The organism is Streptacidiphilus sp. MAP12-20, from assembly GCF_041262525.1.
Lineage (GTDB): Bacteria > Actinomycetota > Actinomycetes > Streptomycetales > Streptomycetaceae > Streptacidiphilus.
The window spans coordinates 57672-173014 of sequence record NZ_JBGCCK010000009.1 but is presented as its reverse complement, the minus strand read 5'-3'; the positions used below and the strand labels follow the sequence as shown (position 1 = coordinate 173014).

Sequence of the window (115343 nt, the reverse complement as noted above, 5' to 3'; positions counted from 1 at the left end):
CGCGACGCCGGCGCCGGCCCAGCGGCGGCGGTCGGCGAGCCAGAACGCGGCGGCGGTGGCGGGCAGCATGAAGACTTCGAAGGTGGCGGCCTGCGTGTCCTCGGGCGCGAGCCCGATGCTGAGCAGCACGTAGCAGACGCCGGCGACCACGCCTGCCCTGCCGCCCCACCGTCTCTGGGCGACGGACGCCAGCAGCAACGCGGTGACGACATGCGCGCCGACGGCGAGGACGCGCAGCGGCCAGAGGGAGTCGGAGCCGAACAGCCAGAAGCTGCCCTCGTAGAGCCAGGGCAGCACCGGCGGCTTCCGGTCCACGACGTCGACGTAGAGCGTGCCGCCGTGCGCGAGCATCCGCGCCTGCGTCGCGAGATACCCCTCGTCGGGGCTCCAGAACGGCCGCAGAAACGACGGAAGGTGCGTAAGGAGCACCAACGCGCCGAGGAGGAGGGGCAACCCCGTAGGGGCGCGGGGAACTGCGCGAGCAACCACCCTGCGCGGATGGCCCTGCTCGCTCGGGGACTCACCACCCCGGGTGGCTTGTCGCGCAGTTCCCCGCGCCCCTAGGTAGTGCAACTTCCCCTCGCCTCAACCCGTCGCGCCCCTGGAGAGTGCAACTTCCCGTCTGCCCAGACCTACAGCACCGGGGCCGGGTCCAGTGAGACCTTGGCGACCAGCGCTGCCGCCTTCTCCGCAACGCCCTCCGCAGTGAGCCCGATCTCCGACAGGATCTGGTCCCGGCTCGCGTGGTCCAGGAACTGCTGCGGGATTCCCAGATCCCTCAGCGGGACGTCCACCCCCGCGTCGCGCAGCGCCTGTGCGATCGTCGCGCCCACGCCGCCCACGCGGCCGTTGTCCTCGACCGTGATCACGGCCCGGTGCCGCGCCGCCAGCGTGGGGAGCTCGGGATCGACCGGCTTGACCCAGCGCGGGTCGACCACCGTCGCGCTGATGCCCTGCGCCGCCAGCCGCTCCGCGGCATCCAGGCAGGTGGGCGCCATCGCGCCGACCGAGACGATCAGCACGTCCGCGTCCGCGCCGCCGTCCCGCAGCACGTCCATGCCGCCGATCCGGCCGACGGCCGGGATCGCCGCGCCGACCGTGCCCTTCGAGTAGCGGACCACCGTCGGCGCGTCCTCGACCGCGACCGCCTCGCGGAGCTGCGCACGCAGCTGGTCCGCGTCGCGCGGCGCGGCGAGCCGCAGGCCGGGGACGATCTGCAGGATCGACATGTCCCACATGCCGTTGTGTGAGGCCCCGTCGGTGCCGGTCACGCCCGCGCGGTCCAGCACGAAGGTCACGCCGCACCTGTGCAGCGCGACGTCCATCAGCACCTGGTCGAAGGCGCGGTTCAGGAAGGTCGCGTAGACCGCCACGACCGGGTGCAGCCCCCCCGTCGCCAGGCCCGCCGCCGAGACGGCCGCGTGCTGCTCGGCGATGCCGACGTCATACGTCCGCTCGGGGAACTCCTTGGCGAAGGGCGCCAGACCGACCGGGTGCAGCATCGCGGCCGTGATCGCCACGACGTCGCGCCGCTCGCGGCCGATGGCGACCATCTCCTCGCCGAAGACCGAGGTCCAGTCCTGGCCGGCCGTCTTCACCGGGAGGCCGGTGTCCGGGTGGATGACGGGGACCGCGTGGAAGCGGTCCTCCTCGTTCTGCTCGGCCGCGCGGTAGCCGCGGCCCTTCTGTGTAATGCAGTGCACGATGACCGGGCCGCCGAAGCCGCGGGCGCGGCGCAGCGCGGACTCGACCGCCTGGACGTCGTGGCCGTCGATCGGGCCGACGTACTTCAGGCCGAGGTCCTCGAACATGCCCTGCGGGGCGATGAAGTCCTTCAGGCCCTTCTTCGCGCCGTGCAGCGTCTCGAAGAGCGACTGGCCCACGACCGGGGTGCGCTGCAGTGCGTCCTTGCCCCAGGAGAGGAAGCGCTCGTAGCCCTGGGTGGTGCGCAGCGTGGCGAGGTGGTTGGCCAGGCCGCCGATCGTCGGGGAGTAGGAGCGCTCGTTGTCGTTGACGACGATGATGACCGGGCGGTCCTGGGCCTCGGCGATGTTGTTCAGCGCCTCCCAGGCCATGCCGCCGGTGAGCGCGCCGTCGCCGATCACGGCGACCACGTGGCGGTCACTGTGGCCCTGCTGCTGGTTGGCCTTGGCCAGGCCGTCGGCGTAGCCCAGCACGGTCGAGGCGTGCGAGTTCTCGATCACGTCGTGCTCGGACTCGGCGCGCGAGGGGTAGCCGGAGAGGCCGCCCTTGATGCGCAGCTGGGAAAAGTCCTGACGGCCGGTGAGGATCTTGTGGACGTAGGACTGGTGGCCGGTGTCGAAGAGGATCCGGTCCTTGGGCGACTCGAAGACCCGGTGCAGGGCGATGGTCAGCTCGACCACGCCGAGGTTCGGCCCCAGGTGGCCGCCCGTCTTGGAGACCTCCTCGACCAGGAATCCCCGGATCTCCTCGGCCAGCACGGCCAGCTGCCCCGGGCTGAGACGGTCAAGATCGCGCGGTCCCCGAATGCGGGTCAGCAGGGCCACCCGTTCCTCCTCTATCTCTGTCGGCACCGGGCGCCATCGCCCGTTGCCCGTTCCGTCCGGGACGGCCGAGGCGCCCGAATCCGCTCAGTCTAGTTGCCCGCCCCGGACGCGCGACTGCCCGGCACCGGAGCGGTAACGGTGCCGGGCAGTCCTTTTGCGATCCGTCAGCCCCGCGAACGGGTCCTCCCCCTCAAGAGGCCCGCCCACGTTGCGGAGGGCCGACGGCGTTCAGCGCCCATTCGGGCTACGCGGTCCGGCCGCTGATCAGCCGCGACCCGAGGACTTCTGAGTGCGGCGCGACAGCGAGTCGACGACCACGGCGGCCAGCAGCACGACACCCATGATCATGTACTGGTAGTCCAGGGTCAGGCCGAGCATGAAGAGCCCGGCGTTGATCGACTCGATCACCAGCACACCCAGCAGCGCCGACCAGACCCGGCCGCGACCGCCGAAGAGGCTGGTGCCGCCGATGACCGCGGCCGCGATGGCCATCATCAGGTTCATCGGGTCGCCACCGGCCTGGCCGGCCGCGTTGGTGGTGCCCGCGATGGCCAGACCGCCGAGCGCGGCGAAGGTGCCGGAGATGGCGTAGACGGAGATCCGGACCATCGGGACGGAGATGCCGGCGCGACGGCTGGCCTCGATGTTGCCGCCGACCGCGAAGATCTTGCGGCCGTAGGAGGTGCGGCGCAGCACGAAGTCACAGATGATCAGCAGCGCCACGAAGAGCACCATCGCGTTCGGCACGCCGCTGGCCAGGTTCAGCACGTAGGCCGCGCCGAAGGTGCCGACCGCCAGCAGCCCCGTGCGCAGCAGGAGCTCGCCGGTCGCCCGGAAGGGCACGCCCGCCTTGCGACGGCGCGCCTGCTCACCGAAAGTGCCCAGCGCCATCGAGGCGACGGCCAGGGCGGCCAGCAGGTAGCCGCCGGAGATGTCCCCGCCCATGAAGTACGAGTTGCCGGCGAGGAAGTGGTTGAGACCCTTGTCCTCGAGGTTGATGGTGCCGGTCGAACCGAGCAGCCACAGCATCGCGCCCTGCCAGGCAAGGAAGCCGGCCAGGGTGACCACGAAGGCCGGGACGCCGATCTTGGCGAAGATCCAGCCGTGCAGTGCGCCGATCGCCGCTCCGGTCAGCAGCGTGAGCAGGACCGAGAGCCAGGGGTTCACGTGGTTGTTCACCGACAGCACCGCGTAGACGGCGGCGGCGAGGCCGCTGACCGATCCCACCGACAGGTCGATCTCGCCGAGCAGCAGCACGAAGACCAGACCGATGGAGAGCAGGCCGATGCCGACCATGTAGTACGCGATGAACTCGGCCGTGGAGGCGGCGAAGTACTTGTTGTCCTTGAAGCTGAAGACGGCCCAGATGACGATCAGGCCGACGACGACCGGCAGCGAGCCGAGGTCGCCGCCGCGGACCTTGCGGACGAACTCGTTCCAGTAACCCGCCAGGCCGGACTCGCGCTGCAGCAGTCGCGGGTCGACGGCCGGGGTCGGGGCGGTCGCGGGGGTCTTGGTGTCGTTGCTCACTTCGCGGCCTCCGTCGTGCGCGCCTGACGCCGGGTCACCGCGTTGTCGGTGGCACCGGTGATCGCGGCGATGATGGTCTCCTGCGTGGTCTCCTGGACCGGGAAGGTTCCGTTGTTCTTCCCCAGCCGCAGCACACCGACGGTGTCCGCGACCGCGCGGACGTCGGCCATGTTGTGGCTGATCAGGATGACGCCGAGGTTCCGCTCGCGCAGCCGCTCGACCAGGTCGAGGACCTGCGCGGTCTGCTCGACGCCGAGGGCGGCGGTCGGCTCGTCCAGGATGACGACCTTCGGGTCGCCGATCAGCGAACGGGCGATCGCGACGACCTGGCGCTGACCGCCGGAGAGACTGGCGATCGGAATGCGCACGGACGGGATGCGGATGGAGAGCGTGTCCAGCAGCTCCCGCGCCTTCTGCTCCATGGCGACCTCGTCGAGGGTGCCGCGACGCTTCAACTCGCGTCCCAGGAACAGGTTGCCGACCACGTCGAGGTTGTCGCAGAGCGCGAGGTCCTGGTAGACGGTGGCGACACCGAGGTGCTGTGCGTCCTGCGGGCGCTGAATGGAGACCGGGCTGCCCTCCCACTCGATGACGCCCTCGTCGATCGGGTGCACGCCCGCGATCGTCTTGACCAGGGTGGACTTGCCGGCGCCGTTGTCACCGACCAGCGCCACCACCTCTCCGGCGTGGACCTCCAGCTCGACGTCGGTCAGCGCCTGGACGGCGCCGAACCGCTTGGAGACTCCGCGCAACGCCAGTACGGGCGCGCTTGTCACGTGAACCAACTCCTTCTCCGCACCCGGTGCCTCGGGTGGGCTGCCGCGCCGTCCCTGGCGCCTGCGGGGTAGTGCAAAAGCTTGGAATGAATGTCCCGCGCCGACTCCCGCACGGGAACCCCGTGCGGGAGTCGGCAACTGACGGACGGAAGAACCTGCGGACCGACTACTTGATTCCGGCCGCGGTGCACGCGGCGGCGAAGTCCGAGGTGCAGATCTGCGAAGCGGTGTAGAGCGCGTCGGCCACGACCGTGCTCTCGACGTTCGCCTTGGTCACCAGGACCGGGACCAGCAGGTCGGAGGGGACCTGGTCGCCGGAGCCGCTGGTCTTGGTCGCGGTGGCGACCGAGGAGACCGGGGTGCCGTTCAGCAGGTCGACGGCGAGCGTCGCGGCGGCCTCGGCCTCCGGCTTGTACGCCTTGTAGACGGTGTACGCCTGGGTGCCGGCGATGATCCGCTGGACGGCGTCGAGCTGGGCGTCCTGGCCACCGATCGGCGCGACGACACCGGCGTTCTTCATCGAGGTGACGATACCGGCGGCCATGCCGTCGTTGGCGGAGTAGACGCCCGCGACGTTCTTGGCACCGACCTGGTTGAACGCGGCGGTGGCCTTCTGGGCGGCGACGTCGGGCTTCCACAGACCGGAGGCGTCGTAGGCGATGTTCACCTTGCCCGCGACGGCGGTGGTGAAGCCCTTCTTGAAGTCCGCGGCGTTCGGGTCGGCCGAGTCGCCGTCGATCTCCACGACCTTGGCGGTCGGGGTGGCCTTGGCGCCCATGGCGGCCAGCAGGCCCTGGCCCTGCAGCTCGCCGACCTTCTCGTTGTCGAAGGAGACGTAGGCGTCGACCGGGCCCTGGGCCAGGCGGTCGTACGCAACGACCTTGATGCCCTTGGCCTTCGCGGCCTGGACCGAGGACTTGATCTGCGCGGAGTCCTGCGCGTCGACGACGAGGACCTTGACGCCCGCGTTGATCATCGTCTGGACCTGCTGCGCCTGCGTCTGGGCGCTGCCACCGGCGTTGGCGTACTGAACCGTGGCGTTCGGAGCGAGGGCCTTGACCTTCGCCTCGAACAGCGGCTTGTCGAACTGCTCGTAACGGGTGGTGGTGTTCTCCGGGAGCAGCAGGCCGATGACCTGCGCGCCGCCACTGGAAGAAGATGCGGAAGAAGAGCTGTTGGCGCTGCTGCCGGCCTTGCCACAAGCGGCGAGACCAAGGGCGATCGAGACGGCGGTGGTGACCACGACCGTGCGGCGCAGAGTGCTGTTCATCGTTGGGGTGCCTCCCTGACGCGGCCGCAACGTTGCGACCGAGGTGTGAGGGAGTCAACCTCCCTCACCAGGCTGGCGTCAATAAGTAAAACCGAAGAAGGTTGAATCCGAACCCATTCGTTATCTTCCTGAAGACATGACCGCGACCCGGTGCCCGGAATCCGGACGTCAGCCCGTCGGCAATGCGTTGGAATCGCTCATTTCGGACATGACCAACGCCAAGGCTCCAAGGACCTCGGCCCGACCGCCGAGCGTACCGGGGACCACAGAAAGCTGCCGGGCCGCGCTCGGAATCGCATAGCGGGCGACCGACTCGCGGATCGGGTCCAGCACCAGATCCCCGGCCTCGGCCAGGTCGCCGCCGAGGATCACCCGGCGCGGGTTGAGCAGGTTGCACATGTTGGCGACGCCGGTGCCGATCTGACGGCCCGCATCCGCGATCACGCGGCGGCAGCCCAGGTCACCGCGCTGCGCGAGCTGGACGACCTTGGGGATGGTCAGGTCCTGACCGTGGCTCTGCTGCAGCAGGCCGAGGATGTGCCGGGCGCCGACGAAGGTCTCGAGGCAGCCGCGGTTGCCGCAGCGGCACACCGGCCCGGCCTCGTCGAGCGTGATGTGCCCGATCTCGCCGGCGGTGCCGCCGGGACCCCGGTAGATCTGCCCGGAGATCACCAGGCCGGCGCCGACGCCGCTCGCGACCTTGATGTAGGCGAGGTCGGAGAGCCCGCGTCCGGCGCCCCAGACCAGCTCGCCGAGCGCGCCGAGGTTGGCGTCGTTGTCGACGAGGACCGGCATGCCGAGCCGGGCGGAGAGCTCCTGGGCGGGCGCGATACCGGTCCAGCCGGGCAGGATCGCGGTCGAACCGAGGGCTCCGGTCTCCACGTCGATCGGTCCTGGCACGCCGAGGCCGACGCCGATGACCTTCTCCACGGGGAAGCCGGTCTGCTCCAGCAGCCGGGCGACCAGCTGCTCGGTGCGGCCGAAGCCCTGGTCGGCGGAGGCGTCGGTGTCGATCGGCTCGCTCTCCTCGGCGAGCACCCGGTGGGCCAGGTTGCCGATGGCCACGCGCAGGTGCGAGTGCCCGAAGTCGACGCCGACGACGATGCCCGCGTCCGCGCTGAGCGAGACGCTGCGGGCCCGGCGGCCACCGGAGGAGGTCGGCGTGACCACCACCGTCCCGGCCTCGGAGAGCTCGCGGACGATGTTGGAGACCGTCGCGGCGGAGAGGCCGGTGCTGCGCGCGATCTCGGCCTGGGTCAGCGATCCGGCCATCCGGACCGCCCGGAGCACACGCTCCAGGTTGGCCCGGTGCAGCGACGACTGGGATCCCGGCGTTTCCACGGACATCTGCGTTCCATCCTGACCGCCGCGCCCTTGCGGCGGAGCCCTCGTTGCGGCCTCAAGGGCGACCGATGGTCGGCCTTGGTTTCGGCCTTGAATACAACTTCTGAACTCCAAGGAGAGCCAAAGGGGTGAAGTCATGTCAAGGCTGAACGAAGAGGAGATTCGCAAACGTTGCCTGATCGCGGCCTGAGGCCGGTCGACGGGCGGGTGGGCAGGCGAAGGCAGCGCCTGGCTTCAGGCGACACCCCGCACGCGGCGGACAAGTACCCCGCCGACGACTGTGACCAGGGCCGTCGCCAGATAGAGGCCGGTGTAGCCGCCGAGGTGCGCGATGATCGGCGCGGCCACGACGGGGGCGAGGACCTGCGGCCCCGAGTTCGCGATATTGATCACACCGAGATCCTTGGCCCGGTCCTGCGCGACCGGCAGCACCTGGGTGACCAGCGCCTGGTCGACCGCGAGGTAGACACCGAACCCCGCGCCGAGCACGGCCGCGGCGGCCATCGCCGCGGTCCAGCTGTGCAGGAAGGCCAGGATCAGCGCGGCCCCGGCCATGATCACGGCGCAGGCGAGGACGAAGGGCTTCCGGCGGCCGATCCGGTCGGAGAGCACGCCGACGGGGATGGCCGTCAGCGCGGCACAGAGCGTGTAGATGACCGTGAGGATGAGCACGCCGGTGCCGGGGTCGGCGTAGTGGACGGAATCGGTCAGGTAGTAGAGCAGGTAGAGCGTGCCGAGGGCGTTGCCGAGGTTGATCAGGAACCGGGTCAGCCAGGCCCAGCCGAAATCCGGGTGCAGCCGCGGGCTCACCCACAGCGTCCGCGCGAAGGCGCGCGCGTCGAAGACGGGCCGCAGGGCGCGCGGCAGTGCGGGCTCCGGGTGCCGCAGCACGAACGGCAGCGCGAGCGCGACGGTGAGCAGCGCGAGCAGTCCGTAGCCGGACCAGACGCCGGTCACCAGCATGGTCGTGATCAGCGCCCCGAGCACGAGACCGAGCGACTGCATGATCCCGGTCCACCCACTGACCTGCGCCCGCTGGCCGACCGGCACCCGGTCGGCCAGCGGCGTGGTCACCCCGGCGAGCATCGCGTTCAGCCCCGCCTGCGCGAGACACCACCCGAGCGCGACCCCGAGCACGGTGTGCTGGGCCGCCGTGACCGCGAGCCCGACGGCCCCGGCGAGCGCGCCGCCGAGAATCCACGGCCGCCGCCGCCCGAACCTGCTGACCGTCCGGTCGGACAGCGCGCCGGCGAGCGGGTTCGCGACGACGGCGACGAGCGCGCCGAGTCCGGTGACGAGGGAGAGGGCGTTGTTCTTGTCGGCCGCGTCGATGTGTTCGAGCTGCAAGGGGAGGAGGATCTGGATCGGGGTCATGAACGCCATGAACACGGCGAGCGTGGCGAACGAGAGACTCACCGTCCAGCCCGGCCGCACGCGCGCCGTCGGCTCGGCGAAGACGTCGACGGCGTCGACACCGGCGGCGGTGCTCTCGTCCACGGCCTGGTTCATGGGGGCCCCTTCGCCCATATGAGCAGTACTCACGTTTGGGCCGGAGTCTAGGGCCGCGATGGGCCTTTGAACAGCCTTGGTGCGGAGTTCACGTCCCGGTCGCCGACGGCCCGGCCACGCGGCCGCCACTGGTTAATCACCCAGACGTGAGCTTTTCACGATGTGTCGGACACCAGTAGTTCGCACGCCTGGGCGCTGCTTCAATCGAGTCCGCCATCGACCATCCGACACGGAGGAGCCGGCATGAATCCGCGATCAACAGTGAAGCAGGCAACGGACATTGAGCCCCGGCGGCGCCTCGCCGCCGGCACCGCGCTGGCCATCGGCGCCCTCCTGGTGCTGGCGGTGCCGGGCGCCGCGTACGCCAACAGCGTGGGCGTGACGGTGCGGACCCCCGGGGCCACCTCCGGCCCCACCACCATCGACTCGTCGATCTCGACGAATGCCCACTGCACCAGCGGTCTCGTCTCAGGCGGCGGGATCGACCAGGCCAACGGGACGGGCACGGGGAGCAACGGCAACCACGTGCTGGGCACCGAGCCCAGCTCCGACGGCAGCACCGAATACACCGGCACGACCGGGGTCGTCGGCACCGACGTGGCGTACTGGATCGCGAAGGGCGGCAGCGGCGGCCAGGTCAACTCCGGGTTCTCCACCACCCCTTACGCGATGTGTCTGACCAGCACGCTGATCAACCACACCCAGGTGGTGATGAACAAGGTCAACGCGCCCACCAGCGCGACGACGGTCGGCCTGGTCACCGCGACCTGTCCGGCCAACACGGTCCTGCTGGGCGGCGGCGCCCTCGTCACACCGGGCAACACCGGCAACTTCAAGGCCATCGCGAGCTTCCCCAGCTTCAACAACTCCGCCCACGACTTCGGCAAGAAGGCGGCGGCCGACGGCGAGACCAACCCCGACTCCTGGACCGCCGTGGGCTGGGACAACAGCTCGAACAGCAGTAACGAGACCTACGCCTACGCGATCTGCAGCGGCACGGGCATCAACGTGAGCGGCGTGACGGTGAAGGTCCGCTTCAGTGAGGCGACCGGTCCGAACACCGGGAGCACCGGCCAGAACACCACCGTGACCTGCGGCAGCGGGGACGGGAACCTGGTCAGCGGGGGCGCCGCCGTCAGCGGCGGCAGTGTGACCACCACCGACTTCACCGGACCGGGCTCGGCCGGGGACCACCTCAACGGGAGCTTCCCCAGCGACTCCAGCGGCAACCCCGTCAGCAACGGGACCACCACCGCGGCGTCCTGGACGGCCTTCACGCACACCGGCGGAATGGGGTCGACGACCACCCACTCCGACGCCTGGGCGCTCTGCGCCAACGACGGCGTTTGAATCGTCACCGTCTGCATCACCGCCCCCACCGCCACCACCGATCCATCAGAAAGGCAGCAGTCGATGACGAAGAGGTTCCTTCGGGCAGCCACGCTGGGAAGGGTGCTCGTCCCTGGCGCCCTGCTCGTCCTGGCAGTGCCGCAGCTCGCGTACGCGAACCCCGCGACCGTCACCGTCACGTCCCCCGGACCCACGATGGGCCCGACCACCCCCTTCACCGGTGTCTCGTCCCACGCGGACTGCGCGAGCGGCTTGGTCTCCGGCGGCGGGGTCACCCAGACCACCGGCGACGTGCGGTCGGGTAACGGCAACCATGTGATGGGCATCGCGCCCAGCGCGGACGGCGTCACCGAGTTCACCGGCGCCCCCGGGGTCGTCGGGGAGGATGTCACGCACTGGCTCGCCTTCGGCGGAAGCGGGAGCAACTCCAGCACCGCGTTCTCCACTACGCCCTACGCCATCTGCCTCTCCAGCCACCGGATCAGGCACACCCAGGTCGTCATGAACGAGACCGCGGGCCCCTCCGTCGGGCAGACGGAGAAGCTCGTCGTGGCGACCTGCCCGGCGGGCACCCTCCTCATCGGCGGCGGCGCCCGCACCACCCCCGCCAGCGTCGGCAGCCTGAAGCCGATCGCCAGCTTCCCCACCTTCAACGACGCCGCGCACGACTTCGGCAAGAAGGCGGCCGCGGACGGCGAGACCAACCCCGACTCCTGGACCGCCGTCGGCGGCATCGGCGGCGGCCGCGACAGCGGCAACACCACCTACGCCTACGCGATCTGCACCGGAGACCACGTCAACGTCGAGGGCATCACCACGGAGGTCCACTTCGCCGAGGTGAGCGGCCCGACCACGGCCAGCACGCACCTGACGGCCACGGCCGGCTGTGACTCCTCCGTCGGGGACAGCTCCTACGGGAACGGGCCCAGCGGGAACGGGCGCAGTGGGAACGCGGGCAGCGGGAACGGGCGCGACCCGTGGCAGCTGGTCAGCGGGGGCGCCGCCGCCAGCGGCGGCAACGTGACGACGACCGACTTCACCAAGGCGGGATCGGGCGGAACCCACCTCATCGGCAGCTTCCCCAGCGACTCCGCCGGCACGCCTGTCGCTGACGGAACCACCGCGCCCGCCTCCTGGTCGGCGACCGTCCACGCCGGCGGATCACCCTCCCCGAACACCTACACCGACGTCTGGGCGCTCTGCCTGAACACCCGCGGCGGCGGCGGGCAGCAGTAGTCACGGCTGCTGCGCGGCTTCCTCGTGCCGCGACGGCGGTCCCACCGCACCGTCGTGCACGGGGAGGCCGCGCATCTTCGCTACCCCCGGTGCCGCGCCCGCTGGGCGGCGATCAGCTCGCGGTACCAGTCGAACGACGCCCGGGGCGTGCGCCGCTGCGTCTCGAAATCGACCTCGACCAGGCCGAAGCGCTGGTGGTAGCCCTCGGCCCACTCGAAGTTGTCCAGCAGGGACCAGGTGAAGTACCCCCGCACGTCCACGCCGCGCTCCATCGCCTCCGCCACCGCTCCCGTGTGGCCGGCCAGGTAGTCGATCCGCGCCCGGTCCGCCAGGCCGGCGGGTGCGGCGCAGCCGTTCTCGGTGATCCAGACCGGCGGCAGCGCCGCGCCGTAGCGGGCCTTCAGGCCCACCAGCAGGTCGGTGAGGCCGTCGGGGACCACCGGCCAGCCGAAGGTCGTCCGCTCGTAGGGCTCCTCCGGCTCGACGATGTCGAACGGCAGGCCCGCCTCCGGCGAGGACGGGGCCGTGATCCAGGTCGGGTTGTAGTAGTTGATGCCCAGACCGTCCAGCGGCGCGGCGATGATCTCCAGATCGCCGTCCCTGACCAGGCCGCCCCAGCTCGGGTCGACCAGCCCGTAGGCGGAGAGGTCAGGGTAGGAGCCGGTCAGCACCGGGTCGTTGAAGAGCCGGTTGTGCAGCGCGTCGTACGCCGCCGCGCCAGCGCGGTCGGCCTCGGCGCGTGCGTCCTGGCGCAGGCGGACCGGGGTGCAGTTGTTGGCGATCAGCACCTCCGCGCCCGGCGCCGTCGCGCGCAGCGCGGCGGTCGCGAGGCCGTGACCGAGCAACTGGTGGTGCGCCGCGGGCACGGCGTCCAGCAGCAGCGCCCGCCCCGGCGCGTGGACGCCGAAGCCGTAGCCGAAGGACATGTGCACGAAGGGCTCGTTCAGCGTGATCCAGCGCCGCACCCGATCGCCCAGCCGCTCGCCGACCACCGCGGCGTACTCGCCGAAGCGGTACGCGGTCTCGCGCGCCATCCAGCCGCCGCCGTCCTCCAGGGCCTGCGGCAGATCCCAGTGGAACAGCGTCGGGGTCGGCGCGACGCCGGCCGCGAGCAGCTCGTCGACCAGGCGGTCGTAGAAGTCCAGGCCGCGCGGTTCGACCTTGCCCTCCCCCGTCGGCAGCACGCGCGGCCAGGAGAGCGAGAAGCGGTAGGCGTCCAGGCCGAGCTCGCGCATCAGCGCGACGTCCTCGGGGAAGCGGTGGTAGTGGTCGCAGGCGACGTCGCCGGTATGCCCGTCGCGGACCGCGCCCGGACGGCGGACGAAGGTGTCCCAGATGGACGGGCCCTTGCCGTCCTCCTCTGCCGCGCCCTCGATCTGGTACGCGGCGGTCGACGCGCCCCAGACGAAAGAGGCAGGGAACTTCGGCTGCGCAGGCGGCGGAGTCATGCGCACCACATCCTTCTTCTTCCTGTGAAAAACATGAGAATAGCTCATGTTAGTGACTCGCCAACCTTACACTCGATCAGGCAGAGTGAGGCCATGCACGTACCCGCTTCCACCGAAGGCATCGTCCGCCGCAGGCCGGTGCAGCGGCGCAGCCAGGAGCGCTTCGACCGGATTCTCGACGCCTGCGCCCGGCTGCTCGACGAGGTCGGGTACACCGCGCTGACGACCAAGGAGGTCGCCCGGCGGGCGGAGGTGCCGATCGGCACGCTCTACCAGTTCTTCCCGGGCATCGACGGGCTGCTCGGCGCGCTCGCGGAGCGCAATCTCGAACACTTCATGGACCGCCTCACCCGCCGGATGGAGGCCGAACGGCCTTCTGACATCACGGGGATGGTCGACCTGGCGGTCGAGGAGTACGTGGCCATGCACCGGGCCGTGCCCGGCTTCGGCGTGGTCGACTTCGGCGCGGTCGGGCGCGAGGACGCGCCGAGCATGCACCTGCTGGACTCGGTACTGGAGAACAACGCCGCCGTCGCCGACCGGCTCTGGGCCCTGCTCGGCGACCTGATCGGCGGCACCGACCGGGCCGCCGCCCGGATCTCCCTGCACGTCGCGCTGGAATGCGCGGACGCGGTGCTGCGGCTGGCCTTCCGCAGCGATCCCGAGGGAGATCCGGTGCTGATCGCCGAGTGCAAGCGGCTGCTGCGCGGCTACCTGTCCGAGGGCTGAGGCCCTTCTCCGGTCACAGCTCCCTGAGGGCAGGCATCACCTTGTCCGCGAACAGGTGCAGGCTCTCCCAGGCCGCGTCGACCGGGATGCCGCCGCACATCGGGTGCAGCAGCAGGTTGCCCAGGGGGCCCTCCGCGCAAGCCAGCTCGACGCACTGCTCCGGGGTCAGGCAGCAGTAGGTGCCCTCGGCGCGCAGCTGGTCGACCGTCAGCGCCTTCGTCGAGACCGCGGAGCGGATGTCCGGCGTCTGCCAGGAGGCGTAGGTGCGGGCCTCGTGCAGGAAGCGTTCGCCGAAATGCGCCCAGGCGTGCTCGGGGTCCTCGGTGCAGAAGACCATCCGGGTGGGGTCCGGCGGCAGCAGCACGAATCCGCCGTCCCAGCCGGCCTCGGCGGCCAGCCGGTCGTAGTACTCGACCAGCTCGGGCAGGTGCGCCGCGGTGAACAGCGGCAGCCGCAGCCGGACCGCGCGGCGGACCGCCGCCTTGGACGAGCCGCCGACGATCAGCGGCGGGTGCGGCCGGGTCAGCGGCGGCGGGGTCAGCGTGACCCGTCGCCCGCGGTACTCGAACTCCTCGCCGGTCCAGGCGGCGAGCAGGGTCTCCAGCACCTCGTCCTGGATCCGGCCGCGCTCCTTCCACTCGACGCCCATCAGCTCGTACTCGGCGGGCCGGTAGCCGATCCCGGCGACGACGGTGACCCGGCCGTCGCTGAGGTGGTCCAGCACACTGATCTCCTCGGCGAGCCGCAGCGGGTCGTAGAGCGGGGTGATCAGCGCGCAGAGCATGACCGGGATGCGGCTGGTGGCGCCGAAGATCGCGGCGGCGGTGGCGATCGGCGCGGGGCTCCAGCCGTCGACCACGCCGTGGTGCTCCTCCAGCGTGATCAGGTCGAATCCCTGGGCGTCGCCGAAGGCGGCCATCTCGACGGTGGCGCGGTAGCGGGCGGAGACGTCCTTGCGGTCCAGGCCGGGGGTGACCTGGTTGAAGCGCAGCGTGGTGACGGTCACGGCACTCGTCCCTTCGTAACTGACTGTCAGTCAGATATCGGCATGGGTATCATCGCTCGCGGGAGAGGACAAGAGCCCCGGCGTCGTCCGACCGCCTGGCTGGTCGGGTATTCACTGCGTGTATACCTGATGTGTATAGTCGCTCCCATGACGATCGGACACACGCTGCTCGGCCTGCTCGAGTCCGGCCCCCGCCACGGCTACGACCTCAAACGCGCCTTCGACGAGCGCTTCGGCCAGGACCGCCCGCTGCACTACGGGCAGGTCTACTCGACGATGGCCCGGCTGCTGAAGAACGGTCTCGTCGAGGTCGACGGGATAGAGGCGGGCGGCGGCCCCGAACGCAAGCGCTACGCGATCACCGACGCCGGGCTGACCGACGTCGAACAGTGGCTGGCCTCTCCGGAGAAGCCGGAGCCCTACCTCCAGAACACGCTCTACACCAAGGTCGTCCTCGCCCTGCTCACCGACCGCAGCGCCCAGAGCATCCTGGACACCCAGCGCGCCGAACACCTCCGCCTGATGCGCGAACTGACCCGTCGCAAGCTCGACGGCGACTTCGCCGACCAGTTGATCTGCGACCACGCCCTGTTCCACCTGGAGGCAGATCTGCGCTGGCTCGAGCTCACCGCCGCCCGCCTGGACCAGCTCCGCGCCGAGGTGGTCGCGTGACACGCGTGACGAGTTCGGCCGAAGCCGTCCTCAGCGCGAGTGGTCTGCGCAAGACCTACGGCGCCACCCCCGCGCTCGACGGCGCCGATTTCGCGATACACGCCGGGGAGACCGTCGCCGTGATGGGACCCTCGGGCTCCGGCAAGTCGACGCTGCTGCACTGCCTCGCCGGGATAGTGAAGCCGGACGCGGGCGTGGTGCGGTACCAGGGGCGTGAGCTGTCCGCGATGGGCGACGCCGAGCGCAGCGCGCTGCGCCGGGAGGAGTTCGGCTTCGTCTTCCAGTTCGGCCAGCTGGTCCCCGAGCTCACCTGCCTGGAGAACGTCGCTCTGCCGCTGCGCCTGGCCGGCGCCCGTCGCCGGGACGCCGAGCAGCGGGCCGCCCGCTGGCTGGAGCGGCTGGAGGTCGGCGAGTTGGGCCGCAAGCGGCCCGGCGAGGTCTCCGGCGGGCAGGGCCAGCGCGTCGCCGTCGCCCGCGCCCTCGTCGGCGAGCCCCGCGTGGTCTTCGCCGACGAGCCGACCGGCGCGCTCGACTCGCTCAACGGCGAGCGGGTGATGCAGTTGCTCTCCGCCGCCGCGCGGGAGACGAAGGCCGCCGTCGTCCTGGTCACCCACGAGCCCCGGGTCGCCGCCTACTCGGACCGCGAGGTCGTCGTCCGCGACGGCCGCACCGGCACGAGCCTGACGGCGGTCCCCCGGTGACCGCCTGGCTCCGGGACCTCCGTCTCGGTGCGCGCTTCGCCGTCGGCGGACGCGAGGGCTGGTTCCGTACCCTGCTGACCGCCCTCGGCGTCGGCTGCGCGGTGGCCCTGCTGATGCTCGCCACCGCGCTGCCGGGCATGATGAACGCCCGCAACGCGCGCGGCGCGGCGCGCGAGCTGGCGAATTTCGGCGGCCCGCTGACCGCCTCCGCCACGACGCTGCTGGTCCGCGACGCGGACACCACCTTCCACGGCGACGCCGTCCACGGCGAGCTGGTCAAGCCCGAGGGCTCCCGTGTGCCGACACCTCCCGGGCTGGCCGCCTGGCCCGGCGGCGCCACGATGTACGTCTCGCCCGCGCTGCGCTCGCTGCTCGCCTCGCCCGAGGGAGCGCTGCTCAAGCAGCGCCTGCCTTACCGTGACGTCGGCACCGTGGGCGACGCCGGGCTGGTCGGCCCCGGCGAGCTCGTCTACTACGCCGGGGACGCCTCCCTCACGGTCGCACCGAGCGGCTCGAGCAGCGTCTACCGCACCGACCGCATCGGCGGCCACCTCGTCTCCGCGGGGCTGTCCCCGATGCTGATGCTGCTCACGGTGATCACCTTCGTGGTGCTGCTGGTGCCTGTCGCGGTCTTCCTCGCCACGGTGGTGCGGATCGGCGGCGAGCGACGTGACCGCAGGCTGGCCGCGCTGCGGCTGGTCGGGGTCGACATCCGGGGCACGCATCGGGTCGCCTCCGGCGAGGCGCTGGTCGGCGCGATGGCGGGGGTGCTGGCCGGTTTCGGCATCTTCCTGCTGGCCCGTCAGCTCGTCTCCGCGGTCGACCTGCTCGGCCTGAGCGTGTTCCCCTCCGACCTCGCGCCGCAGGCGGCCCTGGTCGGCTGGATCGCCCTGGTGGTGCCGCTGCTCGCGGTCGCCGTCACGACGCTCTCGCTGCGCGGGGTCACCATCGAGCCGCTCGGCGTGATGCGCAACAGCGCTCCGCCCAGGCGCCGGCTCTGGTGGCGGCTGCCGGCCCCGGTCGGCGGCACGCTGCTGCTGCTCTCCACCACCCTCGGCAGCAGCTTCTCCGACTCGATGCAGCGTCAGCTGATCGCAGGCGTGGTGCTGCTGCTGATCGGCGTCACGACGCTGCTGCCCTGGCTGATGGAGCGGATCGTCGGCCGACTCGGCGGCGGTCCGGTGCCGATCCAGCTGGGCAGCCGCCGGCTCCAACTCTCCGGCGGTGCGGCCGCCCGCGCGGTGAGCGGGGTGGCCGTGGCGGTGGCGGGCGCGATCGCGGTGCAGAGCCTCTTCGCCGGCGTGAGCGGCCAGTTCACCAGCGGAACCGGCCGGGATCTGTCCCGCGCCCAGGCGGGTATCGCCGCCTCCCTGGCCGACGCGCGGCAGGCGGACGCGGTGGTCGCGAAGCTGCGCGGTACCCAGGGCGTGCTCGGCGCGACGAAGCTGTTGTCCGACTACGACGCGGCCCTGCCGGGCACGGGTCAGCGGCTCACGGTGTACGTCGGCGACTGTTCGACCCTCGCCGAGTACACCGGGCTCACGGACTGCGCCCCCGGCGGCGCATACCTGGTGAAGGCGCCCTTGAACGACCCGATGAGCGATCCGGTCCCGTTGGTCCGCCCCGGCCAGCGGGTGGACCTCCACGGCAGCGCGCCCGACCCGCAGCACCCCGCCTCGTCGGCCTACTGGACGGTCCCGGCCTCCCTCCGTACGGTGCCGTTCCGCAAGGGCCCGGACGGCACGACCAGGGCGGGGCTCTTCGTCACCCCGCAGGCACTCGACCCGCAGCGGCTCAGCACGGCGATCCTCACCAGCGACATCCGCCTCGCCCCCGACGACCCGGACGCCATCGAGCGCGCCCGCACGGTGGTGGCGACGACCGTCCCCGGCCTGCAGATCCAGGTCTACGCGGAGACGACGACCGACCGGAAGTTCGCCAACATCCAGCGCGGACTCATGGTCGGCGCGATCGTCACGCTGCTGCTGATCGCTATCGGCATGGCCGTCTCCATGACGGAACAGCTGCGCGAACGCCGCCGCCTGCTGGCGGTGCTGGTGGCCTTCGGCACCAAGCGCTCGACGCTGGCCCTCTCCGTCCTGTGGCAGAGTGCGGTCCCCGTGGTCATCGGCCTCGTCCTCGCCCTCGCGGGCGGCCTGGGCCTGGGCGCGCTGCTGATGCGGATGACCATGAGGACCATCCGCTTCGACTGGGCCATGGTCGCGACCATGACGGGCGCCGGCGCGGCGGCCGTGGCCGTCGCCACGCTGCTCAGCCTCCCCGCGCTCTGGCGCCTGATGCGCGCCGACGGTCTGCGCACGGAGTAGCGCGGCACCCCTTCACAACCGCGGCACCCACCGCACCCCCGAGAGGGCGTCCTCCACCAACTGCACCTGGCGCGCCAGGACGTTGAGGCGGGCGCCCTCCTCGGCGTAGGCGCGCAGCTTCTCCTCGATCGCATGCGGCTCGAAGTGCTCCCCGAGCTCCACCCGCGCCCGCGAATACGCCGTCCGCGCCCCCTGCAGGGCCGCCTCGGTCAGATAGCGCACGTCCCTGGCGAGCATCTGCGGGTGCTTGTAGAACACGTGGTACCGCCGCCACTCCCCCGGCGCCTGGTCGTAAAAGCCACCTCCTGGCGGACTCCTCCCAGCCGGGACTGCCGGGCGGTGGGACGCGTTCCGGCCAGCCGGGAGGGACGGGAGAGGTGTTCACCTCTCCAGTATAGGAACATATTTTCGAATACCCGAGCCGGACGTTCGCACAAACCTGGGCGGGGCATGGTGAGCGCTTGTGCGTGCCGGCGGGCCCGTCGTCGTGTTGCGGATCGGATGCGGGCGAGCAGGATTGCCCTTGGAACGGGTCGGCGGCTCGTCGAGCCCCCAGCCCCTGGGCTCCGAGGCCAAGCGCTCGACCGACCAAGCCCAGCGCGTCGGCCGGGATCCCAACGAGAGTGGAAGGGAACCACGACATGCCGGAAGCCACATCACCGCTGCAGTACGAGACCTTGTGCCTGCGCCGGCCTGGTCTGACCCGCGACCTGCCGCCCGGCACCCGCGAGGACCTCCAATGGGTGGTCAACACTGCGACCTTGATCTTCGGCGACCGTGACGCCGCGCTCGTCGACACGTTCCTCACCGTCGACCAGAACCAACAGCTCGTCGACTGGGTGAAGGCGCACGACCGCAACCTGGCCTACGTCTACATCACGCACGGCCATGGCGACCACGGCTTCGGCGTGAAGCAGCTTCTGGAGGCATTTCCCGAGGCCAAGGCAATCTCGACCGCCGCGGCCGTGGCCAAGGCGAGGTTCGAGGGCACGCCGCCCTACATCGACACCTTCTGGACCTCACGCTTTCCGGGGCAGGTCCCGCTACCGCAGGTCTTCCCGGAGATCCTGGATGGCGACACATTCGCCCTCGAAGGCCACCCGCTGCGGGCGGTCGAGGCCGGTTTCACCGACTGCGAGGGCAGCACCGCGCTGTGGGTGCCGGACCTGCGGCTCGTCGTGGCCGGCGATGTCGCCTACAACGGCATCCACCAGTACATGGGCGAGACCACCACCGCGTCGCGCGAGGAGTGGATGCGCGCCACCGACACGCTCGCCGCACTCGACCCTGCCTTCGTCGTCGCCGGCCACAAGAACCCCGACCTGCCCGACGACCCGAAGATCCTCGCCGAGACCAAGAAGTACCTGGCGGACTTCAACCGGCTCGACGCCGAGACTGAGACCGCGGCCGAACTGTACGAGGCCATGCTGGCGCTCTATCCCAGCCGAGCCAACCCGGGCTCGCTCTGGGGCGGGGCGAAGCGGGCCAAGACGTCACCACAGTGACGTCACACCGTGTACGACCCAGGCGGCATGGGTGCGATGTGGAACGACAACATCAGGTCCATGGGCGTCTGGCACGGCTGACGCCGATCGGACACCGGCGCCGAGGCCGCGCTCACCATGTGCTGGTCGGTCTAAGACGCGATCAGCAACGCCTCGGCGCCCACCGGCCGGAAGCCCGCCGCCTGGAAGGCGCGGACGCTGCGGGCGTTGCCTGCCGCCTGTTGCGCCCAGACCGGGACGCCCACCGGCGCGAGGTAGCGCGCCGACGTGGCCAGCAGGCGGCCCAGGCCCCGGTGGCGCGCCTGTTCGTCCACCTCGATCGCCACCTCCAGGCGGCCGGCGACCCCGCGTCCAAGGACCACCACGCCGCCCACGCCGCCCTCTGCCTGCCAGACCCGCACCCCGTCGCGGCGCTTGCGCGCCCGCGCGACCCGGGGGTGGTCGGGGTCCTCGATCTCGCGCAGTTCGAGCGGAGGCCGGCCCGGGAGCCAACTGGCCACCGTGAGCAGGTCGATCGTGTCGGTCGACCGCCCCGTGCGGGTGAGCATCGCGGCCAGGAAGCGCGGGTTCATCGTGGCCGCGAGCTCGTCGCAGTCGAGCGCCGCCAGCGTGGCGTGCACCCACGCGGGATCCTCGTCCGTGAACACCACCGAGTGCGCGGTGAAGGCGATCACGCCGGCGTCGCGATGGCTCGGCTGCGGCACCACCGTCACGCCCCCGTCCGGGGGCGGAAACGTCCCCTGCGCCGCCGCGTCAAGGATCTCCGCCAGCGTCCCACCCATGCCTGCCCCCTCCACTCGGATTCCCGCCATTCCAAGATCAGCTTGTCACAGCAGAGCGGCCCCGCTCCCCCGAAAGGGGAACAGGGCCGCTCTCCGCGTGCGTCGCGCGTGATTACTTGATCAGCGAGCGCAGCACGTACTGCAGGATGCCGCCGTTGCGGTAGTAGTCCGCCTCGCCGGGGGTGTCGATACGGACCTTGGCGTCGAAGGAGACGCCGGTGTCCGTGGTGACCTTGACCGTCTTCGGGGTGCGGCCCTCGTTCAGCTCGGTGACGCCCTCGAAGGAGAAGGTCTCCTCGCCGGTCAGGCCCAGCGAGTCCGCCGTGTGACCCTCGGGGTACTGCAGCGGGAGGACGCCCATGCCGATCAGGTTCGAGCGGTGGATGCGCTCGTAGGACTCGGCGATGACGGCCTTGACGCCGAGCAGCGCGGTGCCCTTGGCCGCCCAGTCGCGGGACGAGCCGGAGCCGTACTCCTTGCCGGCCAGGACGACGAGCGGGGTGCCCGCGGCCTGGTAGTTCTGCGAGGCGTCGTAGATGAACGACACCGGCGCGTCGGCCTGGGTGAAGTCGCGGGTGTAGCCGCCCTCGGTGCCCGGCGCGATCTGGTTGCGCAGGCGGATGTTGGCGAAGGTGCCGCGGATCATGACCTCGTGGTTGCCACGGCGCGAGCCGTAGGAATTGAAGTCACGCTTCTCGACGCCGTGGGCCTTGAGGTACTCGGCCGCCGGCGTGCCGTCCTTGATGTTGCCGGCCGGGGAGATGTGGTCGGTGGTGACCGAGTCGCCCAGCTTGGCCAGCACGCGCGCGCCGGAGATGTTCGAGACCGGGCTCGGGTCCTTGGCCATGCCCTCGAAGTACGGGGGCTTGCGCACGTAGGTGGACTGGGCGTCCCACTCGAAGGTGTCGCCCGTCGGGACCTGCAGGGACTGCCAGCGGTGGTCGCCCGCGAAGACGTCCGCGTAGTCCTTGGTGAACATGTCCTGGTCGATCGAGGTGGCGATGGTGTCGGCCACCTCCTGCTCGGTCGGCCAGATGTCGTGCAGGTAAACCGGGTTGCCCTCGGCGTCCACGCCCAGCGCGTCACGGGTGATGTCGATGTTCATGTTGCCCGCGAGCGCGTAGGCGACCACCAGCGGCGGGGAGGCCAGGTAGTTCATCTTGACGTCGGGGTTGATCCGGCCCTCGAAGTTGCGGTTGCCGGAGAGCACCGAGACGACGGCGAGGTCGTGGTCGTTGACGGCCTTGGAGACCTCCTCGGGCAGCGGGCCCGAGTTGCCGATGCAGGTGACGCAGCCGTAGCCGACCAGGTTGAAGCCCAGCTTCTCCATGTAGGGGAGCAGGCCGGCCTTCTCGTAGTAGTCCATGACGACCTTGGAGCCGGGCGCCAGTGTGGTCTTCACCCACGGCTTGACGGTCAGCCCCTTCTCCACCGCCTTCTTGGCCAGCAGGGCGGCGCCCAGCATGACCGAGGGGTTGGAGGTGTTGGTGCAGGAGGTGATCGAGGCGATCACGACCGCGCCGTTGTCGATCTCGTAGACCTTGCCGTCGGGCGCGGTGACCGGGGTCGGCTTGTGGATGCCGTTCGAGGTCGCCGGGGCGTCGGAGGCCGGGAAGGACTCCTCGCCGGACTCGTCCGAGGTGGAGATGTAGTCGCGGACGGCGCTGCGGAACTTCGAGGCGGCCTCGGCCAGGATCACGCGGTCCTGCGGGCGCTTCGGGCCGGCGATCGAGGGGACGACCGTGGCCAGGTCCAGCTCCAGGTACTCGGAGTAGACCGGCTCGACGGCCGCGTCGTGCCAGAGGCCCTGCTCCTTGGCGTACGCCTCGACCAGGGCGAGCTGCTGCTCGCTGCGGCCGGTCAGGCGCAGGTAGTTGATGGTCTCGCCGTCGATCGGGAAGATCGCGCAGGTCGAGCCGAACTCCGGCGACATGTTGCCGAGGGTGGCGCGGTTGGCCAGCGGCACCGCGCCGACGCCCTGGCCGTAGAACTCGACGAACTTGCCGACGACGCCGTGCTTGCGCAGCATCTCGGTGATGGTGAGCACCAGGTCGGTGGCGGTGGCGCCCTCCGGCAGGGCGCCGGTGAGCTTGAAGCCGACCACGCGCGGGATCAGCATGGAGACCGGCTGGCCCAGCATGGCGGCCTCGGCCTCGATGCCGCCGACGCCCCAGCCCAGCACGCCCAGGCCGTTGACCATGGTGGTGTGCGAGTCGGTGCCGACGCAGGTGTCGGGGTAGGCCTGGCCGTTGCGGACCATGATCGTGCGGGCCAGGTACTCGATGTTGACCTGGTGCACGATGCCGGTGCCGGGCGGGACGACCTTGAACTCGTCGAAGGCGGTCTGGCCCCAGCGCAGGAACTGGTAGCGCTCCTTGTTGCGGCCGTACTCGATCTCGACGTTCTGGGTGAACGCGTCCTTGGTGCCGAACTTGTCGGCGATGACCGAGTGGTCGATGACCATCTCGGCCGGGGCCAGCGGGTTGATCCGGGACGGGTCGCCGCCGAGCTCCTTGACCGCCTCACGCATGGTCGCCAGGTCGACGACGCAGGGAACGCCGGTGAAGTCCTGCATGATCACGCGGGCCGGCGTGAACTGGATCTCCTCGCTGGGCTCCGCGTTCGGGTCCCAGCCGCCCAGCGCCCGGATGTGGTCGGCGGTGATGTTGGCGCCGTCCTCGGTGCGGAGCAGGTTCTCCAGCAGGATCTTCAGGCTGTAGGGAAGGCGCGCGGCGCCCTCGACCTTGTCCAGCTTGAAGATCTCATACGATTCGTCGCCCACCTGCAGCGAGCTGCGGGCGTCGAAGCTGTTCGCGGACACGACTTCTCCCTGTGTTATCAGATGCGCGGCGTTGTGCGGGGCGCGCTGCTCACGCGATCAGGTCGAGTGTAGCGGCAGATATCTTGATGTCGAGATACCACCCTAGTACACGCCGCGCCGAGGCGCGAAACAGCCCCGAGCAGGCGAGTCGAGCCGGTCAGCGTCGGGCGGAGGGGACCGGAGCGACCAGCGGGTGTCCGACGCGGAAGACAGCCAGCGCATCGGCGGGGAGAAGGGCCGCTGTCGCCGGGCAGTCGAGCAGCTGGCTGACGGGGTGCACCCGCAGGCCCAGCTCGGTCAGCGTGTACCAGAGCCGCGCCAGATCGCGTCCGGTCGCGAGCACCCCCTCGGGTGTGTCCCGCTGGCCCGTCAGGATCAGCACGCTGTGCTCCTGCTTCGCGAACAGCTCCCGCTGCGTCCCCGCGAGTACGCCGGCCAGCGGCCCCTGCGCGCGCAGTGCGAGCACCGCCCGCAGGCCGATCGCCTCGGCGCGGCTCATCGCCAGAGCCTCGTAGCTCAGCCCGTCCTGCGCGAAGCGGGGATCGGCGGGCGACAGCCTCAGCCACTGCCGCAGCTCCGCGACGACCGGAGCCGTGCGCCACATCCAGCGGTCCGCCCGGACCGCGAGCGCGGCCAGCTCCCCCGAGGGCAGCTCGTGCAGGCCCGAGCCGATCACTCGCCCCCAGAGCAGCGCCAACTGCTCCGACGTGAGCCGGCCGGGCAGGTAGGGGCCACGGGCGCAGCCGCGTCGCGCCACGACCCGGCCGCGGATCTCGGTCGGGTAGACCGCGTCCGCAGGGCGCAGCTCGGCGAAGGTCCGCGCCTCCGGATCGACGCGCACCTCGGCCTCGACCGCGAGCCCCGCCTCCGCCGCGACGATCAGGCAGGTCTCCAGATACGCGCCCAGCGAGAGGTAGAGGTCGCGCCGGGTGGGATCGCCCGCCGGCAGCTCGCGCTCGGCCGCCCAGCCGAGAACAACGCGGTCCGATTCGTAGCGGAGTGTCCACGGCTGCGTATTGTGCGCACTCGGCGCGCGCCCGCAGAGCGGCTCCAGCGCGCGGAAGCGCTCCGTCCAGTCGCTCATTCGCTCGCGCCCTTCGTTCCGCCGAAGAAATGCCGGACCGGGCGCTGCCCGGCCTCAGCGCTGAGCGGCGCGTAGGCGTCGATGTGGGCGAGCTCGCCGTCCTCCGCCCGCCAGACGCCGTTGGTGTAACCGGTCTCGTCGGCCGTGTAGATCTTGATCCAGCCGGCCGTCGCCTTCTTCCGACCCTGGTCCGTCAGCCAGCACATCAGCTCGGCGTGCTCGCGGCTGCGGGCGAACTTGAGCAGTTCGTCCCGGTCGGTGAAGAAGGCGATCGTGCCGAGCGAGAGCGGAGCCCGGTAGTAGACCTTGTGCCAGACGTAGCCGCGCATCCGGCGCATCTGGCGGACCATCCGGAACCAGCGCGGGCCCAGGCTGACCACCGCCCACAGGCTGCTGTACCGGGTCGCGCCCACGAACATCGCCCCGGCCGGACCCGGCGGCGGGGTGAGGCTGAAATCCGTCGTCCGCATCGAACCGCTCTCCTCAACCCTGGGCCAGGTACTTGTTCTTGATCCCGGTCCGCCCCGCGAACGGCCCGGTCCCGAACGCGTGCAGCTCGACCCCGATCTCGGCCGCGCTCGCATCCTCCGTCAGCGACTGCGCGAAGTCCCGGCTGCAGTGCGCGAGGTGACGCAGCACCCCGTCGCGGCAGAGCTTCACCAGCTGCTCGCGCTCCTCGCCGGCGAGCCCGCTCCCGGCGCGCAGCTGCACGTGCACCACCGGCCGGATCTCCGCGTCCGCGGACTCGCGCAGCGCCAGCGTGAAGCCCTCGATCGACTCCGCGTACGGATTGCCGTGGTAGAGCCCGTACTCGACGTCCTGCGGGTAGAGGTTCGCGCCCATGTAGGAGACGGTCGAGTCGGCGCGGCCGTAGAGGAACAGCAACGGCAGCTGCATCCGTTCGCGCCGGTGCACGCGGTACGCGTCCTCCAGCAGTCCCGGACGCGTCGCGGCCAGCGCTGTGAGCCGCTGGCGGGCCTCGGGGAAGCTGAGCAGCATGGCCTCGTCGCCGATGTTGTAGCGGAGCTTGGGGGCCATCACGGCGGTGGAGTTGATCGTGCAGAGCAGCTCGCCGGTCGGGCCGTCGCCGAGGGTCTCCAGGTAGGTCTCGAGCGGGTTGTACTGGAAGATCATCGGCAGCCGCTGCTCGTCCTCGCCCAGGAAGGCCGCCCGCACGCCCGCATCCTGGAGGATCAGCCGGCGCAGCCAGACCGCGAAGGTGGTCTCACCGCCCATGCCGATGGTGAGGTCGGACGCGCCGTAGCCGGAGCGGACCTTGCTGAACACGTCGCCGACGTAGTCGCGCAGCGCCTCGGTCATGCCCTCGCCGCCGACCATGGCCGCCATCCGGTAGCCGCGGAACCACTCCTCCCCCGCCAGCCGGTCGCGCAGATGCTTCAGGAACGGCGGGTAGGCGGTGACCAGGTAGTCGTAGCGCGGGCCGAAGTGCCGCAGCGTGTCGACGATCTTCTCCAGATCCGGCCCGGTGTTCTTGACCAGGGAGATCCTGGCCATCGCGATGCCGGTGTTGGTCCCGGTGGCCCAGGCGCCCATGGAGTAGGCGTTGATCACGAACCGCCGCCGCGAGGGGAAGACCAGACTGGTGTACCCCGCCACGTTCCGGTGGACGGTGTCGAGCTCGCGGCGGCTGCGCACCCAGTTGTAGGGGGTCCCGGAGGAGCCGGAGGACTCGTCGACGACGCTGCCCGCGATCTCCACCCTCCCCTTCCAGCTGCGCTCCTCCTCCGAGTGGGCCCGGACGTAGGACTGCTTGTCGGTCGGCGGATAGGAGTCGAGCCTGAGCCAGCGGAAGCGCCAGCCGTTCGCGCGCAGGTGCTGCTGATAGGCGGGCACGTCCAGCGCGGCGAACTGGCAGGTCATCCAGGCGTGGGCGCGGGCGAAGCCGCCCATCCAGGGCCGGTACTCGCGGGCCATCAGCCGCCAGACGGCGGGGTGGCTGCGGTAGACCCGGTAGACGGCGGTGAGCCCGAAGCTGACGATGCGCAGCGCCCACTGACGCGTGAGCGCGGCGGGCGAGACGGTGGAAGCACGCGACATGCCGCCAGCATCCTGCTGCTGACGGCATGTCACATGAGTTGGACTACTCAGATTCGGTACCGGATTTCTGGAGAGCTCAGCCCACCAGCACCGGCTCGTCCGCCGGGGCCCCGACCTCGGACCCGGCCACCGCCGCAGCCTCCGGGGCGTGCGCGCCGCGCTTCGGCAGCGCCGCCATCAGCAGCACCACGACCGCCAGCGCGCCGACCATCCAGAGCATCGCGTGGCCGAAGGCGTGGACCACCGTGCTGCCGGTGAAGGCGACCGAGACCAGCGCCAGGCCGAAGGCGTTGCCGAGCTGATTGGTGGTGTTGATCAGGCCGGAAGCCGAACCCGCGTGCTCCTTGGGCACCTCGGAGAGGATCGCGTCCGTCAGCGGAGCGAAGATCATGCCCATTCCGGCGCCCATGACCACCAGCGGCAGCGCCATCTGCCAGGAGTGGACGCCCTGGCCGTAGCGGGCGGACTCCCAGATGTAGATCAGCGCGCCGGCCGCCGTGATCAGCGCGCCGCCCTGCAGCACCTTGCGGCCGAAGCGGGGCACCAGCAGCTGGACCGACATCCCGGCCGCCGCCGAGCAGGCGACGGAGAAGGGCAGCCCGGTCAGACCGGCGTGCAGCGGGCTCCAGCCGAGGCCGATCTGCATGTACAGGGTCCACACCAGGAAGAAGATCCCGCAGGCCGCGCCGAAGACCAACTGGACGCCGACACCGGCGGCGAAGCTCTTGGCCCGGAACAGGCTCAGCTCGACCAGCGGCGAACCGTCCCGCGCGCTCTTGCTCCGCTCGTAGCGGACGAAGCCCGCCAGCACCGCCAGACCGCCCGCCATCAGCACGTAGCCCCAGACCGGCCAGCCCAGCTCACGACCCTGGACCAGCGGGTACATCACCATCAGCAGACCGGCGGTGGCCAGCGCGACGCCGACCAGGTCCAGCTTGAGTGCCTTCGGCGCCTTCGACTCGTCGATGAAGCGACGGCCCAGCAGCAGGCCCGCGATCCCGACCGGCAGGTTGATCAGGAAGATCGGCCGCCACTCCAGACCGAACAGGTTCCACTGCGTCAGCAGCGCGCCGAGCAGCGGGCCGGTGACGGCGGCGAGACCGATGATCGCGCCGAACATCCCGAAGACCTTGCCGCGCTCCTCGCCGCTGAACGTCGCGTGGATGATCGACAGCACCTGAGGCACCATCAGCGCCGCCGCCGCGCCCTGCAGCATCCGCGTCGCGACCAACATCTCCGGGTTGGCGGCGAGGCCACAGAGCAGCGAAGCGGCGGTGAAGCCGGCCGTACCGATCAGGAAGACCCGCTTGCGGCCGTAGATGTCGCCGAGCCGCCCGCCGGTGATCAGGCCGACCGCGAAGGCCAGCGCGTAACCGGCGGTGATCCACTGGATCGCACTGAAGCCCGCGCCGGTGTCCCGCTGGATGCTCGGGATCGCGATGTTGACGATCGTCGCGTCGACCAGGTCCATGAAGCTGGCCGTCATCACGACGGCGAGGGCGAGCCACCGCCTGCGGTCTGTGGTGCTCATTGTCTGTTCTCCTGCCGTTGTGCTGCGCTGCTCTCGCTGACAGGACCTAAGCTATGAGGCATGTAGGACAGGTCTTGTCCTAGTAGCGACGCAATCTGGAAAACATGATGGACACCTCGGCACGACTGTTGAATCTGCTCTCCCTGCTGCAGACCCCGAGGGAGTGGTCGGGCACGGAGCTGGCCGGCCGCCTGGAGGTCACCACCCGCACGATCCGCCGCGACGTGGACCGGTTGCGGGAGCTCGGCTACCCGGTCGAGGCGACGATGGGCGCGATCGGCGGCTACCGCCTGGTGGCGGGCAAGGCGCTGCCGCCGCTGCTGCTGGACGACGAGGAGGCCGTCGCCATCGCGGTCGGCCTGCGCGCGGCGGCCGGCAGCGCGGTGGACGGCATCGAGGACGCGTCGCTGCGCGCGCTGACCAAACTGGAACAGGTGCTGCCCTCGCGGCTGCGCTACCGGGTGGGCGCGCTCGGCTCGGCGGTGGTGACGATGACCGGCGGCGGCCCGCGCGTGGAACCGTCGGTGCTGACGGTCCTGGCGGGCGCGATCGCCAACCACGAGCGGGTCCGTTTCGCCTACCGCGCGGCCAACGGCGCGGAGACGCGGCGTCACATCGAGCCGCAGCGCCTGGTCGCCACGGGCCGCCGCTGGTACCTGGTCGCCTGGGACCTGGAGCGGGACGACTGGCGGATGTTCCGCGTCGACCGCCTGGTCTCCCCGGAGGCGACGGGCGGCCGCGCGACGCCGCGCGAGCTCCCGGCGGCGGACGCGGCGGCGTTCGTCAGGGACAAGCTGCGCAACCTGTGGCCCACGGCCCCCGTCGTGGTCGAGTTCGACGCGGACGCGGAGCAGGTGCGCGCGAAGCTGGGTCAGGCCCCGGGCGAGATAGACGAGTTGCCCGACGGCCGGTCCCGCTGGCGCGTCGAGGCGGACCGCCTGGACTGGACGGCGGTCCGCCTGCTGATGCTGGATCTGCCGTTCCGGGTCGAGTCCCCACCGGCCCTCGTCGACCAGATCCGCCGCTTTGGCGACCGCGCCCGCCAGGCAATCGGCTGACGTCCGGTTGCACCACCTCAGGTAGTGCCACGAAAGGACATCAGGTAGGCGAGCACCGCCAGCACCCGGCGGTTGTCGTCGTCCGAGGGGGCCAGATCCAGCTTGGTGAAGATGCTGGTGCTGTGCTTGGAGACAGCCTTCTCGCTGACGAACAGCCGGCTCGCGATCGCACTGTTGGAGCGCCCCTCGGCCATCAGCTCCAGCACCTGCCGTTCCCGCTCCGACAGCCGCGCGAGCGGCTCGCCCCGCCGCCCGAGCAGCTTGGTGACCACCTGCGGGTCCATCACCGTGCCGCCCGCCGCGACCGTGCGGATCACGTCGACGAACTGGTCGTCGCTGAAAACCCGGTCCTTGAGGAGGTAGCCGACCCCGCCCGCCTGGTCGGCGAGCAGCTCCTGGGCGTAGATCTGCTCGACGTACTGCGACAGCAGCAGGATCGGCAGGCCGGGGATCCGCTCCCGGGCCGCGAGCGCCGCGCGGAGTCCGTCGTCGGTGTTGGTGGGCGGGAGTCGGATGTCCACGATCGCCAGGTCGGGACGGAACTCCAACAGCGCGTCGAGCAGGCCCGGCGCGCTGTCGGTGGCCGCCGCGACCTCGAACCCGCGCGCCTTGAGGAGCCTGACCAGCCCCTCTCGCAGCAGGAAGAGATCCTCCGCGACGACTACGCGCACGGCACCTCCATGACCACGATCGTCGGCCCCCCGGGCGGGCTGCTGACCGCCAGGATGCCGTCAAAGGCCGCCAGCCGCCGTTCCACCCCGGCCAGCCCGCTGCCTCCGGCGGGATCCGCGCCGCCGACCCCGTCGTCGGTCACCTCGATCCGCAGCAGGCCGTCCACGCGGGCCACCCGGATCCGCAGGGCGCTCGCCCCGGCGTGCCGAACGGCGTTGGTCACCAGCTCGGCGACGGCGAAGTAGCAGGCCGACTCCACGGGCGGGTCGAGCCGCTCGGGCAGGTCGATCTCGGTCTCGCAGGGCAACGGCAGGTCCAGTGCCAGCGCACGGACCGCCTCCCCGAGACCTCGGTCCGCCAGCACCGGCGGGAAGATCCCCCGGACCAGGCAACGCAGCTCCTCCAATGCTGCGGCGGAGGACTCGCGGGCCTCGACGACCAGCGCGGCAGCCTCGGCGGGGCTGGTGCGGATCAGGTCCTCGGCGGTCCTGAGGTTCATCCCGATGGCGACCAGCCGACCCTGCGCGCCGTCGTGCAGGTCACGCTCGATCCTGCGCAGCTCGGCGGCGGCGGAGCTGACGACCTCGGCCCGGGTCTCGGTCAGTTCGAGCACCCGACGGGTCAGCGCCGGGTCGGGGCCGCGCCCCAACAGCCGCTTGGCGTCCGGCAGCACGGTGAGCGGCAGCAGCCAGAGGCCGAGTCCGAGCAGCAGCGCCCCCTGCATGCCGCCCATCACGCCGGCGTGGTGGGCGAGTGCGTCGGGGATGGTCTGCGGCGGCGGTTCGCTCGGCGTGCCGACGGGGCGCACCACCGGCAGCCATCCCCCGAAGCCGCCCTCGACGACGCCGTAGGCGCCGATCACGACCAACCCCAGGGCGGCCAGGTCCGCTGCCGCTCGCGGCCGCCGCACCAGCCCGAAACCGAGTGCCACCAGCACGACCAGACCGACCGCGTAGCCCGTCAGCGCCGAGCCGAGTCCCGCGCCGGGCGACGCGGGCGTCCACAGGTCGAGCCCGAGCAGGCCCCCGGCCGCGACCAGGACGCCGGGCAGCAGCAGGGCCCAGCGCCCGGACGCCGCCGTGCCGGTCGTGGGCAGGAGCCGGTCGAACACCGCACGTCCGGCGGGAACGGCCAGCAGCGCGAGGCCAGGGACGATCACGCTGCCCTCCAGGAACTGCAGCAGGTTGCGGGTCGGCAGATTGGCGAACCACTGCGACCAGCTCATCGCGGTACCGGTCGCCGCGGCGACGACCGGCAGCAGCCACCCCTTCGGTGCCGGCGCCGACGCGTGCAGCGCGGTGGCCAGCAATCCGATCAGCAACAGCAGTGAGGCGAGTCCGCCGGGGCCGAAGCTCGGCAGCAAAACCGAGTAGCCGGAGGTCCGCATGGTGTGCTGCAGGTCGAGCTTCAGCACCGTACCGGCGGTGAACGCCGCCCAACCCGTCAGTACCGCCAGCGCCGGCCAGCCGACGCGTCCGGCACGGACCGCCCACGCCGCGCGGTCGGGCGTCCGCTCCGCCGCGACGGCCACCCCGGCACAGATCGCGGTCAACGCCACCATCACGCCGAAGGGCACGAGCGTCAGCCCAGTGGGAAACGGCCACATGTCCGCTCCTCCTCTCGTCTCCAGGCCACCGACGGCGACCTGGAGATCATGCTGCGCGGCGGGGCCGTGCGGGCGCCATGGACCGGAACCTACAGCTGAGGTGGGCAAACACCTACCCCCGGCGGCGGCCCTCAGTCGCCGAGCGTGGCCACCATGATCGCCTTGATGGTGTGCAGGCGGTTCTCCGCCTGGTCGAAGACGATCGCGTGCTCCGACTCGAACAGCTCGTCCGTGCACTCCAGTTCGGCCATCCCGGTGGCCGCGTGCATCTGGCGGCCGACCTCGGTGCCGAGGTCGTGGAAGGCCGGCAGGCAGTGGAGGAACTTCGCGGCGGGGTTGCCCGTCGCGCGGATGGTGTCCATGGAGACCTGGTAGGGCGCGAGCAGCGCGATCCGCTCCGTCCAGACCTCCTTGGGCTCGCCCATGGAGACCCAGACGTCCGTGTAGAGGAAGTCCGCGCCGGCCACGCCCGCCGCCACGTCGTCGGTCAGCGTGATCCGCGCGCCGCTCGCGGCCGCGAGGCGGGCGGCCTCGGCCTGGACGTCCGCCGTCGGCCAGAGCTGCTTCGGGGCGACGATGCGGATGTCCATGCCCAGCAGCGCGCCGGTGACCAGCAGCGAGTTGCCCATGTTGTTGCGCGCGTCGCCCAGGTACGCGAGCGCGACCTCACCCAGCGGCTTGGTGGAGTGCTCCTGGATCGTCAGCACGTCCGCCAGCATCTGCGTCGGGTGCCACTCGTCGGTCAGGCCGTTCCATACCGGGACGCCCGCGTACGCGGCGAGTTCCTCGACCACGACCTGGCCGTGGCCGCGATACTGGATGCCGTCGAACATCCGGCCCAACACCCGCGCGCTGTCCTTGACCGACTCCTTCGCGCCCAGGTGCGAACCGCTCGGGTCGAGGTAGACCGCGTTCGCGCCCTGGTCCGCCGCCGCGACCTCGAAGGAGCAGCGGGTCCGGGTCGAGGACTTCTCGAAGACCAGGGCGATGTTCTTGCCGCGCAGCCTCGGCTGCTCCGTCCCCGCGTACTTGGCGGCCTTCAGCTGGGCCGACAGGTCGAGCAGGAAACGGAACTCCTGGGCGGTGAAGTCCAGCTCCTTGAGGAAGTGCCGGTTGCGCAGATTGAAGGCCATGCCGGTCTCCTGGCGTATGCGTACGAGCGACGGGTCGACTGAGGACGAGTACTACGCGGGAAGCATATACGAGGCTACGAATGATTATGCAGCCCTATGCGGCGCGCAGCGTCAGCTTCATCTCCAGCTCGTTCGCCGACCTGTCCAACGGGTACGGCCGGGTGCCGCCCGTGCGGACGAAGCCGCGGCGCTCGTAGTACCGGATGGCGCGCGCGTTGTCCTCGTGCACCTCCAGGTAGAGCTCCGGCACGCCCGCCACGTCCCGCGCCCAGCTGACGCACGCATCGAGCAGCGTGTCCGTGACCCCGGCCGCCGCACCGCGGTGGCTCGGGTCGACCCAGACGCCGACCAGCCAGGCCCGGTCGGGCGCCGCGCCGGGGTCGGCCACCGGCACGTAGGCATGCATGCAGCCGACCCACTCGCCCGTCCCCTCCAGCACCGCCGCGTAACCGGTGTTGCCGGGACGGGAGTTGCGGGCGGCGCGGAAGCGCCACTCGTCCTCGCCCTGGGCGAGAGCGGTCTCGTGGGTCTCCAGGTAGGCGAGCGGGGTGTCCTTGGTCATCCGCAGCCGGATGTCACGCGTCTGCCGCCAGTCCTCGGGCTGGATGGGGTGGATCCGGTAGCTCATCGCGTGTGCCTCTTTCGTTCGACCGTCCAGCTCATCGTAGGTCGGGGCCCCGACAATGCCCGATCGAATATCCGTGCGCAGAACGGAAGCGCCGCCGACACCGTCGCGAAACGAACCGTCCCTACCGTCGTCGCATGGCGGACATATTCGACAGCTACACGCCGGCGGACGCGTGGGACGAGATGTTCGAGGCACCGGGCCGGGTCCGACCCGCCTACGCCGCGGTCTTCGCAGCTCTTCAGCCACTGGACTCCGCCGATCTCTGCTTTCGGACCGAGCAGATGGCTCGGGCCTTCACCGATCGCGGGGTGACCTACTCCTTCGCGGGCGAGGAACGACCCTTCCCGCTCGACCTCGTGCCCAGGATCATCGACGCCGCCGAGTGGGACCGGCTCGCCCGCGGTGTCGGGCAGCGGGTACGCGCCCTGGAGGCGTACCTGGCCGACGCCTACGGGCCCTGCAAAGTGTTCGAGGACGGCGTCGTCCCCTACAAGCTGCTCTACTCCTCACCCCACTACCACCGGGCCGCGCACGGGATCGAACCGCCGGGCGGGGTGCGCATCCACGTCGCCGGAATCGACCTGGTCCGGGACGAGGAGGGGCAGTTCCGGGTCCTGGAGGACAACGTCAGGGTGCCGTCCGGCGTCTCCTACGTGATCGAGAACCGGCGCGCGATGACCCGCGTCTTCCCCTCCCTCTTCGCCGAGCAGCCGGTCCAGCCCGTCGACGGCTACCCGGCCCGGCTGCTCGCCGCCCTGCGCGCGGCCGCGCCCGAGGGGGTGAGCGATCCGGTCGTCGTCGTGCTCACCCCCGGCGTGCACAACGCCGCGTACTTCGAACACGCGCTGCTGGCGCGGCTGATGGGCGTACAGCTCGTCGAGGGGAGGGACCTGAGCTGCTCCGGCAACCAGGTCCGGATGCGCACCACGCGCGGGTACCAGCCCGTGCACGTCGTCTACCGCCGGCTGGACGACGAATTCCTGGACCCGATGCACTTCCGTCCCGACTCGCTGATCGGCTGCCCCGGGCTGATGAACGCCGCCCAGGCGGGTCGGGTGACGCTGGCCAACGCGGTCGGCAACGGCATCGCCGACGACAAGCTGCTCTACACCTACGTCCCCTCGCTGATCCGCTACTACCTCGGCGAGGAGCCGCTGCTGCCCAACGTCGAGTCCTACCGACCCGCCGAGCCAGGCCAGTTGGAGGCGGTGCTGGACCAACTCGACAGGCTCGTGCTCAAGCCGGTGGACGGCGCGGGCGGTCAGGGCATCGTCATCGGCCCGCAGGCCGACCGGACGACCCTGACGCGGCTGGCGGCGCAGGTCCGCGCCGACCCGCGTGGCTGGATCGCGCAGCGGCCGGTGGCCCTGTCCACCTCGCCCACCCTGGCCGACGAGACGCTCGCGCCGCGCCACATCGACCTGCGGCCCTTCGCCGTCAACGACGGTTCCGACGTCTGGCTGCTGCCCGGCGGACTGACCAGGGTCGCGCTCGGCGAGGGCAATCTCGTCGTCAACTCCAGCCAGGGCGGCGGCTCCAAGGACACCTGGGTGCTGCCGCACCCGCGCTCCGACGCACCTGCGTTGGTCCCCGCACCGGCGGCCCCCGGCGATGCGCCGCTGCGCGGCCTGGCCAGGCAGCCCGGCCCGGGGCTATCGGGATCCGCTACCAGCGCCTCGTCCGACCAAGGAGGAAAGCAGCAGTGACGGCCGACACCATGCTCAGCAGGATCGCCGAGTCCCTGTTCTGGCTGGGCCGCTACGTCGAGCGCGCCGACGACACCGCACGCATCCTCGACGCGTATCTGCACCGGCTGCTGGAGGACCCCTGGCGCGACGAGGACGCCGCCTGCCGGTCGCTGCACGCGATCCTCGGCGTCGTCCCCGACCCCGGCCAGCCCTGTGACATGGACGCGGTGCTGGACCGGCTGGCCTTCGACTCGGGCGAGCTGACCTCGATCGACGGCGCGTTGCGGGCGGCCCGCGAGAACGCGCTGCGCGCGCGGGAGGTGGTCTCCACGGAGATGTGGGAGTGCCTCAACTCCACCTGGCACCAGCTCGCCGCACAGCAGTTGGCGGCGCGCCGCACCGGTCCGCACGCCTATCTGGGCCTGGTCCGCCGTCGGGCGGCGCTCTTCTCGGGCCTGGTCGACTCGACCATGAGCCGCGACGACGGCTGGCGCTTCGTGGTTCTCGGCCGCAGCCTGGAGCGAGTCGACATGACCGCGCGGCTGCTCGCGGTCCGCGTCCTGGACGCGGCCCACGCACCCGACTGGCCGACGCTGCTCAGCGCCAGCGGCGCGGACGAGGCCTTTCTCCGCGCCCGCGCGGGCATTGTCCAGGGCAGCGGCGGCGCGGCCGAGTTCCTGCTGCTGGACCGCGACTTCCCGCGTTCGGTGCTGCACGCACTCACCACCGCCGAGGAGTGCGTGATGGCGCTCGGCACCGAGGACGCCGTCGGCCGCCCTGACCCGCTCCGGCTGCCGGTCGGCCGGATGCGGACCCGGCTCGAGTACCTCGACGCCCGCGAACCGATCGACCTGCCGACGCTCCTGATCGACCTGCAGCGCAGCTGCGGCGAGGCCTCGCGAGCCGTCGCCGAGCGTTTCTTCCCCTTCGACGGCCCGCTCACCTGGGAACTGGAGGGCGCATGAGCCCCACCGCACTCACATCCACCCCGACCCGGCTCCGCATCCGTCACGAGACCGAGGTCGCCTACCAGGGCTCGGCCGCGTCCTCCTACAACGAGGTCAGGATGACCCCGCTGACGCTGCCGACCCAGACCGTGCTGGACTCCCGCGTCACCGTCTCCCCGGCCACGCCGACCTGGAGCTACTGGGACTACTGGGGAGCCCAGGTGACCGTCTTCGACCTGCTGGATCCGCACGCACGGCTCATGGTGACCGCGACCAGCCTGGTCGAGACCTCGCCCGCGCCGCCGCTCCCCGTCCCGCCGCCACGCGCGGAGCTGACCGAGCAGGTGCAGGGCTCACGCCTGATCGAGTATCTGATCCCCACTCAGCGCACCTCCCTGGACGCCGAACTCGCCGAGGCCGCGGCGGAGGCCGCCGAGGCGGTACGCGACCTGGACGCGCACGAGGCGGCGACCGCCGTGGTCGACCTGATTCGCGGGCGGCTCGACTACCGGCCCGGCAGCACCGGCGTGCAGACGACGGCGGCCGGGGCCTGGTCGCTGCGGGCAGGCGTCTGCCAGGACTTCGCGCACATCGCCGCCGCCCTGCTCCGCGCGGCCGGCCTGCCGGCCCGCTACGTCTCCGGCTACCTCCACCCGCGCCCGGAGGCCCGGACACACGAACCGGTCGCCGGGGAGAGCCACGCCTGGGTGGAGTACTGGGCCGGTGACTGGGTCGGCTGCGACCCGACCAACGGGACCCGGACCGGCGAGTCCCACGTCGTCGTGGCCCGGGGCCGCGAGTACGGGGACGTCCCCCCGCACAAGGGCGTCTACCACGGCGCCCCCGGCAGCGCCCCGACGGTGCGCGTGGAGTTCACGCGCACCGTCTGAACCTGCGTCACAGCCGGGGATCGACCGGCTCCGACTCGAGCGAGAGGACCGCGAAGACCGCCTCGTGCACCCGCCAGAGCGGCTCGCCCTCGGCCAGGCGGTCCAGCGCCGTCAGGCCCAGCGCGTACTCGCGCAGCGCGAGCGAGCGCTTGTGGCCGAGGGCGCGCGAGCGGAGCCTGGTCAGGTGCTCGGGGCGGGTGTAGTCGGGGCTGTAGATGATCCGCAGGTACTCGCGACCGCGGACCTTCACGCCCGGCTGCACCAGCCGTCCGCTCTCCGTGCGCACCAGCGAGGCCAGCGGCTTGACCACCATGCCCTCGCCGCCGCGCGCGGTCAGCTCCTCCCACCAGGCCGCGCCCGCCGCGCAGGACTCCGGGTCCTCGGTGTCCACGACCAGTCGGCGCGTCCCGTGCAGCAAGCCGCTCTCGTCCGCCTCGACCAGCCGGTCGATCCAGGCGAGGTGCTGGTCGTGCGGGCGCACGGCCAGGTTCGCGCCCTCGGCGGCCAGCACCTGGAAGGGCGCGAGCCGGATGCCGTCCAGGCCGTCGACCGTCCAGCAGTAGCGCCGGTAGGCCTCGGTGAACGCGGACGCGTCCGCCGCGCGCTCCGCCTGACGCTCCGCCAGCTCGGCCACGTCCGCGCCCAGTGCCGCTGCCGCGTCGAGCGCCGCCCGGGCCGCGCCCAGCGCCGCGCCGGACGCGGCCCCGACCGCCGCGTACTGGCGGCGCAGCAGCCCCACCGCCTTGAGCGACCACGGCATCAGCTCGGTGTCGAGCAGCAGCCAGTCGCTCTCCAGCTCGGCGAAGAGCCCGGCCGCCTCGGCTGCGGCCCGAACCCGCGCCAGCACGGCCTCGTTCAGCTCGGCGTCGTCGAGAAAGGCACGCCCGGTGCGAGTCCAGATCTGGCCGCCGGTGGGCACGCCGAAGCGCTTCTCCCCCGCCGAGCCCTCGGCGTCGCGGCAGACCAGCACGACCGCGCGCGAGCCCATGTGCTTCTCCTCGCACACGACCTGGCGCACGCCGTCCTCGCGGTAGCCGGCGAAGGCCTGGTCCGGGTACTCCAGATAGCCCTCGCGCTGCGAGGTCGCCACCGGCGACATGGTCGGCGGCAGGTAGGCGAGCAGTCGCGGGTCGATCGCGAAGCGGCTCATCACCTCCAGCGCCGCCGCCGCGTTCTCCTCGCGGACGGCGACCCTGCCGTGGTGGCGCGTCTCGATGATGCGCTTGCCCGCGACGTCCGTAAGCGCGAGCGGACGGCCATCGCGGCCGCCGGGCGCGTCCGTGATCAGCGGGCGGACCGGCTCGTACCAGACCTGCTCGGCCTCGACCTCGACGAGCTCGCGCTCCGGGTAGCGCAGCGCGGTCATCTTGCCGCCGAAGACGCAGCCGGTGTCCAGGCAGATGGTGTTGTTGAGGAAGTTGGCGACGGGCGTCGGCGTGTGACCGTAGACGACCAGTGCCCGGCCCCGGTACTCCTCCGCCCACGGGTAGCGGACGGGGAGGCCGTACTCGTCGGTCTCGCCGGTCGTGTCGCCGTAGAGGGCATGCGAGCGCACCCGGCCGCTGGTGCGGCCGTGGTACTTCTCCGGCAGACCGGCGTGGCAGACCACCAGCCGGCCGTCGTCCAGCAGGTAGTGGCTGACCAGCCCGGCGATGAAGTCACGCACCCGCTGGACGAACTCGGGCGGCTCGGCGGCCAGCTGGTCCAGCGACTCCTGCAGGCCGTGGCTGACCGTCACCTTGCGGCCGGCCAGGGCGCGGCCCAGCTTGTTCTCGTGGTTGCCGGGGACACAGAGCGCGTGCCCGGCCGCAACCATGCCCATCACCAGGCGCAGCACTCCCGGCGTGTCCGGGCCGCGGTCGACCAGGTCGCCGACGAAGACGGCGGTGCGACCCTCCGGGTGCGCGGCGTCGACCGCGCGGCCCTCGGCGTCGAACGTGACCTGGTAGCCGAGCCGGCCGAGCAGGGTGACCAGCTCGGAGCGGCAGCCGTGGATGTCGCCGATGACGTCGAACGGGCCGGTGAGGTGCTTGAGGTCGTTGTAGCGCTTCTCGAGGACGATCAGGGCCGCGTCGATCTCCGCCTCCGAGCGCAGCACGTGCACCTTGCGGAAGCCCTCGCGCTCCAAGCTCGACCCTCTACTACCGTGCAGCCCGCGCCGCAGTTCGCGCTGCTGGCGCTGCAGCACGTGCGGCGGGAAGTGCGCCCGGTCCGGCTTGCGGGAGTTTCGCTCGGCGCAGAGCTGCTGCGGCACGTCCAGCACGATCGCGACGGGCAGCACGTCGTGGGCGCGGGCCAGCTCGATGAGCCGGCGGCGCGCCTCCTGCTGCACGTTGGTCGCGTCCACGACGGTCAGCCGCCCGGCGGCGAGGCGCTTGCCCGCGATGTAGTGCAGCACGTCGAAGGCGTCGCCGGTGGCGGACTGGTCGTTGGGGTCGTCGGAGACCAGCCCGCGGCAGGCGTCGGAGGAGAGGACTTCGGTGGGCAGGAAGTGCCGGGCGGCGAAGCTCGACTTCCCGGAACCTGTGGTGCCGACGAGCACCACGAGGGAGAGGTCGGGCACCGTCACCTTGCGGGTGGTCGCCTCGGGTGCGGCGGTCACATCGGTGGCGTCAGTCATGGGGGTCACTCTCCCTTCTTCTCGGTGGTGTCGTTGCTCTCGGTGTCCAGCGTGAACGCCGCGAGCTGGGTGGGCGGCCCGACCTCGGGGTCCTCGTCGCCGACGGGGCCGAACTCGACGGTGTAGCCGTAGGTCTCGGCTACCTGCCCGGCCCAGGCCCGGAACTCGGCCCGGTCCCACTCGAAGCGGTGGTCCGCGTGCCGGACGTGCCCGGCGGGCAGCGACTCCCAGCGCACGTTGTACTCGACGTTCGGCGTGGTCACCACGACCACGCCGGGGCGCGCCGCGCCGAAGACCGCGTACTCCAGCGCGGGCAGCCGAGGCGGGTCGACGTGCTCGATGACCTCCGAGAGCACGGCGGCGTCGTAGCCGGTCAGCCGGGCGTCGGTGTAGGTGAGCGCGCCGTGGAGCAGCTTGAGCCGCTGCGCCTGCCGCTCGGGCATCCGGTCCAGCCGCAGCCGCCGCGCGGCGATCATGAGCGCGCGGGCGGACACCTCGACGCCGACGATCTCGGTGAAGGCGCGGTCCTTCAGCAGCTCGGCGACGAGCGCCGCCTCTCCGCAGCCGAGGTCCAGCACGCGCTTGGCGCCGGCGGCGTGCAGCCGCTCGATGATGGCGGCGCGGCGGTGCACCGCGAGGGGGGTCGGCTTGGGCGCCTCCGCCTCCGCCTCCTCCTCGGGACCGCTGTCCGCAGGGACGGCGTTGTCGATCTCCTCCAGCTCGCTGCCGTCGGCCTCGGCCAGCCTGGCCAGCTCGAGCCGCTCGGTGGCGGCGCGGGCGAGCGACCAGCGGCGAGCGAGGTAGCGACGGGTGATCAGCTGCTGCTCGGGGTGCGCGGCCAGCCAGCCCTCACCGCGGTTGAGCAGCTTGTCGACCTCGTCGGGCGCGACCCAGTAGTGCTTGGTGTCGTCGAGCACCGGCAGCAGCACGTAGAGCTGGCTCAGCGCGTCGGACAGCCGGAGCGTGCCGGTGAGGCGCAGTTCGACGTAGCGCGAATCACCCCACTCGGGGAAGTTGAGGTCCAGTGGAATGGCCTCGGCCTCGACCTGCCACCCCAGCGGCTCGAAGAGCCGGTGCACCAGTTCCACACCGCCCTTGGCCGGGACGGCGGGCAGCTCGACGGTGAGCGGCAGCGGCTGGACGGCCAGCTCGGGGCGGGCGTTGCAGACGCCGTTCATGGCGCTCTTGAAGACCGCGCTCATCGCGACCGCGAGCAGCGAGGACGCCGCGTACGGACGATCGTTGACGTACTGCGCCAAGGCGAAGTCCGGCGAACCGCCGCGCCCCTTGCCCCGACCCCGGCGCACGAGCGCGATCGGGTCCACCTCCAGCAACAGCGCGGCCGTGCAGCGCTCGTCGCTCGCCTCGGGGTAGAAGACGTGCGCGAGGCCGTGGGACGTGCTGAACGACTGGGCCTTCCCGGGGTGCTTGTGCAGCAGAAAGCCCAGGTCGGTGGCGGGTCGCTGGTCGTTGCCTTTGGTACTGATCGTCAGGAACACACGGACGAGTATCGCCGGAATCGACGGTGCAGCCCACTGGCTTTTTGCCGGCTGAACCGCACGCGCCGCAATGGTGGCCCGGTGGCGTCGATCAGGCAGTTCCAAGTCACCTTCGACTGCGCAGAACCTGAGCGCGTTGCTCGTTTCTGGTGCGAGGTGTTGGGGTACGTCGGACCGCCGGCGCCGGAGGAGTTTGCGACGTGGGACGATTCCGCTCGCTCGCTGCCGCCTGAGCAAGAGGCTGCAGCGTTCGTCTGCGTTGATCCCTCGGGTGTGGGCCCGCGACTGTTCTTCCAGCGGGTTCCCGAAGGCAAGGTCGTCAAGAATCGGCTGCATCTTGACGTGCGCGTCGGCACCGGGCTCGTGGGTGAAGAGCGCCTCGCCACACTCGATGCCGAGTGCGCACGACTGGTCGCGATCGGCGCGGTACGCGTGCGGCTACTGCCTGCCGATGAGGACAACGAGTCCTGCATCGTGATGCAGGACATCGAGGGCAACGAGTTCTGTCTCGACTGATCCGATCCGGGGCGTGGTACCTACTGGAGTTCACCCACACGTGACGGGTGGAGTTGGGGCCGAGCGACAGCGGACCCGCGCGGTTCAGCGGTCCTGCCGGTTCCGACTACCGGCACCGCGCCGTCCCGGTCCGAGGGCCGTGGAGCGCCGCGGCGGGTCTGCGCACAGTGGGCGATGGTGTGGGCCCAGAAGCGGAGTTGCGGGGGGAGGTGGTCCTGACGGGCGGCGGACTCGAGGCGTTCCCAGGCGCCGGTTTCGGTCCAGTGGAGGAAGCAGCGGTGGGTGTGCTGCCAGGAGACGCCGAAGCCGGACGGCAGGCCGCGCCATGGGGAGTTGCTGACCAGGATGAAGACCACCGCGGCGAAGAGGGCCTCCTCGTCGTGGCGGCGGGTGCCGCCTCCCTGCGGACGGGGGGCCGGGGCTGGGAGGAGGTGGCGGGCGACGGGCCATACCTGTGTCGGGGCGAGCCAGGCGAAGCGCCGCCCGAGGTCGGCCGGGAGTGTGCCCTGGCTTGGTCGGGCGACCCGCTTGCCCCGATGGGTTTGGGCGATGGGGGCGACGGTCTGCATACCGTCAGAATGCCCCGCTCCCGGCCGTCGAGAGCGCTCCCCGCACGTCGCGTTTGTGCCGTGCGGGGATCCGCCAGGGGGGTCGGCAGCAGTGCGGGCGGGGGCGCGGCGGTCCCGCAGGGCGGGGCGGCGGCACGCCGCTGACCTGGCGCTTCCTGTCGTCCGCCGGGGCGGGTACAGGGTGGTCCCGGCCATCGGCGGGGCCGTGACCACAGGAGACAGACTCCTTGTCCGCCGTTTCCGGCCGGTGCCACATTCGGTCCGCTGTCCGTAGGACCACGTCCGGAACGACGGAGGAACCATGACCGACACGGAGAATCCGGAACTCGAACTCGACGACCTCGCCGTGGTGGCCTACAGGTCGCTGCTGGAGGCCGACCACGGGATCGGCGGCGCCTTCGGGCTGCCCCCGGACCAGGCCGACCTGGTGTTTCGACGGCTGGCCGAACTGCGGGTGATCGAGTCGAAGCCGGATCGGAGCAGCGGCTGGCGGGCTGTCGAACCAAGTGTGGCGCTGGCGAAGCTGGTGCTGCCGATCGAGGCGGAGATCCGCCGCCGGTCCGCCCAGGCGGACCGGCTCCGCACCCAACTGCAAGCCCTGGTGCCGGTGCACGACTCGGTGACCGGGGCCGCAGCTCGCCGCACCATCGAGGTCGTCGCCGACGAGCGCGCGCTGCTGACCCTGGTCGAGGACGAGTTGGCCAAGTGCCGGGACTCCGTGGTGCTGCAGCAGCCGGACAGCGGCAGCCGCGGGGTGATGTGGGGCCGCTGCGTCGGACCGCTGCTGGACGCGCGGGCCAGGGGCGTCGACATCCGGTCGCTGTTCCAGCACGGCTCCCGCTACCATCTGCCCACCGAGGGCCTGGTGGAGACGCTGGGCGCGGTGGGCGCGCGGTTCCGCACCACCGACGAACTGCCGGTATGGCTGGCCGTGTTCGACCGCAACTGCTGTCTGCTGCTGCCCGAAGCCGGGCAGCAGGAATCCGGCGAGGCCGCGGCCGCCGTGGTGGTCCGGCACCCGCTCACGGTGGAGCTGCTGCTCGGCCTCTTCGCCGGGGTCTGGGACCAGGCGCTCCCGTTCACCTCCGGCGACCCCCAGCCTGCCCAGGTGACCGACCAGGTCAAGCGGTCGATCCTGCGACTGCTGGCCCTCGGGGCCAAGGACGAGGTGGTGGCGCGCAGGCTGGGGCTCTCTGTCCGGACCTGCCGTCGGCACATCGCGGACCTGATGGGCGTCCTCGACGCCGGCAGCCGCTTCCAGGCCGGGGTCGCCGCGGAGGCGCTCGGCCTACTGCGCGACGGGGGTGGCCCGATCCGGTCCGGGCGCGCAGATCAACGTACCTGCGGCACGACCTGATGGGACAACAGTTCCAGCTGGTCGAAGTCGTCGAGGTCGAGCAGCTGCAGGTAGACGCGCTGGACCCCCGCTTCCTGGTAGGCGCCGATCTTGTCGACCACTTCGGCCGGGCTGCCGGTCAGCCCGGTCGCCCGTAGCTCGGCGATGCCCCGCTCCATCCGCCGGGCGCGGACGGCGACCTCGGCGTCGGTGCTGCCGCAGCAGACGACCAGCGCCGCCGAGTGGACCAGCTCCGACGGGCTGCGGCCCGCCTCCGCACAGGCGTCGTCCACCAGATCGAAGTGACGACGGGCGACCTGCGGGCGGACGAAGCCGATGTTGTACTCGTCGGCGTAGCGGGCGGCCAGCTCCGGGGTGCGCCGCCTTCCCCGGCCGCCCACGATGAGCGGCGGGTGCGGGCGCTGGCGCGGCCGGGGAAGCGCCGGGCAGTCGGCGAGCCGGTAGTGCTCCCCCTCGAAGTCGAAGCTCTTGCCCGGCGGAGTGGCCCAGATTCCGGTGAGCACCCGCAGTTGCTCCTCAAGACGGTCGAAGCGCCGGACCGGGAACGGCACGCCGTAGGCCTCGTGCTCCCGCGCGTACCACCCGGCGCCGAGGCCCAGCTCGACCCGGCCCCCGGACATCTGGTCCACCTGGGCGACCTGGATCGACAGCGGCCCGGGCAGGCGCAGGGTGGCCGCGGACATCAGGGTGCCGAGGCGGATGGTGCGGGTCTCCCGCGCGAGCGCCGCGAGGGTCAGCCAGGCGTCGGTGGGACCGGGCAGTCCGTCACCCGGGCCGACGGCGAGGTAGTGGTCCGAGCGGAAGAAGCCGCTGAAGCCGAGCTCCTCGGCGACTCTGGCCACGGCGGCCTGGCGGTCGTAGTCGGCGCCCTGCTGCGGCTCGACGAATATGCGGAAGTCCATCGCGGTCGGCGCTCCTCGGGATGTGGGAATGATCGGGGGAATGGGAGGATCCGGGATGGGTTCAGCCCTGGGCGGGCCTGGCGATCCAGGCGTCGTGCAGGGCCGCGTACGGCCCGCCGCAGGCCAGCAGCTCATGGTGGGGGCCGCTCTCGACGATCCGTCCGGCGTCGAAGACGAGGATCAGGTCCGCGCTGCGGGCGCTGATCAGCCGGTGCGCGACAGTGATCGAGGTGCGCCCGCTGGTCAGGCGGTCCAGGGCGGCCTGGATGCGGACCTCGGTATCCGGGTCGACGGCCGAGGTCGCCTCGTCGAGAATCAACACGGCCGGGTCGGCGGCGTGGGCGCGGGCGAGCGCCACCATCTGCCGCTCTCCCGCGGAAAGCAGCGCGCCGCCCGGTCCGACCGGGGTGTCCAGGCCGAGCGGCAGACCGTCCAGCCAGTCGCCGAGGCCGAGTTCGACGAAGGCTCGGCGGATGTCGGCCGGGCTCGCGTCCGGGAGGGTGAACCGGACGTTCGCCGCGATCGTCGTATCGAAGAGGAAGCCTTCCTGCGGCACGATCACCATCCGTCGCCGCAGCGATGCCCGGTCGACCTCGTCCAGCGGCACACCGCCGACCAGTACCCGCCCGCGCCCGGGCTCGACCAGGCCACAGGCCAGCTTCGCGAAGGTGGTCTTGCCCGCGCCGGTCTCGCCGACCACCGCGACGCGACGGCCCGGCACGAGCTCCAGGGAGAAGTCCTCCAGCACCGGACGACCGGTCGGATAGGAGAAGCCCACCTGCTCGAAGCCGATGCCCAGCGGGCCGTCCGGCAGCGTTCGCTTCCCCGCCGCAGGGGCGGCGGCCCCCGGGGCGTCGAGGACGCCCAGCAACCGGCGCCAGCCGGCGAGCGCTCGCTGGGCCTCGGTGAAGGCCACCACGCCCTGCCGGGTCGGCGACACGAACAACACCGCGAGGAAGAGCACCGCGGCCAGGTCGCCCAGACTCATCCAACCGTGGGCGACCAGTTCGACCCCGGCCGCCGCCAGCGCCACCGTGATCAGGCTCGGCACCAGCTCAGCCAACGACTGGACCGCGGTGATGGCCCGCTGGGCCCGCATCTGCTCGGTCGCCAGCTCCGTCACTGCCCGGTCGGCCCGCGCGACCACATAGCCCGAGGCATCGTAACCGCGGACCGTCTCCGCTCCGGCCAACGCCTCCGAGGCGACCGCGAGCACCTCCCCGACCCGCTCCTGCAGCCTGCCGAAGCGGGGGGCCAGGAAGCTCTGGGAACGGTTGAGGAAGACCAGGAGCGGCAATTGGAGCGCCCACACCAGGAGGGTCAGCCAGACGCTGTAGCAGGCCATCACCACGGTCGTGGCCACCATCTGCAGCGTGCTGAGCGCCAGCATCAGGCCTTTGTACTGCAGGAAGCTGCTGACGGTGTCGATGTCGGAGGTAACCCTGGCGACCAGCGCGCCGCGCGGCTGGGACTCCTGCCGGACCAGCGGCAGCGCGTGCAGGTGGCGGAAGGCCGAGACCCGGGAGGCGGCCAACCCGGTCTCGCTGACCCGGTACAGCCGGATGCTCACCGCGTACGAGCACGCCGCCGTGAGCAGTACCGCGACCATCGCCCCGGCGACCGGCCAGACGACCGCCGCGGTGCCGCCGCCGTGCCTGACCCCGCCGTCCAGCGCCCGCTGCACCGTGATCGGCAGCACCACCCGGCCTGCGACCGCCACCAGCCCCAGCAGCACCGTGAGCCGCATGCCGACCAGGAAGTCCGCCGAGGACCGCAGCCCCCGTCGCAGGATTTCGACGGCACCGCCCTGGGCCTCGTCGATCACGCCCACCGTGCTCGTCTCCGCCGTGCTCATCTCCGCCCTCACTGCCCCGGCGCCGGTCACGCCGCACGTCCTCGGTCGCCCGCGACGGCCACCGGTGCGCTGTCGCGGCGCTCCCGGTCCCGCGCGTAGGCGCTGACCAACTGCTGGTAGGCGGCCGACCGCTGGGCGAGCAGATGGTGCGGCCCCTGGTCCGCGAGCGCGCCGCGTTCCAGCAGCAGCACGAGGTCGGCCCGTTCCAGTGCGGCCGGGCTGGACCCGGCCGCGACCACCGTCGTCGCGGGGCGCAGGGTGTCCAGGGCCGCCAGGATCTCCCCCTCGATCCTGGCGTCCACGGCGGAGGTGGCGTCGTCCAGCACCAGCAGCGCCGGGCGGCGCACCAACGCGCGGGCCAGGGCCAGCCGTTGCCGCTGGCCGCCGGAGAGGCTGTGGCCGCGCTCGCCGACGAGGGTGTCCAGGCCCTGCGGCAGCGCCGCGACGAACTCCGCCGCCTGCGCGAGCCGCAGTGCCCGCCACAGCTCCGCGTCCGGGTACTCCGCGCCGAGAGCGAGGTTGGCCCGGACGGTGTCCCGGAACAGGAACGGCTGCTGCGGCACCACCGCGATCCGCCGGGCCCGCTCGGCCGGCGGCCAGGTGTGCGGTGCCGCACCGTCGACCAGGACGGTACCGGTGGTGGGCGCGGTCAGCCCGCTGAGCACCGCGGTCAGCGTGGACTTGCCCGAGCCGGAAGCTCCGGCCACGGCCACCCACTGGCCGGGGGCAACGCTCAGCGAGAGCTCGGAGAGGGCCGCGCCCGCGGCTCCCGGCCGAACCAACCCGACCCGGTCGAGGACGACCGCGCATCCGTCCGGCCCGGTGCCGGCCCCGGCTGTCCCCGCCTGCACCTGCGGTTCCGCAGGTACCGCGTCCGGGCCGGTGCCCTCCAGTGGTGCCGAGAGCACCTCGGAGACCCGCGCCCAGGCCGTCGCGTTCTGTGGGAACTCGCCGATGATCCAGCCCACGGACATCAACGGCAGCGCCAGCAGCGCGATCAGGAACGCCACCTGCACCACCGCGCCCGGATGCTCCCGGCCGCCCCCGACGCGCTCCGCGCCGAGCAGCAGCGTGGCGAGGATGCCCAGGCCGGGCAGCGCCTCCATGACCGGATCGAAGACGGACCGGGTGCGCCCGGCCACCATGCCCGCGCGGGCCAGCCCTGTCGCCGCTCCGGCGAACCGGGCCACCTCGGCCTCCTCCCGCCCGGACGCCTTGACCAGCAGGGCCGCCTCGAAGCTCTCGTGCGCCATCGCCGCGACGCGCCCACGCAGGAACTGCAGCCGGGCCACCAGCGGCCCGGCCTTCTGCTCGTAGACGAGGCTGAAGCACAGCGCGAGCAGCAGCAGCGCCACCCCCATCCAGCCGAAGACGGGGTCGGTGAGGAACATCGCGGTGATGCCGACCAGCAAGGTGAGCAGTGCACTGCAGGCGGACGGCAGCAGCCGGACCGCCTGCCAGGTGGTCTCCACGTCGATGGACAGCACGGAGAGCAGGTCGCCGGGCTTCCGCCCGGCAGGCGCACCGCCGACCGCGAAGCGCTCGGCCAGACGCCGCCGCAGGCCGCACTCCAGCCGCAGCCGCATCAGCGCCGACAACTGCTCACGGCAGGTGAAGGCCAGCATCTGCACAACCGCGGCGGCCAGCAGCCAGAGCATCGGGCCGGTCAACCGGCCGCCCGCGCCGTGCGGCTGGACCACCCGATCGGTGACACCGCCGAGCGTCCAGGCGGTGAAGACCGTGGCGCCCGCATAGACCGCGCTGCCGGCCAGGGCGCCGACGAAGGGCCACGGCTCGGCGCGCACCGCGCCGAGCAACAGCAGCAGGCCCTGGCGGGACCGGGCTCCCCACCCGTCCCCAACTCCCTCTGATGTCATGGATCCTCACTCGTCCGATGCCTGCGGCGTGCCCCGCCGGGGCGGCCGATCGACCACTAGGTGCGAATCTAGGGCCGACTCCACGGCAGGCCCGAGGGCTTTCGGGGAGGCAGTACCTGCCTGGCAGCAAGCGACCACCTCCGCAAAGAGGCTCAACGGGGCAGCGCACCCGCCCGCCGGGCAGCGACCCGCACCTGCTCCACCGCCTGCGCGGTCTCGTCGCGACCGAGGGTGCGCATCGGCGAGCCGAACGTGAGCCGCACGGTCAGCACCCGGCCGCCGGTTCCCGGATCCCGGTAGACGTCGGCGAGCTCGGCGGTGCGCAGCGGCGGCCCCACCTGCTGCAGCGCCGTCAGCAGGTCTGCCACCGCGAGCCCGTCGGGCACCGGCAGGCTCAGGTCGCGCTGCATCTCGGGGAAGCGCGGCGGCGTCTGCGCCGCGCTCGGCCGTTCGGGCAGCGAGAGCAGCAGATCGAGGTCCAACTCGGCGGCCAGCAGGGCTTGTCCGGCGCGGGCGGGCAGGCCCGACGGGCAGTGCCGCAGAGCGCCGAGGCGGCCCGCCTCGGCCTGGCCGACCAACAGCAGCGCCGCCGTGCCCGGATGGAAGGTCGGATCGCTCACGGGGACCGCCCGCAGCGGGCCGAGCTGCAGGGCCCGTACCACCGCCCGGCAGGTGCCGAGGAGCCGGCCGAGCTCCACCTCCCAACCCCTCGGCCAGAGGCCGTCCGGCCCGTCCGGCCCGGGCGGCACCGGCGCCAGCAGCGCGAGCGCGGTCCGTTCCACGGGCTCGGCCAGAGGGCCGCCGCCCGGCAGCACCACAGTGCCCAGCTCGAACAGCGTCTCCAGGCCGGCCGCGTCGCCGTGCACGGCGTCCGCACGGGCCAGGCCGGGAACCAGGCTGCGGCGCAGGAACCGCGGCGGGCTCCCCTCCCGATCGGCCAGGGCCACCGCCGGGTCGAGCCAGTGCCCCTGCCCGAGTGTGTCGGGAGCAGCGCCAGCCTCGACGACCAGTGGTGTCATCGCTTCCCTGCACTGGCGTGCCGTCAGTGTCCGTCGGATCACCTCCCGTTGCCGGCCTCGCCGGTCGTCGCCCGGTGTGACCGGGTCGGTCGGCAGGGAGGCGGGCACCGCGCGGAAGCCCAGCAGCCGCACCAGCTCCGCGACCAGCTCCTGCTCGCCGCGCAGATCGGGCCGGGACGGCGGCACCGACACCAACAGCAGCCCGGGCTCCGCTGCGGCGCCGCGGCCGTCGATGGTCTCCAGCAGGGCGGCACACTGCGCGGCGTCCAGGGCGGTCCCGGTCACCCGGCGCAGCCGGTCCAGATCCACTCCGACAGTGCGGCGGGGGGACTCCGGTCCGCTGCCGACCCCTGCCGCCTCCGGCGCTTCCGCGGCGAGCAGTCGGGCGACCCGGGCCACCGCCCTGGAGCAGCGCTCCCCGCCGGGGGCGAGGTCGGTCGCGGTGGCGGCGAGCACCAGCAGCCGGGCGCCGGCAGCGGGCCGGGCCACGGGCACCGCGGTGAGCCGGACCGTAAGGCCGTCGAGCTCGCCCGCCGCTGTCGGCGGCGTCTGGGCCGCGCCGGGTCCCACGGAGACGGTGACCGGCCTTTGGGCGGGCAGCCAGTAGGCGGCCAGCCGCACGCCGTACTCGTATCCGGCAATCAGAAGGGCCCGGTCCAGGACGCCGGGCGCCGCGGCCAGCCCCGCCAGCTCTGCGCGCCGCCAATCGGGCTCGGGGAGCGCGTCCGGACGCAGCCCGTCGAGCAGGGCCGCGCCGACCGTCACGTCGGGCGCGGTGACCTGCAGGCGCAGCGCCTCCGCTCCCCGGCCGCCGCCACCTGAACCCGGTTGCCTGGTCGCGGAGTTCGGCAACTCGCCGGCCCCGGTCAGTCGATGGTCGATCTCGAGGGCCAGCCCCCACAGTCCCCGGCAGTGCGGCAAGGTCTCGGGGATCCGCAGGCTGAGCAGCTCCTCGGCCTGCTCCGTGGGCAGGACGGCGGAGACCGGGACGCCCGGCGGCGCTCCCTCCGGCAGCAGCAACACCTCCGCCGCCGGGCCGAGGCCCAGCTCGGCCTCGCTGCACAGGACGCCCACACCCCGGCCCTGACGGCCGGAGAGCCGGAGCCTGCGCAGCCCGCCCGCCACGGTGCCGGGGGCCGCGAAGAGTCGGGCCCCGGGCAGGGCCACCGCGACCAGCGCCCCGGCCGCTGGGACGTCCGCCCCCGGCAGCCCGACGGGTTCCCGGCCCGGGAGCGCGACCTGGATCAGGCCGCCCGCGTCCGGCGGCTCGCCCTCGACCCGGCCGACCAGGACCTTTGGACTGAGCACACCCGGATTGTCCGCCCCGGTCACGGTGATCCCTGCCTCGCCGAGCAGGTCGTTGATCTCGCGGGCGGTGAGCGGACGACGCAGGAACTCGTTCAGCCAGGAGACGGGGATGCGCATGCGAGTGCCTCTCTCGGAGGGGGCAGGTGGGGCCGGGTCAGCCGATCCGGCCGAGGATCCGCGGGTCATTGCCAAGGAAGTACCGGATGTCCCCCAGACGGTGACGGATCGCCAGCACCCGCTCCAGCGAGATCGCCAGCGACAGCGCGTGCAGCGCGGGGGGAACGCCGGCCGCGTCGAGGACCGTTCGGGTGAGCAGTCCGCCGGAGACCACCTCCAGCCGTCCGCTGCCCTGGCACAGCTCGCAGCCCGCCGAGGCACACGGCAGGCACTCGACATCCACGGCCAGGCCCGGTGACACGTAAGGCAGTTGCCGGAACCGCAGCCGGGGCCTGACGGCCTCGCCGAGCACCTCGCCGAGAAGGCCCAGGGCCAGGCCCTTGACGTCTCCCAGTCGGACCGTCGGCCCCAGGGCCAGGGCCTCGGACTGGTGGAACTGGGTGACGAAGCGCGCATTGGGCACGGTGTGCCGGTGGCAGGGGCCGCTGACCAGGATCCGCCGGGGACCGTCGGCTCCCTGCTCGCGCAGTATGCGCAGCACTGAGGCGGTGGTGTGGCCGCGCAGCACCGCTCCCCCGGTGGTGAAGTAGCTGTGCTGCGGGCTGCGGGTGGGGTGGTCCGCCGGCACGCCCAGCAGGTCGAAGCTGTGGGCGACGTCCTCCAGTTGGCGGGAGTCGTGGCGGGTGAAGCCCTGGCGCAGGAAGTAGCGGGCGATCTGCTCGGCCAGGGCCGGGACCGGGTGCTCCCCGGAGCCGCGCGGGCCGTCCGCGTCCGGTAGTGCGCCGAAGTCGACCGGTGCAGGCGGGCGCTGGCCCTGCTCGACCTGCAGCCGGTCCCGGTGCCGCTCCAGCACCGAGGCCAGTTCGGCGGTGACGGCGGCGAGAAGGCGGCCGAGCCCGGGCCGCTGTCCGACCGAGACCGAGCCGAGGGCGGCACGGCAGCGCCGGAGCGGGGCCCGGGGGCCGAGGTGGCGGCGCTCCCAGGCGTCGAGGAGGGGGCGGTCCGGGGGGCTTGCGACCAGCTCCGCCAGGGCGCGGTCGCGCAGGCAGGCCAGGAGTTCCTCGGTCAGCGGCTGGTCCAGGAAGGTCGGTTCGGCTGATGCGGGCATGAGGGGCCTCTCGGGTCCGGTCCGGGCGGCGCGCGCCGTCGGCGCAGATTTCTCCGAAGAAATGGAATATGGGTCGAGCGCGGCAGCCGGTCCCTTGTCGCTGCGCGTGCCCCGCCCTTGCACAATGGCACCGGCCCGCCCCTCGGAACAGGCCCGCGGGCGAATCCGCCCGTTCTGTCACCCTGCGGCATTGCAGCATGTCCGCTATTCCGGGCCGGTATCCGTAGCCCGCCCCGGAGTTGGGACCCTACGGTTGCGAACACGACGACGGTCCATGTCCGGAGAGGGTGCCCGATGAGTGACTGGAATGCAGAGACGTACGGAAGCCGCTGGTCGGAGATCTACGACGGCCTCCCTTGGCCCGGCCCTGACCAGGCCGTGGACCAGCTCGCCAAGCTGGCCGGCGGGGGGCCGGTGCTGGAACTCGCCATCGGCACCGGCCGACTGGCAATCCCGCTGGCGCAGCGCGGTGTGGAGATCCACGGAATCGACTCCTCCGCGGAGATGATCGAGAAACTGCGGTCCAAGGAGGGCGGCGCCGATATTCCCGTGACACTCGGCGACATTTCGTCCTTCACCACCGAGAAGAAGTACTCCCTGGCCTTTCTCGTGCTGAACACGATATATGCGCTGCAGAGCCAGGAGGCGCAGCTCTCGTGTTTCGCCAGCGCGGCCGCGGCGCTGGAGCCGGGCGGCACATTCGTGGTCGAGGCGTTCATGCCCGATCCGACCAGGTTCCGGCGCAACTCCTGGACTCAGGTGCACGACATCGGCCTGGACCACGTGCTGATCGAGGCGGACCGGCACGACCCCTCGACGCAGCAGATCCTGGAGCAGCACATCCATCTGAAGCAGGGCAAGGTCGAACTGTTCCCGGCCTTCCTGCGCTACATCTGGCCGTCCGAGATGGACCTGATGGCCAAGCTCGCCGGGATGAGTCTGGTCGAGCGCTGCGGCGGCTGGTCGGGCGAGCCGTTCAACGCGCGCTCGGGCAACCAGGTCTCGGTGTACCGCCGCGACGAGGCCTGACCGGCGTCATGGACACCGCTGTTGCGATCCGCGGGCAGGCGCGGACCGACGCCGACACCGCTCGGGCGGCCCGGCGGCGCATCCTCGGCTTCGCCGCGGAGCAGACCGTCCATCTGGGCTCCTCGCTCTCGGTGGTGGACCTGCTGGTCGCCGTGCTCCGGGAGGCGGCCACCGGCCCGGCCGGGACCGGGGATCCGAACCGGGAGCGGGTGCTGCTCAGCAAGGGTCACGCCGTGTGGGCGCTGTACGCGGTGCTGGCCGAGCTCGGTCGGCTCGACCCGGAGCGTCTCGGGCCGCTCGCCGGGCACCCCGCCGACCAGGTCCCGGGCGTGGACGCGGCCACCGGTGCCCTCGGGCACGGCCTGTCCATCGGCGCGGGACTGGCCGAGGCAACCCGGCTGCGCGGCCGCGACGAGCGCACCTTCGTGGTCCTGGGCGACGGCGAGCTGAACGAGGGCTCGGTCTGGGAGGCGGTGATGTTCGCCGCCCACCGCCGGCTCGGCCGGCTGGTCGCCCTGGTGGACCGCAATGGCATGCAGCAGGAGGGCGCCACCGCCGACGTCCTCGACCTGTCCCCGCTGGCCGCCAAGTGGCGCTCCTTCGGCTGGCGGGTCCGTGAGGTCGACGGCCACGACCACGCCGCGCTGCGCGAGGTGGTCCGGGCCACGGCCGATCCCGCCGACCGCCCGGTCGTCCTGCTGGCCCGCACCGTCAAGGGAAAGGGAGTGCCGTTCATGGAGCACAGCGCCGCCTGGCACACCGGCCGGCTGGACCGGGCGCAGCTGGACGCGGCACTGGCGGTGCTCGGCCAGGATCGGACGGTGGCCCGTGCCTGAGTACGCCATCAGCGCCGAGCCGATCGCGCCCCCGCGCGCGCCGACGTCGACGTCGACCCGGATGCCGCGCGGCATGCGCCCGGTGATCGCCGAGGCGCTGGCCGAACTGGGGGACATACACCATGAGTTGGTGGTCCTGGCAGCCGACGGGCGGGCCCTGGCGCTGGCCTTCGCCGAGCGCCACCCGGACCGCTTCATCGACGTGGGCATCGCCGAGGCGAACCTGATGGGCGTCGCGGCAGGCCTGGCGAGGGGCGGACACCGCGTCGTGGTCTGCGGGATGGCGCCGTTCCTGGTCCGGCGGGCGGCCGAGCAACTCCGCCTGGACCTGTGCCGGCCGGGCCTGGACGTCACCGTGCTCGGCGTCGGCGGCGGCGTGGGCTACGGCACGCTCGGGGCCACCCATCACGTGCCGGAGGACCTCGGCACGCTCGCCCAGATGCCGGGCACGCGGGTGTTCTGCCCGGCGGACGTCCACGACGCGGCCTGGGCGGTACGCGAGGCGGTGCTCGGGGGCGGCCCCGCCTATGTCCGACTGGGGGCCAGAGAAGACCCTCAGGTGTACGACCTGGAGACGAGGTTCTCCGCGCAACGGCCCCTGCTCCTGGGCGATCCGGACACCGGCGCACCCGGGCAGGCCTTGGTGGTCACGGCGGGGGCGACGGTCGCCGGGGCACTCGACGCCGTGGCGGCGGTCGGTCCGCTGGGAGTGTCCGCCCGGGTGCTGGCCCTCACCGCGGTCTCGCCCTTCCCCCGGGCGGCACTGCTGGACGCCGCCGCGCGGGCCGACACCGTGGTGACCGTCGAGGAGCACTACGCAGCCGCGGGCCTGGGCGCGCAGACGGCACTGTCCTTGGCCGGGCACTGGCGCGGCCGCTTCCGGGCGCTCGCCATCGACGACCGGCCCGCGCCGGTGCTGGACCGTACAGGCCTCTTCCGCTTCTACCGGATCGACTCGGCCGCGATCGTCAGCGCGCTGCTCGACCCGAACCCCTTGACGGAGTGACACGATGCGCATCCTGCTAGGGGCCCAGAGCTGCGGCTTCGGGCCAATCTCCAAACTGACCGCGGCCTCCCGCGCGCTCGACGGCCACCACCGGGTGTTCGCCGGGGTGACCGTCGCCTCGGAGTTCGCCAGACGCAACGCGGAGGCGTTCGACGAAGTCGTCGAGACCGGCGGGGATCCGGCGGTCCTCTCCGGGCAGATCGACCAGGCCGATCTGGTGGTCTCGGTGATGGACGCGGACCTGGTGTTCCGCGCCGTGGCCGCCGGCCGTCGGGTGCTGCTCGTGGACAGCCTGCTGGCGTTCTGGAAGCTGGACACCCCGCCGGAACGTATCGCAGAGCTGTGCGCACGGGCCCGCAGCACCGGCCCCGACGGCTTCGAGCGGGAGCTCGCTGAACTGTCCCCGCACGAACGCGTCTACGCCGCCCACCTGTTGGCCGACACCTCGATGGTGCAGAACTTTCCCGGCGCTGCCGAGCGCACCGCGGAACTGGTCCGGCTGGGCGCCTCCCGCGCCCTGCTCACCGGCCCGATCGTCGACGACGCGGCGCTGGTCGACGCACCACGCAAGGCCCCCGACGGCGTCGATCTGCTGATCAACATCGGCGGCTTCAAGAACTTCCTTCTCGACTACCACCACCACAACGACTACCTGCGGCTGTTCACCCGCTGGGTGAAGGACCTGCTCGCGACCTGGCCCCAGTTCGAGCGGGTGGCGGTCTGCGGCGGCGGATACGCGGAGGAGCGCGGCTTCCGGACCCGGGTGGCCGGGCGGGTGGCCGAGTTCACCTGCCTGCCACAGCGTGCCTTCATCCCGGTCGTCGCCTCGGCCCGGCAGTACCTGCTGACGCCTGGCCTGACGGCGATTCACGAGTCGCTGCTGCTGGGGCAGTTCCCGATGGCGCTGCCGGAACAGCACTTCGGTCACATCAGCAATCTCAACGGTCTGAGCGGCACCCTGTTCGAGCGGGTCGGCAGCCGGTTCTCGGACCTGATCGAGGGCTACCGGGTGCCGGCCGACGACTTCGAGGGCACCGCCGCGATCGTTCGCCAGGTGGGCCGGCTCCTGGAGGACGAGCAGGCCTACGACCGGTTCCGGCGCGGCATGAACGAGCGCATCGAGACCTTCGTCGGACTGAGCCAGTCGGCCCGCGACGCAGGCGTCGCCGAACTGCGGTCACTGCTCCACGGGCCCTCCTTCGCCGAGGTGTTGGGCGAGCTGGTGCCCGATCCGGGCGCCGCGGCCGAGCCGCGGACCCTGATCGGAGGGATCCGATGAGTACCGCGCTTCTCGACAGCGTCCGACAGGAGACCGCCGAGGCGCTACTGACGGTGCATCAGTCAACCGACGGCGCGCAGGCCGGGGAGGTCTCCTTCCGCGACTGGATTCCGCGCAGCGAGCGCAAGCAGTGCCAGCGGCTCTTCGTGGCCTCGTCCGTCGCCGGGGTCACCCGCTACGTCGCCAAGGTGCCGCTCGACCCGGACGACGCGATGGTGGACCGGGAGTGGGAGGTGCTGTCCGGGCCGGTCGGCACGGACCTTCCGCGCCCGCGCGCGGTGCGGAAGCTGGACCGCGGCTTCGTGATGACCTACGTGCCCTCGCGGGACTTCCCCGAGGCGCTGGGGGCCGACCGCCCCGAGGCCCGGCCCCGGCGACTGCGGACCGCGGTCGAGCTGGCCGCACGCCTGCACACCTCAGGACGCGGGTCAGCCACCGGACGGCAGCCGGCCGCCGACTACCTGCCGACCGCCGACTTCCCCACCGCCACCACCGACTGGATCAACCGTGCGTCCGTCGGCCCGACCCACGGTGACCTCGGCCCCTGGAACCTCCGGGTGGACCAGGACGACCGGGTGTCGCTGATCGACTGGGAGGACTACCGGCCGGACGGCCTGCCCGCCCTGGACGTGCTCAACCTGGTGCTCACCGCAGCGCTGATCGCCTACCCCGACTATCCCGAGCTCGGCTTCGACCGCCTCTTCGAGCTGGTCTTCCATGAGCAGAACGCCTTCCGCGACGCGGCCGACCAGGCCCTGCGCCACTACGCCGCCCGTACCGGGCAGCAGGTGGAGGGCATCATCGGCCTCACCCCCGTCTTCTGCCGCTGGATGATCCGCAGGATCGAACGCCAGGGCAGGCCCACCGGTCACCTCTTCTACGGCCCGTTCGCCGACCGCTTCGAGGCCGAGCTGCCGCGCTGGAACGGAGGCGGCCGTGACTGAGTCCGGAAAGCTCCTCGACGCGGTGGTGATCGGCGCCGGACCGGCCGGGCTGTTCGCCGCCTGGCGGCTGGCCACCGGCGGCGCGGAAACCCTGCTGCTGGAGGCGGGCGGCACCATGCGCGACAGCCTCTGTTCCAAGGTCGCCGCCCGGCTGGACGGCCGGGCGGTGCGCGCGGCGGAGAAGTTCCGGCTGCAGTGCAATCGCTGCGACTGCCTGACCGGACTGGGCGGCGCTGCCTTCCACTTCGACACCAACCTCGGCTATGTCCGCGGCCTCTCCCAGTCGAAGATCGAGTCCGACGGCCTGGGCGGCGTCCGCGCCTACAGCGGTCTGGAGCGCACCCTCGGCGACTTCGACCGGGCGGACCGGGCGGTACAGGACGTGTACCGGCTGATGTACCGGTTCGGCCTGCCCGCGCCCGACGTCCTCCCGCGGCAGAACCCGGCCGCGCCCTCGGGCGGCGGCGGCCCGGCCGCTCCGACCGGCTTCGTACTGGCCGACGAGGCCGTCTCCCAGTCGGTCACCGTGGACGACGCCCTGGAGATGGTGGACGGTCTGCTCCAGGAGGCACTCGCTGCCGGGCTGCGGCTGCTGCTGAACACCCGTGCCGACCGGGTGCACCGCCGCCCGGACGGAATCTGGGAGGTGACCGCGTCCGGCGAGCTGCTGCGGGCGCGCCAGGTGGTGGTCGCGGTCGGCAAGCTGGGCCTCGGCTGGGTCAGCGAGCTGCTCGACCGAAACGCGGTGGCCTACCGGCCCAGCTCCCGGGTGGACGTCGGCGTCCGCCTGGAGACCACCCGCGAGCTGGCCTTGCCGCTCACCGCCTCCTGCCACAACCCCAAGCTCAGCTTCCTCAACGCGCAGGGCGAATCGGTCCGCACCTTCTGCATGTGCGAGGGCGGCCGGATCATGCAGTACGCCTTCCAGGACGCCGTGGTGCTCGACGGCCAGCACTGCCTGACCACCCCGACAGGGCGCACCAACTTCGGCATCGTCACCAGCGTCGACGTCCCCGCGTGCGGTGACGGCACCCGGCAGGCGCTCGACTTCGCCCGCGCCGTCACCAGGGCCGGCGGCGGCAGGCCGGTGGTGCAGCCGCTGCTGGAGCTGCTCGGCCGCGGTGTCTGCGCCGAACCGCCCGGCAGCAGCCTGGTGCACGCGACCCGGACCGATCTGGCCGCGGTGATCGGGCCGCAGCGGCTGGCGGACATCGCCGGGATGGCGGACCGGCTGGAGGAGCTGGCACCGGGCCTGATCGGGCCGCAGACGGTGGTGGCCGCGCCAGTGGTGGAGCGCCTCTTCCCCGCCATCGAGCTCAGCCCGGACCTGGAGAGCAGCGCCGCGGGCCTGTACTTCGTCGGCGACTGCTCATCCAAGATCATCGGCGTCACCTACGGCGCAGCGACCGGGCTCGCGGCGGCCGAGGCCGTCCTGAGGCGTCGGACCGGCTCTTCCTGAAGGGATACCACCATGTTCATCACGCCGCCGCCGCGCGCCGACGCCCGGACGCCCGTCCGATCCTGCCGCCGGACCAGGACGCCCGATGGCTGGGCCCTGCTCCGGGCCCGCTGTCCCGGTGCCCCGGCAGAGCGGCTGCTGGCCGGCCTGCTGGCGGTCCTGACAGACCGTTACGGCGCGGACTGGCGGCTGGTCGCGCAGGAGGGCTGTGGCTCGGTCACGGCTGCGGCACGCCTGCTGGCCGACGCGCCCACCTCCGCCACCTGGTCCGAACTGCTCGCAGCCCTGGACGCACCGCCCCGTCCCGAGGACGGGGGCGAGGGCGAGGGCGAGAACGCGGTGTCGACAGGACCGGCCGAGACGGTGGTCGTCGGCCTCGCCGCGCCCACTCCCCTTGCGGCGCCCCCGCTGTCCTCCGCCGCACTTGTGTTCACGGTCGACGGCGACGCACTCACTGCCGAGTGGGACGAGGAGCTGTTCCCGCTCCCGACGGAGGAGGCGATCGCCGGGCACCTCGACCGGCTCGCCGGAGCGCTGGCCCGCGAGCCGCACGCACCGCTGTCCGTGCGTGGCATCCTCGCCCCGGCCGAACTGGCCGTCAACGGCGGCTCGCCGGAGAGGCTGCCGGAATACCCCCCGATCACCCTGCACCAGCTGTTCATGCTGCAGGCCTGGCGCACCCCCGACGCGTGCGCGCTGGCCATGGGTGAGGACCGGCTCAGCTACCGGCAGTTGGACGAGGCGTCGAGTGCACTGGCGCACCAGGTGGTCGCGGCCGGAGTGCGCCCCGGCGACGTGGTCGGCGTCTGCGGCGAGCGTTCGCTCGGCCTGTTCACGGCCCTGGTCGCGGTGCTGAAGGCGGGCGGCGTCTTCATGTACCTGGACCCCGACTACCCGGCCGTAAGGCTGCGGCAGTTCGCCGAGGTCGGCCTGCCGCGGCTGCTGCTGTGCGGGCCGGGCGGGCCGGAGCTGGGTCTGGACCTGCCGCGGCTCGGCTTCCCCGCCGTGCCCGATCCGGCCGTGGCGGGCCTCCGCCACGCGCCCGATGTCGTGGTCGGCCCCGAGGACCCTGCCTACATCCTCTTCACGTCCGGCTCGACCGGCACGCCCAAGGGCGTGCTGCGGCCCCACCGGCTGCACACCTCCCGCGTCTTCCTGGAACAGGGCCTGTACCAGGTCGGCTCGGCCGACCGGCACCTGCTCAAACTCCCGGTCAGCGCCCGCGAGTTCTTCTGGCCGCTGGCGACCGGCGGCACCGCGGTGATCGCCGAGCCCGGGGGTGAACGGGACAACGAATACCTGGTCCGGCTGATCCGTCGCGAAGGGATCTCCGTGCTCAGCTGCGTCCCCTCGATGCTACGGGTACTCGCGGACACACCGGGCTTCGCCGAATGCCCTTCGCTGCGGCACGTCTTCGTGGGCGGCGAGGCACTGCACCGCGACCTGGAGGACCGGGTGCGCGGCTTCGGCTACGCCGTACACAACACCTTCACCCTCACCGAGGCCGACTACGTGACCCACCGCAAGGAACGGCCGCCGCAGGCCCAGGCCGGCGACGCGTCGCTGATCGGCGCCCCGGTCGACATGCGCGTCTACGTCTGCGACCAGCAGGGCCGACTGGTCCCCCCGGGCCTGACCGGCGAGGTGTGGACCGGCGGCCCCGGCCTCGCCACCGGCTACCACCGGGATCCGCAGCGCACCGCCGAACGCTTCCTGCCCAATCCCTTCGGCGACCCGCAGGCCCCGGTGCTCTTCCGCACCGGCGATCTGGCCCGACACCGGGCCGACGGCTCACTCGAATACCGGGGCCGCAAGGACCTGCAGATCAAGGTGCGCGGGCAGCGGGTGGAGCCGACCGAGGTGGAGTTCTGGCTGCGCGAGCACCCGGCGGTACGGGACGCCGCGGCGATCGGCTACCCGGACGCCGAACAGGGCGCGGTCCTGGTCGCCTTCGTCGTGGTCGCCGAGGACGGCCCCACCGAGCCGCAGCTGAGCGCGTTCCTGGCCGAGCGGCTGCCGTCGTCGATGCTGCCGCGCCACCTCACCGTGGTGCGCCGGCTGCCCAAGCTGCACAGCGGCAAAGTGGACCGGGCCGCGCTCAAACTGCCCGAACGCGCCCGGCCCGCACAGCTGCCGCCGTCGACCCCGCCCCGCACCGCCGACCAGGCTCGCCTGGTCCGGATCTGGCGGCGGATCCTGCAGCTGCCCGAGGTCAGCACCGAGGACACCTTCGCCTCCCTGGGCGGCGACTCGCTCCGGCTGCTGCTCCTGCGCTCCGCGCTGCAGGACGAATGGCGGCGGCCGGTCGACCTGGCGGATCTGATCGACGCCGACACCGTGCTGGCGCAGGAGGCCCTGCTGACCGGGCGGGCACAACGCTCCGGCGCGGAGCCCCGACGCTCCGGCGGGTCGGGACCGGGACCGGGACCGGGGCCGGGACCGCAGGCGATCGCCTCGGCCGTCGCCGAACGGGCCCGCCGCGCCCAACTACGCCACCGGCAGCAAGAATCCGCACCGGAGACCGCAACCGGGACCGTTCGGGCGACCGCTCGGGCGACCGCTCGGGAAGCGAGGGAGCCGCGATGACCCGCATCGCCGTGATCGGACTGGCCGGGCGGCTGCCCGGCGCGTCCGACCTGGACGCCTACTGGGCCAACCTGCTCGCCGGCCGCGACTGCGTCACCCGCACGCCCGCCGACGAGCTGCGCGGACTGGTCCCGGACGAACTGCTGGACGACCCGCGCTGGATCGGCGCCTCCGGCCGGATCACCGGTGTCTACGACTTCGACCCGGCCTGCTTCGGCATGTCCCCCAAGGAGGCGCTCACCACCGATCCGCAACACCGGCTGCTGCTGACGAGCGTCCACCGGGCGCTGGAGGACGCCGCTGTGGTTCCCGGACCGGCCGCGGGCCGGATCGGCCTGTTCGCCGGGGTCGGCCGGAACCGCCACGAGGAGGTGGTCCGCGCGGTGCTCGCGGCGCGCGGCGAGACGCCGAACGAGCTGGCGCTGGAGATCGGCAACGAGAAGGACCACAGCAGCACCAAGACCGCCTACCGACTCGGGCTGGGCGGACCGGTACTGACCGTCCAGACAGCCTGCTCCACCGGGCTGGTGGCACTGCACCAGGCCTGCCAGAGCCTCGCCGCGCAGGAGTGCGACCTCGCGGTCGCCGCCGCTGCGGCCGTCCGCGCCCCGGACCAGTACGGCTACCTGTACCTGAACGGCGGCATCGGCTCGGTCGACGGCGTCTGCCGTCCCTTCTCCGAGCGGGCCGGGGGCGCGGTGGCGGGGGACGGCGTCGTCGCCGTCGTGCTCAAGCGCCTGGAGGACGCCCTCGCCGACGGGGACCGCGTCTACGCGGTGGTCCGCGGCTCCGCCGTCAACAACGACGGCGCCAAGAGCGGCTATGCCTCCGTCAGCGCCCCCGCGCAGCGGCAGGTGCTGCGCGAGGCCCTGCTGTTCGCGGAGACCGAGCCGGAGACGGTCGGCTCGGTGGAGACGCACGGCTCCGGCACACCGCTCGGGGACGCCACCGAATGGGCCGCGCTGCGCGACGTCTACGGGAAGGGGCAGCGCACCCTGGTCGGCTCGGTCAAGTCCGGCATCGGTCACCTTCGGGAGGCCTCCGGGCTCGCCGGGCTGGTCCGCGCGGTGTTCAGCGTCCGGCACGGGCTGGTGCCGCCGACCATCAACGTCGGCCTGCCGGCCGGCTTCACCACCCGTGACGACAGCGGGCTGACGCTGTCCAGGTCCGCACAACCGTGGCCGCTGAACGGGCCGCGCCGCGCCGCGGTCAGCGCGTTCGGGCTGGGCGGGACCAACGCGCACGTCATCCTGGAACAACCGCCGGAGCCACGCCCCCGAGCAGACCTCACCGGTCCGGGCCTGGTGCTGCTGTCGGCACACACCGCCCCCGCGGCGACCCGCACCGCGCAGGCCTGGACGGAGACGCTGGCGGACGAGGCAATCCCCGCCGCGGTCGCGGCCGAGGTCTCCCAGTCGGGCCGCCGGGCTCGTCGGCACCGGACCTTCGTCCTGGCCGGTACGGCCACCGACGGCCTCCCAGCGCCCGGCCTGGAGCCCGCTCCCGAACCAGTCGCGGCCGAACCGGGCGGTCCCGGACTCTGCTTCGTCTTCCCCGGCACCGGCGACCACTACCCCGGCATGGGCGCCGGGCTCGCCGCCGCCCTGCCGGGCTACGCCGAGCACCTGGACCGCTACCTGGCGGCCTGCTCCGAACAGACGGGCCGTGAGCTGCGGGGTGTGCTGGCCCCTGGGCCCGCCCGGGCTCCCGGCGGCGGTCAGGTCTTCGACCTTCGCCGCCTGGTGACCCCGACCACCGGCCGTGGCCACGAGGTCTTCGACCCGGTGGCCTCCCACGCCGTGCTCTTCTCGCTGCAACTGGCCCTGGCCAGGGCACTGGAGGAGCTCGGCCTGCGGCCGGACGCCGTCACCGGGCACAGCCTCGGCGAGCTCGTCTCCGCCACCCTGGCCGGGATCTTCACCGAGCAGGACGCGATCCGGGTGGTGGTGCGGCGTGCCCAGCTGGTCGCCGAGCAACCCGAGGGAGCGATGCTGGCGGTCAGTCTGCCGCGCGCGGACGCGGAGCAGCTCACCGGCCCCGGCGTCTGGCTGGCGGCCGCCAACTCGCCGCGCAGCAGCGTGCTCGCCGGGGACCGGGAGGCGCTGCTGCGCACCGTCGACGAACTGCACCGGCGCGGGTTGCAGGGCAGGCTGCTGCCGGTCCGGCATGCCTTCCACACGCCCCTGCTCGACGAGGCGGGCGCGCAACTGCAGAAGCTGCTGACGGAAATGGAGCTGTCGCAGCCCCGGATCCCGCTGGTGGCCAACTCCACCGGGGCCTGGGCCGGCCCGGAGATCGCCGAACCGGCGTACTGGCGCCGCCAGCTGACCTCGCCGGTGCTGTTCGGCCAGGCCTTGGCCACCGCGGCCGAGCGCTGCGGCGTGCTGATCGAGATCGGGCCGGGCCAGCTGCGCACCCTCGCCGGGCAGGACCGGTCCGCGCTCGGCGACAGCACCGTGGTGACCACCATGCGCCGCGAGTACCAGAACACCAGCGACCACGAGGTGCTGCTTCGGGCCCTGGGCCGGCTCTGGCAGCTCGGCTGCGAACCGGACTGGACGCGGCTGCGCGGCGGTCGCCCGACTGCGGCCGCCGCCACCCTGCCGCCGACCGCCCTGGACGAGCGGCCGCTCGACATCCGCGCGGGCACTCAGCTCGTCCACCTCCCGCCGGCGGGCCAGGCCGCGGCTCCCGCCGCCGTCCTGGCGGTCCCCGTCGGATCGGTCGCCGTCGGATCAGTCGCCGTCGGATCGGTCGCCGAGGCACCCGCATCGGCCCCGGTTCCCGCTCCGACTCCGAGCGCGGCCCCGGGCGAAGGGAGCAGCGAGGTGGAGACCGTGCTCGCCGCCCTGTGGGGGGAAGTGCTGGGCATCGAGGAGATCCGCTCCGACGACGACTTCTTCGACCTCGGCGGCGACTCGCTGATGAGCGTTCAGCTCATCTTCGGCATCGAGGAGAACCTCGGCTTCCACGTGCCCGCCGTCACCGTCTTCCAGGAATCCAGGCTCGGGCCGATGGCCGCGCGCATCGCCGCCTGGGCGCACAGCGAAGGGAGCGCACCATGAGCAGCATCAGCGTCGGGGTGGTCGGGGCCGGGGTGATGGGCGTCAGCCTGGTCCAAGCCCTGATCGCGCACGGCGTCGACACGGTCGTCCACGACGCCGACCCGGCCGTCCTCGCGGCCGTGGCCGAGCGGGTCGCCGACGCGGACCGACTGGCCAGGTTCGCCACCCGGCAGGCCGCCGCCGGACCTCGCGGCAGTCTCCGCCTCGCCGCGGAGCTGTCCGGCATCGCCGGCTGCGCCCTGGTGGTGGAGAACGTGGTCGAGGACGCGGAGGTCAAGGAGGAGCTGCACCGGGCACTCGACGCGCTGCTGGCCCCGGACGCGGTGGTGGCGGTCAACACCTCCGCCGTCCCGGTCTCCGGGCTCGCCCTGGCCACCGATCACCCGGAACGCATGCTCGGGGCGCACTTCATGAACCCGGTGGCGTCCTCCGCCATGGTCGAGCTGGTCCGCACCCCCTACACCGCCGACTGGGCGCTGGCCCGGATACGGGAGCTGCTGGAGGGCTTGGGCAAGGAGTCGGTGGTGGTCGCCGACGCCGCCGGATTCGTCATCAACCGCTGCCTGATGATGTTCGTCAGCGAAGCCGCCGCCCTGCTCGATGACGGGGTGGCGACCCCCGAGCAGGTCGACCGGCTCTTCCGGGGCTGTCTCGGGCACCGCACCGGGCCGTTGCGCACCGCCGACGTGATCGGCATCGACACGATCGTGCACACCCTCAAGGTTCTGGCGCAGCACCACGGACCCGAGCGGTTCACCCCCTCCGCCCGGCTGCGGCGGATGGTCACGGCCGGGGAGCTCGGCCGCAAGACCGGAAAGGGCTTCTACCACTACTCCGCAGGAGGGACCACGTGAGCGTCTCCGCCGTACCGCCCGTCTCCGAGAGCCAGCACGCCGCGCCGGACGAGGTCCGCGCCGTCGTGACCCGCTTCCTGTCCCGTTACGTCGACGATCCGCAGAGCCTGGTCGGGGTACGCCTGCTGACGGGCGGTCTGCTGGACTCGCTCGCCGCCGTGGAGCTGATCGGGCACCTGGAGCGGACCTTCGGCCTGGTCATGCTCGACGAGGACCTGGACATCGACAACTTCGACTCCCTCGACGCCATCACCGCCTTCGTCGGGCGAAAGCTGGACCGATGAGCCCCGGTCACGACCAGGAGCTGGCACGGGAGTTCCTCCGAAGGCAGTCCGACGCCCGGGCCCTGGGCGCCATGGTGCCGCCCGCCCACGGCGGGCTCGGGCTCAGCCACGCCGAGTACGGCGAGATCAACCGGGTCGTGGCCGAGGTCTCCCCGTCCCGGCAGAGCCTGCTCACCGTGCACGGCATGGTCTGCCGTGCGCTCGCCCGCTGGGGCACGCCCGCCCAACGGGCGGAGTTCCTGCCGGAGCTCGCCACCGGAGCCGTCACCGGGGCGTTCGCGCTCACCGAGGAAGGGGCGGGCAGCGACGTGCGCCGGGTGGCGCTCCGGGCGCGCCGCACCGCGGGCGGCTGGGTGCTGGACGGGAGAAAGCAGTGGCTCACCTTCGGCCGCACCGCGCAGCTCTTCCTGGTCTTCGCCCGCGCCGAGGACGCCCCCGAGGCTGCCCACCCGGCCGGCCTGCCAGGCGGCGGGGGCGGGCATGTGGCCCTCCTGGTCCGCCGCGACGACCCCGGTGTGTACCTGCGCCCGGCCCCGCCGACCAGCGGATTCGCTGACGCCGAGCTCGCCGAGCTGGAGCTGCGCGACTGCCGGGTACCGGAGGGGAGGGCGCTCGGTCGGCCAGGCACCGCGCTGACCCACGTCGCGGCGGACTCACTGGTCCTCGGGCGGCTCTGCGTCGCCTTCGGCGCCTCGGGGCTGGCCCGGGCGGCGCTGTCCGCGGCGCTGCGCCGGTCCGTCCAGCGCGAGCAGTTCACCGGCCCACTGCACCGCCTGCAGCTGGTCCGCGGGCTGCTCGCCGACGCCGCGGTGGCCGTGGACGGTGCCGAGCTCCTGTGCCGCCGGGCCGCCCGCGCCCTGGACGACCGCGACGAGTGGGCCATGAGCCACGTGCTCACCGCCAAGCTCGCGGCCAGCCGGGCAGCCACCACCGCCACCCGCACCGCTGCCCAACTGCACGGCGCGGCCGGGCTGGTGGACGGCGGCGAGGTCGACCGCCAGGTCCGCGACGCCCGGGTGCTGGAAATCATCGAGGGCAGCACCGAGCTGCTGCAGGACCTGGTCGCGGAGCAGGCACTCGCCCGCCACCGCGCCGACGCGGCGGCCGAGCACTCGCCGCGGACCCCCGAGCTCCGAGGAGGAAGCCATGCGGCCTGAGCCCGCGGCCGAGGTGCAGTACGCCGAGGTGCAGTACGCCAAGGTGCAGCGCGCCAAGGTGAAGTGCGTGGTGTGGGACCTCGACGACACGCTCTGGGAGGGCGTGCTCGCCGAGGGCGCGGCCGAGGCACTGCGCCCCGGCGTCGAGAAGCTGCTCCATACCCTCGACCAGCGCGGTGTGCTGCACGCGGTGGCCAGCAAGAACGAGCCCGGCCGTGCGCTGGCCCGGCTCGCCGAGCTGGGCGTCGCCGACCTCTTCGTCTGCCCGCAGATCTCCTGGGAGCCGAAGTCCGAGCTGGTCGCGAGGGTGGCCCAGCGGCTCAACATCGGCCTGGACACGCTGATGTTCGTCGACGACTCACCCTTCGAGCGGGCCGAGGTCGCCGCCGCCCATCCGCAGGTGCGCTGCCTGGACGCCGCTGAGCTCGAAGGCCTCGCCGACCGACCCGAGTTCGACCTGCCCGTCACCGCCGAGGCGGCCCGGCGGCGGCAGCTGTACCAGGAAGCCGACGTCCGGCGCGACTACGAGGAGACCTTCGAGGGCCCGCGCACCGAGTTCCTGGCCTCGCTGGGCATGCGACTGACGGTTGCCCCCGCCGCCGCGGCCGATCTGCTGCGGGCTGCCGAACTCACGGAACGGACCCACCAGTTGAACACCACTGGGCTGGTGTTCTCGGCCGCCGACCTCGCCGGGCTGATCCCCAGCACCGAGCAGAAGCTGCTGGTAGTGGGCCTGGAGGACACATTCGGCAGCTACGGCGCGGTGGGCCTGGTGCTCCTCGCCGTCCGGCCCGGCGAGTGGTGCATCCGGCTCTTCCTCATGTCCTGCCGGGTGATGGGCCGCAATGTCGGCGGCGCGGTGCTCGCCTTCCTCGCTCAGCAGGCCGACGCGCGGGGCCGGCTGCTCACCGCCGACTTCGCCCCCAACGAGGTCAACCGGCCCATGTACCTGGTCTACCGCCTGGCCGGCTTCGAGCCGGTGGAGACCACAAGCACCGAAGCCACCGCAGAGACCGCGGAGGCCGCCGAGACCGCGGATCTCCCGCAGCCGGTGCCCGGCGGCGTCCAGCGGCTGCGGCTGCGACCCGGCCTCGGTCGCACCGTCCCCGAGTACCTCGACCTGGACGCGCGGCTCGACTGACCCGCCGCCCACCCTGAAGACCACCCCACCCCACCGCTACCCGCCCCGACCAGCCCGGAGCCTCCGGGCCAACCAGGAGGAGAACACCCGTGCAAGCCTTCACCGACCGCTGGGAGCAGGGTTTCGCCCCGCTCTACGACTCCAACGAACTCTCCGACATCTCCTGGGTCACCACCTCGGTGAGCCCGGCGCTGCAGCAGCTCGTCATCGACGGAGTGCTGCCGCGCGGGGCCGAGGTGGTCGACCTCGCCTGCGGCCCTGGCGTTCACGCCACCTTCCTGGCCCGCCACGGGCTGCGGGTCACCGGGGTGGACCGCTCTGCCACCGCGCTGGCCAAGGCCAGGGAACTGGCCCGGCTTTACCACTGCGAAGTGGAGTTCGTGGAGGGCGACATCCTCGACGTCCCGCTGCCGGACGCCAGCCGGGACGTGGTGCACGACTCCTTCGTCTATCACAACGTTCGCGACGAGGCCCGGGACGCCTACGCCCGCGAGGCGGCGCGACTGTTGCGCCCCGGCGGCCTCTTCGTCCTGGTGGGCTTCTCCGACCGGATGTCCCCCGGCTCCGGGCCGATCCGGCTCACCTCGGACGAGATCGTCAAGCCGATGCTGCCCTACTTCGAGGTGGAGGAGCTGCGCCGGTTCCGGAATCTGCCGACGGAGAAGCGTCCCGACCAGTGGCACTGGTTCGCCCTGCTGAAGCGGCGGTGACCGGTGGAGACCCTGGCCACCGGCGGCACCCTCGGGAGCTCCACCGGGAGATTCACCGGGAGGACGGTCCTGGTCACCGGGGGTGGCCGGGGCATCGGCCGAGCGGTGGCGCTCGCCTTCGCCCGTGAGGGGGCCCGGCTCGCGCTCGCGAGCCGGACCCCGGCCCAACTGGAGGCGGTCGCGGACGAGATCACGGACGCCCACGGCGGCGAAGCGCTCTGTCTGCCGCTGGACGTCTCCCAGGCGGACCAGGTGCGTGCCGCGGTTCGCGAGGCCGACGAGCACCTCGGCGGCATCGACATCCTGGTCAACTGCGCCGGCGTGTTCGCCATGGGGGCCACCGAGGACGCCCCGGTGGAGCAGTCGGCCGAAATGCTGGGTGTCAACGCGCTCGGCACGCTCCTGGTCAGCCAGGAGGTCGGCCGGGGCATGCTCGAACGCGGCCACGGACGCATCGTCAACTTCGCTTCGCTGCTCTCCTTCACGGCCTTCCCCGGTCGTGCCGCCTATGCCGCGAGCAAGGGCGCGGTGCTGCAGCTCACCCGGGTTCTGGGGGTCGAATGGGCCTCCCGTGGCGTCACCGTCAACGCGGTGGCCCCCGGAATGATCAGGATCGAGACGATTCATCCGGCGGTCGCGGCCGGGGACCTGGACGAGCGGATGATCCTGGAGCGCATCCCGATGCGGCGCCGCGGCCGCCCGGAGGACGTGACCGGCTCGGTGCTCTTCCTGGCCTCCGAGGACGCCGCGTACATCACCGGCCAGACGCTGGTGGTGGACGGGGGCTGGCTCAGTTACGGATACCTGTGAGCGGGCGGACCGTGGCGCCTGCGGCGACGCCGGGACCGGTGCGGGTGTGGCGCGTGGACCTGCCGACCGAGGTCCTGCCGGCGGACTGGGCGGTGCTGACGCCGAACGAGCACCGGCGCGCCGAGGGCTACCAACTGCCCACGGCGGCAGCCGCCTTCGTGGGGCGGCGCGCTGCCCTGCGCCGGATCCTCGGGCACCGGCTGGGCCTCCCGCCCGTGCGGGTGCCGCTGGTTCTCGGTCCCTGCCCGCGATGCGGGCCGGGACCGCATGGGGTGCCGATGGTGGCGGGGAACGGGGCGCCGGTCTTCAGTGGCTCCTCCTCGCACCGGCTGGCCCTGGTCGCGATGGCCGACCACGGCCCGCTGGGGGTCGATCTGGAACAGCTGCGCGAGGTGTCGCCCGACTCGGTGGCGGCACTGCGCGCTGCAAGCACGCCGACGGAGGCGGCCTACCTGGCCGGACTGAGGGGCGGGCCGTTGGAGACCGTCTTCCATCGGCTCTGGACCAGGAAGGAGGCGGTGACCAAGGCCGCGGGTGTGGGCATCGCCGCAGACCTGAGACGACTGGACACTTCACCGCACCGCGGCGGCCCGGTCCTGGTCGACGGCGGACCGAGCGGGCCTGTCGCCGGGCAGTGGCGGGTGGACGACCTGCCGATGCCCGAGGGCTATGTCGCCGCGCTGGCCCGCCGCCCCGACAGCCACGACCTCGGCATCGAGACAGGGCCCGCCGAGACCGCCGAGCCGGCTGAGCCAACTGAGACCGCTGAGCCAATCCGCGCCAGGACGACCCTGGTACGGCCCGAGAAGGAGGACTGCTCATGACGCCACGCACGACGCCGCACCACCTGACCGAACACCAGCACGCGATCATCGGCTGCGGCCGGGTCGCCGCCAACCATGTGGACGGCATCCGCCGGGTTCCCGGCTGGGGCCTCGCCGTCGCCTGCGACCGCATACCGGAGGTGGCGGCGGACTTCGCCAGGGACCACCTGATCGCGAGGACGATGGCGGACGCCCAAGAGGTGTTCGCCGCGCCCGAGATCTCCAGCGTCTCGGTCACCGTCGACCACGCCCAGCACGCCGAGCTCACCGAGCGGGCCCTGCTGGCCGGCAAACACGTCCTGGTCGAGAAGCCGATCTGCCTGGACCCGGCAGAGGGCCGCCGGTTGGTGGCCCTGGCCGAGCACCGCGGTCTGGTGCTCTCGGTCGTCGCGCAGCACCGCTACGACCCAGTGGTGCTGGCCGTGCGCGACTGGGTGCGCCGCGGCCTGCTGGGCGAGCTGCTCCAGGTGTCGGTGGCGCTCCAGGCCGCCCGCGCGAAGGACTACTACCAGGACAGTTACTGGCGCGGCACGCTGACCGGCGAGGGCGGTTCGGCTCTGGTGAACCAGGGCTACCACTGCCTTGACGCGGTGCGCTGGATCTGCGGTGACGTGCGGGCCGTCGCCGCTTCCTGCCGCACGGTGGCCTTCGCGGACGTCATCGAGACCGAGGACACCCTCAGCGGGCTGCTCGCCGCAGGGCCGGTCCCGGTGACGCTCAATGTCACGGTCGCGGGACGGATCGAGTGGCGCAGCCGGATCGAGGTGGTCGGCACCGCCGGATCGGTCGTCTTCGACCTCGACCATCCGGGCCGGCTGCAGCGCTTCGACGGCTCCGCCGAGCTGGTCCGGCTCGCGGAGCTGGAGCAGTCCCGGACGCCGACCGAGGCCCCGGCCGGGCTGTCCTACTACGGCGTCTCACACCGTGCGCAGATCGCCGACTTCTGCCACGGGGTGGCCACCGGGGAGCCGATGCTCTCCTCCGCGGGCGACGCGGTCGGCACGCTGGAGGCGATCCTCGCGCTCTACGCCCTCGGCGGACGCCGTCAGCCGGCCGCCGCTCTCACCGCCCTCTCCGCGTAGCCAGGGAGCCGGCCCGACTCCTGGGCCGGCTCCGCGCAGCCGAGCGCGTCCAGGGCTGTCTCAGGGTCGTCTGCCACCGCGATCAGCTTCCGGTCGTCCGGGGCCAGGAATCCGGCGGAGACCATGCGGTCCAGCATCGCCAGCAGCGGCTCGAAGAAATTCTCCACATTCAGCAGGACGACCTTTCGCCGATGGAACCCGAGCTGATTCCAGGTGGAAATCTCCATGAGTTCGTCCAGGGTTCCGTAGCCGCCGGGCAACACCACGAAGGCGTCCGCGAGTTCGTAGAACATCGCCTTGCGACTGTGCATCCCGTCGACGAGGACGATGTCACCCAGGGCCGCGTCCAAGCGTTCCCGCTCGTGCAGTTCCTCCGGGATCACCCCGTACACCGGCGCACCACCGAGTTGGGCGGCCTCGGAGACGGCCCCCATCAACCCCACCCCGCCCGCGCCGTACACGAGGCCGAGCCCCCGGCGGGCGATGGCGAGTCCGAGCCCGTGGGCGGCCTCCAGATAGCCGGGCGAGCTACCGGAGCGGGCACCGCAGAAGACGCCGACCCGGGTCGACCTGTCCCCAGTCGACACGGTCAACCCCAGCCGAGGTCGTCGAAGGCCGGGACCAAGACCCTGCCGCACGGTATGGATCGGGCAGTGCTGTTCACCTGGGTCTCCTTCGGATCGGTGGGCGATGCCTTGATGTTGCACGATCCAGTTGCTATCTTCCATTGCACTCAAGGTGATTTGAAGCGACTCTCTGGTGGATTTGCAGGTGGCCGAAGAGGGGTTCCTCCGCACCGAGGGCCTGATCCCACTCGGGGACCACGCCCGCGCCCTGTACTCCCATGTGCTCAAACACGGCGACCCGTCCGTCCCGCGCGCCGAACTGAGCCGGGCCACCGGCTTGGATCCGGCCCAACTGGACGAGGCCCTGGAGCAGTTGCGGACCCTGCGACTGGTTGGCGACGAGGCGCTGCTGCTCGGCGAGGTGCTACCGATCGCCCCCGCCACCGCCCGGATGCAGTTGCTCTCGCCCCTCGAACGCGATCTGGAGCGCAAGCAGCGCGCGGTCGACGCCGTCCGGGCGGTCTATGCCCAACTCGCCCTCCCCTACCAGCAGTCCATGGTGCGCAGCGCGGGCGAGGGCGCGGTGACCGAGTTCCACGACCTCAGCGGCGTACGCAAACTGATCACCGAACTCTCCGCCACCTGCTCGGAGGAGGTGATCGCCGCCCACCCCGGCGGCGCCCGCTCCGAGGAGGTGCTGCGGGAATCGCAGCAGCGCACCGAGCAACTGCTCGCCCGGGGCGTACGGATGCGCAGCCTGTACCAGCACACCGCCCGCCACCACCCGCCCACCGCTGCCTACGTGGCCTTCGCCACCGCCCTGGGCGCGGAGGTGCGGACCCAGGGGGACGCCTTCATGCGGCTCCTGCTTTTCGACTGCGAGGCCGCCATCGTCGAGCTGCGCGGAGAACCGCTGGGAGCGCTGCTGATCCGCGAGCCCAGCATCGTCCAGCACATGAAGCTGTCCTTCGAGAGCAACTGGAGCCGGGCCCGGGCCTTCGACCCCGCCTACGACTCGGAGGTGGTGCGCGAGATCTCCGGCAGCACCAAGCTGACCATCATGCGACTGCTGGTCGAAGGCATCGAGGACAAGGCCGTCGCCCGCCGGCTCGGCATGTCCCTGCGCACCTGCCAACGTCACATCGCCGAGATCCTACGCAGTCTCGGCGCCCGCAACCGGCTGCAGGCCGGCTATCTCATCCACCGCTACGGCCTCGGCGGCGAGGCGGGACCGACCGGAGTCCCGTCGGACACCGATCCGTCCCCTGACATCATGTGAAACGCATCTGCGGCCCTGACATCCTTTCCGGACCGCATTTCTGCGCCCTTTCCGGCCACCCCCCGAAATGCCGCGGCCTTCGTTCCCGGCATTGCCCCCCGCGAAATCCGCCGCCTAGCCTGGAGGCCGTCCACAACCAGTCCGGTCAGGCCACGACGGGGGAATCCCAGTGAACACAGCGACCGCGATCCCGATCGAATTCCTGTCCGGCGTGCCCCGTTCGGGCCCGCTGACCTGGGGTCAGCTGGCCATCTGGGACGTGCTCACCTGGCTGCCCGCCGACGACACCACGCTGACCCTCTCCGGCGTACAGCCGGTACCGCCCGGCACCGGCCTCGACGCGGTCGCCGGCGCGCTCGCCGCTCTGATCATCCGTCACGAATCACTGCGCACGGTCTTCTCCCCGTCCGCTGACGGGCCCGTCCAGCACGTGGTCGCCCAGGGGCGCATCGATGTCCCCGTGCACGACACCGCCCCGGGCGCCGGCCGCTCCACGGCGGAGTCGCTCCAAGGGGAACTGCGCGCGGTCCCGTACGACATGGCCGCCGATCTGCCCCTGCGAGCCGCCGCCGTCACCGAGGACGGGCAGCCCGTCGCCGTGGTGCTGACGGTCAACCACATGGCCGTCGATGCCTGGAGCTTCAGCATCATGCAGGAGGATCTGGCCGCTCTGCTCGCCGCCTCGCCACTGCCCGGCCCCGGGCCGCAGCCACTGGACCGGCTCGCCTACGAGCAGTCCCCGCTCGGCCTGCAGCGCGAGCAGCGCGCCCTGCGCTACTGGTCCGAGCAGATCGGTGCCGCCCCCACCGCCATGCTGTCAGGCTTCCCTGAGCCTTCCGCTGCCGAGCTGCGCTGGGGCAGGATCGAGTCGTCCGCGCTGGCGGAGGCCGTCCGGCTGCTGGCCGTACGGACCGGGACCGCGCCCTCGCTGGTCACGCTCGCCCTCACCGCCCGCCTGCTCGCCCGCTACACCGGCTCCGACCGGTCCCTGCTCCGCCTCATCGTGGCCACCCGGTTCAACCCGAAGACCCGGCGCCTGGTCGGCGCGTTCAACCAGAACGCCGTCTTCGGCCTGGAGATCGGCGATGATCCGACCGACGCCTTCCTGCGCCGCGCGTCGCTGACCGCGCTGGAGTCGTACCAGAACTGCGAATACGACCCGAGGTCCCTCGAGGTGCTGATCGACGGCATCACCGCCGAGCGCGGCATCGACTCCGTCGGCTGCTGCTTCTTCAACGACGTCAGCTTCCGCGCCGGCCAGGCTCCCGCCGCCGACGCCGAGCCGGAGAGCGCGGCCGAACGCGCCCGGCGTCTCGACCGGCTCCGCGCCGAGACCACACTGTCCGTGCCCGACATGGACCAGGTTCCCAAGGGCGCGACGTTCTTCCTCTTCCTGGACCGGCTGGACGACCTGGCGATCCTCCAACTCTGCGCGGACCGCCGGTTCCTCGCCCCGCGCACGCCGACCGACTTCCTCCACGACCTGGAGGGCATGGCCCTCGGCATGCTCGACGTCGCCTGACACCCCGCCCCGGCTCAGCGCGGGCTCAGCAGCTCCCGCACCCGCTCCTGTCCCAGAGCCAGCAGCAGCGTCGGCAGCCGAGGACCGGTGTCCCGGCCCACCAACAGGGTGTAGAGCAGCACGAAGAGCGACCGCTGAGCCGCCTTCAGCTCGGGCGAAGCGGGCGTATCCAGGCCGAGCCCGGCCTGGAGCTTCGGGACTCCGTAGACCAGGGCGGTCAGACCTGCCAGGGACCAGTTCCGCTCGAGCCCGGCCAGCAGCAGCCCGATCGCCTCCCGCTCGGCGGCCGACAACTGCTCCAGCCGCTCCCCGTCGCGCTCGCCGCGCACCTGCGTGCGCCCCTCAGCCGGCAGACAACCCTCCACCCATGCCTGCGCCCGGTCGAGCCGCGGCCGGGCGACGTCGAGGCTCTCCAGCGCAACGTCGTCGCCGACGTCCCGCAGAATGCGCAGGGTCTGCGCGGTGTCCCCGGCGGTGAGGTCGGCCACCGAGGCCAACATGCGGAACGGCAGCACGAGCGCGGTGGCGGGCAGCGTCTGCCCCACGGGTCCGAGCGATCGCTCCCGCGCCGACAGCTCCCACGGGTCGGCCTCGCCCGCCTCCGCCTTGCGGCCGAGGGCGTCCCACTCGTCGTAGAGGCGATTGATCTCCTGGTCGAATGCCACCGTGATCGACTGGTTCGGCTTGCGCCGTGCGTAGATCCAGCGCAGCAGCGGCGCCTCAAGTACCTGCAGCGCGTCACCCGGCGTGGGCGCCCCGCCGGCGGAACCGCTCATCTTCGCGGCACCCCTGATGCCGACGAACGAGTACCCGAGGTAGACCGGCGGCTGCCCGCCGAAGACCTCACGGACGAGCTGCGACCCGACGGTGAAACTGGATCCCGGCGAGGAGTGGTCCACCCCTCCGGCCTCGAAGCCGACCCCTTCGAACGCCCACCGCATCGGCCAGTCGACCTTCCAGACCAGCTTCCCACCGCCACGCGACGCCGCGAGCACCAGCGCGTCCTTCTGCCCGCACAGGCAGCTGTAGCGCAGCTCCGTGGTGGCGTCATCGTACGAGTCCACGATGGTGGTGTCCCGCCCGCAGCAGGAGCAGTACGGCTTGAACGGGTAGTACTCCCCCGCCGCGCTCTCGTCCTCGGTCTCGTTCTCCTCCTCGGCCTGCTCCACCACCTGCGCGGTCCGGTACCGCCCGAGCAGCGCGCCGATCCGCGCCCGCTCCCGCATCGCCAGCAGGATTCGGTCCCGGTAGACACCGGAGGCGTACATCTCGGTCTGGCTGATCTCGGTGACCTCGACCCCGAGCTCCGCCAGCGCCGTCCGGAACGGGCTCTTGAAGTGCTCGGCCCAGTTCTCATGACAGCCGACCGGATCCGGCACCGCGGTCAGCGGCCGCCCGATGTGCTCCCCGAACGAGTCCGGCAGCCCCGCGGGCACCTTGCGCAGCCGGTCGTAGTCGTCCCAGGACAGGATGTGTCGACATGCCGACCCCCGCCGCCGGATCTCATCGGCGACGAAGTGCGGCACCATGATCTCGCGCAGATTCCCCAGATGGATCGGCCCCGACGGACTGATCCCCGAAGCACAGACCAACGGCGCATCCGCCTGCCGCCGCCTGCCCTCGGCCATCACCCGATCCGCTGCCTCGGCCACCCAATCGCCATGCGTCCCGCCGGCCACGTCATGCCTCCTCGACTGACTGAGATCAGAGATCAGAGATCAAGGATAGGGCAGCCCCAAGTCCCTTCCCTCCCAAGCTGTTGCCCGTCTTCGTCGCCCGGTGTCGAGCCGGTCGCGCACTCGCGACAAGAGATGACCACGATGCCTGTAGTTTGAATTTGAACGTCCTGACGTATCCTTTCCTGCATGTCAGTCCGCCGCCTCAACCACGCCGTGCTCTGGATCCGCGACGTCGACCACTCGGTCGCGTTCTACACCGATGTCTTCGGCTTCCAGGTCGACCACCTGATCCCCGGCCGGGCCGCCTTCCTCAGTGCGCCCGACAGCCTCAACGACCACGACCTCGGCCTCTTCGCCCTCGGGCCCGACGCCCCCGGCCCCGAGCAGGGCCGCGTCGGCCTCTACCACCTGGCGTGGGAGGTCGGCACCCTCGGCGAACTCGCCGCCATCGGCCGCAAGCTCGCCGAGCGCGGAGCCCTGGTCGGCTCGACCGACCACCTGGTCTCCCAGTCCTTCTACGCCAAGGACCCCGACGGCAACGAGTTCGAGCTGATGTGGCGCGTCCCCCGCGCGGACTGGCCGGACTCCGACTCCGACGCCAAGCCGGGCCCCCTCGACCTCGCTCAGTCCATGGAACGCTGGGGTCCCGACCTCGCCACCGGGTCCGCAGCGGGTCTTGCCACCTGATCACCCCGGCAGGCGGGGCTCCCGGGCCCGCTGACTCTCGTCACGCTGTGCCCCGCCCCCGAGCGGTCACTCGACTGCGCCTGCCCCGCGGAGCAGTGCCAACACCGTTTCCGCCTCCGGATCGCCAAGATCGCTGAGGAGCGCGTGGGCGCGCCGCCAGGCGGACACGGCGCCGCCGGGGCTGCCCAGCGCGGGTTCATCCTTCGCGCGTGCGGACCAGCGCACCGGGGGCGGGGAGTTGCCCAGCACACCATTCCCCGCGCCCGGGTCCCGCTGCTGGCGCCGTCAGAGCGAGACCGTGGCCCGGAAGATCGAGGCGCCCGCGCCGCGCGCCGTCACGGCGGGGTTGCCGGCCGGGACGAAGCAGGAGTCGCCACGGGAGAGCGTCAGTTCCGTGCCCGCCGTGTCGGTCAGGGTCGCCCGGCCCTCCGTGCAGAGCACGATCTGCGGGGTGTCCGTCGGAAGCCGCCGTTCGCCCAGGCGGTACCGGGAAAGCCGGAACTCGTCGATCGGGGCGGGATAGAGCTCCTCGCCCGGGTGCTCGGGTACCGGGCAGGCTCGGATCACCCGCGGCGCCGACGCCCGGAAGTCGACGATCCGCAGCAGTTCGGGCACATCGATGTGCTTGGGTGTCAGGCCCGCCCGCAGCACGTTGTCGGAGTTGGCCATCAACTCGACGCCCAGGCCGTGCAGATAGGCGTGGGGCACGCCCGCGCCCAGGTACACCGCCTCGCCCGGCCGCAGCGTCACATGGTTCAGCAGCAGCGCGGACAGCAGTCCGGGGTCGGCCGGGTAGTGGTCCGCGAGGGCGGCGTAGTCGCGGAGCATCGCGGCCTCCTCGGCGGAGTCCGTCTCCGAAGCGGTCCGCAGCAGCGCCTCGCGGGTCTGCGCCACGAGCGGCGCGACGGCCGCCCGGTCGCGGGTCAGCACCAGCGTCAGCGCCTCCCGCAGCGCCTCGGCCTCCGGCTTCCCGAGCAACACCTCGACCACCCCGCGCAACCCCGGCACGCCCAGCCGCTCCAGCAGCGCCGCCGTCCCCGCCGGGTCACGGAAGCCGCAGACGCCGGTGAACTCGTCCAGCGCGCAGAGCATTTCGGGCTTGTGGTTAGCGTCCTTGTAGTTGCGCTCCCGCGCATCCAGGGGGACGCTGCGGGACTCCTCAGCCCCAAAGCCCGCCCGCGCCTGCGCCAGATCCGGGTGGACCTGGATCGACAGCGGCTCCGCGGCGGCCAGCACCTTGAAGAGGAAGGGCAGCGCGGGACCGAAGCGGTCGACCGAGGGCGCACCGAGCTCGCCTTCAGGGTCCGCCGCGATCACCCGGTCCAGAGTCTGCGGGCCGTGCCCGCGGTCGAGTTCGGAGGGCGCCGCGGCGTGTGCGCCCATCCACAGCTCGGCCTGCGGCTCGCCTGTCGGTTCCGCGCCGCGCAACGCCGGGATCGCGGTGCGCGAGCCCCAGGCGTAGGCGCGGACGGTGTTCTCCAGCAGGTCCATGGGGTTCTCCGTTCCAGCGGCGCGAGGGGTCCGGCCGCCCCCGAGGCGGGGCCGAACCCTTCGCGCTCTCCTTACGCGACTGCTTCCAGCGTCCGCACGATCTCCCCGCGGTCCGCGGCGGCCTCCAACTCGTCACGGAAGTCCGCGTTGACGAGCTTGCGCGAGAGCTGCGCGAGGATCCGCAGGTGCTCGTCGCCGGCCATCTCCTGTGGGACGGCGACCAGGAAGAGCAGCTTGGCCTTCGATCCGTCCGGCGCGCCCCACTCGACGCCCTCCGAGGAGCGGGAGAAGCAGACCACCGGTTCGGTGACCGCGTCCGTCTTGGCGTGCGGGATCGCGATGCCCTCGCCGAGCCCGGTCGAGCCCTGCGCCTCCCTGGCGTGCACAGCCTCGGCGAGCGAGGCGTGGTCCGCGACCCTGCCGGTGCCGGCGGCGAGCGCGACCAGCTCCCTGATGGCCTCGTCCTTCCCGGTCGCGGCGAGCTCGGGCTTGACCGTCTCCGCCGTCAGATAGCCGGAGAGGACCTGCACCTCGCCCGCCGGGGCGTCGGCCGGTGCCGGAGCGGCGACTGGCACCGGGGCCTCGGCGGCGGCCTCGACGGGGCCCGCGACCTGCTCGTCCCGGGCGCCCTTGCGGCGGGACGAGCGTTCGATCAGCGCGATCGACGTGAACGCGGTGACCACCGCTCCGGCGGCGATTGCGGCGAAGTACATCGGCACTCCTCCCACCGCGCCCAGCACCGCGACGATCGGTCCGCCGTGCGGGACCGAATCCTTCACCGCGAAGACCGCGCCGAGGCCGCCGGCCACCATGGCGCCGGCCATGTTGGCCGGGATGACCTGGGCAGGACGTCCGGCTGCGAAGGGGATCGCCCCCTCCGTGATCCCGAAGAAGCCCATGAAGAGCGCGGCGATGCCGGTGTCGCGCTCCTGCTGGTCGAAGAGTCGCTTGCGCAGCAGCGTGGCCAGGCCCATGCCCAGCGGCGGGACCGCGATCGCGGCGGCGACCATCCCCATGACCTCGTGGTTGCCCGAGGCGATCAGGCCGGAGCCGAAGAGGAACGCGGTCTTGTTGACCGGGCCGCCCATGTCGAAGGCGATCATCGCACCGAGAACGATGCCGAGCACGGCGGCGGATCCGCCCTGAAGCCCGCTCAGGAAGCTGGTCAACGTGGTGAACAGCCAGGAGATCGGCGAACCGATGACGTAGATGAAGATCGAGCCCACGATCAGGGTGGTCAGCACCGGGATGAAGATGATCGGCATGACCGTGGCCATGGCCCGCGGTACCTTGATCTTCTTGATGCCCAACGCGACGTAGCCGACCAGGAAGCCTGCGACGATCGCGCCGAGGAAGCCCGTGCCTGACTTGCTGTCGTAAAAGGATCCGGTGTTGGCGATGTATCCGACGATCAGACCGGGCGCCAGCCCTGGGCGGTCGGCGATGGCGTAGGCGATGTAGCCGGCCAGGATCGGCACCATCAGCTGGAAGCCCAGCGCGCCGACGTCGCTCATGGTCTTCCAGACCGTGTGGTCCGGGATCACCATGCCGTCGGGTCCGGCCTTGCCGCCGAACGCCATGGCGACGGCGATCAGCAGCCCGCCGACCACGACGAAGGGAATCATGTAGGAGACGCCGTTCATCAGCGCCTTGTAGACGACGCTGCGCTCCTTGCCACCGCCGCTCGAGGTCGCCGTCTGCACCGCTCCGCCGCCGCTGCCGTAGGGGGCGGCCGTCCGGGCCTGCGCGAACAGCTCCTCCGGGCGACGGATGGCATCGCCGACGCCGACCGAGACCAGCGGCTTGCCGGCGAAGCGGCTGCGGTCCACCTCCTTGTCCGCGGCGATGATCACGGCGTCTGCCTGGGCGACGTCGGCGTCGCTGAGGCGGTTCTCGACCCCGATCGAGCCCTGGGTCTCCACCTTCATCGTGTGCCCGTGCGCTTCGGCGGTCTGCTGGAGTTTCTCCGCCGCCATGTACGTGTGGGCGATGCCCGCCGGACAGGCGGTCACGGCTACCAGCTTGAGCGGGCCGGCGTGGCTTGCTGTGGTCACGGGTCTCCTCCTCGAGCCCCCTGCACGGATGGGTCTCCTGTCACTCTCCGTCACTCACGGGTAGGCAAAGAAGAGGCAAAGGTCATGACCCGGGCAGGCACGTGGACCCCCGCGCGCGTCGGCAGCGGCAGCTGCGGCCCGCTGTCCTTCAGTGCGGCGTGGCGTCAGCCGTCGGAGCCGGGAGCGATTGCGGGAGGGACGGCGCGGACGGCCGCGCTGGGCCGGAGAGCGGAAACCTCGGACGCGGCTCACCACGGGGCGCACGGATGCACGCCGTAGGCGTGCCCGCGCCACCGCTCCCGCTCGGCCCGGCGCTTGGCGGGCGGAGCACCGGGTACTCCAGCAGGAGTCCCGGCGGCCCCCTTCCGAGGGCCGCCCGAAGCCGACCGATCGAAGCGAGGAGTGGCCATGAGCGGTCTGGACGGTCTGGAGCCGGTAGCGACGTTCTGCGGGAGCTGCGACTGCGGCTGCCCCCAGCTCTTCGTCGACGCGGACGCGCCCGCGGAGCGTCGCATCGTGTTGACCGACGACTTCGGCCAGCGCGTGCAGATGAGCGCCGACCAGTTCGCCTCGCTGCTCGACGAGGCGAAGGCCGGACGGCTCGACAGCGCGGCCAAAGCCTGACGGCCCGACAGCCCGACAGCCCGGCGGATGTGAGCTGATCCAGGACATCAAGAGGGCGCTAAGACTGCCGGGATCATGCACTGCGCGAAGGCCCCTCGCACTGCCACGCTGACCCCGGCAGCACGCAACGGCGTGGCTGTCACGGCGGATTCTGCAGAGGCAGGCGACAGCAGTGGGCGGCTTTCTGAGGGCGGCTACGGGATACCCCACCGTGCTCTTCACCTTCGCGCTGATCGTCATCGTCGCGTACTGGGTGATCGTGCTCGTCGGGGGCGTGCATCTGCACGGGGGGCACCACGGCCCCGCCGGACACGGGGGACACGGGGGACACGGGGGACACGGGGGACACGGGGGACACGGGGGACATCATGGCCACGGGGGGCGGGCCGCCGGGGGGCGGCCGGGTCACGGGGGGCGGGCCGTGCGCGGCGGGCTGCAGAAGGTGCTGGGCCTGGGTGGAGTGCCGATCACGGTGGCGGTCTCGCTGCTGGTCGCCTTCGCCTGGTTCAGCGCGCTCGCGGGGCGGGCGCTGCTGGGGGGCAGGGACGGGGGAATCCTGCTGCCCGCAGCCCTGGTCGGGGGGTGGGTCGGGGCGCGGGTGCTGGCGTGGCCGCTGCGGCGGATCATGCCGGCCCCGGCTCCGCCGCCGACGCGTCGGGACTTCGTCGGCCGCGCCTGCGTCATCCGCACCGGGCGGGTCGGCCCGGACTTCGGCCAGGCGGAGGTCCGCGCCGCCGACGGTTCCGCCGCGCTCGTGCCTGTCCGGCAGAGTCTCGACGAGGCAGCCGGTCCGGGCAGCGCGCTGACGTCGGGCGCCGCCGCGCTCATCTACGACTACGACGCCGAGGGCGAGTTCTTCCGGGTCATGCCCGACCTGTCGGCCTCCGGCTGACTCAGCGTCGCCGGCTGTCACGACGTCATCGTCGAGTCGCAACTCTTCGCATCATTCGCAGCAAGGTCGTCCAAGGGAACAGCCATGTCTGTCGTCACCATCGGAATCGGCGTTCTCGTCGCCGTGCTCCTGCTCATCGGCCTGGGCACGCTGCTGCTCTTCGGCCGGCTGTTCCGCAAGGTGGTCCAGGGCGAGGCCCTGATCATCTCCCGACCCAAGAGCGTCGACGTCACCTTCACCGGCGCCCTGGTCGTGCCGATGCTGCACCGGGCCGAGGTGATGGACATCTCGGTGAAGACCATCGAGATCTCCCGCACCGGCCGGGAGGGCATGATCTGCCAGGACAACATCCGCGCCGACATCCAGATCACCTTCTTCGTCCGGGTGAACAAGACCGTCGAGGACGTCATCAAGGTCGCCCAGGCCATCGGCACCGACCGGGCCAGCCACCAGGAGACGCTGCAGAACCTCTTCAGCGCCAAGTTCGCCGAGGCCCTCCGAACCGTCGGCAAGCAGCTCGACTTCGTCGACCTCTACACCAAGCGCGAGGAGTTCAGGGACCGCATCATCCGGGCCATCGGCACCGACCTGAACGGCTACCACCTCGAGGACGCCGCGATCGACCACCTCGAACAGACCCCGATGTCACAGCTGGACCCGGCCAACGTCCTGGACGCGCAGGGCATCCGCAAGATCACCGAGCTCACCGCGCTGGAGCACATACGCACCAACGACTTCCAGCGCAACGAGCAGATGGAGATCACCCGCCAGGACGTCGACGCCCGCGAGGCCGTGCTGGAGCTGGAACGCCGCCGCGCCGAGGCGGAGATCCGGCAGCGCAAGGGCATCGAGACCCTGCGGGCGCAGGAGGAGGCGGCCACCGCGCAGGTCCAGGAGGAGGAGCGGCTCAGGTCGGAGAGCGCACTGCTGCGCACCGACGAGTTGCTCGGGGTCCAGCGGGAGAACCAGCAGCGCGAGATCGCCGTCGCCGAGAAGAACCGCGAGCGGGTCATCGCCGTCGAGACCGAGCGGATCGAGAAGGACCGGCTGCTCGAAGTCGTCAACCGGGAGCGGGAGGTGGAGCTGTCCCGCGCGGAGAAGGAGAAGCAGGTCGAGGTGGAGCGGCGCGGCGTCGCCGAGGTGCTGCGCGAGCGGGTCGCCGTGGACCGCACCGTCGCCGAGCAGGAGGAGGAGATCAAGCGGGTCCGGGTCGTCCAGGAGGCCGAGCGCACCCGCCAGTCGGTGATCATCGCGGCCGAGGCGGAGGCACAGGAGCAGCTGGTCAAGGACATCAAGGCGGCCGAGGCCGCCGAGCAGTCCGCGCACTTCCGGGCCAAGGAGCAGCTGGTGCTGGCCGAGGCCGGACAGAAGAGCGCCGAGCTCGACGCCGCGGCGGCGGCCCTCGCCGCGCAGGGCGAGCGGGCCAGGGTCGGCGCGGTCGGTCTGGCGCAGGCCGAGGTGTCGGAGCGTCAGGCGCTGGCCGATGCGGCGGGCATCCGGGCCCGGCTCGAGGGCGAGGCCGAGGGTCTCAAACTGAAGGCCGCCGCGATCGAGAAGGTCGGCCTGGCCGAGGCCGCGGTGACCGAGAGCAAGGCCCAGGCCGAGGCCGTCGGCATCCGCGAGCGGCTGCTGGGCGAGGCGGTCGGGCTCAAGGAGAAGGCGGCGGCGATGGCCGCACTGGACGAGGTGTCCCGGGCGCACGAGGAGTTCCGGCTCAGGCTGGCGGCCGACAAGGAGGTCAGGCTGGCGGCCCTGGACGTCCAGCGGAAGGTCGCCGAGGCACAGGCGGCGGTGCTGGCGGCCGGGCTGGAGAGCGCGGACATCGACATCGTCGGCGGCGACAGCATGTTCCTGGAGCGGCTGATCGGCGCGGTCTCCTTCGGCAAGGGCATCGACGCGGCGGTCCAGAGCTCGGAGACCATGCGGACACTGGGCGCGGACTGGCTCGGCGGCGAGCGGAGCTTCGGCGCGGACGCGACGGAGGTGCTCAGCTCACTGGCGGCCGGCGGCCCGTGGAACCTCGCGATGCTGACGCAACTGCTGGCGAGTCAGGGCGTGGACGGCAAGCTGCCGATCAATCCGGCCCAGCTCGTGAACGGCACCGGCAGCCGGGGCGGTGGCGGCGCCGGCGCGGACAGTGCAGCGGGCGCCAAGTAACCAACCAGCGAACAGCAGCAAGCAGCCGTCCGCACGAGCACCTGTCCCGGCGCCGGCACCACCGAGCAGCAGAGAGGCACCGAACAGATGGGCGTCGAGGACGGCACCTACCAGATCCTGCGCGCGCGGCTCGCGGATCGGGCGGCCGAGCTGGGCCGACGGGCAGCGGAGCTGAACAGCCTGCGACTGGAGGTCTTCGGCTCCCGCCCGCTGGAGCTGACCGGCGCGGCCCGGCCGCGCACCGGTGGCGAGGCCGTCGCCTGCGGCCTCGTCACCGTCCGGCCCGGGGTGCTGCTGCTGGGGACCTCGGCGCCTGGCCTGGCCGAGGGGATGCTCTCGCTGCACGGGCTGGACGGCTCGCCACTCGACCCGGCCGCCGTCCCCGGCCTGCTGGACGACGAGCGGTTCCACCGCGACCTGGCCGAGCTGCTGCGTTACTTCCGCGGCTCCCAGCTGGTCGACCTGGTGCGGACCGCCTCCGGGCGGCTGCTCGCCGTGTTCCGCACCGGCGAGAACGAGGGCGACATCCGGGTGCTGCGCTGGCAGTTGGCGGAGGATGGCGCCGAGTACCTGGACAACCACGGCGAGCGCGACCTGCCCCAACCTCCGGCGTTCGAGCTGCCGTGGACGACGACCGGCCGCGAGCACCACTCCCAGGGCCGGATCCGGATCGAAGGCGGCGCGGGCACGGTGTCGGTCGCCACGACCGGCGGCAGCCTCACCGTCCACGCGGAGCCAGGCGGGAGGCCGCTGTTCGAGGAACCGGTCGACGACCCGCTGCAGAGCCTCGCCGACGCCACCGTCGCCTACGCCGCGACGGGACCGCTGCTGCTGCTGCGGATCCGCCCCTACAACGAACGCGCCGACCGCTATCTGGTCGTCAACACCCGCACCGGCACGGTCCGTCGTCAGGACTCGCTCGGACGCGGCGCGCGGCTGCTCCCGGCCGAGCAGGGCCTGCTCTTCCCCGGCGGCTACGAGCTGGCGGACGGCAGCCACCGCTCCTTCCGCCTCGACGAGACCGCCGTGGCCTCGCCGACCGAACCGACGGCTCCCGCCGACGAGCTGCGCTTCGACGCCGTGCTCGCCTCGCCCAACGGCGAGGACCTGCTCTACGTCCTGCGCCGCCCCGGCCGCGCCCAGGTGCTGCTGCTGCCGTGGAACACCGTCCGCCGCGAGGCAGCCGCCGCCTTGCACGGCGCCGCCTACGCGCTGCTGCCCGACGGCACGCTGGCCCTGCTCAAGCCGGACCGCGAGCCGGTCCGCACCCACGAACTCCAGCTCTGGCACACCCCGTTCGTCTCCGCCGACTACGCCGCCGCGCAGCCGGTCGGGGACGGTCCGCTGGAACGCATCGGCAACGCCGACCTGGTGCGCGGCATCGCGGACTGCCTCGACGTCGTCCGCACCGCGGCCGCAGCCGCCACGGAGGCGGGGCCGACAGCGTCCGCTCCCGCGCTGATCCTCGACGGCTGCACCAAGACCGCCGACCGCCACTACTGGCTCGCCGACACCGGACTGCTCGAACCCCTCAGCGAACTGCGCGACGCCGCCGAGCAGTTGGCCGTCGAGCAGGCTCGCCTCAGCGCGCTCGCCGCCCGCGCCGCCGACGCGCTGGAGCAGGCGCGCGAGGAGGCCGCCTCGCTCGTCCGTCGCTCCCACGGCGAGCTGCCCGTCGACGCCGACGGCTGGACCTCCCTGCTGGCCGACCTGCGCCGGGCCCAGGGCCGCGCGCACACCCTTCGCGAACTGCCGCAGCTCGACCTCACCGCCCTCGACGTCGTCGAGGAAGGGCTGGCCGCCGAACTGACAGCGGCCACCGACCGTGCCTTCGCCTACTTCGCCGGCCCCGATGCCTTCGCCGCTCCACTCGCCGCCGCCCGCAGCGCCGCCGAGACGGCGGCCGAGACCGCCACCGCCGCCGAGGCCGCCCAACTGGCCGACCGCCTCGCCGAACAGGCCGAGTCGCTGGCCGTCGTCACGGATCTGGTCACCGGCGCGGTGACCGCCGAGCCGGGCGCGGGCACCGCCGTGTTGCTCGCCATCGGCGAGGTGCTCGCGGCCGTCAACCGCGCCCGCGCCGTGCTCGCATCCCGCCGCCGGTCGCTCCTGGAGACCGAGCACCGCGCCGCCCACGCCGCCGAGTCCGCCCTGCTGGCCCAGGCGACCACGGCCGCCCTCGCCGCCGCCGACACTCCGGCCGCCTGCGACGACCAACTCGCCAGGCTGCTGCTGCGACTCGACGGCCTGGAGGCTCGCTTCGCGGAGGCCGAGGATCTCGCCGCCGAACTGGCCGACCGACGCGTCGAGATCCAACAGGCCCTCGCCGCCCGTCGGCAGACCCTGCTCGACGAATCCGCCGCCCGCGCGGAACGCGTCACCGCCTCCGCGACGCGCGCCCTCGCCGCACTGCGACGCAGGCTGGACGGTCTGACCTCGCCGGAGGACGTCAACTCCGCGCTGGCCGCCGACCCGATGGCGCTGCGGATCCGTTCCGCCGCCGACGAGCTGCGCACCCTGGACCAGCAGGTCCGCGCGCAGGAGCTGGACGACGCCCTGCTCGGCGCGGGCCAGACCGCGGTGCGCACGCTGCGCGACCGGGCCGACCTCTCCTCGGACGGCGGCGCGAGCGTCCGCCTCGGGCGGCACCGCTTCGCCGTCCGCCGGGAGCCGGTCGAGCTGACACTGCTGCCGGAGGGCGCGGAGCTGGTCTTCTCGGTCACCGGCACCTCCTACCGCCGCGCCGCCAACCTCCCCGAGCTGCCGGGCGGACGCGAGTTCTGGACCCAGCCACTGGTGAGCGAGTCGCCCGCGCTCTACCGCGCGGAGTACCTGGCGACCGGCCTGCTGGAGACGGCCACGGACGAGCCGCCGCTGGTCCAGACCCGCCGCGCGGCGGAGCGGGCCTACGACGAGGGCTACGAGCGCGGCGTCCACGACGAGGACGCGGCCCGGATCCTCGACGCGCTGCTCCGGCTGCGCAGTGGCGCGGGCCTGCTGGCCCACCCCGCCGAGGTACGGGTCGCCGCGCAGCTGTTCTGGGCCTTCGGAGCGGCGGAGGGCCGACGCGCCGACTGGCAGCGCCGGGCCCGCTCACTCGCGCTGGCGCGCGGTACCTTCGGCCCGGCCGCCGCACCGGCCGCAGTGGCCGGGCTCGCCGCCGAACTGTCTGCCGCCGTGGCCGAGTTCGCCGAGGCGAACGGACTGGCAGGGACCGCGCCCGTCGGCGACTACCTGTTCGAGGAGCTCGCGAACGAGCGTGAGGGCTTCGCGACCAGCGCGGCCTCGCGCGAGTTGCTCGACGGCTTCCGCCGCACCGCCGCTGCCTCGCAGCTCGTCGCCGATCTCGACGCACTCGCCGGCGACCTGCACGACCTGCACGCCGGGCACCAACTCGCCACCGCCTGGCTGGAGTCCTTCGCGGCATCGCTGACCGACTCCCCCACCGACGGCCTCCCCGAGGCGGTGGCCCAGCTCTGCGCCGCCGACCTGCCCCGCTACGACGTCGACGCGCCGCTCAGCGAGACCGTCGAGGGACTGCTCGGCACCCACCCTCGGGTCCGCGAAGGGCGGCTGACCGTCCGCATCGACCGGCTTCCCTCCGAGGCACGCGCCTTCAGGGACCAGCGGGCCACCGCCTTCCGCGCCTTCCAGCGACAGCGCGCGGACATCCTGGCCGCCGAACGCGACCGGCTGCGGCTGGACGAGTACCGCCCCCGCCCGCTGGCCGGCTTCGTCCGCAACCGGCTGATCGACGAGGTCTACCTGCCGCTCGTCGGTGACAACCTGGCCAAGCAGCTAGGCTCGGTCGGCGGCACCGCCGACCGCAGCGGCCTGCTGCTCCTGCTCTCCCCGCCCGGCTACGGCAAGACCACGCTGCTCGAATACGTCGCCGACCGCCTCGGCCTGCTCAGGGTCCGCGTCGACGGCCCGGCCCTGGGCGCGGGCACCACCTCGCTCGATCCCGACCGCGCCCCGGACGCCGCCGCCCGCCGCGAGGTCGAGAAGATCGTCTTCGCCCTGGAGGCGGGGAGCAACGTGCTGCTGCACGTGGACGACATCCAGCACCTCTCGCCACAACTGCTGGAGAAGTTCATCCCGCTCTGCGACGCGCAGCGCCGCATCGAGGCGGTCAGCGACGGCCAGGCCCGCAGCTTCGACCTGCGCGGACGCCGCTTCGCCGTCTGCCTCGCCGGAAACCCCTACGCCGCCAACGGGCATCGCTTCCAGGTTCCCGACATGCTCGCCAACCGCGCCGACCTGTGGAACCTGGGCGAGGTCCTGGCCGAGCACCAGGAGCTCTTCGCGAGCTCGTTCCTGGAGAACGCCCTGGCAGCGAACGCAGTCCTGGCCCCGCTGGCCGGGGGCGACCCGGCCGAGCTGCGACTGCTGATCGCGCTCGCGGACGGCGATCCCGCGGCCCAGGCCGACCAGCTGACCCGTCCGGTCCACGACCTCGACCGGGTACTGGCCACGCTGTCCCGGCTGCGCCGGATCCAGCACACCGTGCTGGCCGTGAACCGCGCCTACATCGCCTCCGCCGCGCAGGAGGACGCCGACCGCATCGAGCCGCGCTTCCTGCTCCAGGGCTCCTACCGGACGATGGCCCGGCTCGCCGCCCGGGTCGACCCGGTCCAGAGCGACGCCGAGCTCGAGGCGCTGCTCGACGAGCACTACCTCGCCGAGGCCCAGGCACTCGGCAGCGCGGCCGAGGCGAACCTGCTCAAGCTGGCCCGACTGCGCGGCCGGGCCACCGCCGAGCAGACGGCCCGCTGGCGCGCGCTCTGCACCGGCTACCCCTCGGCGGGCGGGTCGTCCGGCCACCCCAACAGCCTGGCCCCGAACACCGCCGTCTCCAGGGTGTAGCGCTGGAGCGCGTCGTCCGGGTCGAGCCCGGTCAGCCGGACGATCCTGGCCACCCGGTAGGAGAGCGCGCGCACACTGAGGCCGAGCCTTCGGGCCGCCTCCGCCGTGACGTAGCGCGACTCCGCGTAGGCGGCCAGGGTCTCCAGCAGCGGCTGCGGACCGCCGCGGGTCTCGCGCAGCGGGTCGAGCACGCCGTGGACCAGCTCCGTCAGCGCGTCCCTGTCGCGCAGCAGCACCGGCAGCACCAGCAGGTCGGCCGCGCGCAGCAGCCGGCCGGGCAGCTGCAGCCGGTCCGCCTGCTCCAGCGCGGTGCGCGCCTCCTCGTAGGAGCGCACCACGCCGCCGGGACCGCTGTGCGGGCAACCGACCGCGACCCGCCGACCCTCCGTCAGCTCGGCGAAGGCACGCACCGCCGCCGTCTCGCCGGAGCCGCCGGGGACGATGCAGACGAGCCGCCCGTGCTTCACCGCGAGCAGCAGCTCCTGCTCGCCGAAGCGGCCGAGCAGCTGCCGCTCGACGCCGCGCACGAGCGGGTCCTCCAGGCTGTAGCCGTCCCCGTCGGCGACCGCCACCACGTGCGCGCAGGCGAGGTTGAGCCCGAAGCGTTCGGCGTGCTCGGCCAGTCGACCCAGATCGCTGCGGCTGCTCAGCAGGTCGGCGACGAACTCGCGGCGCTCGGCCTCCTCCTGCTGCAACTGTTCCCGATAGGCCCGTCCGTAGCCGGCGGCGAGGGCGGCGACGGCCGCGCGCAGCGCCACCATGGACGCCCCGTCCACCGGCCGGTCGGCCCAGACCCGGCCGCTCTCGGCCAGCCGCTCGTCGATCAACTCGGCCAGGCCGCGCCCCTCTGCCGCCGCCAGCGCGCCGTACGCCCGCAGCGACTCGACCTCCTCGCGCCGCAGCCGCCGCCCGCTGCTGCCGACCTCGGCCAGCAGCGGACCCCAGCCGGACGCGCCGGACTCCATCGGCGACGCGGCCGGCGGGCCCGACGCCGGAGTGACCGTGGCCATCTCCGCTTCCCTCCCCCGTAAGGACACAGACGCGCCAGCGTACCGGCCGCACCCGAAGGCCTCACCAGCGCTGCAACAACATCTCGGCCTCGGGGAGTTGTCGACTGAAGGAGCACGTGTCAGGGTGTGCTGATCACATTCCCTGAGGTATGCGTGGCGAGCGACGGATCGGGCTGAATGAACCAGGACATGGGCCGGGAGCCTGCGGCGATCGACACCAGCGTGGCCCACTCGGCCCGCATGTACGACTACTGGCTCGGTGGGCGGACCAACTTCGCCCCGGACCGCGAGCTCGGGGACGCCGTCGAGCGGGTCATCCCGACGATTCGCGCCATGGCCAAGGAGAACCGCCGCTTTCTCGGCCGTGCCGTGCGGCACATGGTGCACCTGCAGGGAATCCGCCAGTTCCTGGACATCGGCACCGGCATACCCACGGAGAACAACACCCACGAGGTGGCCCAGCTGGCCGACCCGAGCGCGCGGGTGGTCTACGTCGACAACGATCCGATCGTGCTGGCCCACGCCCGCGCCCTGATGTCCGGCACGCCGGTCGGCCGCACCGCCTTCATACAGGCCGACCTGCGCGATCCGAAGGCGATCCTGCGCCACCGCTCTCTACGGGAGACCCTCGACCTGCGCGAACCGGTGGGTCTGGTCCTGGTGGGCGTCCTGATGCTGGTCCCCGACGCCGACGACCCCTGGCAGAAGGTCACCGCGCTGCTGGACGCGCTGCCGAAGGGAAGCTGCGTGGCGCTGACCCACGTCACCGCGGACTTCGATCCGGAGGCCGTGGGCGCCGTGGTCGACGCCGAGGACGAGGGCCGGATCACGCTGGCCCCGCGCACCAAGGACGAGGTCGCCCGCTTCTTCGGCGACTGGGAGCCGGTCCAACCCGGCATCGTGCCGGTCATGGCCTGGCGGCCGGACGGGCCCGCGCCCGCCGACCCCCAGGCCGCGTACTACTGGGCCGGAATGGCCCGCAAGCGGTCCTGACCGGTCAGGACCGCTTGCTCCGAGCCCAGCCCTCTCGCTCGGCTCAGCCGGACAACCGGTCTCAGCTGGACAACCGGTCTCAGCCGGACATCGCGCAGCCGCCGGCCGCGTTGCTCCAGGTCGGCTGCATGGCGAAGGAGCCGCTCGGCAGGCTGACCGCGCCAAGGTTCTGCCAGGCGCACAGGTCGCCGTTCTCCTGGCCGTCCGAGGCGACCCAGCCGCTGGAGGGCTGCGGGTCCGTCAGCGTCTCGGCGTACTCGTGCCCGCCGACGATGCTGAAGCCGTCGAGCTGGCTCTGCACCGAGTTGGCGCCGCAGCCGGAGCCCGCGTCCAGGACGTAGGGCATGTTCGTGTAGGCGACGTTGCCGTTGTAGTCGTGCCAGGCGCAGAAGCCGCTGTTGGGGAAGCCGTCGGGCGAGGTGCCGCTCGGGCTCATCACGACGATCTGGACGTCGGGACCGGAGACGCCGAAGTGCGCGGCGCCCGCGTCGGCCTCGGCCGCGATGTCGGCCTGTGCGGCTGCGGCGGGGGCGGCGCTCGCGTCGTCCACCCAGGTGCCGCCGAGCACGGAGCCGCCGAAGGTCGGGCCCTGGCCGCTGTTGTCGGTGTACTGGGAGGTGACGGTGGACCAACTGTCCGACGAGGTGCCGAGGCCGCTGAACAGGTTGGTCTGGTACTGCTGGACGCCGTTGCTGTCGCTGTCCCACTGGCTGCCCCAGAAGACCAGGTAGACGGTCGCCTGGTGCTGGACGGGGCCGCCGTTGTAGATCAGAGTCCCCGACGCCGCGGCGGCGTTGGGGCGCATCTGGACGGCGTGGGCGCCACGCATCGGGATCACGCCGTGACGGCCGTGGGTCTCGACCCGGTAGGTGTGGCCGTGGCTGCGCACCAACTGCACGTGGGTGCGCGAGGCGGCGGTGCCGGGCGCGGCCGAACCGAGGAGAGTGGCTAAGGCGATGCCGCACGCCGCGGCGATGAACGCGGTCGTGCCGCGTCGGATCCGGAACATCCTGGTGCCTCCCGGTGGGGACTGGGGCTGTTCTGACAAGAACACATCACACACCCCGGCATGGGGTGTCACAAGACCGAGGATGGTAAGGACCTGGAGAAAACTGAGTGTTGACTGAGTGTCAGCCGTGTGCCAGCCATGTGTGCGCCGGGTGCGCCCGTTGCGCTGCTACTCCGAGCGGCGTGAGCGCAGGCGGCGCAGCATCCGGGCGTCGTCGAAGCCGACCTCGCGGGCCGCGGTCTCGACGGTCGTGCCGTGGCTGATCAGGTGCTCCGCGTGTTCGACGCGCAGCGTCTGCTGGTACCGCAGCGGGGTGAGGCCGCCCGTGGCGCGGGTGAAGACGCGGGTCAGCGTGCGCTCGCTGACCCCGACGAGCCCCGCGAGCAACGCGAGCGGCAGCGGCTCGGCGAAGCGCGCGTCGATCAGGTCCTGCACCCGGTGGACGCCGTCGTCGAGGTGGGCGCGGTGCCGCAGCATCGCGCTGGCCTGCGGTTCGTGGCCGTTGCGGCGGGCGTAGACGACCATGTCGCGGGCGACCTGCGCGGCGACGGCCGGACCGTGCCGGCCGGCGACCAGATGCAGCGCCAGGTCGATCCCCGAGGCGATGCCGGCCGAGGTGACCACCCGGTCGTCGGTCGTGTAGAGCACGTCCCGCACCACCTGGGCGCGCGGGTGACGGCGCGCCAGTTCGTCCTGGATTTCGTGGTGCGTGGTGCAGCGCCGGCCGTCGAGCAGTCCGGCCGCCCCGAGCGCCTCAGCGCCCGCGCAGATGCTCGCGACCGTGCCCCCCGCCTCGTGGTGCGCGCGCAGCGCCGCCAGCGAGTCGGGGCCGAGCGGGACGCCGACGGATGCGGCTGACGCTGTGGTCACCGCGGCCGTCACTGCGAGCTCGGGCACCCGCCACCCGGGCACGACCAACAGGTCGTCCCGGTCCAGCGCGGGCCAGTCGGTCCGCGCGTGCAACGGGAGCCCCTGCGCGCTGGGCACCAGCTCCCGCTCCCCGACGTAGTCGAGCTCGTACGGGAACCCGAAGTCCCCGGCCGTCCCGAAGACCTGCGCGGGTCCGGCCAGATCCAGCAGATGGACCCCGGGCACCAACAGGAAGACGACGCGGTTGCTCACCCGGACATCATCGCGCAGTGGCAACCGGGGCCGCGGCGAGGGCGGCAGCAGCGGCGACCAGCTCGTCGACGGTCGCGATGTCCGCGAAGCGGTCCCGCAGCACCGCCTCCGTACGCTCGATGATCGCCGCGGCGCTGAGCATGCCGATCGGGTTGGTGGTCGTGGCGTCGGTGACGAAGGTGCAGCGGTAACCGAGGTCGCTGCCGACCCGGGTGGTGGTCTCCACGCACTGCTCGGTGCGGATCCCGCACAGGACCAGCTCGGTCACGCCACGCTCGGTCAGCTGCTGCTGCAGGTTGGTGGTGGTGAACGCGTTGTGGGAGGTCTTGTGCACGGTGATCTCTCCCGGCAGCGGCTGCTCCAGCTCCTCCAGGAGCCGGACGTGGCCGAGAGCCGGATCGAAGACGGTGTCCGTGCCGGGCTCGGCGTGCAGCACCCAGACGACCGTGTCGCCCTGCTCGCGGGCCAGCCTGACCAGCCGGTTGACCGGCTCGGCGATCTTCGGGTTGTCCACCTCGGCCCACTCCTCGGCACGGGCGCGGAAGGACTCCTGGACATCGATGACAATCAGTGCGCGATTCATGAGACTCAGTCTGGCCTGCGGGAACAGTTCTGCAGAAGGCCTCTTCGGGTCTCCTGGCGGAACGATCCGGTCACCCGACACGGAAGTCCGCCCAGCGGGACGGTTCGGCATCGGCGCGCCCGATTCGTTAGCGTGCAGGCGTGACTACTGAGACTTCCACCTCCACCTCGCCCAAGGGCGGCGCCGTCGCCACCGGTTTGGCCACCATCGCCGCCGACGGCACCGTCCTCGACACCTGGTTCCCCGCTCCGCAGCTGGTCGCCGCGGGATCGGACGCGGTCGGCCCGGCCGGGACTGTCCGCCTGAGCGCTGAGGAGGCCGAGGCCGCACTGGGCGCAGGCGCGGCCGCCGCGCTGCGCGTGGACGCGCGCCGTGGCGTCGAGGTGATCGCGGTCCGCACGGTCATCGCCTCGCTGGACGACAAGCCGGCCGACGCGCACGACGCGTACCTCCGGCTCCACCTGCTCAGCCACCGCCTGGTCCAGCCGCACGGCCAGAACCTGGACGGCGTCTTCGGCCTGCTGGCCAACGTCGCCTGGACCAGCATCGGCCCGACCCCGGTCGACCGCGTCGAGGCCGCGCGCCTCGCCGTCCGCGCCGAGGGCGGCCAGCTGGCCCTCTATGGGATCGACAAGTTCCCGCGCATGACCGACTTCGTCGTCCCGAGCGGGGTCCGCATCGCCCACGCCGACCGCGTCCGCCTCGGCGCGCACCTGGCCGAGGGCACGACCGTCATGCACGAGGGCTTCGTCAACTTCAACGCCGGGACGCTCGGCACCTCGATGGTCGAGGGCCGCATCTCGGCCGGCGTCGTCGTGGGCGACCACAGCGACATCGGTGGCGGCGCGTCGATCATGGGCACCCTGTCCGGCGGCGGCAAGCAGGTCGTCTCGGTCGGCCAGCGCTGCCTGCTCGGCGCGAACGCGGGCATCGGCATCTCGCTGGGCGACGACTGCGTGGTCGAGGCCGGTCTCTACGTCACCGCGGGCACCCGGGTGACCGCGCCGAACGGCCAGATCGCCAAGGCGGTCGAGCTGTCCGGCCAGTCGAACCTGCTGTTCCGTCGCAACTCGCAGAGCGGTGCGGTCGAGGTCATCGCCCGCTCGGGCTCGTGGGGCGGGCTGAACGCGGAGCTGCACGCGCACAACTGATCCTTGTTTGGGCGACCACCCGATGAGCGGGGAACTGTGCGAGCGGCGCGCTACGTCAGCGTCGCTGGTCGCGCAGTTCCTCGCGCCCCTGAATGCCCCTATCGGGGGGTCCGGGCCCGCGTGCGCGGGCCCGGCCCGTCTCTACCAGGGGGACGGCCGCGTCCTGGTGTCCCGCCTCGGAGTGAATCGGGGTGAACCACGGGCCGCGCGGGCCGCCCGTCGGTGTGACAGGCAGTGACCAGCGGCCTGCCCGGCTCGTTGGCCGCACGGGACCGGCACTGCCCGCCTGGCCCCGTACGCAGCTTCCTGGAGGGTCAGCCCACCCATGTCCGACGCACCGGTCGCACCCGAGAGCCCGCAGAACCTGTTGGCGCAGATGGAGCGGATGCTGGCGGCGCTCAACGCCGACCTGGACCAGCTCGACGCCGACCTGCAGCCGCCCGCCCAGCCGCCCGCGCAGCCGCCCGCCCCCCGCTCCCACGAAGGCACGTCGATCACCCCGGAGGCGGATCGAGCCTGACCGCGGCCCCTCCCGTCGCGCGGCCGGCCGGCCCGAGCGCCGCGCGCTCCACCTGACGGAAGCCCGGCCCCTCCTGCTCCGGGCCCGGGCCGGCCTCCTCGTCGATCGCGCGCAGCAACTCCGTCGAGAGCTCGCGGGCCTGGAAGGCGGCGTCGACCCCGTCGACGCAACTCCAGTACAGCTCCTGTTCGTCCGCGCCGCAGGCGACCACCAGCAGCGACTCGGACGCCTCCTGGATCAGCACGCGCAGCTCCCGCAGCGCCGCGCCCAGATCCGCCAGCGCGCTGAGCCGCGTGGCCCGCTCCCCCGTCACCGGTTCGTCCGGGGGCCGGCCGATGCACTCGGCGGCGTGCGCGCCGGCCTCGGCCAGGGCGCGGGCGATCTCCACCGGCCCGCAGCCGCCGCCTTTCAGCGCCCGCTCGGTCAGCGCCAACGCGGCCGTCTGCGCCACGGACTCCGTCATCCGGCAGGCCTGCCAGGCCTCCACCATCACATCCGGCGCGGTGCGCGCCTCGGCCAGCGCGTGCCGGGTCGCCTTGATCAGCCGCAGTGCGTCCATGACGCCACCCACCCCAGGGAGTCGAGCCGACGGACTCTCCGTCTGCGCCCAGACTCCGCCTCGTCTCCGACGGCCGACAGCGAGGTGCCTTGAGCTGTGGACAACTGAGGGGTGTGGAAAACTCGGCCACCCGAAGGGGTGACAGCCGGCTTCGGCTCAGTCCAGCGGCTGCGGTTCCGCCGCCGGGAAGCGCAGTTCGTTGCGCTCGATCTTCGCCGCCAGCGCGGCCAGCGGATCCATCCCGAGCACCCCGCAGAACTGCAGCAGATAGGCCAGTACGTCGGCCACCTCGTCCTCGACCCGGTGCGCCCGCTTCGGGTCCGCCATCACCGCCGCCGCTTGCTCCGGCGTCAACCACTGGAAGATCTCCAGCAGTTCGGCCGCCTCCACGCTCAGCGCCGCCACCAGGTTCTTCGGCGTGTGGTACGGCTGCCAGTCGCGCGCCGCCGCGAAGGCACGCAGCCGCTGCTGCAGGATCTCGACGGTGAGCGAGGGCTCTGCTGCGGGCTCTGCCTCGGGAGTCGGGTTGTCCATGCGGATCATTCTGCCGGAGCGGGCGCGGAGACCAACTCGCTCCGCCCGGACGCCGGATTCCGGCGGCACAGCACCGAGCCGACCCCCGCCACCGACGCAGCCGCCGCCCCGTCCCCCGCCGTCGCCAACAGCCGCACGTGCCCGCGCGCCGCCACCTCCACCGCCAGCCGCAGCAGTTCCACCGTCCGCGCCCGGTCCACGCCCAGGTCCAGGCCCTCCGCCAGCACCGTGAGCAGGCGCTCCGCCTCCGGGATCTCTGCCGCCGGGCTCATCTGCAGCACCCCGGGACCGGTCAGCAGCACCGTCGCGAAGGCCAACTGCCGCAACACTCCGGCGGGCAACTCCCCCGCCCCCACCCGTCGGCCACCCGCCTCGTCGAGGGCCGCGCAGACCGAGAGCGCGCCGTCCGCGCCCGGACGCCGCAGCGCGCCGAGCCCGTGCACCGGCGCGGCGCTCATGGTCCGCGCCGCCTGGGCGAGCTTGCCGAAGCGGATCCTGCACTCCCCCTCGATCCGCGCGACCACCGCCGACAGGTTCTCCGCCGAACCGCGCAGCCGCGCGTCGTCGTCGGCGCGCACCCACGCACGCATCAGCGCCGGGACCGGATCCAGCGCGAAGCTCTCCCGCAGCGCGGTCAGCAACTGCTCCGCGGCCGCGAGCACCAGCCGCTCCCCCGCCGTCGCACCGGCCACCCGCAGCGGCAGTTGCGCGGTGGCCAGCCCGCGCGCGGAGAGCGGGGCCCGGATGTCGCCCTGACGCCCGTCGCTGTGCCAGGCGACGTCGATCCGCTCGGTCGCCTCGTCCACCGCGCCCGTGGTCACCAGCAGCCGCCCGCCTGCTGTGAGCCGCTCGGAGACCACCAACGGACCGCCCGCTCCGTCCCGGAGCGCCACGTCGAGCCGCACCTCCCCGACCGGTGAGGCGACCGAGCAGCCCAGCCGGAGCTCCGTCTCCCCCCAGGGCACGCACCCGGCGAAGCCGCCCCGCACAGCCGAGAGCGCCTCGGCAGCCTCCTCGCCCCCGGCGAGCCCGGCCAGGGCGACCAGCCCCTCCAGCGCGTTCGACTTTCCCGCCCCCGAGACCCCGTGCAGCAGCGTCACCGGCCCCAGCGGCAGCACCGCGTCCCGGAACGACTTGAACGCCGTCAGGCGCAGTTCGCTGACGGCGGGACGCAGTGCGGAGGCGGAGGAGCTCACCCGTCCGACGCTAGTGCGCCTCCGGCCTGCCGAAACGTCACAGCAGCCTCGCCGTCCGCCCTGCGGGGAGCGCAGCTCACCCGGCCAGGTGAAGACTCATCCTCGCGGGCGCACGAAGCGGCTCACCGTCACCGACGCGGTGACCTCGACCGGGTCCGGCAACGCCGCGATCCGCACGGCCAGCGCGTCGGCGTCGGTATGCCACGCGCTCGGCCCCATCCCGACCACGGTGGCGACCTCCGCATGCGTGAGCTTCACCGTGAAGGTGTGTTCGCTCGCGCCCGCCGGCGCGAGATAGGGGTTCAACGCCATCGCCAACCGCTCGTCCTTGCGCTCGTCGACGCCGAGCAGACCCAGCGTGCCGACCAGTTCGCCCAGGTGACTGCGGTTCGGCGAGACGACCAGCAGTTCACCGCCCGGCCGCAGCACCCGCCGGATCTCCTCGCCCCGGCGCGGCGCGAACACGTTCAGCACCACGTCCGCGACGCCGTCCCGCAGCGGCAGCGGCTGCCACGCGTCACAGACGACGGCGCCCGCGCGCGGATGCGCCTTGGCTGCGCGCCGCAGCGCGAACTTGGAGATGTCCAGGGCCAGTCCGGACGCGCCAGGCACCGCGTCCAGCACCCGCGCCAGGTAGTAGCCGGTCCCCGCGCCCAGGTCGACCACGCGCTCCGCCGCAGCGGCCGACACCGCCTTCGCCAGCGCGTCCGCGATCGGCAGGTAGTGCCCGGCTCCCAGGAAGTCCACCCGCGCCGCGACCATCGCGGCGGTGTCCCCGGTGCCGGTGTGCGCGCCGCCGGGGAGCAGGTTGGCGTAGCCCTGCTTGGCCACGTCGAAGCTGTGCCCGGCCGGGCAGCGCAGCGCGCCCTGACCGAGCGTCAGTCCGTCGTCGTCAGCCGCGCCGCAGATCGGGCAGCGCAACCAGGAAGTCACGTCGTGCAGCATCTGCGGTCAGTCCCCGGCCTCGCCCGGCGCGCCACCCTCGTCGCCGCCCTCGGGCTCGCCCCCTGCTTCCTCGTCGTCGTCATCGTCGTCGCCGTCCTCGGCCCCCTCGGGGGCCTGGTCGACGATCCATCCGGCCAGCCGTTCCGCCGTTCCCTCGACGCCCAGCCGGCCCTCGCGCAGGGCGCGGGCCAACGCGCGCATCTCGCGCGTCGTGGTCGCCACCGTCGCGCCGCCCGCCACCAGGTAGGCGAAGGCCACCGCCGTGGCGAACAGTTCGTTGTTGCGCTCCAGTGCGGGCACCCGGATCAGCTGGTGCATCAGCGCCGCAGCGCGGTCCTCAGGCTCCGGGTACACGAGCACATCGAAGATCTCCGCCTGATGCCGGGTCACCGCCGCGACCAGGGAGCCGTAGTCGGTGACCCGGGGGTCGCCAGGTGTGTACTGCTCGGCGACCATGAGCAGCCAGGACAGGTCGATCTCGATGTTCAACGGCGCGTACCCGTGCCCTCTCGCTCACCACCGAATTCGGCGAGGAACGCGGCCTCGTACTCCTTCATGAACTGCGCGGCGGCATCCACGAAGGCACGGCCGGTCTCTCCCATGTCCTGCTGGACCAGCTTCTCGATGTACTGGTTCATGCTGATCCCCTCCTGTTCCGCCCTGGCCCGAGCGATCTCCGCCGTGGTGGCGTCGACTCGGACATTCAGCTGTTTCTTACTCATACCTAGAAGCTAGCGCGATTCCGCTAGCACAGGAAGGGGCGGCTTTCGGACAGGCCCAAACTGGCCAGTAGCGGTCTCATTCCCCGCTCGCGGGCTCCAGAATCGCCACGCACTCGAAGTGGTGCGTCATCGGGAACAGGTCGAAGGCCCGCAGCGAGACCGGCCGGTAACCGGCCGTGGCGAAGAAGCCGAGGTCGCGGCTGAGCGCAGCAGGGTCGCAGGCGACGTAGGCGATCCGGCGCGCGCCCAGGCTCGCCAGGTGCGCCACCAGTTCGCGGCCCGCGCCGGAGCGCGGCGGGTCCAGCACGATCAGGTCCGTCTCGGAGATGCCTGTGCGCGGCAGCAGCTTCTCGACCTGGCCGACCTCGATCCTGACCCGCTTCTCCTCGATCAGATCCGACAGGTTGTGCCGCGCGTCCGCCACCGCCTGCTTGCCCGACTCGATGCCGAGCACCGCGCCGCCCTCGCCCATCCGGTCCGCCAACGCGCCGGCGAACAGCCCGACCCCGCAGTACAGGTCGAGCGCGTTCTCACCCTCGCGCGGCGCGAGGCCCGCCAGCACCGCGCCGACCAGCGTCTCGGCGGCGGCCGGGTGGATCTGCCAGAAGCCGCCGTCGCTGACCCGCCAGGTCCGCCCGGCCGCCCGCTCGCGGACGAAGTTGCGCCCGTGCACCCGGTGCACCCCGCCGTGGTCGTCGATCCGCTGCACCGACACCGGCCGGTCCAGCTCGACGATCGGCAGCCGCCCGCCCTCGACCGGAGTGAGGATGACCGCCCGGTCCGAGGAGCCGGTCGCCGAGATCGCCTCGACGGTGGCGATCTGCGGCCAGTCGCGCTGCTCGATGCCCAGCTCCTGCACGCCCGGCGCGGCGATCAGGCAGCGCTCGACCGGCACCACCTCGTGCGAACGGTGGCGGCGCAGCCCGGCCCGGCCGGTCACCTGGTCCACCGCGTACTGCACCCGAGTGCGCCAGGCGGGCACCTCGCCGGCCGGGAGCTTGTCGCCGGGAGCGGGCTCGACGCTGCCGTCCCAGCCCGCCTGCTCCGGCGTCAGCCCGGCCAGCTTGCGCAGCTGCTCGGTCAGCACGGCCGCCTTGAGCTTGCGCTGCGCGCCCGGCGTCGCGTGCTGCCAGTCGCAGCCGCCGCAGAGCCCAGGCCCCGCGTACGGGCAGGGCGGGGTGACCCGCTCCTTTGCAGGCTCCAGCACCTCCACCGCGTCCGCGCGCAGGAACTTCGAGGACGCGGTGCCGTCCGTGACCTCCGCCACGACCCGCTCGCCCGGCAGCGCGTGCCGGACGAACAGGACCCTCCCCTCGTGCCGGGCGACGCAGTGGCCGCCGTGGGCGACCGGGCCCACCTCGACCTCGTAACGCTCACCGACCAGCGAGGGCGATTCGGGCGTGGCAGGAGAAGCGGTGCGCGTACGCGGGTTGGCGCGCGGGGTGCTGCGGCGGGAGGTCACGCCTGGTTTTCCTTAGGCCGAGGGTGTCGTGCTGCCGCTGTCGGCGGCAACGGAGGCCGCCTTCGTCGGCCGCTCGTCGCGGCGTCCGATGTCGCCACGCCGGACCTGGCCCGGCGCGACCCACGGGCGCGGCTTGCGGCGACGCTCGGAGGACTCCAGCTGCCAGGGTACCGAGGTCACCATCACCCCGGGCTTGAACAGCAGCCGGCCCTTGAGCCGCAGGGCGCTCTGGTTGTGCAGCAGGTGCTCGTACCAGTGCCCGACGACGTACTCCGGGATGAAGACCGTGACCACGTCGCGCGGGTTGCGGCTGCGCAACTGCCGCACGTACTCGACGACCGGTCCAGTGATCTCGCGGTAGGGCGAGTGCAGCACCTTGAGCGGCACCTCGATGCCGCGCCGCTCCCATTCGGCCTGCAGCGCCTTGGTGTCGGCCGGGTCGACGTCCACGGTGACCGCCTCCAGCCGCGCGCTGCTGCGCGAGGAGAGCTGGGCGTAGGCAAGCGCGCGCAGGGTCGGCTTGTGCAGCTTGGAGACCAGCACCACGCCGTGCACGCGAGCCGGCAGCGCCTCTTCCTCGTCCTCGGCGTCGTCGAGCGCCAGCTCGGCGGAGACCCGGGTGTAGTGCTTGTTGATCGCCTTCATCATCACGAAGAAGACCACCATCAGCAGGCAGGACATCCACGCGCCGGACATGAACTTGGTGGCCAGCACGACCACCAGCACGCAGGCGGTGCAGGCCAGGCCGATCGCGTTGATCACCCGGCTGCGCATCATCCGGCGTCGCTCGGCCGGGTCGGTCTCGGTCTTCAGCAGCCTGGTCCAGTGCCGGATCATGCCGGTCTGGCTCATGTTGAAGGAGACGAATACGCCGATGATGTACAGCTGGATCAGCCGGTTCGGGTCCGCGCCGTAGCCGACGATGAAGACGATCGCGACGCCCGCCAGCAGGATGATGCCGTTGGAGAACGCGAGCCGGTCGCCACGGGTGTGCAGCTGACGCGGCAGGTAGCGGTCCTGGGCGAGGATCGAGCCGAGCACCGGGAAGCCGTTGAAGGCCGTGTTCGCGGCCAGCACCAGGATCAGGCCGGTGACGGCGGCGATGAAGTAGAAGCCGGGCGTGAAGTTGCTGAACACCGCCTCGGATATCTGCGCGATCGCCGTCTTCTGCTGGTAGCCCGCGGGGGCGCCGTGCAGCTGGGAGACGTTGTCGGCCATCTTCAGGCCGGTCAGGTTGCCCATCCAGATGATGCCGATCAGCATCGTGACCGCGATCACCGCCATCAGCAGCAGCGTGGTGGCGGCGTTCTTGCTCTTCGGCTTCTGGAAGGCCGGGACGCCGTTGCTGATCGCCTCGACACCGGTCAGCGCGGCGCAGCCGGACGAGAAGGTCTTGAGCAGCAGCAGCACCAATGCGATGCCGGTGGGGTCGAGGTGGCCCGGCTGCGCCACCAGCGTGAAGCCGGCGCTGGCCGCGTGCATGTGCGTGCCGAAGCCGATGTCCCGCACGGCCGCCCAGATCATCAGGACGAAGATGCCGCCCATGAAGCCGTAGGTCGGGATGGCGAAGGCGGTCCCCGACTCGCGCACGCCGCGCAGGTTCATCGCCATCAGCAGCACCACGAGCGTCACCGAGATGAGCACCTCGTGACCGTGCAGCGACGGAAGCGCCGAGACGATGTTCGCGACGCCGGAGGTGGTGGAGACGGCCACGGTGAGCACGTAGTCGACGAGCAGCGCCGCGGCGACCGTCAGGCCCGCGTTGCCGCCCAGGTTGACCGTGGCGACCTCGTAGTCGCCACCGCCGCTCGGGTAGGCGTGGACGTTCTGGCGGTACGAGGCGACGACGACGAGCATGACCAGCGCGACCACCGCCCCGACCCACCAGGAGAAGGAGATCGTGGCGATGCCCGCCACCGACAGGGCCAGGAAGATCTGCTCGGGGGCGTAGGCCACCGAGGAGAGGGCGTCGGAGGCGAAGACCGGCAGGGCGATCCGCTTGGGCAGCAGGGTCTCGCCGAGCTTGTCGCTCTGCAACGCGCGGCCGATAAGGATTCGCTTCGGCAGGTCTGTGAGTTTTGACACGAGCAGGATGGTAGATGCTTCCGAAGGTTCGCAGGCAAGGAGGGTCGAATTACGACGGCTTCGCAGGTACCGGGCCCGGAACACCTGGTGGCCGCGTGGTGTGAGAACACCGTGCAGATGGGTACCGGGTTCATGCCCAGTGCGTTCCAAATCGTGTCCGCAATGCCACCCTGGTGACAAGAAGGCGTTAAGCGGGTGTCACTATCGAGCACGAGACACCGACACCGGAAGGACGGTCGTGCACATCGTCATCATGGGCTGCGGCCGCGTGGGGTCAACCCTCGCGCGCACCCTGGAGAAGCAGGGTCACTCGGTCGCCGTCGTCGACCAGGACCCCACGGCGTTCCGCCGTCTCGGTTCGGAGTTCACCGGCAAGCGCGTGACCGGGGTCGGTTTCGACCAGGACACCTTGCGTGAGGCCGGGATCGAAGAGGCCGGTGCCTTCGCCGCTGTCAGCAGCGGCGACAACTCGAACATCATCGCGGCGCGGGTCGCCAGGGAGAACTTCGGCGTGGAGAACGTCGCGGCGCGGATCTACGACCCGCGCCGTGCCGAGGTCTACCAGCGCCTGGGCATCCCGACCGTCGCCACCGTGCGCTGGACGGCCGACCAGATGCTGCGCCGGCTGCTGCCCAGCGGCGCGGAGCCGCACTGGCAGGACCCGAGCGGCGCGGTCCAGCTCGCCGAGGTCCCGGTGGCCCCAGCCTGGATCGGGCAGCGCCTGGCCAAGCTGGAGCAGGCCGCGCAGGTCCGCGTCGCCTTCATCACCCGCCTCGGCCAGGGCACCCTGCCCACCGCCGAGACGGTGCTGCAGGAGGGCGACCTCGTGCACATGATGATGCGCACCGCCGATCTGGAGGCCGTCGAGGCCGTCTTCTCGAAGGGTCCGGAGGAGCACTGATGCGCGTAGCAATCGCCGGAGCCGGTGCGGTGGGTCGTTCCATCGCCGGGGAGCTCCTGGAGAACGGCCACGAGGTGCTGCTCGTGGACAAGAACCCGAAGTCCATCTCGGTGGAGCGGGTGCCGCAGGCGGAGTGGCTGCTGGCCGACGCCTGCGAGATCACCGCACTGGACGAGGCCGCGCTGCAGCGCTGCAACGTGGTGATCGCGGCGACCGGTGACGACAAGGTCAACCTGGTGGTCTCGCTGCTGGCGAAGACCGAGTACGGGGTGCCCCGGGTCGTCGCCCGCGTCAACAACCCGAAGAACGAGTGGCTCTTCAACGAGGCCTGGGGCGTGGACGTGGCCGTCTCCACCCCGCGCCTGATGTCGGCGCTGGTCGAGGAGGCCGTGAGCGTCGGCGACCTGGTCCGCCTGATGCGCTTCAGCCAGGGCGACGCCAACCTGGTCGAGCTGACCCTGGCCGCGGACGCGGCGGCGGTGGGCACGCAGGTGAAGTCGATCTCCTGGCCGGAGGACACCGCGCTGGTGACGATCATCCGCGAGGGCCGGGTCCTGGTGCCCTCGGGCAGCGACACCCTGGAGGGCGGCGACGAGTTGCTCTTCGTAGCCACCGCAGAGCGCGAGGCCGAGCTGGAGGCGCTGCTCTCGCCGAGCGACAGCTGAGCCTTAGCGGCACAGCGGCATGACTGCAGCGGGGCGGTCGGGTCCACCACGGACCCGACCGCCCCGCGGCTTTCGGCGCTGCTTCTCGGCGCTGACTCTCGGCGCTGACTCTCGGCGCTGACTGCACCCGTTCAGCCCGCAGCCGCGCAGCTCCGCTCGGCAAGATCCAGCTGCGCGCGTGCCTCCTCGACGCTCATGCTGTCCAGCGCGGGCAGCAGTGCGCGCGCCTCGGCCAGGCGTGCGCGCGCCGGCTCGGGGCGGCCCAGCTCGGCCAGCGCCCGTGCCTGAGCGGCCAGGGCCATCGTCTGCATCACCTGGTAACCGGTCGACTCGGCGACGACCACAGCCTGCTCCAGGTACGGCAGGGCCTTCTGGTGGCGGCCCTGCTCCTGCCAGGAGCGGCCGATGTCCCACAGCACCGCCGCCTCCGAGGAGCTGTTGCCCACCTCCCGCGCACGGGCCAGGCTCTGCTCGAAGCAGGCCCGCGCCTCCTCGTGGTGGCCCAGGGTCAGTTCGGACTGGCCGAGGTTGCCGTAGATCGAGCCCACCGTGAACGTGCGCTTCGGCCCGGCGGGGAGCCCGAGAGCCAGGTCCAGCGCACGCCGGAAGAAGTCGCGCGCCTCGTCGTCCCGCTGATCCTGCTGCGCGAGCAGTCCGAGGTTGTTCAACAGAGCCATCTGCCCGCTGATGTCCCCGATCTCCTCCCTGAGCACCAGCGCGGCCACGAACGCCTCCCGCGCCCGGCAGGGCTCGCGCAGCCGCATCAGCGCGGCCCCGCGGGAGGTCAGCACGGTCGCCTCGGCGAAGGGTCGGCCGATCCTTCGCGCACTGGCCAGCCCGGCGTCGGCCGTCGCCAGCCAGTCCTCGATGTGGGAGGTCCGGTAGAAGTACGCCCAGGCCACCGAGCAGAAACGCCACGCGTACTCGTCCAGCCCGTGCCGGCCGGCCAGCTGCGCGGCCTGGACGAGGTTGACGCGCTCCGCCGCGCACCATTCCAGGGCCTGGCCTCTGTCCTTGAGGCCCAGTGGGCGGTGCTCAGGGAGACCGTCGTCCGCCGTCTCCAGCGCCTCGGGGCGAGCCTCGCCGGGAAAGAGCACCAGATCGGCCTCGGTCATGCCGAGCAGGTACCAGCGCACGATCCGCGCCCGCGCCCGGTCGCGCTCCGCCTCGCTCTCCTCCAGCTCGGCGCGCTCGGCGGCGAAGACGCGGAGCAAGTCGTGCATCCGGTAGCGGCCGGGCGCGGGGCTCTCCAGCAGGCAGGCGTCGACGAGGAGTTCGAGCACGTCCTCGGTGGCGGCCACCGGTCGGCCCAGCAGCGCGGCGACGGCGAGCAGTCCGATGTCCGGTCCCGGCACCAGTCCGAGCAGCCGGAAGACGCGCTGCGGACAGCGGCCTGACGGCCCGACACCGCCAACTCTGGCTGCATCGACGTCCACCAGGTTCTCGTAGCTCATCTGGAAGCTGGCCCGCACGGCCAGGTCGTCCGCGCGCAGCTCGTCCAGCCGACGGCTGTGGTCGGCCAGCCGGGCCGCCATCGACGCGACGCTCCAGCCACGCCGGTGGCTGAGCCGCGCCGCGGCGATCCGCAACGCCAGCGGCAGGCCGGCGCAGCGGGCCAGCACCTCCTCGGTCGCCTCCGGCTCCGCCTCGGCCCGCTCGGCTCCCACGACGGCTGTGAACAGCTCCCTGGCGGCCTCGGCGTCCAGGCGCTCCAGGTCGACCAGGGTCGCCCCGGCCAGGCCCGCCAGCCGACGGCGGCTGGTGACGATCGTGGCGCACTCGGCGGAGCCCGGCAGCAGCGGCCGCAGCTGCGCGGAGTCCCTGGCGTTGTCCAGCACCAGCAGTACCCGGCGGCCGTCCAGCAGGCTGCGGAACCGGGCCGCCCTCGCCTCGACGCCGCAGGGTATGGCCTCATCGGGGACGCCGAAGTCGCGCAGGAAGTCGGCCAGCACGTCCGCGGGCTCTGCGGGGGCGGACGAGACGCCGCGCAGATCGACGTAGAGGCGGCCGTCGGGGAAGCGTGCGGTGAGCCGGTGGGCGACGTGCAGGGCGAGCGAGGTCTTGCCGAGACCACCGGTCCCGGTGACGGTACAGATCCGCACCCCGGCCCCTGCGGCGCCGGGCCGCTCGGGTCGGTCGAGCCGGTCGAGCCGGTCGAGCAGCAGGGCGACCTCGGTCGCGCGCCCGGTGAAGTCGGCCGGCGCGCCTGGCAGTTGCGAAGGAATGGGCAGCGGCGGAGTGGCGGCGGTGGCCGCCTCCTCACCCTGCTCTCCGTTGCCCGGCGCCCGCACCTCCGCCGCCCGGCTGTCAGCGGCCGTGACCTCCGGCTCCCGGCTCGCGGGTCCCTCCGCCTCCGCCGCCAGGATCTGCTGGTAGAGCGCGGCGAGCCCAGGCCCTGGGTCGATGCCGAGCTCCTCACTCAGCGTGGTCCGGATCCGGTGGAAGACGGCCAGCGCGTCCGCCTGTCGGCCGACCCGGTAGAGCGCGCGCATCAGCTGTTCGTGGAAGACCTCGCGGAGCGGGTGCTCGGCCGCCGCGCGCGTCAGCTCCCAGATCGCGTCCCGCTCCTGCCCAAGGTGCAGTTGGGCCTCGGCACGCCACTCCAGCGTCTGGAGCCTGGCTTCCTGCAGGTGCTGGAGGCGTGGCGCCTCCTGCTCGGCCAGTTCGGGCAGGTCGGCCAGCGGCGCGCCGCGCCAGAGCTCGAGGGCCGCGCCGCACTCACGCTCCAGCGCGGTCCAGTCGCCGCGCGTCCGTGCCTCGCTCGCGGCGCGGGCCCGGGTCGCGAAGACCTCGGCGTCGAGCTCGCCGGGTTCGACCGCCAGCAGGTAGCCGGGGGCCGCCGTCCGCAGCCGCTCGGCGCCGAGCGCGCGGCGCAGCCGCAGCACGGAGTTGTTCAGCGCGGCTGTCGCGGTGGCGGGCGGGGACGCGCCCCACAGCGCGACGGTCAACCGCTCCCGGGAGACCGGCTGGTTGGCTTCCAGGAGCAGCGCCGCGAGCAGCGCTCTGACCTTGGGCGAGGAGATGTCCACGGCACCGTCGCCCGCGGTCTGCGCCGTCACCGGCCCGAGCAGGCCGAAGCGGAATCGGGGGCCGGGTCTCGCCTGTGGATGCTCCATTATGCGGATGTTATCGGCCTGTGTGCTGCGCACGGCAAGATCAGCACCGGTGACTCGAACCACCGGTGCGTCACGTGGGGAACGCTGCCGTCGGACGGGTTCGCCGTCTTCCGGACCGGGTGCGTCAGCGGTGGTCCGACCGACTCTCGGTCGACCGCTGCGGCACCGGGCCTGAAGCCAGATCCCGCAGGACGTCGTCGACGGCCTCGTCGACCGCCCGCTCCGCCTCCCGCGCCACGACCTCACCCGCGTCCTTGCCCGCGCCGGCGTTCTCGTCCGCGCCGGCGTTGTCGTCCGTGCCGGCGTTGTCGTCCGCGTCCGCGTCGAGGTTGACCTTGATCGGCGGCGGAGCCTTGGACAGGATCAGCCAGGACAGGTAGATCGCCACCAGCCACGGCGGCACACCGAGACCGATCTTGGCGACGCCCAGCCAGGTCACCTGGCCCGCCCAGTAGAGCGGGAAGAGGATCGCCGCGCGCAGCGCGAAGAGCGCCACCCAGACCCAGGTGGCCTTCGTGTAGGCGGCCAGCCGGCCGGGGTTCTGCGTGCGCCAGGTCATGTTCTCGCCGAGCACCGGGCCCAGCATCAGGCCCAGCAGCGGCCAGCGCACCAGCGCGGACACCGCGTAGGCGACCATCAGCGCCAGCCCGTAGAGCATCGAGGGCAGGTAGAAGTCCTGCGGCTTGCCCGACTGCATGGCGATGAACGCGCCGATGCCGACGCCGAGGACACCGCCGAAGGCGTGCTTGAGGGTCTCCTTGCGCAGCAGTCGCCAGACGACGAGCAGCACGGTCACGCCGACGGCCGACCAGGTGGAGGCCGCCAGGCCCTGCGTGATCGTGTAGAGCACCACGAAGACCAGGCCGGGGATGGTCATCTCGACCATGCCGCGAACGCCGCCGAACGCGTCGATCAGCGAGGTGTCGACCGAGGTCGGCGCGGCTTCGACGGCCGGGCCCGGGGAGCGATGGCTCACGCGGTCACTCCTGCCCGACGGGACGAAGCTCGTACTTCGGGTTGAAGAGCACCCGACGGCCGCGCGCGTGGCTGACCCGACCGTGCGCGATCAGCTTGCGGCCCGGCTCGATTCCCACGATCGAGCGACGGCCGAGCCAGACCACGTCGATCGCGTCCGTGCCGTCGAAGAGCTCGGCCTCCAGTGCCGGTACGCCGGCGCGCGGGCGCAGCGTCACCGCGCGCAGGGTGCCCGTGACGGTGACCTCCTGGCGGTCGCCGCAGGCCGCGATGGGGGTGGCGCCGGTTTCCTCGGCGTCCTGCCGCAGTTGCTCCGCGTTCAGTTCCTCATTGCTGGTTCCCAGCCGATTGAACATGCGTCGCAACCGCCCCTGAGGGCGCGCGCTGGAGATCTCACTGCTCATGCCCGAAGGGTACAGCCCGACCGGCCCCCGGACAGGAGGCACTGCCAGGTGTGCCTCGGCAGTCGCCGGTCGGCCTCACGGCTCGAAGCGGTATCCCATGCCCGGCTCGGTGACGAAGTGTCGGGGATGCGCGGGGTCGAGTTCCAGCTTGCGCCGCAGCTGTGCCATGTAGACCCGCAGGTAGTTGCTCTCGGTGCCGTAGGCGGGGCCCCAGACCTCCTGGAGCAGCTGCTTCTGGCTCACCAGCCGACCACTGTTGCGGACCAGCACCTCCAGCAGGTGCCACTCCGTCGGAGTGAGCCGGATGTCCGCGCCGTCCCGGCTGACCCGCTTGGCCGCCAGGTCGACGGTGAAGGTCGCGGTGCCCACGACGGCGCTCTCCGCGTCCGGGCCCGCGGGGGCGCCCCGCCGCACGGCCGCGCGCAGCCGGGCCAGCAGTTCGTCCATGCCGAAGGGCTTGGTGACGTAGTCGTCCGCGCCCGCGTCCAGGGCCTGCACCTTCTCGTCCGAGGTCTGCCGGGCCGAGAGCACGATGATCGGCACCTTGGTCCAGCCGCGCAGGCCGCGGATCACCTCGGTGCCGTCCATGTCGGGGAGCCCGAGGTCGAGCAGGACCGCGTCCGGGTGGCGGGCAGCGGCGAGCTCCAGCGCGGAGGTCCCGTCGTGGGCCGCGTCCACCTCGTAGTGGCGAGCCTTGAGGTTGATCACCAGGGCGCGGACGATCTGTGGTTCGTCGTCGACGACCAGGACCCGGGTCATGAACGCTGCTGCCTTTCGGTCTGCTTCTCAAACGGCCGACCGATCGGTCGATCGGCGCAACGATCGGTCGGGTCGGTCACAAGGGCAGGCTCCCCATCGGACCGCTGCTCGCTTCCCTGCGCGCTCGCACCCAGTGCGCTCGCACCGGGCGGGCCCGCGCTGTGCGCACACGGAAGAGTGAACACCATGGTGAGCCCGCCGCCCGGCGTGTCCTCGGCGGTCAGCGTGCCGCCCGTCGCCTCGACGAAGCCGCGGGCCACCGCGAGGCCGAGCCCCACGCCCGCCCCGCGCGGGGCGTCGCCGTACCGCTGGAAGGGCTCGAAGACCTTCTCCTTGGCCTCGTCGGGGATGCCGGGACCGTGGTCGGCGACCCGCACCTCCACACGCCCGTGCAGCACGCTGGCCGAGACGCCCACGAAGCTGCAGGCCGCGCCCGCGTTGTACTTGACCGCGTTCTCCACGACGTTGCCCAGCGCCCGCTCCAACAGGCCGGGGTCGGCCGAGATCATCGGCAGCGCCTCGGGAATGTCGGTGCGCACCGCGTCCCCGGGGACGCCCAGCAGCGCCAGCGGAACGACCTCGTCCAGATCGATCTCCCGAACGATCGGCACGACCGTTCCGGTCTGCAGCCTGCTCATGTCGAGCAGATTGTCGATCAGATGATCGAGGCGATCGGCTCCCGCCTCGATCCCGGCCAGCAGCTCCGCCTCGTCCTCGGGCTCCCAGGTGACGTCCTCGGAGCGCAGCGAGCTGACCGAGGCCTTGATCCCCGCCAGCGGCGTGCGCAGGTCGTGCGAGACCGCCGCGAGCAGCGCGGTACGGATCCGGTTGCCCTCGGCCAGCCGGCGCGCCTCGGCGGCCTCCTCCTCCAGTCGGCGCCGCTCCAGCAGCACCGCGGCCTGCGCGGCGAAGGCGACCAGCACCCGCCGGTCCCCGGCGGGCAGCATCCGGCCGCTCAGCGCCAGCGCCAGCCGGTCGCCGACCGGGACGTCCACGTCGGCGTCCTCGGGGCGGGAGACCGGGTCGGGGCCGAGTGAGCCCGCCGTACGCCAGGGCGAGAAGTCGTCCGGCCGCTCCAGCAGCGCCACGGACTCCATCTGGAAGGTCTCCCGCACCCGCTCCAGCAGCGCGGGCAGCCCGTGCGCGCCGCCCAGCACGCTGCCCGCCAGGAAGCTCAGCGTCTCCGCCTCGGCCCGGCTGCGCGCCGCCTCGCTGGTGCGTCGGGCGGCCAGGTCCACGACATAGGCCACCGAGAGCGCCACGGTCAGGAAGACCGTCATCGCCAGGATGTTCTCCAGCGAGTTGATCGTCAGCGTGTGCAGCGGCGGGGTGAAGTACCAGTTGATCAGCAGCGAGCCCACCGCCGCCGAGGCCAGCGCGGGAAAGAGCCCGCCCAGCAGCGCGGCGCCCACGGTCAGGCCCAGGTAGAGCAGCATCTCGGTGTGGGTGGCGCTGGTGCTCGGGAAGAGCGTGAGCACCCAAGTCAGCAGCAGCGGCCCGGCCACGCCGACCAGCCACCCGGCGATCGTGCGCGGCAGGCCCAGGCTGGCGATCCTGCGGATCGGCCGGACCCGGCCGCGGGCGACCTGCTCGTGCGTGACGATGTGCACGTCGATGTCGCCCGCCTCGCGGGCCACCGTCGCGCCGACGCCGGGCCCGAGCATCCACTGCCAGGCCTTGCGCCGACTGCTGCCGAGCACGATCTGGGTGGCGTTCACCCCGCGCGCGAACTCCAGCAGCGCCTCGGCGGCGTTGTCGCCGAGCACGTGGTGGAAGCTGCCGCCGAGGTTCTCGACCAGCCCGCGCTGCACGGTGAGCTCCTTGGGCGAGGCGCTGGTCAGGCCGTCGCTCTTGGCCACGTAGACGGCCAGGATCTCGCTGCCGGACCCCTTGGCGGCGATCCTGGCGGCCCGGCGTATCAGTGTGCGTCCCTCCGGACCGCCGGTCAGGCCGACGACGATCCGCTCGCGGGCCTGCCAGGTGGAGGCGATGTGGTTCTCGGCGCGATAGCGCTGCAGGTACTCGTCGACCCGGTCGGCGACCCAGAGCAGCGCCAGCTCGCGCAGCGCGGTGAGGTTGCCGGGCCGGAAGTAGTGCGCCAGCGCGGCGTCGATCTTCTCCGGCGCGTAGACGTTGCCGTGCGCCAGGCGGCGGCGCAGCGCCTCGGGAGCCATGTCGACCAGCTCGATCTGGTCGGCCCTGCGCACCACCTCGTCCGGCACGGTCTCCTGCTGTCGCACGCCGGTGATGCCCTCGACGGCGTCGCCGAGCGACTCCAGGTGCTGGATGTTGACCGTGGAGATGACGTCGATCCCGGCGTCCAGCAGCTCCTCGACGTCCTGCCAGCGCTTCGCGTTGCGGGAGCCGGGGATGTTGGTGTGGGCGAGCTCGTCGACGAGGGCGACGGACGGACGGCGGCGCAGCACCGCGTCCACGTCCATCTCGGTGAACTCGACGCCGCGATGCTGCATGCTCGCGCGCGGCAGCAGTTCCAGACCGTCCACCTGTGCGGCCGTCTGGGACCGCCCGTGCGTCTCGACGAAGGCGACCACCACGTCGGTGCCGCGTTCCTCCCGGCGCCTGCCCTCGCCGAGCATGGCGTACGTCTTGCCCACCCCGGGGGCAGCCCCGAGGTAGATGCGCAGCCTGCCACGTCCCATGTCGGCCATTCTCCTCGTCGGTCCGTCAGCCGACCCGCTCGGCTGGTGGACCCGACTAGCGAGGGTACGTGAGGGAATCCCCCGAGCGGAGCAGCCGGGCAGCCTCCCGACAGCGCCCTGACCTGTCCGCTGCTAGGAAGGACGGGGAAGCGCAGCGGCCCTCCGTCCTGCTAGATTGGTCTATACCACATAGTGCGTACGCGCCGCGCGCGCACCTTTGGACCCGGACATACGTCTGAGACCCGGACATACCTCTAGATCGGTAGGCCAGCGTGGAAGTTGTGATCGTTCCTGACGCCGCAGCGGGCGGAGAGCTCATCGCCTCGGCGATCGCCGACCTGCTCACCCGGAAGCCGGACGCGCTTCTGGGCGTGGCCACGGGCTCGACGCCGCTCCCGATCTACCAGGCTCTCGCGGCCAAGGTCGGCGCCGGTCAGGTCGACGCCTCCCGGGCCCGGATCTGCCAGCTCGACGAGTACGTCGGCCTGCCTGCCGGACACCCCGAGTCCTACCGCTCCGTCGTGCTGCGCGAGGTCGTAGAGCCGCTGGGCCTCGCCGAGTCCTCCTTCATGGGCCCGGACGGCTCCGCCGCGGACATCGTCGCCGCCTGCGAGGCCTACGACCAGGCCCTGGCCAACGCCGGCGGCGTGGACCTCCAGCTGCTGGGCATCGGCACCGACGGACACATCGGCTTCAACGAGCCCTGCTCCTCGCTCGCCTCGCGCACCCGGATCAAGACGCTCACCGAGCAGACCCGGATCGACAACGCGCGCTTCTTCGCCGACGACATCGACCAGGTCCCGCACCACGTCATCACCCAGGGCATCGGCACCATCCTGGACGCCCGCCACCTGGTGCTGCTGGCCACCGGCGCCGGCAAGGCCGAGGCGGTCGCGGCCACCGTCGAGGGCCCGGTCTCCGCGCTGGTCCCCGCCTCGGCGCTGCAGCTGCACCCGCACGCCACCGTCGTCGTGGACGAGGCGGCCGCAGCCGGCCTCAAGCTCGCCGACTACTTCCGCGCCACCTTCGCGGCCAAGCCGCACTGGCAGGGGCTGTAGCTCCCGTCCATTGAAGCAGGGCCCCCGCCGAGCGTGGGAGCGGGCGCGGCCACCGGAAAATCCCGGGCGGCCGCGCCCGTTCTCGCGGCTCGAAGCTCCCGCCGGCATGCCGGCCCCAGCCGGGCAGTCCTTCGGCAACCTGAGGACGAGCGGCCGGATCTCCCGCCTCGAATCCGCCGTCGGACCGGCCCTCTCCCTCTCCGTCCTGCTCTGTCTCCGTCCTGCTCCGACCCTGGCGTGGCTTCCCTCGCGATGCGAGGATCGCGGCGGGAGCTACCCGCAAGTAGCTCGCCGCGGGACAGGGCAGAGCAAGACAGGGCAGGACAGGAACGGCGAGGAGGCCGGGGATGACGCAGCTGCACGATCTGACCGCGTTGGAGCAGGGCGAAATGATCGCGGCGGGGAAGCTCTCCCCCGTTGAACTGACGCAGCACTATCTCGACCGGATCGGGCAACTCAACGACACCGTCGGCGCGTTCGTCACGGTCACCCCCGAACTCGCGCTCGGCCAGGCCGCCCAGGCCGAGACCGACGCCACCGAGGCCCGGCGCGAGGGCCGGGCGCTGTCGCCGCTCCACGGCGTCCCGGTCCCGGTCAAGGACCTCAACTTCGTCGCGGGCGTCAAGGCCACCCTCGGCTCCCTCGCCTACGCCGAGAACGTCCCCCTCGTCGACGACCACGTGGTGACCCGGCTGCGCCAGTCAGGGACGGTGATGCTCGGCAAGACGCAGACGCCCGAGTTCGGGCTCCCCTGCTACTCCGAGAACAAGATCGCCGCCCCGGCCCGCACCCCCTGGGACCTGGACCGCTCGGCCGGCGGCTCCAGCGGCGGCGCGGGCGCGGCGGTCTCCTCCGGCCTCGCCCCGCTCGCCCACGGCAGCGACGGCGGCGGCTCGATCCGCATCCCGGCGTCCGTCTGCGGGCTCTACGGCATCAAGCCCAGCCGTGGCCGCGTCGCCTCGGGCCCGACCTTCTACGACGTCAGCGGCCTGTCCACCAGCGGCCCGCTGGCCCGCACCGTGGCGGACGCGGCCGCACTACTCGACGTGCTGGCCGGCTCGATGCCCGGCGAGCCCTACGCCGCGCCCTCGCTCCCCGCCGGCGAGACCTTCCGCGCCTACGCCCAGCGCGAGCCCGGCGTGCTGCGGGTCGCGGTGCTGACCTCCTCGCCCGCGCCCGGCGTCACCGTCCACTCCGACTGCGTCGCGGCCACCCGCGAGACCGCCGAGTTGCTCACGGGCCTCGGGCACCACGTCGAGGAGTTGGACCTGCCCGCCGACGACACCTTGCGCACGGTCTTCGGCCAGGTCTGGGCCGTGATGGCGACTCAGACGCCGGTCGCGCCCGAGGACGAGGAGAAGCTGATGCCGCTGACGCGGCATCTGCGCAAGCTCGGCCGCGAGGTCTCCGGGCCGGACTTCGCCACCGCGCTCTACGCCTTCCGCGCGGTCGGGCTGCTGGTCTCCCAGCTCCAGGCGGCCTACGACGTGATCCTCAGCCCGACCCTGGCCCAGCCCCCGGCTCCGGTCGGCGGCCTGCGCAACGACGCGGACCCGGCGTCCGAGTTCGACAGCCTGGTCCACTTCACACCATTCACGCCGCTCTACAACGCCACCGGCCAGCCTGCCGTCAACCTGCCGCTGCACTGGAACGCGGACGGCCTGCCCATCGGCGTCATGCTCGGCGGCCGCTACGGCGACGAAGCCACGCTGATCTCGCTCTCGGCCCAGCTCGAGGCCGCAAGGCCGTGGGCGGGGCGCAAGCCGTCCGTCTGGTAGTTGCAGCACCTCAAGGGGCGCGAGGAACTGCGCGACAAGCCACTGACGTCAGCATGGTCCTCAACGCGCAGGGCCATCCGCGCAGGGTGGTTTCTCGCGCACGCGGTTCATCGAGCAGAGCCTCGCACCCCTTGGGTAGTGCAACTGGCCGTCAGCTATTGACGATCCGGCCGTCGCGGAGGTCGAGGATCCGGTCGGACAGCTCCATCAGGTTCGGGTCGTGGGTGGCGACCAGGGCGGTGACGCCCTCGCTGCGCACGACCGCCCTGAGCAGCTGCATGACAGACCGCCCGGTGTCGGAGTCCAGCTGACCGGTCGGCTCGTCGGCGATGATCAGGGCCGGTCGGTTGGCCAGCGCGCGCGCGATCGCCACCCGCTGCTGCTGCCCGCCGGAGAGCTCGCCCGGCCGCTGACCGGCGTGGTCGGCGAGACCGACGAGCGCGAGCAGTTCGCGCACCCGCTCCTCCCGCTCCGCGGCGGGCAGGCGGCGCAGCCGCATCGGCACGCCGACGTTCTCCGCGGCGGTCAGGATCGGCAGCAGGCCGAAGGACTGGAAGACGAAGCCGATCCGGTCCCTGCGCAGGTCAAGCAGGCCGTTCTCGCCGAGCTCGGACAGATCCTGGCCGTCCACCCTGACCGTCCCGCTGCTGGCCCGGTCGAGGCCGCCGACGAGGTTG

General features: G+C 72.2%; 92 protein-coding genes and 1 pseudogene (2 of these 93 cut by a window edge). 43 read left to right on the top strand and 50 right to left on the bottom strand.

Annotation, left to right across the window (positions count from 1 at the left end; genetic code table 11):
* The 7 genes from ABIA32_RS14680 to ABIA32_RS14650 all read right to left on the bottom strand — a co-directional run.
* Positions 1 to 453 carry the beginning of a glycosyltransferase family 39 protein gene (locus tag ABIA32_RS14680; protein ID WP_370094935.1) on the bottom strand. The gene continues 930 nt to the left of window position 1, outside the view, so only the first 453 of its 1383 coding nucleotides appear in the window; its start codon is at positions 451 to 453; its stop codon lies beyond the left edge, outside the window.
* 179 nt (positions 454 to 632) lie between these two features.
* Positions 633 to 2528, bottom strand: coding sequence for a 1-deoxy-D-xylulose-5-phosphate synthase (gene dxs / locus ABIA32_RS14675; protein WP_370094933.1), 1896 nt, complete (start codon positions 2526 to 2528; stop codon positions 633 to 635).
* Between the two features lie 264 nt (positions 2529 to 2792).
* Positions 2793 to 4058 carry a sugar ABC transporter permease gene (locus tag ABIA32_RS14670; RefSeq protein ID WP_370094931.1) on the bottom strand — a complete coding sequence of 422 codons (1266 nt, stop codon included), beginning with the start codon at positions 4056 to 4058 and terminating at the stop codon, positions 2793 to 2795.
* Complete coding sequence (locus tag ABIA32_RS14665) at positions 4055 to 4843, bottom strand: ATP-binding cassette domain-containing protein (protein ID WP_370094929.1); 789 nt, start codon at positions 4841 to 4843, stop codon at positions 4055 to 4057. Before ABIA32_RS14665 ends, ABIA32_RS14670 begins: the two co-directional genes overlap by 4 nt.
* A gap of 157 nt (positions 4844 to 5000) precedes the next feature.
* Complete coding sequence (locus ABIA32_RS14660; protein ID WP_370094927.1) at positions 5001 to 6104, bottom strand: sugar ABC transporter substrate-binding protein; 1104 nt, start codon at positions 6102 to 6104, stop codon at positions 5001 to 5003.
* Between the two features lie 168 nt (positions 6105 to 6272).
* Positions 6273 to 7445 (bottom strand): ROK family protein, encoded by a 1173-nt coding sequence (locus tag ABIA32_RS14655; protein ID WP_370095146.1) that lies wholly within the window; start codon positions 7443 to 7445, stop codon positions 6273 to 6275.
* Positions 7446 to 7682: 237 nt separating this feature from the next.
* The gene (locus tag ABIA32_RS14650; protein WP_370094925.1) at positions 7683 to 8957 is read right to left on the bottom strand and encodes an MFS transporter; all 1275 of its coding nucleotides are present in this window, start codon (positions 8955 to 8957) and stop codon (positions 7683 to 7685) included.
* 243 nt (positions 8958 to 9200) lie between these two features.
* Here ABIA32_RS14650 and ABIA32_RS14645 point away from each other — a divergent pair, with 243 nt between their 5' ends.
* Both ABIA32_RS14645 and ABIA32_RS14640 read left to right on the top strand, forming a co-directional pair.
* Positions 9201 to 10307 (top strand): hypothetical protein, encoded by a 1107-nt coding sequence (locus tag ABIA32_RS14645; protein WP_370094923.1) that lies wholly within the window; start codon positions 9201 to 9203, stop codon positions 10305 to 10307.
* A gap of 63 nt (positions 10308 to 10370) precedes the next feature.
* Positions 10371 to 11543, top strand: coding sequence for a hypothetical protein (locus ABIA32_RS14640; RefSeq protein WP_370094921.1), 1173 nt, complete (start codon positions 10371 to 10373; stop codon positions 11541 to 11543).
* Positions 11544 to 11623: 80 nt separating this feature from the next.
* On the opposite strand, the gene ABIA32_RS14635 is transcribed toward ABIA32_RS14640, so the two are convergent.
* Positions 11624 to 12991 carry a GH1 family beta-glucosidase gene (locus tag ABIA32_RS14635; protein WP_370094919.1) on the bottom strand — a complete coding sequence of 456 codons (1368 nt, stop codon included), beginning with the start codon at positions 12989 to 12991 and terminating at the stop codon, positions 11624 to 11626.
* 93 nt (positions 12992 to 13084) lie between these two features.
* Between ABIA32_RS14635 and ABIA32_RS14630 the strand changes: the two genes are divergently transcribed.
* A complete protein-coding gene (locus ABIA32_RS14630; protein WP_370094917.1) occupies positions 13085 to 13720 on the top strand; it encodes a TetR family transcriptional regulator in 636 nt (211 codons plus the stop codon).
* A gap of 13 nt (positions 13721 to 13733) precedes the next feature.
* On the opposite strand, the gene ABIA32_RS14625 is transcribed toward ABIA32_RS14630, so the two are convergent.
* Entirely contained in the window at positions 13734 to 14726 is a 993-nt protein-coding gene (locus ABIA32_RS14625) for an LLM class flavin-dependent oxidoreductase (protein WP_370094915.1), read from the bottom strand.
* A 147-nt stretch (positions 14727 to 14873) separates the two neighbouring features.
* Here ABIA32_RS14625 and ABIA32_RS14620 point away from each other — a divergent pair, with 147 nt between their 5' ends.
* The 3 genes from ABIA32_RS14620 to ABIA32_RS14610 are packed head-to-tail and all read left to right on the top strand — an operon-like array spanning position 14874 to position 18426.
* Positions 14874 to 15398 carry a PadR family transcriptional regulator gene (locus tag ABIA32_RS14620; protein ID WP_370094913.1) on the top strand — a complete coding sequence of 175 codons (525 nt, stop codon included), beginning with the start codon at positions 14874 to 14876 and terminating at the stop codon, positions 15396 to 15398.
* Positions 15395 to 16099, top strand: a complete 705-nt coding sequence (locus ABIA32_RS14615; protein WP_370094911.1) for an ABC transporter ATP-binding protein — start codon at positions 15395 to 15397, stop codon at positions 16097 to 16099. Before ABIA32_RS14620 ends, ABIA32_RS14615 begins: the two co-directional genes overlap by 4 nt.
* A complete protein-coding gene (locus ABIA32_RS14610; RefSeq protein WP_370094909.1) occupies positions 16096 to 18426 on the top strand; it encodes an FtsX-like permease family protein in 2331 nt (776 codons plus the stop codon). Before ABIA32_RS14615 ends, ABIA32_RS14610 begins: the two co-directional genes overlap by 4 nt.
* Positions 18427 to 18438: 12 nt before the next feature.
* Here ABIA32_RS14610 and ABIA32_RS14605 read toward each other — a convergent pair whose 3' ends face one another.
* The gene (locus ABIA32_RS14605; protein WP_370094907.1) at positions 18439 to 18684 is read right to left on the bottom strand and encodes a hypothetical protein; all 246 of its coding nucleotides are present in this window, start codon (positions 18682 to 18684) and stop codon (positions 18439 to 18441) included.
* Positions 18685 to 19067: 383 nt separating this feature from the next.
* Here ABIA32_RS14605 and ABIA32_RS14600 point away from each other — a divergent pair, with 383 nt between their 5' ends.
* Positions 19068 to 19931, top strand: a complete 864-nt coding sequence (locus tag ABIA32_RS14600) for an MBL fold metallo-hydrolase (protein WP_370094905.1) — start codon at positions 19068 to 19070, stop codon at positions 19929 to 19931.
* Positions 19932 to 20062: 131 nt separating this feature from the next.
* Here ABIA32_RS14600 and ABIA32_RS14595 read toward each other — a convergent pair whose 3' ends face one another.
* The 6 genes from ABIA32_RS14595 to ABIA32_RS14570 form a co-directional block, all read right to left on the bottom strand.
* Positions 20063 to 20713: a GNAT family N-acetyltransferase gene (locus ABIA32_RS14595; protein ID WP_370094904.1), complete on the bottom strand. Its 651-nt coding sequence runs from the start codon at positions 20711 to 20713 to the stop codon at positions 20063 to 20065.
* A 112-nt stretch (positions 20714 to 20825) separates the two neighbouring features.
* Complete coding sequence (acnA, locus tag ABIA32_RS14590) at positions 20826 to 23534, bottom strand: aconitate hydratase AcnA (protein ID WP_370094902.1); 2709 nt, start codon at positions 23532 to 23534, stop codon at positions 20826 to 20828.
* A 157-nt stretch (positions 23535 to 23691) separates the two neighbouring features.
* Entirely contained in the window at positions 23692 to 24618 is a 927-nt protein-coding gene (locus tag ABIA32_RS14585; protein WP_370094900.1) for a hypothetical protein, read from the bottom strand.
* Positions 24615 to 25088, bottom strand: coding sequence for a DUF4188 domain-containing protein (locus ABIA32_RS14580; protein WP_370094899.1), 474 nt, complete (start codon positions 25086 to 25088; stop codon positions 24615 to 24617). The genes ABIA32_RS14585 and ABIA32_RS14580 overlap by 4 nt, the downstream gene beginning before the upstream one ends.
* Positions 25089 to 25101: 13 nt before the next feature.
* The gene (locus ABIA32_RS14575; RefSeq protein WP_370094897.1) at positions 25102 to 26676 is read right to left on the bottom strand and encodes a phenylacetate--CoA ligase family protein; all 1575 of its coding nucleotides are present in this window, start codon (positions 26674 to 26676) and stop codon (positions 25102 to 25104) included.
* A 76-nt stretch (positions 26677 to 26752) separates the two neighbouring features.
* Positions 26753 to 28207 (bottom strand): MFS transporter, encoded by a 1455-nt coding sequence (locus tag ABIA32_RS14570; RefSeq protein ID WP_370094895.1) that lies wholly within the window; start codon positions 28205 to 28207, stop codon positions 26753 to 26755.
* A 104-nt stretch (positions 28208 to 28311) separates the two neighbouring features.
* On the opposite strand from ABIA32_RS14570, the gene ABIA32_RS14565 reads away from it, so the two are divergent.
* Entirely contained in the window at positions 28312 to 29265 is a 954-nt protein-coding gene (locus ABIA32_RS14565) for a helix-turn-helix transcriptional regulator (RefSeq protein WP_370094893.1), read from the top strand.
* Between the two features lie 17 nt (positions 29266 to 29282).
* Here the strand turns inward: ABIA32_RS14565 and ABIA32_RS14560 are convergent, their stop codons facing one another.
* The 4 genes from ABIA32_RS14560 to ABIA32_RS14545 all read right to left on the bottom strand — a co-directional run bounded on the left by ABIA32_RS14560 (position 29283) and on the right by ABIA32_RS14545 (position 33304).
* Positions 29283 to 29936 (bottom strand): LuxR C-terminal-related transcriptional regulator, encoded by a 654-nt coding sequence (locus tag ABIA32_RS14560; protein WP_370094891.1) that lies wholly within the window; start codon positions 29934 to 29936, stop codon positions 29283 to 29285.
* The gene (locus ABIA32_RS14555; protein WP_370094889.1) at positions 29927 to 31543 is read right to left on the bottom strand and encodes a sensor histidine kinase; all 1617 of its coding nucleotides are present in this window, start codon (positions 31541 to 31543) and stop codon (positions 29927 to 29929) included. Before ABIA32_RS14555 ends, ABIA32_RS14560 begins: the two co-directional genes overlap by 10 nt.
* Positions 31544 to 31674: 131 nt before the next feature.
* Positions 31675 to 32676 carry an ornithine carbamoyltransferase gene (argF, locus tag ABIA32_RS14550; RefSeq protein WP_370094887.1) on the bottom strand — a complete coding sequence of 334 codons (1002 nt, stop codon included), beginning with the start codon at positions 32674 to 32676 and terminating at the stop codon, positions 31675 to 31677.
* Between the two features lie 94 nt (positions 32677 to 32770).
* A complete protein-coding gene (locus ABIA32_RS14545; RefSeq protein WP_370094885.1) occupies positions 32771 to 33304 on the bottom strand; it encodes a GNAT family N-acetyltransferase in 534 nt (177 codons plus the stop codon).
* Positions 33305 to 33438: 134 nt separating this feature from the next.
* On the opposite strand from ABIA32_RS14545, the gene ABIA32_RS14540 reads away from it, so the two are divergent.
* The 3 genes from ABIA32_RS14540 to ABIA32_RS14530 are packed head-to-tail and all read left to right on the top strand — an operon-like array spanning position 33439 to position 36829.
* Positions 33439 to 35010: a circularly permuted type 2 ATP-grasp protein gene (locus ABIA32_RS14540; protein WP_370094883.1), complete on the top strand. Its 1572-nt coding sequence runs from the start codon at positions 33439 to 33441 to the stop codon at positions 35008 to 35010.
* Between the two features lie 11 nt (positions 35011 to 35021).
* Entirely contained in the window at positions 35022 to 35957 is a 936-nt protein-coding gene (locus tag ABIA32_RS14535; RefSeq protein WP_370095144.1) for an alpha-E domain-containing protein, read from the top strand.
* Positions 35954 to 36829 carry a transglutaminase domain-containing protein gene (locus tag ABIA32_RS14530; RefSeq protein WP_370094881.1) on the top strand — a complete coding sequence of 292 codons (876 nt, stop codon included), beginning with the start codon at positions 35954 to 35956 and terminating at the stop codon, positions 36827 to 36829. The genes ABIA32_RS14535 and ABIA32_RS14530 overlap by 4 nt, the downstream gene beginning before the upstream one ends.
* A 7-nt stretch (positions 36830 to 36836) precedes the next feature.
* Here ABIA32_RS14530 and ABIA32_RS14525 read toward each other — a convergent pair whose 3' ends face one another.
* Positions 36837 to 39449: a polynucleotide kinase-phosphatase gene (locus ABIA32_RS14525; RefSeq protein WP_370094879.1), complete on the bottom strand. Its 2613-nt coding sequence runs from the start codon at positions 39447 to 39449 to the stop codon at positions 36837 to 36839.
* 5 nt (positions 39450 to 39454) lie between these two features.
* A complete protein-coding gene (locus tag ABIA32_RS14520; RefSeq protein WP_370094877.1) occupies positions 39455 to 40948 on the bottom strand; it encodes a 3' terminal RNA ribose 2'-O-methyltransferase Hen1 in 1494 nt (497 codons plus the stop codon).
* A gap of 81 nt (positions 40949 to 41029) precedes the next feature.
* Here ABIA32_RS14520 and ABIA32_RS14515 point away from each other — a divergent pair, with 81 nt between their 5' ends.
* Positions 41030 to 41464 carry a VOC family protein gene (locus ABIA32_RS14515; RefSeq protein WP_370094875.1) on the top strand — a complete coding sequence of 145 codons (435 nt, stop codon included), beginning with the start codon at positions 41030 to 41032 and terminating at the stop codon, positions 41462 to 41464.
* A 20-nt stretch (positions 41465 to 41484) separates the two neighbouring features.
* On the opposite strand, the gene ABIA32_RS14510 is transcribed toward ABIA32_RS14515, so the two are convergent.
* Positions 41485 to 42033 (bottom strand): transposase, encoded by a 549-nt coding sequence (locus tag ABIA32_RS14510; protein ID WP_370094873.1) that lies wholly within the window; start codon positions 42031 to 42033, stop codon positions 41485 to 41487.
* 301 nt (positions 42034 to 42334) lie between these two features.
* Here ABIA32_RS14510 and ABIA32_RS14505 point away from each other — a divergent pair, with 301 nt between their 5' ends.
* Positions 42335 to 43390, top strand: coding sequence for a hypothetical protein (locus tag ABIA32_RS14505; RefSeq protein ID WP_370094871.1), 1056 nt, complete (start codon positions 42335 to 42337; stop codon positions 43388 to 43390).
* Here the strand turns inward: ABIA32_RS14505 and ABIA32_RS14500 are convergent.
* The 5 genes from ABIA32_RS14500 to ABIA32_RS14480 all read right to left on the bottom strand — a co-directional run bounded on the left by ABIA32_RS14500 (position 43366) and on the right by ABIA32_RS14480 (position 51576).
* A complete protein-coding gene (locus ABIA32_RS14500) occupies positions 43366 to 44292 on the bottom strand; it encodes a TIGR03560 family F420-dependent LLM class oxidoreductase (protein ID WP_370094869.1) in 927 nt (308 codons plus the stop codon). The genes ABIA32_RS14505 and ABIA32_RS14500 overlap by 25 nt on opposite strands.
* Positions 44293 to 44353: 61 nt before the next feature.
* On the bottom strand, positions 44354 to 46147 hold the full coding sequence (locus ABIA32_RS14495) for an ABC transporter ATP-binding protein (protein WP_370094867.1): 1794 nt from the start codon (positions 46145 to 46147) through the stop codon (positions 44354 to 44356).
* 26 nt (positions 46148 to 46173) lie between these two features.
* Complete coding sequence (locus ABIA32_RS14490; protein WP_370094865.1) at positions 46174 to 48024, bottom strand: ABC transporter ATP-binding protein; 1851 nt, start codon at positions 48022 to 48024, stop codon at positions 46174 to 46176.
* A gap of 152 nt (positions 48025 to 48176) precedes the next feature.
* Complete coding sequence (locus tag ABIA32_RS14485; protein WP_370094863.1) at positions 48177 to 50468, bottom strand: hypothetical protein; 2292 nt, start codon at positions 50466 to 50468, stop codon at positions 48177 to 48179.
* 37 nt (positions 50469 to 50505) lie between these two features.
* Complete coding sequence (locus ABIA32_RS14480; protein WP_370094861.1) at positions 50506 to 51576, bottom strand: hypothetical protein; 1071 nt, start codon at positions 51574 to 51576, stop codon at positions 50506 to 50508.
* Positions 51577 to 51870: 294 nt separating this feature from the next.
* Here ABIA32_RS14480 and ABIA32_RS14475 point away from each other — a divergent pair, with 294 nt between their 5' ends.
* From ABIA32_RS14475 to ABIA32_RS14400, 16 genes are all read left to right on the top strand, one after another.
* Positions 51871 to 52605 carry a class I SAM-dependent methyltransferase gene (locus ABIA32_RS14475; protein WP_370094859.1) on the top strand — a complete coding sequence of 245 codons (735 nt, stop codon included), beginning with the start codon at positions 51871 to 51873 and terminating at the stop codon, positions 52603 to 52605.
* 8 nt (positions 52606 to 52613) lie between these two features.
* Positions 52614 to 53441 carry a transketolase gene (locus tag ABIA32_RS14470; RefSeq protein WP_370094857.1) on the top strand — a complete coding sequence of 276 codons (828 nt, stop codon included), beginning with the start codon at positions 52614 to 52616 and terminating at the stop codon, positions 53439 to 53441.
* A complete protein-coding gene (locus ABIA32_RS14465) occupies positions 53434 to 54447 on the top strand; it encodes a transketolase family protein (protein WP_370094855.1) in 1014 nt (337 codons plus the stop codon). The genes ABIA32_RS14470 and ABIA32_RS14465 overlap by 8 nt, the downstream gene beginning before the upstream one ends.
* Positions 54448 to 54451: 4 nt before the next feature.
* Positions 54452 to 55726 (top strand): hypothetical protein, encoded by a 1275-nt coding sequence (locus tag ABIA32_RS14460; protein ID WP_370094853.1) that lies wholly within the window; start codon positions 54452 to 54454, stop codon positions 55724 to 55726.
* Positions 55723 to 56670 (top strand): phosphotransferase family protein, encoded by a 948-nt coding sequence (locus ABIA32_RS14455; RefSeq protein WP_370094851.1) that lies wholly within the window; start codon positions 55723 to 55725, stop codon positions 56668 to 56670. Before ABIA32_RS14460 ends, ABIA32_RS14455 begins: the two co-directional genes overlap by 4 nt.
* Complete coding sequence (locus ABIA32_RS14450) at positions 56663 to 58129, top strand: NAD(P)/FAD-dependent oxidoreductase (RefSeq protein WP_370094849.1); 1467 nt, start codon at positions 56663 to 56665, stop codon at positions 58127 to 58129. The genes ABIA32_RS14455 and ABIA32_RS14450 overlap by 8 nt, the downstream gene beginning before the upstream one ends.
* Positions 58130 to 58141: 12 nt before the next feature.
* Positions 58142 to 60715 (top strand): amino acid adenylation domain-containing protein, encoded by a 2574-nt coding sequence (locus tag ABIA32_RS14445; RefSeq protein WP_370094847.1) that lies wholly within the window; start codon positions 58142 to 58144, stop codon positions 60713 to 60715.
* Positions 60712 to 63780, top strand: a complete 3069-nt coding sequence (locus tag ABIA32_RS14440; protein ID WP_370094845.1) for a beta-ketoacyl synthase N-terminal-like domain-containing protein — start codon at positions 60712 to 60714, stop codon at positions 63778 to 63780. The genes ABIA32_RS14445 and ABIA32_RS14440 overlap by 4 nt, the downstream gene beginning before the upstream one ends.
* On the top strand, positions 63777 to 64634 hold the full coding sequence (locus ABIA32_RS14435) for a 3-hydroxyacyl-CoA dehydrogenase family protein (protein ID WP_370094843.1): 858 nt from the start codon (positions 63777 to 63779) through the stop codon (positions 64632 to 64634). Before ABIA32_RS14440 ends, ABIA32_RS14435 begins: the two co-directional genes overlap by 4 nt.
* On the top strand, positions 64631 to 64918 hold the full coding sequence (locus ABIA32_RS14430) for an acyl carrier protein (RefSeq protein WP_370094841.1): 288 nt from the start codon (positions 64631 to 64633) through the stop codon (positions 64916 to 64918). Before ABIA32_RS14435 ends, ABIA32_RS14430 begins: the two co-directional genes overlap by 4 nt.
* Positions 64915 to 66075: an acyl-CoA dehydrogenase family protein gene (locus ABIA32_RS14425; protein WP_370094839.1), complete on the top strand. Its 1161-nt coding sequence runs from the start codon at positions 64915 to 64917 to the stop codon at positions 66073 to 66075. Before ABIA32_RS14430 ends, ABIA32_RS14425 begins: the two co-directional genes overlap by 4 nt.
* Positions 66065 to 67216, top strand: coding sequence for an HAD-IIIC family phosphatase (locus tag ABIA32_RS14420; protein WP_370094837.1), 1152 nt, complete (start codon positions 66065 to 66067; stop codon positions 67214 to 67216). Before ABIA32_RS14425 ends, ABIA32_RS14420 begins: the two co-directional genes overlap by 11 nt.
* Before the next feature lie 89 nt (positions 67217 to 67305).
* Complete coding sequence (locus ABIA32_RS14415) at positions 67306 to 67926, top strand: class I SAM-dependent methyltransferase (RefSeq protein WP_370094835.1); 621 nt, start codon at positions 67306 to 67308, stop codon at positions 67924 to 67926.
* A 3-nt stretch (positions 67927 to 67929) separates the two neighbouring features.
* Positions 67930 to 68736 (top strand): SDR family NAD(P)-dependent oxidoreductase, encoded by an 807-nt coding sequence (locus ABIA32_RS14410; protein WP_370094833.1) that lies wholly within the window; start codon positions 67930 to 67932, stop codon positions 68734 to 68736.
* Positions 68733 to 69560, top strand: a complete 828-nt coding sequence (locus ABIA32_RS14405; RefSeq protein WP_370094831.1) for a 4'-phosphopantetheinyl transferase superfamily protein — start codon at positions 68733 to 68735, stop codon at positions 69558 to 69560. The genes ABIA32_RS14410 and ABIA32_RS14405 overlap by 4 nt, the downstream gene beginning before the upstream one ends.
* Positions 69557 to 70642 carry a Gfo/Idh/MocA family protein gene (locus tag ABIA32_RS14400; protein WP_370094829.1) on the top strand — a complete coding sequence of 362 codons (1086 nt, stop codon included), beginning with the start codon at positions 69557 to 69559 and terminating at the stop codon, positions 70640 to 70642. The genes ABIA32_RS14405 and ABIA32_RS14400 overlap by 4 nt, the downstream gene beginning before the upstream one ends.
* Here the strand turns inward: ABIA32_RS14400 and ABIA32_RS14395 are convergent.
* Positions 70606 to 71229 (bottom strand): TIGR00730 family Rossman fold protein, encoded by a 624-nt coding sequence (locus ABIA32_RS14395; RefSeq protein ID WP_370094827.1) that lies wholly within the window; start codon positions 71227 to 71229, stop codon positions 70606 to 70608. The two genes, ABIA32_RS14400 and ABIA32_RS14395, sit on opposite strands and share 37 nt — an antisense overlap.
* Before the next feature lie 184 nt (positions 71230 to 71413).
* Here ABIA32_RS14395 and ABIA32_RS14390 point away from each other — a divergent pair, with 184 nt between their 5' ends.
* A complete protein-coding gene (locus ABIA32_RS14390) occupies positions 71414 to 72487 on the top strand; it encodes a LuxR C-terminal-related transcriptional regulator (protein WP_370094825.1) in 1074 nt (357 codons plus the stop codon).
* A gap of 169 nt (positions 72488 to 72656) precedes the next feature.
* Positions 72657 to 74009, top strand: coding sequence for a condensation domain-containing protein (locus ABIA32_RS14385; protein ID WP_370094823.1), 1353 nt, complete (start codon positions 72657 to 72659; stop codon positions 74007 to 74009).
* Between the two features lie 14 nt (positions 74010 to 74023).
* Here the strand turns inward: ABIA32_RS14385 and lysS are convergent, their stop codons facing one another.
* Positions 74024 to 75688, bottom strand: coding sequence for a lysine--tRNA ligase (lysS, locus tag ABIA32_RS14380; RefSeq protein WP_370094822.1), 1665 nt, complete (start codon positions 75686 to 75688; stop codon positions 74024 to 74026).
* Between the two features lie 186 nt (positions 75689 to 75874).
* Here lysS and ABIA32_RS14375 point away from each other — a divergent pair, with 186 nt between their 5' ends.
* The gene (locus ABIA32_RS14375) at positions 75875 to 76375 is read left to right on the top strand and encodes a VOC family protein (RefSeq protein WP_370094820.1); all 501 of its coding nucleotides are present in this window, start codon (positions 75875 to 75877) and stop codon (positions 76373 to 76375) included.
* A 285-nt stretch (positions 76376 to 76660) separates the two neighbouring features.
* Here the strand turns inward: ABIA32_RS14375 and manA are convergent, their stop codons facing one another.
* Together manA and ABIA32_RS14365 are read right to left on the bottom strand one after the other, a co-directional pair.
* Positions 76661 to 77866: a mannose-6-phosphate isomerase, class I gene (manA, locus tag ABIA32_RS14370; protein ID WP_370094818.1), complete on the bottom strand. Its 1206-nt coding sequence runs from the start codon at positions 77864 to 77866 to the stop codon at positions 76661 to 76663.
* Between the two features lie 71 nt (positions 77867 to 77937).
* Positions 77938 to 79920, bottom strand: a complete 1983-nt coding sequence (locus ABIA32_RS14365; protein WP_370094817.1) for a fructose-specific PTS transporter subunit EIIC — start codon at positions 79918 to 79920, stop codon at positions 77938 to 77940.
* A 408-nt stretch (positions 79921 to 80328) separates the two neighbouring features.
* On the opposite strand from ABIA32_RS14365, the gene ABIA32_RS14360 reads away from it, so the two are divergent.
* The 4 genes from ABIA32_RS14360 (at position 80329) to ABIA32_RS14345 (ending at position 88459) form a co-directional block, all read left to right on the top strand.
* Positions 80329 to 80544 carry a hypothetical protein gene (locus ABIA32_RS14360; protein WP_370094815.1) on the top strand — a complete coding sequence of 72 codons (216 nt, stop codon included), beginning with the start codon at positions 80329 to 80331 and terminating at the stop codon, positions 80542 to 80544.
* Positions 80545 to 80965: 421 nt separating this feature from the next.
* Complete coding sequence (locus ABIA32_RS14355; RefSeq protein ID WP_370094813.1) at positions 80966 to 81436, top strand: hypothetical protein; 471 nt, start codon at positions 80966 to 80968, stop codon at positions 81434 to 81436.
* A gap of 84 nt (positions 81437 to 81520) precedes the next feature.
* The gene (locus ABIA32_RS14350) at positions 81521 to 83593 is read left to right on the top strand and encodes an SPFH domain-containing protein (RefSeq protein WP_370094811.1); all 2073 of its coding nucleotides are present in this window, start codon (positions 81521 to 81523) and stop codon (positions 83591 to 83593) included.
* An 87-nt stretch (positions 83594 to 83680) separates the two neighbouring features.
* Positions 83681 to 88459, top strand: coding sequence for a DNA repair ATPase (locus ABIA32_RS14345; protein ID WP_370094809.1), 4779 nt, complete (start codon positions 83681 to 83683; stop codon positions 88457 to 88459).
* On the opposite strand, the gene ABIA32_RS14340 is transcribed toward ABIA32_RS14345, so the two are convergent.
* Positions 88387 to 89469, bottom strand: coding sequence for a PucR family transcriptional regulator (locus tag ABIA32_RS14340; protein WP_370094807.1), 1083 nt, complete (start codon positions 89467 to 89469; stop codon positions 88387 to 88389). The genes ABIA32_RS14345 and ABIA32_RS14340 overlap by 73 nt on opposite strands.
* Positions 89470 to 89646: 177 nt before the next feature.
* Between ABIA32_RS14340 and ABIA32_RS14335 the strand changes: the two genes are divergently transcribed.
* Positions 89647 to 90462 (top strand): SAM-dependent methyltransferase, encoded by an 816-nt coding sequence (locus ABIA32_RS14335; protein ID WP_370094805.1) that lies wholly within the window; start codon positions 89647 to 89649, stop codon positions 90460 to 90462.
* Positions 90463 to 90541: 79 nt separating this feature from the next.
* On the opposite strand, the gene ABIA32_RS14330 is transcribed toward ABIA32_RS14335, so the two are convergent.
* The 3 genes from ABIA32_RS14330 to ABIA32_RS14320 all read right to left on the bottom strand — a co-directional run bounded on the left by ABIA32_RS14330 (position 90542) and on the right by ABIA32_RS14320 (position 93176).
* Entirely contained in the window at positions 90542 to 91471 is a 930-nt protein-coding gene (locus ABIA32_RS14330; RefSeq protein WP_370094803.1) for a hypothetical protein, read from the bottom strand.
* A gap of 168 nt (positions 91472 to 91639) precedes the next feature.
* Positions 91640 to 92593 carry a GlxA family transcriptional regulator gene (locus ABIA32_RS14325; RefSeq protein WP_370094801.1) on the bottom strand — a complete coding sequence of 318 codons (954 nt, stop codon included), beginning with the start codon at positions 92591 to 92593 and terminating at the stop codon, positions 91640 to 91642.
* A 7-nt stretch (positions 92594 to 92600) separates the two neighbouring features.
* Positions 92601 to 93176 (bottom strand): cysteine hydrolase family protein, encoded by a 576-nt coding sequence (locus tag ABIA32_RS14320; protein WP_370094799.1) that lies wholly within the window; start codon positions 93174 to 93176, stop codon positions 92601 to 92603.
* 140 nt (positions 93177 to 93316) lie between these two features.
* Between ABIA32_RS14320 and dapD the strand changes: the two genes are divergently transcribed.
* Both dapD and ABIA32_RS14310 read left to right on the top strand, forming a co-directional pair.
* Positions 93317 to 94327 (top strand): 2,3,4,5-tetrahydropyridine-2,6-dicarboxylate N-succinyltransferase, encoded by a 1011-nt coding sequence (gene dapD / locus ABIA32_RS14315; RefSeq protein ID WP_370094797.1) that lies wholly within the window; start codon positions 93317 to 93319, stop codon positions 94325 to 94327.
* 325 nt (positions 94328 to 94652) lie between these two features.
* Positions 94653 to 94847, top strand: coding sequence for a hypothetical protein (locus ABIA32_RS14310; RefSeq protein WP_370094795.1), 195 nt, complete (start codon positions 94653 to 94655; stop codon positions 94845 to 94847).
* Here ABIA32_RS14310 and ABIA32_RS14305 read toward each other — a convergent pair.
* The 8 genes and pseudogenes from ABIA32_RS14305 to ABIA32_RS14270 form a co-directional block, all read right to left on the bottom strand.
* Positions 94822 to 95406 (bottom strand): DUF6099 family protein, encoded by a 585-nt coding sequence (locus tag ABIA32_RS14305; RefSeq protein ID WP_370094793.1) that lies wholly within the window; start codon positions 95404 to 95406, stop codon positions 94822 to 94824. The genes ABIA32_RS14310 and ABIA32_RS14305 overlap by 26 nt on opposite strands.
* 156 nt (positions 95407 to 95562) lie before the next feature.
* Complete coding sequence (locus tag ABIA32_RS14300; RefSeq protein WP_370094791.1) at positions 95563 to 95940, bottom strand: nucleotide pyrophosphohydrolase; 378 nt, start codon at positions 95938 to 95940, stop codon at positions 95563 to 95565.
* A gap of 5 nt (positions 95941 to 95945) precedes the next feature.
* Positions 95946 to 97136 (bottom strand): AAA family ATPase, encoded by a 1191-nt coding sequence (locus tag ABIA32_RS14295; protein WP_370094790.1) that lies wholly within the window; start codon positions 97134 to 97136, stop codon positions 95946 to 95948.
* Positions 97137 to 97232: 96 nt separating this feature from the next.
* Complete coding sequence (locus tag ABIA32_RS14290) at positions 97233 to 98081, bottom strand: putative RNA methyltransferase (RefSeq protein ID WP_370094789.1); 849 nt, start codon at positions 98079 to 98081, stop codon at positions 97233 to 97235.
* 126 nt (positions 98082 to 98207) lie between these two features.
* Positions 98208 to 98570 (bottom strand): annotated as a pseudogene (locus ABIA32_RS14285) (fic family toxin-antitoxin system, toxin component); the annotation flags it as partial.
* Complete coding sequence (locus ABIA32_RS14280) at positions 98567 to 98803, bottom strand: toxin-antitoxin system HicB family antitoxin (RefSeq protein WP_037607421.1); 237 nt, start codon at positions 98801 to 98803, stop codon at positions 98567 to 98569. The gene ABIA32_RS14280 and the pseudogene ABIA32_RS14285, both read right to left, overlap by 4 nt.
* A gap of 76 nt (positions 98804 to 98879) precedes the next feature.
* Complete coding sequence (locus tag ABIA32_RS14275) at positions 98880 to 100187, bottom strand: class I SAM-dependent RNA methyltransferase (RefSeq protein ID WP_370095142.1); 1308 nt, start codon at positions 100185 to 100187, stop codon at positions 98880 to 98882.
* 90 nt (positions 100188 to 100277) lie between these two features.
* The gene (locus tag ABIA32_RS14270; protein ID WP_370094787.1) at positions 100278 to 102350 is read right to left on the bottom strand and encodes an APC family permease; all 2073 of its coding nucleotides are present in this window, start codon (positions 102348 to 102350) and stop codon (positions 100278 to 100280) included.
* Between the two features lie 238 nt (positions 102351 to 102588).
* On the opposite strand from ABIA32_RS14270, the gene ABIA32_RS14265 reads away from it, so the two are divergent.
* Both ABIA32_RS14265 and ABIA32_RS14260 read left to right on the top strand, forming a co-directional pair.
* Positions 102589 to 103251: a TrkA family potassium uptake protein gene (locus ABIA32_RS14265; RefSeq protein WP_370094785.1), complete on the top strand. Its 663-nt coding sequence runs from the start codon at positions 102589 to 102591 to the stop codon at positions 103249 to 103251.
* Positions 103251 to 103916 carry a TrkA family potassium uptake protein gene (locus ABIA32_RS14260; protein WP_370094783.1) on the top strand — a complete coding sequence of 222 codons (666 nt, stop codon included), beginning with the start codon at positions 103251 to 103253 and terminating at the stop codon, positions 103914 to 103916. The genes ABIA32_RS14265 and ABIA32_RS14260 overlap by 1 nt, the downstream gene beginning before the upstream one ends.
* A 131-nt stretch (positions 103917 to 104047) precedes the next feature.
* Here ABIA32_RS14260 and ABIA32_RS14255 read toward each other — a convergent pair whose 3' ends face one another.
* The 5 genes from ABIA32_RS14255 to ABIA32_RS14235 all read right to left on the bottom strand — a co-directional run bounded on the left by ABIA32_RS14255 (position 104048) and on the right by ABIA32_RS14235 (position 111830).
* Complete coding sequence (locus ABIA32_RS14255) at positions 104048 to 107032, bottom strand: BTAD domain-containing putative transcriptional regulator (RefSeq protein WP_370094781.1); 2985 nt, start codon at positions 107030 to 107032, stop codon at positions 104048 to 104050.
* 124 nt (positions 107033 to 107156) lie between these two features.
* Positions 107157 to 108008, bottom strand: a complete 852-nt coding sequence (locus ABIA32_RS14250; RefSeq protein WP_370094779.1) for a DUF3159 domain-containing protein — start codon at positions 108006 to 108008, stop codon at positions 107157 to 107159.
* 4 nt (positions 108009 to 108012) lie between these two features.
* Positions 108013 to 108411, bottom strand: coding sequence for an OB-fold nucleic acid binding domain-containing protein (locus ABIA32_RS14245; RefSeq protein ID WP_370094777.1), 399 nt, complete (start codon positions 108409 to 108411; stop codon positions 108013 to 108015).
* A 75-nt stretch (positions 108412 to 108486) separates the two neighbouring features.
* Complete coding sequence (locus tag ABIA32_RS14240; protein WP_370094775.1) at positions 108487 to 109170, bottom strand: response regulator; 684 nt, start codon at positions 109168 to 109170, stop codon at positions 108487 to 108489.
* A complete protein-coding gene (locus tag ABIA32_RS14235) occupies positions 109167 to 111830 on the bottom strand; it encodes an ATP-binding protein (protein WP_370094773.1) in 2664 nt (887 codons plus the stop codon). The genes ABIA32_RS14240 and ABIA32_RS14235 overlap by 4 nt, the downstream gene beginning before the upstream one ends.
* Positions 111831 to 112102: 272 nt before the next feature.
* On the opposite strand from ABIA32_RS14235, the gene nagB reads away from it, so the two are divergent.
* Both nagB and ABIA32_RS14225 read left to right on the top strand, forming a co-directional pair.
* A complete protein-coding gene (nagB, locus tag ABIA32_RS14230; protein ID WP_370094771.1) occupies positions 112103 to 112888 on the top strand; it encodes a glucosamine-6-phosphate deaminase in 786 nt (261 codons plus the stop codon).
* A gap of 347 nt (positions 112889 to 113235) precedes the next feature.
* Positions 113236 to 114666: an amidase gene (locus ABIA32_RS14225; protein WP_370094769.1), complete on the top strand. Its 1431-nt coding sequence runs from the start codon at positions 113236 to 113238 to the stop codon at positions 114664 to 114666.
* Between the two features lie 151 nt (positions 114667 to 114817).
* Here ABIA32_RS14225 and ABIA32_RS14220 read toward each other — a convergent pair whose 3' ends face one another.
* Positions 114818 to 115343: the 3' portion of an ABC transporter ATP-binding protein gene (locus tag ABIA32_RS14220; protein WP_370094767.1), read on the bottom strand. The gene runs 206 nt beyond the window's last position; only the last 526 of its 732 coding nucleotides appear in the window; its start codon lies off the right edge, out of view — the gene reads right to left on this strand; its stop codon occupies positions 114818 to 114820.

Coding starts and splice junctions, on each gene's coding strand:
- ABIA32_RS14660 (WP_370094927.1), bottom strand. CDS start 6,104: ATGAACAGCACTCTGCGCCGCACGGTCGTGGTCACCACCGCCGTCTCG.
- ABIA32_RS14650 (WP_370094925.1), bottom strand. CDS start 8,957: ATGAACCAGGCCGTGGACGAGAGCACCGCCGCCGGTGTCGACGCCGTC.
- ABIA32_RS14645 (WP_370094923.1), top strand. CDS start 9,201: ATGAATCCGCGATCAACAGTGAAGCAGGCAACGGACATTGAGCCCCGG.
- ABIA32_RS14640 (WP_370094921.1), top strand. CDS start 10,371: ATGACGAAGAGGTTCCTTCGGGCAGCCACGCTGGGAAGGGTGCTCGTC.
- ABIA32_RS14635 (WP_370094919.1), bottom strand. CDS start 12,991: ATGACTCCGCCGCCTGCGCAGCCGAAGTTCCCTGCCTCTTTCGTCTGG.
- ABIA32_RS14630 (WP_370094917.1), top strand. CDS start 13,085: ATGCACGTACCCGCTTCCACCGAAGGCATCGTCCGCCGCAGGCCGGTG.
- ABIA32_RS14620 (WP_370094913.1), top strand. CDS start 14,874: ATGACGATCGGACACACGCTGCTCGGCCTGCTCGAGTCCGGCCCCCGC.
- ABIA32_RS14600 (WP_370094905.1), top strand. CDS start 19,068: ATGCCGGAAGCCACATCACCGCTGCAGTACGAGACCTTGTGCCTGCGC.
- ABIA32_RS14595 (WP_370094904.1), bottom strand. CDS start 20,713: ATGGGTGGGACGCTGGCGGAGATCCTTGACGCGGCGGCGCAGGGGACG.
- ABIA32_RS14585 (WP_370094900.1), bottom strand. CDS start 24,618: ATGAGCGACTGGACGGAGCGCTTCCGCGCGCTGGAGCCGCTCTGCGGG.
- ABIA32_RS14580 (WP_370094899.1), bottom strand. CDS start 25,088: ATGCGGACGACGGATTTCAGCCTCACCCCGCCGCCGGGTCCGGCCGGG.
- ABIA32_RS14575 (WP_370094897.1), bottom strand. CDS start 26,676: ATGTCGCGTGCTTCCACCGTCTCGCCCGCCGCGCTCACGCGTCAGTGG.
- ABIA32_RS14570 (WP_370094895.1), bottom strand. CDS start 28,207: ATGAGCACCACAGACCGCAGGCGGTGGCTCGCCCTCGCCGTCGTGATG.
- ABIA32_RS14565 (WP_370094893.1), top strand. CDS start 28,312: ATGATGGACACCTCGGCACGACTGTTGAATCTGCTCTCCCTGCTGCAG.
- ABIA32_RS14555 (WP_370094889.1), bottom strand. CDS start 31,543: ATGTGGCCGTTTCCCACTGGGCTGACGCTCGTGCCCTTCGGCGTGATG.
- argF (WP_370094887.1), bottom strand. CDS start 32,676: ATGGCCTTCAATCTGCGCAACCGGCACTTCCTCAAGGAGCTGGACTTC.
- ABIA32_RS14545 (WP_370094885.1), bottom strand. CDS start 33,304: ATGAGCTACCGGATCCACCCCATCCAGCCCGAGGACTGGCGGCAGACG.
- ABIA32_RS14540 (WP_370094883.1), top strand. CDS start 33,439: ATGGCGGACATATTCGACAGCTACACGCCGGCGGACGCGTGGGACGAG.
- ABIA32_RS14535 (WP_370095144.1), top strand. CDS start 35,022: ATGCTCAGCAGGATCGCCGAGTCCCTGTTCTGGCTGGGCCGCTACGTC.
- ABIA32_RS14530 (WP_370094881.1), top strand. CDS start 35,954: ATGAGCCCCACCGCACTCACATCCACCCCGACCCGGCTCCGCATCCGT.
- ABIA32_RS14525 (WP_370094879.1), bottom strand. CDS start 39,449: ATGACTGACGCCACCGATGTGACCGCCGCACCCGAGGCGACCACCCGC.
- ABIA32_RS14510 (WP_370094873.1), bottom strand. CDS start 42,033: ATGCAGACCGTCGCCCCCATCGCCCAAACCCATCGGGGCAAGCGGGTC.
- ABIA32_RS14505 (WP_370094871.1), top strand. CDS start 42,335: ATGACCGACACGGAGAATCCGGAACTCGAACTCGACGACCTCGCCGTG.
- ABIA32_RS14500 (WP_370094869.1), bottom strand. CDS start 44,292: ATGGACTTCCGCATATTCGTCGAGCCGCAGCAGGGCGCCGACTACGAC.
- ABIA32_RS14495 (WP_370094867.1), bottom strand. CDS start 46,147: ATGAGCACGGCGGAGACGAGCACGGTGGGCGTGATCGACGAGGCCCAG.
- ABIA32_RS14490 (WP_370094865.1), bottom strand. CDS start 48,024: ATGACATCAGAGGGAGTTGGGGACGGGTGGGGAGCCCGGTCCCGCCAG.
- ABIA32_RS14485 (WP_370094863.1), bottom strand. CDS start 50,468: ATGCGCATCCCCGTCTCCTGGCTGAACGAGTTCCTGCGTCGTCCGCTC.
- ABIA32_RS14480 (WP_370094861.1), bottom strand. CDS start 51,576: ATGCCCGCATCAGCCGAACCGACCTTCCTGGACCAGCCGCTGACCGAG.
- ABIA32_RS14475 (WP_370094859.1), top strand. CDS start 51,871: ATGAGTGACTGGAATGCAGAGACGTACGGAAGCCGCTGGTCGGAGATC.
- ABIA32_RS14470 (WP_370094857.1), top strand. CDS start 52,614: ATGGACACCGCTGTTGCGATCCGCGGGCAGGCGCGGACCGACGCCGAC.
- ABIA32_RS14460 (WP_370094853.1), top strand. CDS start 54,452: ATGCGCATCCTGCTAGGGGCCCAGAGCTGCGGCTTCGGGCCAATCTCC.
- ABIA32_RS14455 (WP_370094851.1), top strand. CDS start 55,723: ATGAGTACCGCGCTTCTCGACAGCGTCCGACAGGAGACCGCCGAGGCG.
- ABIA32_RS14445 (WP_370094847.1), top strand. CDS start 58,142: ATGTTCATCACGCCGCCGCCGCGCGCCGACGCCCGGACGCCCGTCCGA.
- ABIA32_RS14440 (WP_370094845.1), top strand. CDS start 60,712: ATGACCCGCATCGCCGTGATCGGACTGGCCGGGCGGCTGCCCGGCGCG.
- ABIA32_RS14435 (WP_370094843.1), top strand. CDS start 63,777: ATGAGCAGCATCAGCGTCGGGGTGGTCGGGGCCGGGGTGATGGGCGTC.
- ABIA32_RS14425 (WP_370094839.1), top strand. CDS start 64,915: ATGAGCCCCGGTCACGACCAGGAGCTGGCACGGGAGTTCCTCCGAAGG.
- ABIA32_RS14420 (WP_370094837.1), top strand. CDS start 66,065: ATGCGGCCTGAGCCCGCGGCCGAGGTGCAGTACGCCGAGGTGCAGTAC.
- ABIA32_RS14400 (WP_370094829.1), top strand. CDS start 69,557: ATGACGCCACGCACGACGCCGCACCACCTGACCGAACACCAGCACGCG.
- ABIA32_RS14375 (WP_370094820.1), top strand. CDS start 75,875: ATGTCAGTCCGCCGCCTCAACCACGCCGTGCTCTGGATCCGCGACGTC.
- manA (WP_370094818.1), bottom strand. CDS start 77,866: ATGGACCTGCTGGAGAACACCGTCCGCGCCTACGCCTGGGGCTCGCGC.
- ABIA32_RS14360 (WP_370094815.1), top strand. CDS start 80,329: ATGAGCGGTCTGGACGGTCTGGAGCCGGTAGCGACGTTCTGCGGGAGC.
- ABIA32_RS14350 (WP_370094811.1), top strand. CDS start 81,521: ATGTCTGTCGTCACCATCGGAATCGGCGTTCTCGTCGCCGTGCTCCTG.
- ABIA32_RS14345 (WP_370094809.1), top strand. CDS start 83,681: ATGGGCGTCGAGGACGGCACCTACCAGATCCTGCGCGCGCGGCTCGCG.
- ABIA32_RS14340 (WP_370094807.1), bottom strand. CDS start 89,469: ATGGCCACGGTCACTCCGGCGTCGGGCCCGCCGGCCGCGTCGCCGATG.
- ABIA32_RS14335 (WP_370094805.1), top strand. CDS start 89,647: ATGAACCAGGACATGGGCCGGGAGCCTGCGGCGATCGACACCAGCGTG.
- ABIA32_RS14330 (WP_370094803.1), bottom strand. CDS start 91,471: ATGTTCCGGATCCGACGCGGCACGACCGCGTTCATCGCCGCGGCGTGC.
- ABIA32_RS14320 (WP_370094799.1), bottom strand. CDS start 93,176: ATGAATCGCGCACTGATTGTCATCGATGTCCAGGAGTCCTTCCGCGCC.
- ABIA32_RS14310 (WP_370094795.1), top strand. CDS start 94,653: ATGTCCGACGCACCGGTCGCACCCGAGAGCCCGCAGAACCTGTTGGCG.
- ABIA32_RS14305 (WP_370094793.1), bottom strand. CDS start 95,406: ATGGACGCACTGCGGCTGATCAAGGCGACCCGGCACGCGCTGGCCGAG.
- ABIA32_RS14300 (WP_370094791.1), bottom strand. CDS start 95,940: ATGGACAACCCGACTCCCGAGGCAGAGCCCGCAGCAGAGCCCTCGCTC.
- ABIA32_RS14290 (WP_370094789.1), bottom strand. CDS start 98,081: ATGCTGCACGACGTGACTTCCTGGTTGCGCTGCCCGATCTGCGGCGCG.
- ABIA32_RS14280 (WP_037607421.1), bottom strand. CDS start 98,803: ATGAGTAAGAAACAGCTGAATGTCCGAGTCGACGCCACCACGGCGGAG.
- ABIA32_RS14260 (WP_370094783.1), top strand. CDS start 103,251: ATGCGCGTAGCAATCGCCGGAGCCGGTGCGGTGGGTCGTTCCATCGCC.
- ABIA32_RS14255 (WP_370094781.1), bottom strand. CDS start 107,032: ATGGAGCATCCACAGGCGAGACCCGGCCCCCGATTCCGCTTCGGCCTG.
- ABIA32_RS14245 (WP_370094777.1), bottom strand. CDS start 108,411: ATGAGCAGTGAGATCTCCAGCGCGCGCCCTCAGGGGCGGTTGCGACGC.
- ABIA32_RS14240 (WP_370094775.1), bottom strand. CDS start 109,170: ATGACCCGGGTCCTGGTCGTCGACGACGAACCACAGATCGTCCGCGCC.
- ABIA32_RS14235 (WP_370094773.1), bottom strand. CDS start 111,830: ATGGGACGTGGCAGGCTGCGCATCTACCTCGGGGCTGCCCCCGGGGTG.
- ABIA32_RS14225 (WP_370094769.1), top strand. CDS start 113,236: ATGACGCAGCTGCACGATCTGACCGCGTTGGAGCAGGGCGAAATGATC.